Raw genomic sequence first — 112,300 nt, 5'->3', positions numbered from 1 at the left:
GCGGCTCGCGCGCCATGACCGTCATGCCGAACGCGGCGGAGTAGAACGCGATGCTCCGCTCCAGGTCGGCCACGTACAGCACAGCGTGGTTGAGGCGGACGGCGTTGACGGTCATCGTTGCGCTTCCTTCTTCTAGTGATGTGGTGTTGCGAGGGGAGGCCGGGTCAGGCGATGACGCCGAAGCCGCCGGTCCAGGAGACCTTCTCGTTGGCGGCGAGGGTGAGCTGCAGGAAGCCGACGGCCTCGAGCTCACGGGCCCTCTTCAGGGCGCCGGCGTCGATGGCGTCGATCCCACCGGAGGTCAGGACTCCGGCCAGGGTGGACTTGGCGTCGGTGTCGTCACCGGCGATCAGGACCGTGGTCGTCAGGGGGCCGACGGTCCCGGCGGCAAGGGTGCCGGCGAACGTGGTGTTGAACGCCTTCAGCACGCGCGAGCTCGGTAGGGCCTCGGCGATCACGGCAGCCGCGGAGCTGTCCGCGGGAACGACGAGGGAGTCGAAGGTCTCGAAGTTCAGCGGGTTGGTGATGTCGACGACGATCTTGCCGGCCAGCTGGTCGCCGCGCTGCGCGATGACGTTGCTGACGGCCGGGTAGGGGACGGCGAGGACGACGATGTCGCCGGTCACCGGGGTGTCGAGGTCGTTCTCGCCGAGCTGCTGGACGCTGTGTCCGCCCTGCGCGGCGATGGCGGCGATGGCCTGGCCCATGTTGCCGGTGCCGAGGATCGAGATGGTCGTCATGGAGTGTGCTCCTTGAGGGGTGTTGATCGAGAACCAATTTGGTTGTTGCTTCAACTAACACTGTACACGGTTTGGTTGTTCCGTCAAGTAATCGGCTAGGCTCCTGCTCATGGAGACGCGGTGGCTCGACGAGGCGGAGCGTGAGGCGTGGTTGCGACTGGTGGCCGTCGTCGAGCTGCTGCCGGGGGTGCTGGACGGGCAGCTGCGAAGCTCGGCCGGGCTCACGCACTTCGAGTACTTCGTGCTCGCGATGTTGTCGGAAGCGCCTGGGCGCACGATGCGGATGACGACGCTCGCCCAGCGCACGAACGCCACACTCCCGCGGCTTTCCCACGTCGTACGACGCCTCGAGGATCGCGGCCTGGTGAAGCGGGTGCCCTGCCCGGAGGACGGCCGCGCCACCAACGCGCTCCTCACCGAAGCCGGGTGGAACGCGGTGGTTGACGCCGCACCCGGACACGTGGACACCGTGCGCACCCACGTGCTCGACCCCCTCACGCGCAAGCAGCTCGAACAGCTCCGCGGCATCGGGGATGCGCTGCTCACCAAGCTCGACCCTGAGGGGCGGATGACCGCTCTGTACGACCCGGGCCGCGACGACTAGCTCCGTCCCGGTGCCGCAGATGCCAGCGTGGCTTGCTGTGGAGGCGTGTCAGACGTCGGGAGGCCGCGCTGCCGACTGGCTTTCCCTGCGGACGTTGCTATGGTCGTTGTCATGGAGGGAAGCACGGTGTTCGTGTCGGCGATGACGTCCGACCGTTCCTACCTGCCCTCCCATGTGGCGTCGGGTGCTGCGCTGCTCGCATTGGAGCTGAGCGAGGAAGCCCGCGGCATCAGTGGTCTTGACGTGCTGCGACGCAGCGTCGACCGCGCACCGCCGACGCAGTCCTGAACTGAGCACTCTGGGTGCCCGCGCGGCGGCGTACCCGTTCCTTCGCGCACCCTGACGACCCGGGCTGCGTGACGTTCCTCAAGGACTGATCGTGACCGCCAACCCCATGTCCGCAGCGACCCCGGGCGCCGCCCCCAGCCTGATGGCGCTTCCCCAGCCAGACCCTGGACAGCTCGCGACGCCCCAGGGCGTCGACGACCACCTGTCCCTGCTCGAAGCGGCCCGGCAGGCACAGCTCGACGCCCTGCCGCCAGTCCCGCCCGACGTCGTCGGGGCCGCACACCGCGGCACCGTGACCTGGATCCTCCAACAGATCCGCACGGCTCGACAGCGCTTGGGCGCGGGGCTTTTACGGCATCTGCGCCCGCTGCGAGACCCGCATCCACGCCAAACGGATCGAGCTGCAGCCCTGGGTGATCACCTGCACTGCTTGCGCCCCGCCCGACCGCCCTGTGAGCCGTCCCGTTCCCGCCATTGAAAGTGAGTGACATGACTCAGCGCGTCGCCGTCGTCGGAGCCGGGATGGTCGGTCTGTCCACGGCCTGGTTCCTCCAGGAGCACGGCTTCCACGTCACCGTCTACGACCGCGATCACGTCGCGGCCGGCTCCTCGTGGGGCAACGCGGGATGGCTCACCCCTGCCCTGACGGCGCCCCTGCCCGAACCTGCAGTCCTCAGCTATGGCGTACGGGCGGTGCTCAGCCCCTCCTCACCCGTCTACGTGCCGCTGCGACCGGACCCCCGGCTGCTGCGGTTCCTCACACGCTTCGCCCGCAACAGCACCGCGCGCCGGTGGGGTGTGGGGATGCGCGCGTACGTCTCCATGAACACGCGTGCGCTGGCGGCGTTCGACGAGCTCACCGACGGCGGCGTCGACGCCACCACTCACACCGCGGACCCGTTCCTCGCCTGCTTCCGCACACCTGAAGAGCGCGCGCCGCTGCTGGAGGAGCTCGAGCACACCCAGACCGCCGGTCAAGACGTGAAGTACGACGTCCTCACCGGCCACGAAGCCCGCACCGCGGAACCCGCCTTGTCCCCCGCGATCGGTTCCGCGGTGCGGCTGCACGATCAGCGCTACCTCAACCCACCGGCGTTCCTCGCCGCACTCGCAGACGCAATCGTCACCCGTGGCGGCCGCATCATCGAGGCCACCACCGTCATCGGTGTCGAGGAGATGGCTGGTGGCAGTTCCGTCACCGGCAGCGAACCCCAGGAAGGCGCCGACCGCTACGACGTCGTGGTGCTCGCCCACGGCGCGTGGCTGGGCAGCTTGGCCCGCCGCTTTGGCGTCCGGCAACCGGTCCAAGCCGGCCGCGGCTACTCCTTCAGCGTCACCGGAGACCTGCTCCCGGCCGGCCCGGTGTACTTCCCCACCCAGCGGGTCGCGTGCACCCCACTGTCCACGCCGACCGGCCCAAGGCTCAGGGTCGCGGGAATGATGGAGTTCCGCGCCCCCGACGCCGCCCTCGACCGGCGCCGCATCGACGCGATCGTCGCAGCCACCCGGCCGCTCCTGAACGGGATCGACCTCGACGAGCGCCGGGACGAGTGGGTCGGCTCCCGTCCGTGCACCGCCGACGGACTCCCACTGATCGGGGCAACCGCCGAGCCGCGAGTGTTCGTCGCCGGCGGCCACGGCATGTGGGGCATCTTCCTCGGCCCGCTCACCGGAAAGCTGCTCGCGCACCAGATCGCGACCGGCACCACCCCGCCCGAGCTCATTCCCTTCGACCCATTGCGCTAGCCGGACCTCACGCTTGGAAGGACGCACGACATGGACTCACACACCCCCTCGACCGCTACCACGCCTGCTACCTCCTCGACGCCTCCCGAGGGGTCGCCTCGCCCGGCTCGCCGCGTACGCCCGGAGCTGCGGTTCTGGGCCTACTTCGGCTCCTCAGCGGTGTGCGCGATTCTGATCCCCATCGTCGTCGTGGCCGTCGCACAGCTCACCGACGACGGGCCCGCCAGGATGCTTCTCACCTGGCTCATCGCCATGCTCATGGGGCTTGCCGTGTACTCCTCCACCGCTGCCACCCACGCTGCGCGGCGCATGCGGTAGGCACGCAGCGCTGCCCTGCCGTCAGCGATCAATCATCACTCGAAGGGGTGGTAACGGGAACGGAACGAGGAGACGATGAACTCGTCTCGAGGCGCTGGGAGGTGACATGTTGCCGGGTTGGGTGTCGGCTGTGCTGTGGGGGATCGTCGTGGTCACGCTCGGGGCCTGCGTGATGCACGTGCTTGCCGGGCGAGCCGAGCAGGTGCCGATACCGGCACTTACTGCTGTAGTCCTCTCGGCATATGCGCTCGCGCTCGGCCGGACCTCACACCACGAGTGACCACGACCCAGACGAACGAGTCCGGCAGCAGGAGGCGCGGACGCATGACCACCTTGCTGACTCTCGGGCACGGCGAGGCCTCCCAATCACGGCTCGTCGAGCTGTTGGTGTCTGCCGGGGTAGGCCTGGTCGTAGACGTGCGACGCTTTCCCGGCAGCAGGCGCCACGCCCACATGGCCCAGGACGAGCTCGAGCAGTGGATGCCTGCGTCCGGCATCGCATACCGATGGGAGCCTCGGCTGGGCGGCCGTCGCCGGGTCCCCCGCGATGCCGCAGGCTCCGACCCGTGGTGGCAGGTGGAGGCGTTCCGGGGCTATGCCGCGCACACCCGCACCGAGGAGTTCGGGGCCGCGGTCGTCGACCTCCTCGCCCACGTCTCGACGCGTCGCGACGACCGGGTCGCGATCATGTGCAGCGAGTCGCTGTGGTAGCGCTGCCACCGCAGACTCATCGCAGACGTCGTGGTGTTGCTCCACCAGCTGCCGGTGCACCACCTGAGTCACGACGGCAAGCTGACCGAGCATCCCCCGGCAAGCGGAGCCCGTGTTACTGCCGACGGGCTGCACTACGACCTACCTGCCCGACCAAGCTGACACCGCGCCGACGCTGGCTGCGAGCGATGTCGATCCCACCACTTCCCGCGGGGGCACACGACTGACTGGAGAGACGGAACCGGCAGCGTTCGCGGACTGGCTGGAACGGGTCCCGGTTGACCATCTTGCCGTCGACCGGCAAGAACGCACGACGCACGTTGTCCGTTGGACCGCCTACTCGCCAATGGCCGCAGGCGACAGAGTCGGTAGCAATCGGACAAACCCCGGCCCGCGTCGAAGTCAGGAGATTCGAGATGCTGCGTCCAAGCACTGGGACCATACTCGTGGGTTACGACGGCTCACCCGATGCCGAGGCCGCGCTCCAGTGGGCCGCTGAGACAGCCTCGCTGGAGGGCGACACCGTTCGCGCAGTGATCGTGGACCGCGAAGATGGTTCACAAGAGGTCGACCAAGATCTGGCTGCAGATGAGGCGATGCTTGCACAGGTGGACGCGGTCCTAGCCGCAGCAGCGGTCACGGGCGCGGCCGAGCTGCATCCAGGAGCCGTGACGGCCGTGCTGATGCGCGAAGCCGTCGATGCGATCATGCTGGTCGTCGGAAGCCAGGGGCACGGATGGGCGGCCGAGACAGTGCGGGGGTCTGTCAGCCAGCACCTGGCCAGACACGCGCCCTGCCCGGTGGTCGTCGTACGAGCCGCTGAGCGCCCGGAGGCAACACGCATCGTCGTCGGAGTCGACGGTTCCGAGGAGAGCCACGCGGCGCTCGAGTTCGCCTGCCGTCGAGCCAGCCTCACCAATGAGTCTGTGGTCGCGTTGTACGCCTGGAAGCCCGGACGCATCAACTTGGATGGGCGCGGGCAGTTGCCGCGCCAGCTCGCCAAACGCTCACTGGCCGCGGAGGCGGCGCTGGCCGAGTACGTGGAGGACCTGCGCGCAGAACACCCCACCGTGGCGCTCGAGATGGACACGATCGCCGTACGCCCTGCACTGGCGCTGACCGATATGTCCGCAAACGCCTCGCTCGTCGTGACCGGATCGCGCGGACGCAGCGGGTTCAGCAGCCTTCTGCTCGGATCGGTCAGTCATCACGTGCTGCACTCCGCCCGCTGTCCAGTCGCGGTGGTCCGCTGACGTCAAGGACGCGATCTTCGTTCATGGACTCGGTCGCCTCCTAGATACCGCGTCGACGAACTGACTGGCGAGCGTTCCTGCGGCCTTACGTGCGGTGAGCTGCCCGCTCGAGCTCAGGGCCCGATCATCGAAGCGACCGTGGGCACCAGGGTCACCTGCGCCCGGATCCCAGAGGTTGTCGCGTCGGCCCGGGTCGACTGGTTCGGCCAATTGCTGGCCGTCATAGCCGGTGTGAGCCAAGTAGTGGTCAATCAGTCCGGCGCTGATGCGGTTGGCGGTCAGCGCGAACACTGTGGATCTTCCGACTTTGAGCTCCTTGGGCGCATGCTTTGCCGCCCACAGCACTGCTTCGGCTGCGACCTCGGGTTGGTAGATCGGTGGCACGGGTTGGGGATGGCCTGGGAGCCGGCTGCGGACCCATGAGAACTGTGGCGTGTTGATCGCCGGGAGCTGCACCATGGTCACCCGCACCCGGGTGTGGTCATGCAGCAGTTCGCACCGCAGGGACTCGGTGAACCCTTCGATGGCGTGCTTGGCGCCGCAGTAGGGCGCTTGCAGGGGGATTGCCCGGTGAGCAAGGGCCGAGCCGACTTGCACGATGGTGCCGCGATCGCGGGGTCGCATCCGGCGCAGCGCGGACAGCGTGCCGTGCACGTAGCCGAGGTAGGAGACTTCGGTGACTCGGCGGACTTCTGCGGCTGTCAGATCCTGAACGGGTGAGAAGACCGACACCATGGCGTTGTTGATCCAGACGTCGATCGGTCCCAGTTGGGCTTCGGTCGTTGCAGCAGCAGCCTCGACGGCGTCGGCGTCGGCGACGTCCGCGCGGATGACCAGCGCCCGCCGGCCAAGGGCTTCGACCTCCCTGGCCGCAGACTCCAAGCCGTCGCGGCCGCGGGCAAGGAGCGCCACGTCGGCGCCCCGTTCGGCGAAGGCCCGGACCACCGCCCGGCCCACGCCTGCGCTGGCCCCCGTGACGACAACAGTGGGCATCTCAGCACTGCCCTTTCGCTCAGGCCTGGCTCCAGCATGCGAGCCAGGGCGATCACGCTGGTCTCTCCGGCGGGTGGCCGCCTGCCTGGCCGACGTCTATTCGGAAGGTACGAAGAATCAGGCCCCGGCCGCGGACCGACGGAATCTGCATCCGCGGTCGCCGTCTGTCAGGCGGCCGTGACCGACGCCCGGGCCTGCTGGCGGCTCGTGTTGCGACGCGGCACCGTGCTCAGACCCGGATGTCGGCGAGGGCGATGCGTGCGTTCCTGAATCTTCCTGTTGCTTCTTGGCCGACCCAGGTTCGGATGGTGTCGATGGATTCCCAGTCGTTGACGTGCATGCCGGCGACGATCTGGTTGTGCCGGATCCAGAACGCGGTGATGACGCGGCTGGCGAGGTCGCCGCGGATCACGACTTCGTCATAGCCGTCGGGTCCGACGTGGCCGACGTACTCCATGCCGAGGTCGTACTGGTCGGTGAAGAAGTAGGGCTGTCGCATGTAGGGCGCGTCGCTGCCGAGCATCGCGCGGGCTGCGTGGCGGCCCTGGTGGATGGCGGAGTCCCAGTGTTCGACGCGGATCCGACCGATGAGCGGATGGTCGTGGTTGGCGACGTCGCCCGCGGCGTAGACGTGCGGGTCAGAGCTGCGGAGGCGGGCGTCAACCAGGACGCCGTTGTCCGTGGCCAGGCCGCCCGCCGCCGCCAGCTGGTCGTCGGGTTGGGCGCCGATGCCGACGAGGATCAGGTCCGCGACCAACGTGTGACCGTCTGAGAGGCGGACCTTGGTCGCTTGTTGGGTGGGCACCATCGCCGCGACAGCTGTTGCGAGGCGCAGGTCGACGCCGTGGTCGCGGTGGAGATCGGCGAAGAGGGGCGCGACCTCCGGTCCGAGCACGCGAACGAGCGGAAGGGTTGCGTTCTCGACCACGGTGACTGTCGCTCCGGCGTGCCGGGCTGCGGCCGCGACCTCGAGACCGATCCACCCCGCGCCGACGATCAAGACGTGGCCCGCGAGCCGAGCCCTGAGGGCCAGCGCGTCGTCGAGGGTGCGGAGATGGACGACATCGGCTCCCGCATGGCCGGGCAGGGGAAGACGCCGTGGGGTGGCGCCGGTGGCCAGCAGCAGCCGGTCATAGGAGATCTGTCCGCCCGTGACCGTGACATGGCACGTGTCCAGGTCGATGCCGGTGACCGTGGTGCCGGTGAGTACGTCGACCTGCTGATCGGCATACCACTGGGCATCGTGGACGAACACCGAGGAGGGTTCAGCAGATCCGAGTAGGATTCCCTTGGACAGCGGAGGGCGCTCGTAGGGCAGGTGGGACTCGGCGCCGATGAGGGTGATGTCCTCGCTGTATCCCAGATTGCGGACTTCCTCGACCGCGCTTGCGCCGGCGAGTCCGGCTCCGATCACGACGACGTTCATGCTGTTCTCCTGGTGAGGGCGAGGAACTGAAGGGGAATGTCCTGGACCAGAACCAGCTCGTCATGGTCCTCCTCGTTGGGGAAGGTGGTGAGCTCGAAGTCGGGCCCGTTGGTCATCTCGATCAGGGCCTGCGCCATTCGCCTGGGAGTCTCCACCAGGTTCTCGTCACTGAGGTCCAGGCCGAGGGCGGTGAGAAGGTTGGCAGCCGTCATCTCGGCCGCACCCTGGTCGACATCCGGGTGCGGTTGTGCAATGCGCGGGCGCCAACCTCGGGCAATAGATCCGTCCGGGGACAAGGCGGCGCTGGTCACGCCGGGGCCTTGTCGCGGCGGTCGGCGGCGAGCGCGGCCAGGGCCACAGCGGCTACAAGGAGGCCGAAGTCGCGCAGGGCGACGTCGTAGTAGTCGCCCAGCGACACGAGGTTGACGATGATTCCCGCCAGCCACCCGGCCACCAAGAGGGCGCCGTAGCGAGGCGCGACGGCGACGGCGACCCCGGCCACAACTTCGATGACGCCGACGGCCAACATCGCTTGGTGGGCGGTGCCGGGGACGAGGTCGTTGATCCAGGGTGCGAGGTAGTGCTCCCAGTCGGTGAGCAGGCTGGCGAACTTGTCCAGGCCGAAGGCGATCGGCGCGATCGTGAACACGGTGCGCAGCAGCAGGAAGGCGCGATCGGCTCCGACCTGGGTCGGCGCAGTATGGGCAGGGGTGGTCGTCGCGGCCATCGGAGACTCCTCAAGGGTGTCAAAGCGAGCTCTGATCTAGATCTCGTCATCGCCACTGTGCGCGCCTCGAAGCCCGCGATCACCGCCACAGATCGGTCGACAACCTCGTGACTTCGTTGCCGAGGGCGGGCAGATTCGTGTGCCCACACTCGACTCTCTCGCGCGCAGCGGCTCGGCTTCCCACTGTCAACCCGGCATCCCGTGGTCATAGCTGATCCCGTCGCTTTCCCAGGGCAAGTCTGCCGAGGCCAAGCAACGAAGGGCCTCGGACTTGACCGGTCCACACCCATGCAGGACGACGTCCTGGACAGCCACGATGGAGGAACTCATTCAGTGGCCGTGCCCGGGCCACCTCTTCCAAGGAACTCCCATGACGCTGGTTTCCGACCGACCGCCGATCCCGTCGCCTGTCGTGCCTGCCGTTGGCGCGGACTGGGACATTGTCGACGAATGGGGCCTGCAGTCGTTCCCGGCCAGCGACCCTCCCGCCAATTGGTGATCACCGTGAACGCGACGGTCAGGAACGGCGTGATGGCTCCTTGTTCTCCTCCGTACTCACGCAGCCGCGGAGGTATCGACGCGGTTTCCTTCGACCAACCGGGTCGAAGGAAACCGCGTGGGCAACGACCCAAGGGACGGGGCGGAGCCAACGGTCCCGCATGCGCATTGCCTTCTGAGTTCGTCGAGGCGGCGCGCGGCGAGTTGAGGCAGCAGCGGACATTCCGGATCAACCAGTTGATCCAGCTGGATGCCACTCGTCCTGTGGCGGTGGCCGGCACCGTGCGGAAGGAAGTCCACGCAAAGCTGAATGCCGGCGCCATGACGGTGTTGTCCGACATCGACTCCGCGCTACGTCGGATCGAGCACGGCACCTACGGGTGCTGCCAAGGTTGTGGAAAGCCGGTGTCCCTCCAGCGGCTGACCGCGCTGCCCATGGCACCACTGTGCGGTTCGTGCCAGCGCGCCGCGGGTAAGAGGTCAGCGTTCGATGACACCAACCAGACATGACTCTATTGACCACACCACCATGAGCCAACTTCAGCAGCTTCACGCCGAGCAGGGCCAGAGCCCGTGGCTGGACAACCTCACCCGCGAGGACCTCAGCAACGGCCGCCTCGCTCACTTGGTCGCGGACGGGATCCGCGGGGTGACGGCAAACCCGACCATCGTGGCCAAGGCGATCGAGTCCTCGGACGAGTACGACGAGCAGTTCGCCTCCCTCGTCACAGCGGGCCGTTCGACCGTGGAGGCCTACTGGGAGCTGGTCGCCTCCGACGTCTCGGCTGCCTGTGCCGTCCTGCGGCCGGTCCACGACGACGCCGGCGGCATGGACGGCTTCGTGTCCGTCGAGGTCGCCCCAGACCTGGCCGGCGACACCGAAAGGACGATCCGAGCGGCGCGACGCCTGCACCAGCGCATCGACGAGCCCAACCTGATGGTGAAGATCCCGGCCACTGCCCAGGGTGTGCCCGCGATCGAGGCGATGACTGCGGAGGGGCGCAACATCACCGTCACGTTGATCTTCTCCCTGAGCCGCTACGCCGAGGTCATCGACGCCTACCTCGCCGGGCTGGAGTCGTTCGTCACGACCGGTGGCGACCCGGCGCAGGTCCACTCTGTCGCCTCGTTCTTCGTGAGCCGCGTCGACACCGAGGTCGACCGACGGCTCGAGGCACACCGAGGAGCGAGTGCCGCGGCACTACGTGGTCGTGCCGCCGTTGCGCAGGCCAAGCTCGCCTACCAGATGTTCCAGGATTGTCACTGCGGCAGCAGGTGGGAGCGCCTGGCCACGCTCGGCGCACATCCGCAGCTGCCGCTGTGGGCCTCCACGTCACCCAAGGACCCCGGACTCCGCGACACCGACTACGTCGACGAGCTGATCGGCCCACGGACCATCACCACCCTTGCCGAGGCCACCGTCGATCAGTTCGAGGACCACGGGGTCGTGGCTCGCACCGTCGACACCGGCGCGGAGGAGGCCCGCGACGTCGTCCGTCGGTTGGCCGACCTCCACATCGACCTCGACGATGTGGGCCTGGGGGTGGAGCAGCAGGGAGTGGAGAAGTTCCGACGCTCCTACCAAGGCGTGCTCGAGATGCTGGACGCCAAGGTTCACCAGCTCGACCGGATCTGAGATGGACTGGTCCGGTTGGGCGCTGTTCGGGCTGCTCGCCACCACTGCGCTGACCGCGGTGATGATCACCGCGCAGCTCGCGGGACTGACCCGCCTCGACCTGCCGCTGGTGCTGGGAACGCTGCTCACCGAAGATCCCGACCGAGCACGGGTCGCCGGATTCTTCATCCACCTGTTCGTGGGACAAGCCTTCGCACTGGGATATGCGGCGGCATTCGCACAGCTCGGTCGCGCCACGTGGTGGCTCGGGGCGCTGCTCGGGATGCTCCACGTCGCGATCGCGCTGCTCGCCATCCTGCCCCTCCTGCCCGGGGTCCATCCCCGGATGGCCTCCGAGCGGGCAGGGCCGGCCAGTACGGCTGTGCTGGAGCCGCCGGGACTGCTGGCCCTCAACTACGGCATCCAGACGCCCGCCGTCGCGATCATCGCCCACCTCGTCTACGGCACCGTCCTGGGCGTTCTTCTCGAGGTCTCCTGATGCGCGTCGAGCCGCGTCCGATCGAGGACTACGGGCTTCTCGGGGACACGCGCACCGCGGCCCTGGTCTCGTCCGACGGCGCGATCGACTGGCTGTGCGCGCCCCGGTTCGACAGCCCACCGGTGTTCGGTCGGCTGGTCGGCGGGCATGCCGCCGGAACCTTCCAGGCAGGACCGGCCGAACCGGCAGCGGTCCTCACTCGGCACTACCTGCCACACACAGCGACGCTCCAGACCACCTGGCAGGTGGGCGGCGGGCGACTCACCCTGACCGAGGGGATGGTGGCCGAGGTCGCTGGTCGCCTCCTGCCGGCCACGGTCCTGGTGCGGCGCCTGTCAGCCGAGGGCCGTGCCGTCGAGGCAAGGATCGACTTCGACCCGCGCCGAGGCGAGCAGCACGCGGCGCCGCGCGTGCGGCGCCGCAGCGGCGACCTGCTGTGTGAGTGGGGGTCGCTCGCGCTCTCCCTCTCCTGCGAGCCCGACCTGGACGTCGAACCAGGGCGGCCAACCCTCATTCGCATCACCCCGGGGCGGCCCGTCACGCTCGTTCTCAGCGTCGCCCAACGCGAGCCGGTCATCCACGTCCCACCGGCGACCGCGTGGCACCTCCTGGACGAGGACGGCAGGCGTTGGCAGGCATGGGTCGAGGAGATCGACGAGCGGCTGCCCTTCCGCGACGTCGCGATCCGCAGCCTGTTGACCTTGAAGCTGCTGACGTACTCGCCCTCCGGAGCGCCGGTGGCCGCGCCCACCACCTCGCTGCCGGAGCACCTCGGAGGTGGCAGGAACTGGGACTACCGCTTCGCCTGGCCCCGCGACGCCAGCATCGGTATCGCCGCGTTCCTCGGCGTGGGCAAGGTGGACGAGGCACGGCGGTTCCTCGGCTGGCTGCTGCACGCCGGTCGTCTGCAGCGCCCCCGACTCGGCGTGCTGCTCACCCTCGACGGCCGGCAAGCACCGCGCGAGCGCGAGCTCGAAGGGTGGCCCGGCTATGCGCAGAGCGCTCCGGTACGCGTCGGGAACGGCGCGGCTGAGCAGCATCAGCTGGACGGCTACGGCTGGGTCGTGGACGCAGCGTGGGTGCTGGTCCAGAACGGCCACCATCTCTACGGCGAGACTTGGCGGATGGTGTGCGGGTACGCCGACCTCGTGGCCCGCCGCTGGCAGGAACCGGACGCCGGCATCTGGGAGCTCCGCGCGGCCGCCGCGCACCACGTGCACTCCAAGGTGATGGGCTGGCTCGCCCTCGACCGTGCGCTGCGGATCGCCGAGACGCATCGAGCCTCCGTGCGCCGTCTCCGACGCTGGCGGAGCGCCAGGGATGCGATCGCCGACGACGTACGGACCCGCGGGTACGACCCGGCCACGGGCACCTACACGAGCGCCTACGGGTCCCGGGACCTCGACGCCGCGCTCCTGATCCTCCCGGTCATCGGCATCGAGGACACCGACTCGCCCCGGACAGCAGGCACCATCGCCGCCATCCGGGCAGACCTCACCGCGGGCGGCCCGCTGCTGTACCGCTATCCACCGGGCCGCGACGGCCTTGTCGGCGCCGAGGGTGCGTTCCTGCCGTGCTCGTTCTGGCTGGTCCAGGCGCTGGCTCACACGGGACGACGCCTCGAGGCCCTGGGTCTGTTCGAAGCGCTGCTCGACCGCGCGAGCCCGCTCGGACTCCTCGCTGAGGAGATGGACCCCGCGACCGGCGCCCACCTCGGCAACTACCCCCAGGCGCTCACCCACGCGACCCTCGTCTCCGCCGCACTGGCACTGAAGGACACCGCGCCGGAGACGTAACCGGGGTCGGTCCACCTTTGCTCAGGTGGACCGACCCCGGCGCCGAGCGCTCAGTTGAAGCGGTGCGGGAAGGTGCGAATGATGCCGGCGCTCAGCACGTCCGCCATGCCCAGGATGTGGTGGTGGATCTCGTCGTAGTCGGCCACGCTCTTGGCGTACTGACCGGTGAGCTCGTGGCTGGCCTCCGCGAGCGTCTGGTCGAGGTGGCCCCTCATCGCCGCGCGCATGGCGGCCTGCGGCCAGTAGCGGGGGTTGGCCGCGGCGAGGAAGCCCGCGATGTCGTCGGAGTTGGCGTACCACGCGGCGTGGGCCTGCGCGAAGGCTGCGTCGTCACCAGCCTTGGCGGCCTGGAGCAGCTCGACGGCGATCCCGATGTGGTCCTTCAGCAGGGCGGTCAGCTCGTCACCGGCGGCCTTGCCGTAGAACGGCTTGATGGCGTCCCCGATGTCGTCCTGGTTCTTCAGCAGCCGCGTGGCGGTGGCGTCGAAACCCGCGGAGCCGTCGGCGAAGGTCACGATGGCGAGGCGGGTCCAGGTGACGTGGTCCTCCCAGAGCTTGCGCATCTCGTCCTGGAACGCGGCCGCCTGGGGCTTGGCCGCGAGCGCAGGGGCGGCGTGGCTGTGGCCGGTCTCGGCGTGGGCGGCGGGCGAGGAGTGCCCGGTGCCGAACAGGGTCGTGGCCAGCGCGGTGGCCAGGGCCAGCCCGACCAGGAGGGCGGGGAACACGCCACGGCGGCCGGTCAGGATCGATGTGCTCATCAGTATCTCCTTGGATGGATGTGCCGCACCGCCACGGTCGCCGCGGCCACCTCTAGCAAGGAGACGGTCGTGCCGAGCGTGTCGAACGGCTCTGGGTGTGCGACGAGACCCGGGATGCCGCTGGTCCGAGACAGGAAGTAGGCGCCGGCGACCGCGAACAGCAACCCCGCAACCGCGGCCGAGACGGAGGGGCCGGGGTTGAGGGCGAGGGCGGACGCAGCGGCCCCCAGCGCGAGCGTGGCCAGCGAGAACGCGAGCGCCATCGGGAGCGACTCGCGCGCGTGGGGGACGACGAGCGCGCCGTGCACGCCGCCCGAGGCTGCGCACACCGCCGCGCAGAAGGCTGCGTCGTCGACCTCACTGCGCCACCAGGCGGGTGTCGATGATGATCCGGTGGAGAGGGCCATGACTGTGTTGGTGTGATCAGCCCGCGAACTTCTTACGCGGGTCGCTGGGCGGAGCCGAGAACGTGCGTCCAGCGGCACTACAGATATGACCGCTCACACGTGCAGTTGCATCTTCCGATCGACGTCCTCCCTGCTCGCCGGTGAACGTCCTCTCCAAGACGTGGCGCGATGCGCGGCGCTGTTCTCGCACAAGCCGATCCTTCCGAGAACTACGGTCCCGGAAACCCAGCCTCACGATGCCCGGTCTCTCGCAGAGAGTCCCTGTGGGGGATCGGTCGACTACGGTCCGCTTCATTGCCCGTGGTTGATCGGCAGATCGCCGGAGTCCACAAGCACGTGTTGCCGACGGCGGTTCGGGGCCACCAGGCGAAGGTGACCTGGAGCCGCTGCGGCATCTCGCGGGATTGGCCACCCAGGGCAGAGTGACGCTGCTGACCGCCGCGAAGCGGATCGAGATCAGTCAGGCAGCCGTGCTGATGCAGTTGCTGACCGCATAACCGCCAACCGACGGCTCCGCCGAGGAGACGAGTGCGGCTCCCGCGCGAGCTCGGGGTACTGCACTCAGGCAGCGGAGCATGCTCGAAGCATCCTCGGCGTTGCGTTGCGCTGCCGGTACCCGGCAACCCGGCACAGGAACAGTCGCCGATCTCGGGCATCACGGAGGAGTGCTCGCGCGCGACACAGTTCGTCGTGAGGCCGGACGAGCAAGGTCTGGGAGGACGTCGACGAAGGCGCTGGGCACTCCACACGGTGGGGCCACCGGGCCGAAGGAAAGAGGGATGAAGATGAGCTTGCTACTTCTGATCGGACTGGTAGGCGCCTTGGCGCTGGTCATCGCCGCGTCGAGCGTGCGCGTGGTCAAGCAGTACGAGAGAGGCGTCGTCTATCGGTTTGGGCGGGTGCGCCCAACGCTGAGGGGGCCAGGTCTCGCGCTGTTGATCCCGGTCGTTGACCGGCTGGAGAAGGTCAACATGCAGATCATCACGATGCCGGTCCCGGCGCAGGACGGGATCACCCGTGACAACGTCACCGTGCGGGTCGATGCCGTCGTCTACTTCAATGTGATGAACCCCGTCCGGGCGGCCGTGGATGTGCAGAACTATCTGGCCGCCATGCAGCAGGTCGCGCAGGCCTCTCTGCGCTCGATCATCGGCAAGAGCGACCTCGACGACCTGCTCTCCGATCGAGAGCAGCTCAACCGGGGCATGGAGATCATGATCAACAGTCCAGCGATCGACTGGGGCGTCCACATCGACCGGGTCGAGATCAAGGACGTCGCGTTGCCGGACACCATGAAGCGCTCGATGTCGCGGCAGGCCGAGGCCGAACGGGAGCGACGCGCCCGGATCATTACCGCGGACGGCGAACGCCAGGCATCCGAGAAGCTGGCGGAGGCCGCGGAGGTCATGGCCGAGCACCCCGCGGCACTCCAGCTGCGGCTCCTCCAGACGGTGGTGGAGGTCGCGGCGGAGAGGAACTCGACCCTGGTTCTGCCGTTCCCGGTCGAGCTGTTGCGATTCCTCGAGCGGGGGACGCCAGCCGAGCCGGCCAAGCCGAGCACGCCCGAGGGCATTACCGTGAGCGACCCGCGGACACGCCAGATCGCTCCGGAAAACGCCGCGTCACCACACTCTGACGCCCAGGCTCCAGCCGGAAAGGGCACGTACTCACAGCCGCCCGCCTGGGGATTCATGCCGGACCAGTGCGGTTGAGCGGTGAAGCCCCACCTGCCGACCAACGCGGAAGCAACCGACATGGCAGGGGCATGAGGACGTTGGTAGCGCGCTCAGAGCCGCGCGAGGGCACGCGACGACACGAACTGACCACACCAGGCAAGGTCGGAGATTGAGACCGATGAACGACCGGGCGCAACAGCCGACTCCTGAGCACGGCCAACCGCGTGCGCGGGCAGATCATTCTCGGCTCCGCGGGCGAAGTCGTTCCGGACGTTCCCGCCCGGATGAGGAGGTCGAGAAGAAGGGTGTCGAGTGCTCGGCTCGGGTTACGTCATCGGTGGTGTTCGTGTCTGAGCTCGGTCGTTCAGTTGGGTTCTACCGGGACATGTTCTCGTGCGAGGTCACGATCTTGAGTTCCGGTGCGGCCCTGCTTCTTGCCCCGGGCGGCTTCCAGATCTACTTGATCGCCAAAGGAAGCAGGGCGTCACACCCGTTGGGCGGAATTGGTGTGCAATACCTGATGTGGGCCGTGGAGACCGCTGGCGCGTTGGCTGACCTGGAACAGGCCATCAAGGACCGTGGGGGCAGGACCTCCAGGACCTACACCTACGCGGGCGGCGGGGTGAGCTTCCTGGAGAGCCGTGACCCTGACGGCATCCGGATCCTGGTCGCGTATCCCAGCCCCGAGAGGCTCCCACGCTCGCTCGTGGAAAGCCGCCTGCACTCGTGAGGTCGTCGCAGCAGGACCCAAACCAGTTGCCCCATCGGCGCATGGACCGCCGGAGTCGATCTCGACCTCCTAGGACCCCACGGTTGGAGGTGGAAGGTCGTGCTCGGGCCAGCCGAGCAGCTTCGCACCCAGGACCGCCGCATGCAGGGTGAACCGGTGCTGTGGGTCGGTGGCGTCGAAGCCGGTCAACGCCCGAACTCGAGCCAGCCGGTAGGTGACCGCCCGCACCGACAGATGCAGCTGGACGGCGGCGGCCGTGGCGACCCCGCCACAGTCGAAGTAGGCCTCGAGCGTGTCGAGCAACGGACGGGCACCGCCACGCGCGTGGCGGAGCGGGTTGAGGGTCGAGTGGACCAGGTCGACGATGGCCGGCTGGTCGCGGAACAGGACCCGGTAGATCAGCAAGTCCTTCGCCTCCACGATCGGAGTCTCCAGGCTCAACCGTGCCGCCGTGGTGAGCCCCTCGCGAGCCTCCTCATACGAGCGCGCGATTCCATAGGCCCCCGGGTGCGCGCGACCAACAGCGACGCGCCACGGCGAGCCACGCCGAAGGCGGCTGAGCTCCGCGTGGATGAGAGTGCCGAGGCCGGCTCGCGTCGCGCGCCGATCCGTCCCGGACTGCGGGTCGTCATCGGCCAACGCGATGACCACGACGAGGCCGTCCTTCGTGGCCACGAGCACGTCCCGATCCCCGAAGCGGTCCAGCACCACGCGTTCCAACGAGCTGATCGCGGCGTCGATGACGGGCAAGCGCCGCTCTGGTCGTGCCAGGGCCACCTGGTGGGCGCGAGTCAGATCCAGTCCGAACGGTTCGGCGCGCTCGACGAGCTCGCCGAGGTGGGCGTCGCCACGAAGCAGGTCGTCGATCAGCTCTCGTCGAAGCGATTCCTCGCGTCGCACCAGTTCGCGGCCTGCTTCGCCGTGTCCCTCGGCGAAGGCAGCCACCGCATCCTCGACGACCTGGAGCACCGCCTCGGCGGCTGCTCGTACAGCCGCGCTGTTGCGTATGCGGACTACCGCCGGGAGCTCGTCCCACACCCGTCGGGCAGCGGAGAGGTACAGGTTCACCCCGTGGCCGGCGGAGACGCCGGTCTCGGCGGCGCGCCGACCGAGCAGGCGCACCGCAGCGAGCTCGCTGCGGGCGGGTCGGCGCCCCGAGATGGCGGCCTCGGCGAGCATCCGCAGGTAGTCGCCGAGGAGCTCCTCAGAAACACCGCCAGCGTCGTGGCAGGCCGCCTGCGCCACTTGGCGCAGCCAATCGTCGTCTCCGACAGCGGCCTCCGTGTCCTTCGCGGCCCTCCGGTTCCCCCGCGTCGAGTCGTCCGCGATTCCCATCCTGCATCCGTTCACCCTGCCGAGACGAACCCATTTGGCCCCTTCTAGTAGACGCCTCGATGCCGGGACTCGGCAACCCGACGCGAAGTCACGACACGGCTCACGCCACTCGTACTGGCGCTGGGGGCCTTGGGTTCGTGCTGCCCAGCGCCGATGACGCCACGTTGCTTGCCGGGCTGCGGCACCCACGGGAGAAGCTTCTTGACCGGCCAGTGACCTGCACCCCGGCACCATTGCAACGCCAAGATCTCTCATGCGCGATCAACCGTCCGATACGACCTCAAGCACCGCCCCCGCCGGGACGCTGAGCAGCCAACTGCTCGACTCCGACGCATCCGAGACCATGGAATGGCTCGAGTCATTCGACGCGGTGGTCGACCGCGCGGGCCGCAACCGGGCGCACTACCTGATGCTCAGCATGTTGCAACGAGCCCGCGAACAGCACGTTGCCGTTCCTGTGCCCGGTACCACGGACTACATCAACACCATCCCGCCGGAGCTGGAGCCACCATTTCCGGGAGACGAGCTCATCGAGCGGCGCATCCGCGCCTACATCCGGTGGAACGCCGCGATCATGGTTCACCGAGCCCAACGCGCCGGAGTCGAGGTCGGCGGCCACATCTCGACCTACGCCTCGGCCGCCGCGTTGTACGAGGTGGGCTTCAACCACTTCTTCCGTGGGCGAGGCCACCCCGGCGGCGGTGACCAGGTCTACTTCCAAGGTCACGCCTCGCCCGGCATCTACGCCCGCGCGTTCCTCGAAGGCCGGTTGGACGTGCACCAGCTCGACCGGTTCAGGCAAGAGTCCTCCCCAGCCGGAGCCTGGGGCGGTCTGCCGTCCTATCCGCACCCACGGCGGATGCCGCACTTCTGGGAGTTCCCCACCGTCTCGATGGGTCTCACGCCCCTCAACGCCATCTACCAGGCGCGGTTCAACCGGTACCTGCTCAACCGGCAGATCAAGGACACCAGCGAGCAGCGTGTCTGGGCATTTCTCGGGGACGGCGAGATGGACGAACCCGAGTCGCTCGGCGCGATCGGGGTTGCAGCCCGCGAAGGGCTGGACAACCTCACCTTCGTCATCAACTGCAACCTGCAGCGACTCGACGGGCCGGTCCGAGGCAACGGAAAGATCATCCAGGAGCTCGAGGCCTTCTTCCGTGGCGCCGGCTGGAACGTCATCAAGGTCATCTGGGGTCGCGAGTGGGACCAGCTCCTCGCGATCGATGTCGACGGGGCACTGGTCGACCTGATGAACGCGACTCCCGATGGCGACTTCCAGACCTACAAGGCCGAGTCCGGGGCGTTCGTACGCGAGCACTTCTTCGACCGCGACCCGCGCACTCGAGCCATGGTCCGCGACTTGACCGACGAGCAGATCTGGGGACTCAAACGTGGCGGGCACGACGACCGCAAGCTCTACGCCGCCTACCGGTCGGCCACCGAGCATCACGGTCAGCCGACGGTCATCCTTGCCAAGACCATCAAGGGTTGGACCTTGGGCTCGCACTTCGAGGGCCGCAACTCAACCCACCAGATGAAGAAGCTGACGCTGAGCGACCTCAAGGGATTCCGCGACCGTTTGCACCTCGACATCCCCGACTCCAGTCTGGACGAGACCCTGCCGCCCTACTACCGGCCCGCGGACCGATCGGCCGAGATGGACTACCTCCACGAGCGCCGGCTCGCCCTCGGCGGCTACCTCCCGGCACGCCGCGGCGCGAGCGCGCCACTCGACCTTCCCGCCGACACGGCCTACGCCGTCTCCCGGCGCGGCACAGGATCACAGAAGGTCGCCACCACGATGGCGTTCGTGCGGCTGCTCAAGGACCTCATGAAGGACCCGGGAATGGGCCACCGCTTCGTGCCGATCATCCCGGACGAAGCGCGTACCTTCGGGCTCGACTCCCTGTTCCCCTCCAAGAAGATCTACTCCCCACAAGGACAGACCTATCTGTCTGTGGACCGGGACCTGCTCCTGAGCTACCAGGAGGACACCGAGGGCGTGCTGCTGCACGAGGGCATCACCGAAGCGGGCGCGGCGGCATCGTGGACCGCCGCCGGAACCTCGTACGCCACCCACGGCGAGCCGATGATCCCGCTCTACATCTTCTACTCGATGTTCGGGTTGCAGCGCACCGGCGACGAGTTCTGGGCTGCCGCCGACCAGATGACGCGTGGCTTCCTGCTGGGAGCCACCGCGGGACGCACCACCCTCAACGGTGAGGGCCTCCAGCACCAGGACGGACACTCGCTGCTACTCGCCTCCACGAACCCGGCGTGCCTGTCCTACGACGCCGCGTACGCCTTCGAGCTCGGCCACATCGTCGCCGAGGCGTTGCGGCGCATGTACGGCGAGCCTCGCGCCGGTGAGGACCCGAACGTCTTCTACTACCTCACCCTCTACAACGAGCCGATCGTTCAACCGGCGCAGCCAGCAGAGGTCGACATCAGCGGAATTCTGGCTGGGATGCACCGGTACTCCCCAGCCGATGCGGGGGAGGGACCGGGCGCACAGATCCTGGCATCCGGCATCGCAATGCCATGGGCGCTGGAGGCACAGGAGCTCCTGCGACGCGAGTGGTCCGTCAACGCCGACGTGTGGTCCGTGACCTCGTGGACGCAGCTACGCCGCGACGCGCTGGCCGCCGACGAGTGGAATCTCCTGCACCCGGACGGTCTTCGAAGGGAGGCGTACGTCACCAGCCGCCTCCGCGATGCGCCGGGCCCGGTGGTGGCGGTCTCGGACTGGATGCGAGCTGTCCCGGATCAGATCGCGCCGTTCGTACCTGGCACCTGGGCCTCCCTTGGCACTGATGGATTCGGCCTCTCCGACACCCGCGGAGCGTTGCGGCAGCACTTCGGGGTCGACGCGCCATCGATCGTCCTCCGCGTCCTCGAGCAGCTCGTCCACTCTGGCGCGCTCGACAGATCCGTTCTCAACAAAGCGCTCCAGGCAAGCGGGCGGCGCGCCCACCCCGAAACAGGCGCCAAGCGGCACGACTCGAACCGACCAGAGAACACCGATGACTGAGACAGCCCAGCACCCCAGCACGCCCGCGGCCTGCGTGCCGGACAGCAGACCCGGTTCCCGCGCACGCGGGGCGCCCGATTGGCCCTCGCGCGCCCTTCCTATGCGGGTCGCTGTCGACCCGCAGCACCAGAGGGAGTGCCCGGACTCTTGCCGACACCCAGCAATCCGAGCCGCACCGAGTTCGCCGATCACCCTCCTACCCCGAGGGACCTAAGGACGAGAGACTGAGATACGCATCGGAAAGGAGGGGACGTGCTCAGTGACCATGAACGCCGGACCTTGGAGCAGATCCAGTCCGAACTCGCGGAGAGCGACCCCGAGTTCGCTCGGTTTCTCGCGGTGGGTGAGACACCCGCGACGCTGCGGGCCCTCCGCCGCAACTACGTGATCTGGTTCATCGCCGCGACCGCCGCACTGCTCACCATCATGTCGGCCGCCACCGGTCTGACCAGCGGTGCGATCCTCTGCGCGACCGTCGTGCTGGGGGCGCTGGTGTGCCAACTCTGGTGGCCGCACCCCGGCATGAGACATCTGAGACGGAGGAACCGATGATCACGGCGGGCGAGTGGATCATGTTCGGCGTCGTGGTCGGGGGTGCTCGCACTCCCGGGCCTTGTTGAGCTTGAAGATCGCGGTCTTGAGCGGGGAGTGGTCATTCGAGCTGGTTGCGTGAGGTCTCCTCCGCGACTTCCCGGACTGTCCCTGGTCGTCCCGGCGTCGAGCTGGTGGAGACGTTCAGCATGTCGATCGATACCACGCCGGTGCCGGCGAAGGACGGGGGCACTTCAGGACCAGCTCGACGGTCTCGGCCGGGTGGCGCGAGGCGAGTCCTCGGCTGCCGCGAAGTGGCTCGGAGACTGCCTCGCCTTCCGTCTCGGTCTCGTGGCTAGGCCTGCGACGAGCCCACGCCGTACCGGGCGGCTTCCTCTGGGGTCGTCCCCGGTCCGGTGCCCGCGCCGCTAAAACCCACCCGCTGTCAACTGGGTTGTCCGATGACGGGGGAGTTGCGGTATCCCAACTCGTCGTGCGGTTGATAGCGGAGCGAGGGACCGGCGAAGAGGTCGCGACTGGCGAATCGGGCCAACGCAAGCAATCCGGCGAAGACAAGAATGGTGATGATGATGCTCATAGCAGTGCTCCTTCTGAGTGTGGATCGTCTGTCACTATCGAAACGCACTGCGTTGCGTTTATATTCCGGACGAGGTGTGCGGAGGCGTCGTGGCCTGCTGGGCTTCGAGGCCGGGCCGGGTGATGTGGTGACGGTAGGGACGAGGTCCGAAAGTGCGGTGGCTGCTCACACCGCGCGCCTGGGTCTGAGCTGCCCGCGTCAGCACCGGGGACTGCATCGGAGGTTCGTCCGTTCTGTGACTTGCGGGGGCTGCGAGTGAGATTCGAGCCATGGCGCGTTCATGTCGCGAAGACGTGGGCGCAAAGGGTCTCGCCAGGTCAAATGGGATCAAGGCGAACGGGCGCTGTTGGGCATCACTGCTAGAGCGTTTGCGCAGGTCAGCGCCCAACCTGTCAAGAACCAGCAAGCGGCGACAAGAGCGTTCGTAGCACTGTGTGAGCCAGGGGGTCGCAGGTTCAAATCCTGTCAGCCCGACCGAAAAGTAGCCCCTGACCTGCGGAAACGCAGGTCAGGGGCCACTTGTTTCCTGAACCACTCCGGCTTGTGTCGCGTTCTGTGACCCAGAGAACGTTCGCGCTGGAGACCCACTGTGGCGCTGGCCGGGTCGTCGGGCCGGAAGGTGTGGGGCGTCACCCCGTCGAAACCGGTCTCCGCTCGGATCGTGCGCCACCGCCGCTCGATGGTGCCGAACTCATCCTTCCCAGGCAGCGGTCAGCGCGCGGGCGGTGATGTCGTGAAGCGCTGGTTGGCGTTCTGCACGAGCTCGGCGGCGACATCGCGGAGCTTGATGTTGCTCGTCGACGAGGCGCGGATGAGGTACTGGAAGCCTCGTTCCTCGTTCATCTCGAACCGCTGCATCACGAGCCCGATGGCTTGGCCGATGATGGTGCGTGTCTCCAGTGCTTCGCTCATCTGGACCGCTTCACGCGAGCGCCCGAGCGCGATGGCCGCTTGGGCCGCGAAGAGCTCGGCTAGAAAGATGGTTTCGTCGGCGATCGTGCTGCTGCTCGTGGAGTACAGGTTCATGCCACCGAGGGGTTCGCGATCCGAGTACAGACCGACGGCGAGCTGGGCGCGCAGCCCGCGCGCTACCGCCCGCGGCATGAAGGTGGGCCAGCGCTGGTCGTGCCCGGCGTGCTCCACGACCGTGACGCCCCTGCCGCGGATCGAGTCGTAGCAAGGGCCTTCACGCAGGGAGTACTGCAGGTCGTCAAGGTCCCACACCAGCGCGTCGGTAGCGGACTTGGTCTCGATGGTGCCGTCGCGGTGAGTGATGGAGATGCCCACGTGGTCGATACCGGGAACCACGTGAAGTGCAGCGCGCGTGATGGCCTGCAAGGTTTCCTCGAGGCTGTGCGGCACGTTCGTCAGCTTCGACGCCTCCGTCACCGCCTGCTCGATGCGGAACGTCTGATCTGTCACGGTTCGTCTCCTCCAGCGAGGGGAAATGAGACCCCACCAACGCGAACGGACGGAGCCTGGTCGCTGGCCTCTCGGGGAAGCGCTCGGCGGCCACTCCGCGGCGAACACCCTGCGGGCTGGACGTCAGGCTGCTGTCGACGTCACTCGGTCCGTCAGCGCGGAGCCCTCACGACGAAGTGCACCCGACCGGTTCGTTCGGTCACGGCGTCGAGAACGCGGCCCCGGATGCGCGGAAGGGCACGTCTGTCGAGGAAGATGCGGGCACCGTCTCGCTCGATGACTTCGTCCCCAGGCTCCGGCCCTGGGGCAGTGCCGACGCCGAGAGCCTCCTTGCCGGGCCCTTGGCCAGCGATGCGCAGACCTGAGCTCTGGCCGACACGCGGATGTGCCGTCACCCGGCGGGCAACGGCCTGGGCTCTGGGAGTGATGCGGAACATGTGTCTTCTCTCCTGCCGCTCGTGGCGGTGCAAGCCTTACCGTTGGACCGCCGCCTCCATCAAGGCATCTGGACAGTGGCTCGGGCAAGGAAGTCGACGTGAGTGGACGTGGATGGACGTGCACGGGTCATGCGGTCGACATCTCACCGTCATATTGGCCTTTGGCGAGTCAGGGCGCGGGAGAGGTGCACCCGATGTCCGCCGACATGGTGGGAACAGCATGTGGCGAGACCAGGAGGCGGTCCGGTAGAAGAGTGGCGTAGTCGTCAGCGGTCACAGGTCGGCCGGCGAGGGCGCCTCCGGGCAGGGGGACGTCCACGATGTGTCCCGAGGTGAGCAGCCTGACGCCATCCACTCCGGGCGCTGAGGTCACCGACAGCACGAGCTGGCCGACCGCCAGCGGAAGTCGCTCAGGGTCCCCCAGGGTGACAGGGTCGAGCTCGATCTCCGCCACTCCATCGTCGGTGCTCATCAGCTCGAGCTGGGCGGTGGATGGGATCGCAGAGGACAGGCCGGCAGTCCACTGCTCCGGGGTCGGGGAAAGGGTGAGGGCGTCCAGCACTTGCCGCACGACGGCCTCTGCGCCGTCGACGCACGAAACCGTCTCGACTGCGGATGGGACGAGCCGCTCGTCGCCGCGGATCCAGAAGACGACGGGAACCCGCTCGGGAAGCGGGGGTGCGAGGGCGGTCCCGGACTCACCCCTATGTCCGTCCGGCTCGAGGAGCTCGTAGGGCACATCGTTTCTCGGGACAACCTGCGGGTCTCCCCCTCCGGGGAGCCCGCACGCCGCGAGGGCGAGAATCATCAGCGACGGGAGCAGCACACGCCACGGACGTTGTCGGCCGAGCTCGGGGCCCCGCCCTCGGGTCAGCACGTCACGCCTCTTCTCGTGCAGCGTGACGGGGCAGTCGGATGACGAACTCAGACGCTCCGTCCTCGGCGTGGGTGCACCACACCGTTCCTCCGTGCTGGTTGACCGTCTGCGCCACGATGCTCAGACCGAGCCCGCTCCCGGTCCCGGCCTTTGCTCCGCCCGCGCGAGCGAAGCGCTCGAAGATGCGCTGACGGTCACCGGGTGGCACACCGGGACCGCGGTCGCGGACGTGCACCTCCACATGCTGGGGATGTTCGCTGACCACCACACGCGCGAACCCTCGTCCGTGCAGGTCAGCGTTGTCATACACGTTGATCAGCGCACGCACCATCTGTGGCCGATCCACCAGGACAGCGGGATCGGGGGTGGAATCTTGCGCCTGGAGCAGCGTCCTCGGACGACCGCTTGTCACGAGCGCCTGCCGGGCGAGCTCCCTAGCGCCAGTTGGCCGGAGCTCCGCCTCGTTGATGCCGGCGTCCAACCGGCCGAGCGCCAGCAGGTCTTCGAGCGCCCGATGAAAACGGGCCAGCTCCTCGGACATGAGCTGGACCGCGTGTCTTGCCTGAGCACTGAGGCCGTCGGCACGTTGCAAGAGCGTCAGGCTGGTCCTCAGTGTCGTTACAGGCGTCCTGAGCTCGTGACTGACGTCTGCTGCGAACCGTGCGTCTCGTTCGATCCGATCGTGCAGTGCATCGACCATGTGGTTGAAGGCGCCCACCAGGACAGACAGATCGGGATCCCTGGTGTCTCGCAAGCGCGTGCGGAGGTTCCCCTCGGAGACGCTGAGGGCGGCGCTGGCAACGTCGCCGAGCGGCGCCAGTACTCGTGCGCTGGCCGCACGCCCCAGCCCTGCTCCGGCGAGCGTCGTCAGAGCCGCACCCACCATCAACGCGATGGACAAGGTACGCAACGTGGCGTCGAGCTCATCCGCGACAGCGACCTCGTAGTACTCCGCGTCCACGGCCGGGAGCGGGATGCCCACCACGAGTGCGTTCGGCTCCGTCAGTGCGGTCCAAGCCACCCCCACGGATCCGCTGCCCACTATGGGTCGCACCTCGGCGGCGAGCTCCTCGCCAGACTGGTCGAGGGACGACGAGTACCACTCGCCGTCGCGGCGCACGTACATGGACGCCCCCGCCGGCGGGGCGACGGAGTTGAGGGCCTCGCTGACCCCGGTGCCAGGGGTGCGGAGACTGTCGCGCACAAGCGCCGCGTCTGCGAACGCCTGGCGCAGCGCTGTTCGTTCGCGCTGCTCGACCAGGACGTGGCGGGCCGAGAGGTACGTGCCCAGGGACAGCGCGACCGACAACAGCATCGCGCCGACGGCGAAGGCCGCGGTCACCGAGGAGCGCAGGCCGGGACGCGTCGGGCGAGGGGTCATCGCACGTCGAGTCGGTAGCCCAGTCCGCGGACGGTCACGAGCGTCCGGGGCTCGCTGGGGTCGAGCTCCAGCTTCTTGCGAAGTCGTCTGATGTGCACGTCGACGATGCGCTCGTCGCCGAAGAACCCGCGCTCCCACACGTGCTCCAGCAACGCCGTGCGACTCAGCACGCGTCCGGCGTTCTCCACCAGCGCGGACAACAACCGGTACTCGGTGATGGTCAGGTGGATCTCTCGGTCGCCGCGGGTGAGCTGAGCGGCAGCGCGGTGGAAGACGAGGGGTCCTGACGTCGCGTCGAGGACGAACACTTCATGCTGGACGCCATCGCCCGCTCGGGACACGTTCGCGTCGTCCGAGTCGGTGGTCGCCATCGCTGGACGCCGCAGCAGCGCGCGGAGGCGGGCCTGCACCTCGACGACGTCGAAAGGCTTGGTCACGTAGTCGTCAGCGCCGGCCTCCAGCGCCGAGACGATGTCGTCGACGCCGTCACGCGCGCTGATCACCACGATGGGGTGCCTCGGTCCGTGGGCGGGCACGGCGGATGAACGTGAACCCGTCCACCCCTCCCAGCATCAGGTCGACGAGCATGATGTCCACGCCGGGGTCCGACACCGCCTCGAGTCCGGTCTCCGCGTCTGCCGCCTCGACGACCTCGTAGCCGTCGTCCTCGAGCACCAGACGCAGCGACGTACGAAGACCGTCGTCGTCCTCGAGCACCAGCACACGAGTGGCCATGCCCACCATGGTCACATCCTCGAACGGGTCTGGTGGACGTGCTACGCGATCGGGTGCCGGTTTGTCACGAAACTGCAACGCTCTTCGCTGCTCGCTCGTCACAGCCGGTCCCCATGCTCGAAGGCAATGACCGGCACTGGAGGAGACGAGATGACGAAGACGCTTGAGCTCGTTGCACTGGGTGACACCGAGCTCGACCTCGCAGATGAGCGGGACGACGTGAGAGGGATGACCGTCCTGGACCCCAGGGGACATCGCATCGGCGAGGTGGACGAGATCCTGATGGACGAGCGAGAACGGCGCGCGCGACTGCTCGTGGTGGCGTCCGGCGGGATCCTGGATCTCTGCGCGCACCGACGACTGGTGCCGGTGGAAGCCGTCGACCAGGTGGGTGCCACCGTGCGGCTGGAACGCAGCGACCTGCACGTGGAGACCGGCTTCGACTACGACCCCGACCTGGCGCGCCCGGTGGACTACCGCGCGGTGTACGCCTACTTCGGCTACTCGCCGTTCTGGGAGGGAAAGCACGCGACCCCCTACTTCCACGACCGGCGCTGGTGAATCCGAAGGTTTGGGCGTGCGACGCCCGCATGCAGTTCCGGACCCGCTCGCGAGACGACGACGGCTGAGAGCATGTGGTTCGACTCCTGGAGCGACGCGCAGAGGATCCTGCTGGTAGGCGTCTGCGCCGTGTGACGGGCCGGGTGCCACGCCTGCGACGTGCCGTGTCGGCGGGTTCCATGCCAGATTGACATGCCAGGATTGACGCCTTCCGGCCCGTGCGATCAGGCCGTATGGGTTCGCGCGGGACGCACACCCGTTACTGGAGGCCGAGGTCGATGCGGTCGCCGATCGTGGCGGTGCCGTCGGTGGCAAAGGTGATCGGGACCACGCCGGTCTGAAGACCGCTCTCGGCGTCCACGTAGTGGAGTTGAGTGCTCAGCGTCTTCAGCGGGGCAGAGAAGGGCGTGGAGAACCGGTTGATCGTGGGGTTCTCCTCCACGCCGCCGGCAGTGCCGAGCTGGGTGACCACTGTCCAGGTCAGCTCGTCGGTGTCGGTGTTCCAGATGACCCAGGGTCCCTCCGCGTCGTGCAGGTGCCCGTAGGTCACGGTGCCGGGGGGCAGGTCGGGGATGCCGTCGTCGACCGGCGTCGTGAGGGAGCCGCCCGCGCCGGCGATCTCGTCGAGACCCACTCCGAGGTAGCCCTCGACCGCATGTGGTTGGTGAAGGAGGACCTGAATCCCCGATGGATCGTCCTCGTTCTCGGACTCCGTCTCCTCGCGCAGTCCCGCACCGATCTCCGCCTGTGTGACTCCGGAGCTGTTGATGACCATGCCGCCGAACAGTGCCTTGAAGGTGGGGTCCCCTACGCCGGCGACTCGCAGGCCCTGATCCTCGATGACCTCCTTCTCAACGACGGTGACACCCGCGTCGAGGAGCTGGTCGACGGTGACGTCGGTGTCATGGTCACCCTTGACCGCGACCACCGGCACCGCGGGAGTGGCAACGCCCTCGCCCTCCACGAACGCGGCCTCGGCGACCGTGCCGTTGGAGGTGACGTCGCCGGCGATCGTGCGGAGGGCGATGGCGTCGTCTGGAAGCACCTCGGCAAGTGTGGCGTAGAGGCCGCGACGGACGCGGGTGCCGACCAGGCTGCCTTGGGGGTCGGCCTCGGCCAGGACGATCACCTCCCCGTCGCGTGGCTCCAGTGCGTCCGAGCGTTCTTGCACCGCGTCTCGCGACGAGCTCAAGGCGGCGGCCTCGTACAGCTCGGCGCGGTCCAGGATCCGAGTCGTGTTCTTCTCGATGAAGGGTTGCACCTGCTGGGCGATCTCACGGGTCTGAGGGCTGCTGAAGGACAGGTCCGCCCGTCCTGGGAGCGGGTAGGTGTCCCCGATGGGCTCGTTGCCGTCCCACGAGCGGAACTGCAGGCCTCCCACGACGATCGACACGGTGGCGCCCGCGACGACGACAAGGGTCGCCACGCTCCTCCGTCTGCGCCGTGGCCACTGGCCGGTCAGGGACCATCCGATGGCCAGGAGGGTGCCCCCGACGACCCCGCCCACGAGGGCGACCTTGACCGTGCTGGTGATGACCTGGCGTCGAAGCTCGGCGCCGTACACAGCGGCGACCCCTTCGGGATCGTCCAGGAACTCCGTGTTCGCTCGCACAAAGGTGGGGGAGACGTACGACGCCAGCGTGCCGCCGGCCAGAGGCGGTCCGGTCGATCGCATGAGAGCACCGAACCCACCCGGCGCCGTACGCTTCCAATAGACCTTGCCCAAGAGGCCGGTGTCGAGGGTCGTGTATCCGTTGTGCGCGAGACCGATCCTGATCGGAAGCGTTCCGAGCCGATCGTCGAAACGTGCACGCTCGATCGCCCTCTCGGCGGCCCATGGCAGGCACAGCAGCGCTGCAACCAGGAGACACCCCAGCCAGGGCAGCACGACTCGCCCGCGACGGCGCATGGGGTGCAACGGCCGGACCTCCTCACCACAGCGGGTGAGGACATGCTCGCACGCCGCCCCCTTCGACGACACGACTCGATACGTGAAGGGGGGCGGCATGAAAGTGATGCTCTGGGGCTACATCGTGCTCATCGGCGTGCTCCTCGCATTCTTCCTGCTCGTGGGCCTGTAACACGTGTGAGGCGCAGGTCGACCGCAACCGGGCGAGCGACCCGCCGCCCCGCTCCCAGCGGTGCGGCTCGGGATGTGTGGCGACACTTCCGTGGCGGAGGGAGATGGAGGGGTGCTGTCGCCATGGCTCTCAGAGCGGACGGGTTCGAGGTGACGGAGGCCGGCACCGGTGAGGAAGGGTTGTTCGCGCTCGCCGAACGAGAAATCGGCGTCGTCCGCCTCGACATCACGCTCCCGGATGTCGACGGATTCGAGGTGTGCCGCCAGATTCGACGCCGAAACCGACGTCGGCGAGCGCGTTCGCGTGGACACCACCCGAGAACACGTCGTGGGCAGCCCCGCCTATGACCCCGCGATCGTCAAGACGCGCTCGTTCGACGACTACTACGGCTACTACGGCGTCGCCCCGTTCTGGACGGCCGGCTACGCATATCCGCCCTACCCCTATCCGCGCTGAACACTCGAGAGTGGCCCGATCGCGGAGATCGTCTTCCCTGTGTGCGAATGAAGGGCGCGACGAAGGGCTCGCCGGTCACCCGGACGGGGGACGCGGTGGGAATCACAACGTGCGCCGGTCGCCGTTATCGGCGGGGTACAAGACCATCCGGCAGGCCGAGATCGGGACGCCCGTCCGGGACCGCGCGTAGAGGTGCTCCGGTGTCCCCCCAGCCGCACGTCGAGAGTCACAACGGCGGCGGGCAGGGCAAGAGGTTGCTGATGGCCCGCTTGGGCGACCAAGCCCAGGTTGCGCAGCGCCGCGAACGCGGCCCTCAGACCGAGCAACCCACTAGGTCCGCTTCCGCTCGCGGTGCTCGGTGTCGGGCCACGAGTCGGCCTTGACCGCGTTGCGGTGGCCCATGGCTTGTGGTTCCCCGACGGTCGAGTCGAGCGTCGTCTGATGCTCCGCTTCGGCGTTGATCTCGGCGCCCACCAGAATGATGAGGGCAGTGATCCACATCCAGAGCATGAGGACCGCGACACCGGCAAGCGCCCCGTACGTTCGGCTGTAGCGCCCGAAGTTGTCGACATACAGCGAGAACACCACCGACGCAAGGAGCCATACCGCGGTCGCCACGAGGGAGCCGACAGACACCCACGCCAGACGCGGGGGGTTGCGGTCCGGAGCCAGCTTGTAGAGCACCGCCGTACCTCCCATCACCGCGAGCACCAGTCCTACCCAGCGGCCGACCTGGAGCAGTGACCGCGTGGTCCGGTCAGAGACGAACGTGTCCAACACGACGGGGGTCACCGCGATGAGGCCGACCGCGACGATCACGAAGGTGATCGCGCCGAGGCTCAGTAGCACGGCGATGCCCTTGCGACGGAGGTAGCTTCGTGTCTCCTCCTCGTCGTAGGCGGTGTTGATGGCCGACATCATGTTGCTGACCGCCGCCGATGACGTCCATAGGGCAAGCAGGACCGACAGCAGCAGGCTGAAGCTGAGTGCGTCCTGGGGCTGGGAGCTGATCGTGTGCATCTGGTCCGCGATGAGTGAGGCGGCGTCGTGGGGTAGCGCGTCGGCGATCGCCTCGGTCTGGCGGCTGACTGTGGCCGGATCTGCCGCGAGCCCGTAGAGCGACACTGACGCGATCATCGCCGGGAACAAGGAGATGAAGCCCCAGAAGGCCACTCCTGCAGCGAGCAATGGCACCTGGTCGAGCTGGGTCTCGTCCCAGACGCGCTTCGCCACCTGCTTCCATCCCTTCCGGGGGATACCGGTGGGGTATCGGGCCTCGGCTCCTGGGAACCGTTCGACCGAACTTCTGTGTGGTTCCATGTCGAATCAGTACCCGGAGTCGTCGTTGGCCACGCGAAGCGACCGGATGAAGTGTCGGCCCGCGGTGTTCGGGCGCGGGAGGTGCGCACGTCTCCGGCTCGAGTCCGAGCACTGGATCGACGCATGGGGCGCGTGCGTAGAGGATGGTCGGGTGATGCGGCCTTCGAACGCGCGGGGACTGGTGGCGCTGAGGTGGCCAGCTGCGATGGCAACGGCGTACGCGGCGACGTTTGTCCTGGTCTACTACATCTCTGTCCACACCGTGCGCGGGCGTGTCGTGAGTGACGCCTCCCTGCGCGGTGCGCTCCTGAGTGGCGCATCGATTCGCGACAGGGTGGATGCGATCCTGGACGTCGTCTCGGTGGGATCCCTGTTGGGTGCGGTCGCCACGGTGGCGGTCATCGCCCTGATCCGGCTGGACCGAGTCCGGGGCCTGGCCGCCGTAGGGGTGCTGGTCACCGCAAACGTGGCGACCCGCGTGCTCAAGGACCATCTCCTCGTCCGTCCGGACCTGGGGTTGGACGAAGTGGGTCCCTCCACATTGAACAGCCTGCCCAGCGGCCACACGACGGCAGCGTTCTCGGCGGTGGCGGCCCTACTCATCGTCCTGCCTAGCGCCGGGCGGGTGGCGGTGGCCCTGCTCGGCGGCGGCTTCGCCGCCTGCATATCGCTGGCGACCATGTTCGCGGGATGGCATCGCACGGCCGACGCCATGGCCGGTTTCCTGGTGGTGGGAGTGTGCACGATGGTCGCGATTTCTGTCGTGGTGGCCTGTGGGAGCCCCAGACGGCATGCGCAAGCCGGACTGGGCTTGAGGTGGTGGGTCGTGGTGTCTGCCGGGGCGCTCAGCCTCGGCGTCGCCGTCGGCATCGGGCTCTCCACGGTCGCCCCCGTTCGGGACAGCCTGGTGGGCTCGCTCTTGGCGTTCCTGTCCGCGGGGTCGTTGATCGCCGGGACCGTCCTCGGCGTGCTGGCCGGCATGCTGTGGGTCCTGCAGGTCACAGAGAGCGACACCGAGCGGTACGGCGAGCCGGCGTAGCCACCAGCGGGCATCGAGATCCGGACTTCGGCCCTTCCCAGGAGCAGGTCGCCCACAACCGCCACGTGACGGGGGGTCAGTGTCCCGCTCGTCGGTGAGCCGGACCACGCTCAGGCCCGCCGTGGACTGGAGCGCATTCGTACGAACTTGGTGCCAGCCGCCTTCGAGGGATCCGGTGCCACTGTGCTCGTGGGCGGTGCGACTGCGAGCAGCGTCGATCATCACAGGGGCAGCCCTGATCCTCGGGGTCGTGTTCGCCGGGTTCGCCGCTGGCCAGCTGGTGATGTTCCAGCAGATGGGGTTCGGGTCAGCGTTGCCTGCTCGTCGATGCCACCTTGATCCGCATGGTGGTCGTCCCCGCCGCCATGACACTCCTGGCGACGCCGGCCGCGGACACCGCCGAGCCGCTTGCTCCGGTTCTGGCGTGAGCTCGGATCCAGCCACGGTGCAGGGAGCACGGTCCCCCACGACGAGCTCCAGAGCGAGCCGCGGGAGCGAGGATCACACAACGATGGCGACTTTGCCGCGGACCGTACCTTCTTCCAACTGCCGCATAGCCTCGGCTGCTTGCTCCAGCGGGTAGCAGCGGTCCAGGGAGGGAGTCAGGTGGCCGCCCTCGACGAGCCGGGCGAGTCGCTCGTAGTCGGTGGCGCGCTCGCGCGCGAGAAGCGGAACGAGCCTCTGTCGGATGAAGGGTGACAGGATCGCGCCACGGATCTGGCGGGCCATGCCGGTGATGGCGCCACCGTGCTCGCCACCGACGATGACGGCGGTTCCGTGCGGGTTCAGAGCTTTGCGCAAGCGCCGTACGGACGGGTTGCCGGCGACGTCCAGGATGAGGTCGTAGCGGCGTGTTCCGTCGGCCCAGTCGTCGCGGGTGTAGTCCAGGACGTGATGGGCGCCGAGAGCGGTCACGTGGTCGAGCTTGGCGCCGCTGCACACCCCGGTCACCTCAGCTCCCAGGCTGACCGCGAGCTGAACCGCGTAGCTGCCGACGCCTCCGGAGGCGCCGGTCACGAGGACGGACTGGCCGGCCTCCACCTTGCCCGCGTCGGTGAGGCCTTGGAGTGCGGTTCCTGCCGAGATTGGCACGACCGCAGCCTCCGCGAACGAGATGCTGGCCGGCTTGAGGGCCACCTTGTCCTCGCCGGTGACGGCGTAGTCCGCGAACGAGCCGGGCGCGACGCCGTAGACCTCATCGCCCGGTGCGAAGCGGGTCACGCCGGCACCGGTCTCCACAACGGTGCCGGCGACGTCGCGACCCGGGACGGGGTTCCTCGGTCGGCGCATGCCGAGGGCGAGCCGCACGGCATACGGCTTGCCGGTCATCAGGTGCTCGGTACCGCGGTCGAGCCCAGCGGCGTGGACACGGATCAACACCTGGCCGTCGCCGACGACGGGACGAGGCACCTGTGAGAGTCGCAGGACGTCGGAGCTGCCGTAGCGGGATTGGGTGATGGCACGCATCGTGGATGTGTCTGGGTGGGGGGTGTCAGGGTTCATGATGATCGTCCTTCTCGCTGGTGTGTGGTGACAGGGTGGGTCAGGTTCAGACCGGTGGCATCGGGTCGTACTGGATGTAGCGGCGGACCTCGCGGGCGCGCTCGACGTCGCTGAGCCGCGCCACGAGGTGCAGGGCCATGTCGATCCCGGCGCTGACTCCGGCGCTGGTGATGAGGTCGCCGTCGTCGACGAAGCGCGCCGCGACGTCGGTGATCACGGTGGGGTCGAGCTCGGACAGCAGGTTGAGCGACGCCCAGTGGGTGGTGGCGCGACGACCGGTCAGCAAGCCGGCCGCTGCGTAGACGAGGCTCCCGGTGCAGACCGAGGCCATCAGCGGGACCGAGCCCCTGAGGTCTCGGACCCACGCCAGGTGGTGGGGATCCTGGAGCATGGGCCTGGTGCCAGGACCCCCAGGATGGATCAGCACGTCGAGCGGGGGAGCGTCGTCGAACGAGTGGTGCGCGCCCAGCATGAGTGACTTCGCGCCGACGACGGGCGCACCGTCGACAGAGAGGCAGAAGGCGTCCCAGCCGTCCTCGGGATACTGCTGGGTCCAGTGGGAGAGGACCTCCCACGGGCCTACGGCGTCCAGTTCCTCGACTCCTTCGAAGACGAGGAGACCGATCCGGCGCCGCCTCTCGGGCAGAGGCTTGCGGTCCTGGCCGACGTCGGCGGGGGACGGGAGATGCATCAGGTGACTCCTGGGGTTTTGGCTCGTCTGACGGGGTGCGGGCAGTGCCCGACGTGGTCCAAGCCTGCGGCCGGACCGGTCGCGTCGCCCCGGCCAAAGCGCCGGGTCTGCCGCTGACCGGCGGGCCCGCGAGCGTGTACGTTCGGCAGGTGCTGGTCGGTCGGGACCCCGAGCGGGCGCTCCTCGCGGCGCTCGTCGCTCAGGCCCGCCACGGAACGGCCGGCAGCATCGTCGTGCGCGGCGAGCCCGGTGTGGGCAAGTCGGCACTGCTGGACGTCCTGGTCGCCGAAGCGGGGGAGTCCACGGTGCTGCGAACCCGTGGGCTCGAGGTCGAGGCGCCCTTGGCGTTCGCGGCGCTGCACCGGCTGCTGCGCCCCTTGGCGCGACTGCGCGACCAGCTCCCGACACCACAGGCCCGAGCCCTGCGCGTGGCGTTCGGGGAGGACGAGGGTCCGTCGGTGGAGCCGTTCCTCGTCGGCGTCGCCACCTTGTCACTGCTGACCACTGCCGCGGAGGAGGCCCTGGTCGTGTGCGTCGTTGACGACGCGCACTGGCTGGACTCGGCCTCGGCCGATGCCTTGCTCTTCTGTGCCCGTCGGCTGGGGGCCGACCGGGTGGCGATGGTGTTCGCCGCCAGGGACGGTGCGGGGGAGCGGTTCGAGGCCCCGGGCGTCGACGAGCACGCCCTGACCGGACTCGGCGGCGAGGCCGCTCGTACGCTCCTCGCCGATCGCTTGGGCGGCGAGCCCGCCGAGGACGTCGTCCAGAGACTGATCGAGGACACACGCGGCAACCCGCTGGCCCTGCTCGAGCTGCCTGGCGAGCTCACCCAGGCCCAGCTGGAGGGTGCGGCTGCGCTCCCTGATCAGCTGCATCTCACCGCTCACGTCGAACAGGCCTTCCTCGACCGCAGCCGGCGACTCCCGCAGCAGGTGCAGAGCATGCTGCTGCTGGCGGCGGCTGACGACACCGGCCGCCTCGATGTGCTGCGCCGGGCGTCCGAGCGACTGGATCTCGGCGAGGATGTCCTGCAGGCCGGGTTGGACTCGGGACTGCTCGTGGGCACCCCGAACGCCGTGTCGCTGCGGCACCCGCTGGTGCGTTCGGCGATCTACCAGGCCGCGTCCGATCCTGACCGGCGGCGGGCACATCGTGCCCTGGCCGAGGCGCTTACCGCGACGGGCGATGAAGACCGTGCGACCTGGCACCGTGCGTATGCGGCCGCAGGTCCGGACGAGGGGCTTGTCGACGCGTTGGAGGGAGTGGGCGCACGGTCGCAGCGCCGCGGTGGATACGTGGCCGCCCTCACGGCGTACGAACGGGCGGCGGAGCTGTCCACGGAAGGGTCGCGGCGTGCCCGCCTCGCCTTCGCCGCTGCCCACAGCGCGTGGGCCTGCGGGCAGGCGGCACGGGCGCAGAGGCTCCTCACCTCGGCCCGGGAGGGGACCCAGGACCCGATCGTGTTGAGCGGTGTTGCACGGCTGCGTGGGCACATCGAGGTCAACATCGGGTCCGCACCCGAGGCGCACCGGATCTTCGTCGAGGCGGCGCATGCCGTGCATGCCCTCGACCCGACCCGGGCCCTGGAGACCGGTGTCGCGGCGGCGGTCATGCGCACCTTCGGCGCCGACAGTGGGACGCCCCTGCGCTCGGACGACCTCCTCGCCGCAACCGCGGGTGACGACTCCGCCCGCACCCGTTGCCTGCGACAGATGCTCCTCGCCATGACCCGGGTGGCGGAGGGCCGGTGGTCGGAGGCGGTCGCCGCACTGGACCTCGCCCTCGACATCGGCGAGGACGTCGACGATCGCGACGTGCTCTGGAACCTGGGCAACGCCGCGCTCCAGCTCGGTGACGACCGGCGGCAGCAGCGGTTCTACTCCTATGCGTTGTCGCGCGCGCGGGAGGGGGGAGCCGTCACAGCTGTCATCTACTGCCTGCAGCGCCTGTGCTTCGGCCACTACACCGCGGGAGATCACCTTGCCCTGCGCGTCAGTGCCGAGGAGGCGCTGGCGCTGGCGGACAGCATCGGCCAGCCGGCGATGACCGCCCTGCCGGTCGCGTGGCTCACCCTGCTGGCGGCGCACCAGGGCAGGGAGGACTACGACGACCTCTTGCTCCGGCTGGAGGACCTGGTCGCGACCCATCCGCTCGGAATCACGACCGACCCGGTGCACGACCTCACGCGGTGGGCGATGGCGGTGCGGGCCACGGGCGAGGGGGACGCCTCTGACGCCCTCCACCATCTCGCCGCGCTGCGGATGCCGGTGATCGCACGCATGGCGGCCGCCGAGCGGATCGAGGTGGCGTCCCGGGCCGGCGACGCAGTCGCAGCACGCAGGTGGACCGAGGAGCTCGCCGTGTTCGCGGAGCCCACTGGACGCCCGTGGGCACGCTCGGTCGTGGCGTTCGGCCGGGCTGTGACCGCGGACGGCGATGCGGAGTCGTTCTTCCACGAAGCGGTCTCCAGCCCCGATGGCGTCGCACGCCCGCTCGACGTGGCGCGAGCCGAGCTGGCGTACGGCGAATGGCTGCGCCGCAACCAGCGCCGCGTCGACGCCCGGCAGCACCTGCGGCACGCCCTCGAGGCGTTCCGCGACGTCAAGGCGGTGGCCTTGGCAGCCCGCGCCGAGCAGGAGCTGCGCGCGTCCGGTGAGACCGCGCGCAAGCGCGACCCGTCCACCCTGCTGCAGCTCACACCGACGGAGCTCAAGATCGCCCAGCTCGTCAGCTCGGGCATGTCCAACAAGGACGTGGCCGCGCAGTGCTGGATCTCCCCGAGGACCGTCGCCTTCCACCTCCGCAACGTCTTCTCCAAGGCAGGCGTCACCTCCCGCGGTGAGCTGGCCCGGCTCGACCTCACCTGAGGCGACCGCCCGGCTCGTCCCGGTGATCCCGGCCATCTGGCCGGGGTGATCCCGGGCTGTTGCGCCCACTCTCGACGGCAGTGCTTCACCCATCACTGTGAGAGCGAGAGGTCCATGACCACCCACGTCCATCGCACCACCCGGCCGGCCGGCGCGCGCACGGCCACGAGCCCGGAAGGCCGACCCGTCGCAAGGGTCGTCCTCAGCTCGCTGGCGATCGGCGTCGCAGCCGCCATCGTCCTGACGATGGTGGCCCTCCCCGGCGCCGCCGAGGGCGTGACCACAGGATCGACCTTGCTGGCGTTCGGTCTCGGGTGGGGGCTGCTGCGTGTCCGGTCCGCTCGGACGACCAAGCCCCAGCGCTGGGCGACCGTCCCCGCTGCCGCGATGACGTCCATCGGCCTCGCCCTCATGGTCGTGGCGCCGTCGGACCGTGACCTGACTGCGCTCACCTGGGTGTGGCCGCCGCTGATGCTCGTCCTGGCGGGGTGGACGTACCTCCGCATGCGCCGATCCCTGACGGGCGGAGGGCGCTGGCTGGCGACGGTCGTGCTCGCCCTGCTCGCGGCCACGTCTGTGAGTGCCGGCCTGGGCAACCTCTCGTCCAGCCGGGTCGCGAGCACCTATCCCGCTCCCGGAGTGACCCGTTCCACGGGCGACCACGACCTCCACATCGACTGCCACGGCCAGGGACAGCCGACGGTGGTCCTCTTCAACGGTCTCGGTGAGTTCTCCGCATCGTGGGCGCAGGTCGTGGACGGGGTCGCCCCCGCCACGCGTGTCTGCGCCTATGACCGCGCTGGTCAGGGGTGGAGCGACGACGTCGACGACCCGCAGGACGGGGTCGCTGCCGCGGACGACCTCCACGCACTGCTCGCGGCAGCTGGGGAGCGGGGTCCCTTCGTGCTGGTGGGCCACTCGATCGGCGGCCCGTACGCGATGACGTACGCCGACCGTCACCCCGACGACGTGACCGGGCTGGTCCTGCTGGACAGCACCAGCCCTCGCCAGTTCGACGCGATCCCCAGCTACCCGCTCCAGTACGCCCTGATGCGGCGCGCCTACGGCGTCCTGCCCTCCCTCGCGCGACTCGGTCTGGGTCCACTGCTCGCCGGCTCGCACCTGCCCGCCGACGACGCCGCACCGGTCGACGCCATGGCTGCGACGCCGCGAGCCGCACGCATCGCCCGTGACGAGCTGTCGATGCTTCCCACGGTCTTCAGGCAGGCCCAGGCGCTCACCACGCTCGAGGGGCGTCCCCTCGTCGTGCTGACCAGCGCGGAGAACGCCCGCGATACAGCGGGCTGGGCGAAGGCCCAGGAGCGCATGGCAGAGCTGTCCGCCGACACGCTTCACCGAGAGGTGGCCGCCAGTCACGCGGGGATGGTCGAGGACCCCGACGGCGCCACCGCCTCGGTGCAGGCCATCGCCTCGGTCGTCCGGGCCGTCCGCACCGGGAGGCCGCTCACCACTCGCTGAGCTCGAGAACACCTTCACCCCATCACCCCACCCGAGGAGATTCCCGTGTCCGACACGTCAGCACACCCGCACTCCGCACACCACCACGGCCACCCCGCCGCCGCAGATGGCGACGAGGACGGCCCCCGCCGCCCTTGGACGTTGCTCGCCGTGGCCCTCGCAGCCCAGATCCTCGTCGTGCTCGACATCTCCGTGGTCAACACCGCGCTCCCCACCATCGGGCGCGCACTCGACATCGAGGGCGGCAGCCTCCAGTGGCTCGTCACCGCCTACGTGATGATGTCCGGCGGCGGGCTGCTCCTCGGAGGCCGGATCTCCGACCTGCTGTCTCGGCGCGGCGTCTTCCTGACCGGTCTGGCCCTGTTCACCGTCGCCTCCATCGTCAGCGGGTTCGCGGAGACCGCCAACCAGCTCATCGCCGCCCGTGCGGTGCAGGGCCTCAGCGCCGCACTGCTCACCCCGTCGGCGCTCTCGCTGATCACCACGACGTACTCCGGTGCGCAGCGCCGGGCAGCACTGGCCTTGTGGGGAGCGGTCGGCAGCCTCGGAGTGGCCGCCGGCGTCCTGCTCGGCGGGGCCGTGACCACCTGGTCGAGCTGGCAGTTCATCTTCTGGATCAACGGGCCTGTCGGCCTGGTCGCCCTCCTCGTCGGGCACCGCACCATCGCCCGGCAAAGGGTCGCGCGTCCGAGCCTCGCTGCCTTCGACCTCCCCGGCGCCGCCACGGTCCTCGCAGGGCTGGCTGCCTTGGTCTACACGTTGGGGGCTACAGAGACCCATGGCTGGTGGTCGCTCCGCACGATGACGGGACTGGTCGTCTCGCTGGTCTTCCTGGTGACGTTCCTCAGGGTCGAGCGACGCGCCCCCCAGCCGCTGTTTCCGCCCCACGTCTGGAAGCTGGACGCGCTCGTCTCGGGCACGGCCGTCATGCTCGGCATCACCGGCATCCTGGTGGGCGCGGTCTTCCTGACCTCCATCTTCCTGCAGACCGTGCTCGGCTACTCCGCCCTCCGCACCGGCGTCGCCTTCCTCCCCTTCGCGCTGGCCATCACTCTTGGCACCGTGCTCGCGAGGCACCTGCTGGCCCACCTGGCACCTCGCACTGTCGCGGCGGCCGGGCTCGTGGTCACGGGAGCCGCTGCTGCGCTCCTCTCCTTCGCGAGCGGGGACGCTGGCTACGCAGCCGACCTGCTGCCCGGTCTGATCACGATGGGGGTCGGCGTCGGGATGGTCTTCGTCCCGGTGTCGGTCACCTCGATGGCTGGCATCCCGTCCTCCCACGCGGGGGTCGCCTCCGGCTTCCTCATGACCGGGCACGAGGTCGGGGCAGCCCTCGGGGTCGCGGTGCTCTCCGCCGTGGCCAGCACCGCCGGCTCGCTCGCCACGCTCGACGGAGCCGCCGACGCCTTCTCGCGCGGATTCGTCGGCGCCGCGGTCATTGCGGGTGCGATCGCCCTGTTCGCACTGCGGCGCATGCCGGCTGGGCGCATCGCGGGCGAGATCGGTCACATGCACCACTGACTGGGCGGAACCCGGCCATTCGACCGGTTCGACCAGACCCCCTCAGCGGCACTGTGAAGACATCGACCAACCACCACGACAACGAACCAGGCGGTGAGAACCATGGACAGGATCTCGATCATCACGGACAGGGCCTCGGCGCGGACATCAGCACCTCACGCACCCGGCGTCTGCTGGTGCGGTCAGGACATGGAGCACGTCCGAGGCAGCCACTGCCCACGATGTGGCACGGCGCGCGCGACTCGGGTCGAAGCTCCACTGTCCCGACTCGCCGCCTGAGGGATGGGCCTCATGTCCACCATGACGACCGACCTCCTCGGCCGCACCGCGGTCGCCGGCACGTCCTCCCGGCTGACCGGGCGGAGGCGAGACCAGGCCACCCTTGGGCTGCTGGTGTCGGCCCAGTTCCTTGTCATGCTGGACGCCTCGATCGTGAACGTCGCGCTGCCCTCGATACAGGCCGAGCTCGGCTTCGGACCGGCCGGCGTCACCTGGGTCATCAACGCCTACGTCCTCGCGTTCGCCGGCCTGCTGCTCCTGTCCGGACGCGCGGCCGACGTCTTCGGCCGGCGCCGTCTCTTCGTCGGCGGTGCGTGCCTGTTCACCGTCGGCACCCTCCTCGCGGCGCTGGCGGTGGCCCAGGAGATGCTCATCGCTGGCCGGGCTGTGCAGGGAGTCGGTGCCGCCGCGCTGAGCCCGGCTGCCATGTCCCTGCTGCTGGCCGCCTTCCCCGCTGCCCACCGCGGCAGGGCGATGGGTGCGTGGGGAGCCGCCTCGACCCTGGGCGGGGCGACCGGCGTCGTCGCCGGGGGAGTGCTCGCCGGGACGGTGGGTTGGCGGGCGGTCTTCCTCGTCACCGTTCCGGTCTCGGCCGTCGCCGTCCTCCTGGCTCGGCGCCTGCTGGTCGAGGATGTGTCCGGTGCTCGGCGCACCTTCGACTGGGCCGGAGCAGCGGTTCTCACAGCCGCAGTGATCGCCCTGGTGCACGGAGCCGTCGACGCCGTGGACCACGTCTGGACCAATCCACGGGTGGTCGGCCTCCTGGCCTGCTCCGCCGGCCTGATGGTGGCGTTCCTCGCGATCGAGCGCCGAGCGCAGGACCCGCTGATTCCCCTCGAGCTGTTCAGGTCGCGCGCGCTGCGCACGGGCACGGCTCTCGCTCTGCTCGGGGGAGCGACCCGGGCCTCCACCTTCGTCCTGGTCGCCCTCTACTTCCAGCAGGTTCTTGCCATGTCGCCGGAGCAGGCGGGCTTCGCGATGGTCCCCACCTCCCTGACTGGCTTCGCCGTCTCGTTGTACGTCCTTCCGCGGGTGCTGGGAGCCATGGGTCCGGCCCGCAGCCTCGTCCTCGGACTCGTGATCCTGGCGGTCGGTCACCTCTGGCTGGCCTACGCGCCACCGAGCTCGGGCTACGTCGTGGCGGTCCTACCCGGGCTGCTCCTCGTCGCCACCGGAGTGGCGCTCAGCTTCACTCCCACCACGATGGTCGTGGCCTCTGCGGTGCCTTCGTCGCACACGGGACTGGCGTCAGGACTCGCAGCTGCGTCGATGCAGATCGGCGCTGCGGTCGGGACGGCCGCGTTCGTCGTGGTCGGCGCGTCGGCCAGCCGACAGGCCGACGGCGCTCTCAACGCCTCCGGATTCTCCGCGGCATTCACCGCCGCCGCGATCGTGGCGCTCGCGACCGCCGTCCTCGGATGGGGCCTCGCCCGATCTCGGGCGTGATGAGTGCGGTGACCGTCAACAACGCCACCGCGTTGCGGCGGAGTCAACGGCGAACAACGCCCTCGACCCTCCCGACATCCCGAACCACACCGCCGACAGAATCGAGCTCTCATGTCTCCCAGCAGCCACCCCAGCGCACCTGCCGACCGCTCACGCACGTCGATGACCGGGACTGCGGCCTGGGTCCAGGACACACGCGGATGGCTCACTCCCGCCGAGCGCCGCCGGATGCTCCGCCCGCTGGTTTCCGCACATCTTCACAACCTCGTCGGCAGGACTCGACTCGCGCTGCACCTGCACCCGGGGCGGCACGCCGACGTGGCGCCGGAGCGCCTCGAGCCGCCGCGCACGGTGCTCGCTCGCCGCGCCGAGGAGGCGGCGGCGCGCCGGTTGCCACCCGCGCTGCTCCACCACAGCCGGCGAACATTCCGCTTCGGCCTGGCGCTGGGCATCGTCACCGGCACCCACGTCGACGAAGAGCTCCTCTACGCCGCAGCCATGCTCCACGACACCGGCCTCCTGACGTCGTCCGGCGATGCCGATTTCACGCTGGAGAGCGCTCGAGTGGCCCGCTGTGTCGCCGAGCAGGTGGGCCTGTCCCACGAGGCCACCACGCTCGTCCTCGACGCCATCACCCTGCACCACAGCCCAGGAGTGGGTCCCGAGCACGGAGCCGTGGCTCAGCTCCTGTCTGCGGGAGCCGCAGTCGACGTCATCGGGTTGCACGCGTGGAAGCTGCCCGACACGGTGCTGGTCGATGCAGTGAAGCTGCACCCTCGGGAGGGGTTCAAGGCCGTCTTCACGGAGGCGTTCGGCGAAGAGGCCGCGCGCGTGCCCGACGGCCGCGCCCGGTTTCTGAATCGCTACGGCGCGTTCGCGATCGCGATTCGCCTGGCCCCGTTCGCTGAGTAGTCGGTCCCTCGCGAACGCTCCGGTGCAGAGCAAGCATGAGCCACACAAGCAGGCGGCAGGCGCTGTCCCTCGTGGCCGTCAGCTAGCGGCTCAGCAGTCGTACGCGCAGACGGTGCAGCTGGGGCATCAGGCCGTAGATGACGATCGGTACGGCGACGGTGGCGAGCACGAAGGTCCGGAGCACGGTGCCGAGCTCGCCGAGCCACTCCCCGAACAGCAGGTTGAGCGCGGTGAGGGTGGGGAAGACGGCGATCCAGATCATGACGGCGAGCTGGTGCTTGGTCGGCGGCCCGACCTTGGGGGCGGGGCTGATGCTGTCGGGGCGGGTGGCAGTGGTCATGTCGAGTCCTTGGGTGTGGGTGTGGGCGTGGGTGTGGGCGTGGGTGATGTGGGGCGAACGGGGAGGGCTCAGGCGGTGTAGCCGTGGTGGTAGCCGGTGAGGGCACGACGTACGTCGTCGTCGACGAGGTCGGCGTTGATGGCGATGGCGGCGGCGGATCCAGCACCTGCGGCAGTGATCACCTGGGCACGTGGGTCGATGACGTTGCCCGCCGCCCACACTCCGGCCACGCTGGTGCGGCCGGTGCTGTCCGCTGTCACCCATCCGTCGTCGTCGGTGGCGCAACCGAGGTGGGCCAGGAGCTGGCTGCGCGGGACGAAACGGGGAGGGACGAAGAGGGCGTCTCGAGGGACGACGGAGCCGTCGGCCACGGCGACGCCGCTGAGGCGGTCGTCCTCGCCCACCATGAGCCGTTCGATGGTGCCTTCGACGATGCCGATGGCGCGGGCCACGAGTCCGCTGCGCTCCGCCGCGGTGAGCAGGCCGGGAGGGGTGAAGTAGACGAGGTCGTCGGTCCACTGTCGGACGATCTGGGCGTAGCGGACGGCCCCGGGGGAGCCGCCGATGACGCCGAGCTGCTGGTCGCGGACCTCGTGTCCGTGGCAGTAGGGGCAGTGGAGGACGTCGCGCGCCCAGCGGTTCGCGAGTCCCGGGATGTCGGGGAGCTCGTCCTTGAGTCCGGTCGTGACGAGGAGTCGGCGCGCGCGGATGCGATCGCCGCCGTCCAGGAGCACCCAGAAGCCGTCCGTCCCGTCGGGCACGACGTCGGTGACGACACTGTTGACCACCTGGCCGTCGTAGTGGGAGACCTCGTCGCGTCCCAGAGCGAGGAGCTCGGAGGGCGGCATGCCGTCCCTCGAGAGGTAACCGTGCATGTGGCTCGCCGGAGCGTTGCGCGGCGTGCCGTCGTCGAGGACGACGACTCGCCGACGGGCTCGGGACAGGACCAGGGCTGCGGACAGGCCGGCGGCACCACCACCGACGATCGCTACATCGATTTCGTTCATGGGACGAGCGTGACGCCGCGGACACGCCGGTCCAATCAATGTTGCCGAACCTGGGAAACCCCCGTGCAATGGGCCACATGGTGACAACAGACGGCCAGGGGACCGGCGATGCACCGGAGGGCACCGGGGGGCTATCGGCATCAGCTGCAATGGCGGTCGACCGTGCCGTGGCGGACGTACCGACCCGCCTGAGGGCGGTGCGCAACCGGCGCGGGATGACTCTGGTCGAGGTGTCCGATTGGACAGGTGTCTCCAGGTCCACGTTGTCGCGGTTGGAGACGGGACAGCGGCGCCCCACGCTCGAGCTGCTGCTCGCGCTCTCTCTCGCCTACCGCGTGCCGCTCGACGACCTCGTCGGGGCGCCCGAGGTAGGGGACCCGCGCATCCGCCTGCGTCCGGGGCAGGTGAAGGGGAGGACGGTCATCCCGTTGAGTCGCGAGCCGGGCAGCATGCAGGCGTGGAAGATCGTGGTGCCCACCACCAAGGTCGAGCCCGAGCCGCGGGCGCACGACGGGCACGAGTGGATCTACGTCCTCTCCGGCCGGGTGCGCCTGCTGCTGGGCGAGGAGGACGTCGTGCTGGAGCCTGGTGAGGTGGCGGAGTTCGACACCCGGGTGCCGCACTGGTTCGGGAGCACGGGTGAGACGCCGGCGGAGATGCTGAGCATCTTCGGTCGCCCCGGCGAGCGCATGAGGCACCGGTCGCTTGGTGGATAGCGGGGGTGCTCGCCGCCCGGCTGGCGGACAGCTCGCCGGCCCCGGGTGGGGGAGCCCGGGGCCGGCGAGGTCGTACGAGGAACGGGTCAGCGGGACACCAGCTCCTCCGTGTGAGCGGCGACGGCACCCACGTCCGTCTGCCCGCTAACGGGCTCCTCCGCCCGCTCGATGTCCATGACGGGCAGGATCCTGTCCAGCCACCGCGGGAGCCACCAGTTGGCGTCGCCGAGCAGGGACATGGTCGCGGGCACCAGGACCATGCGGACCAGGGTGGCGTCGATGGCGATCGCCGTGGCCAGTCCTAGTCCGAGCATCTTCAGCGAGGGCACCGGGCTGGCGACGAAGCTGAGGAACACGACGATCATGATGAGCGCGGCAGAGGTGATGATCCGACCTGTCCCGGCGAGACCGCGAGCGACCGACTCGGCGCTGTCACCCGTGCTGGCGTACTCCTCCCGGATCCGCGAGAGCAGGAAGACCTCGTAGTCCATCGAGAGCCCGAACAGGATCGGGAACATGATGACGACGATGATCGAGGTGATGGGCGTGGGTCCCTCGAGGCCGAGCAGCTCGGCCCCCCAGCCCCACTGGAAGACGGCGACCAGGACTCCGTAGGCCGCGCCGATCGAGAGCAGGTTCATCACGGCCGCCTTGAGCGGGACGGCGACGGACCGGAAGACGAGCATCAGTAGTAGGAACGAGATCCCGATGACGGCGCCGACGAAGAGAGGAAGCGTCTTCCGCAGCTGACTGTTGAGGTCGTCGGTGATCGCCGTGATGCCCGAGACGTAGGTGTTGTCCGGGATGACCGAGCGAACCCGTTGGATCGTGGCCGAGGTCTCGGCGTCCGCCGGACCGGCGTCTGGGAGGGCGCTGAGCACCACCGTGCCGCCGTCAGCGGAGGTCTGGGGCTCGCCCACGGAGACGATGCCCGGGACATCTGCGATGGCCGCAGACACGGCCGCCACGTCGCTGGCCCCGGCATCCGAGGACTCGAGGTCGATGACCACCATGAGCGGGGCGTTGAACCCGATGCCGAATCCTTCGGTGAGGAGGTCGTACGCCTGGCGGTGGGTGGTGTGGGCAGGGGCGTCGCCGGCTGCCGGGAAGGCCGTCTGGATGGACAGGGCAGGCGCCGCGAGTGCGGCCAGCATCGCGACCGAACCCAGCAGGTAGGGCCAGGGACGGCGGGAGACGTGGTGGCCGAAGCGCCACCAGGCACTGTCCTCGGTGCGGACGGCGGGTCGGTGGCGCCGCACCACGCGGCCGGCGTCGATCCGATCGCCGAGCAGGGTGAGGAGCGCGGGGAGCAGGGTGACCGCTGCGGCGACGGCGACCAGCACCATGAGGGCGGTGGACAGACCGATCGAGGTCAGAATGCCGAGTCCCGTGATGCCAAGCGCCGCCGTGGCGATGATCACGGTCCCGCCCGCGAAGACGACCGCGGTGCCGGAGGTGCCCATGGCGTTGGACAGGGCGCGGCTGTTGTCCTGACCTGCGGACCGGTTCTCCCGATAGCGGGCGACCACGAACAGGGCGTAGTCGACGCCCACACCCAGGCCGACCAGTCCGGCCACGGCGATCGCGGAGACCGACACGTTCATGGTGCTCGCCATCAGCATGATGCCGCCGATGGAGGCGCCGACGGCCACGAGGGACAGCCCGATCGGCACGATCGCTGCGACGACGGTCCCGAAGACGACGAGCAGGACGACCAGGGCGATCAGTAGCCCGATGCCCACGTGGGCGGAGGTCTCTTCCGTGGCGTTGAGGAAGACGGCATCCCCGCCGAGCTCCACCTGCAGGCTGTCCGGCGCGCTCACCCCTGAGACCGCCTCGGACAGGACAGCGAAGGCGGGCTTGCCGATCTCGCGCTCGGGCGCGTCGAGGGTCAACGTGGCGAACCCGATCCGCCCGTCGTCGGAGATCGTGCCGGCCGCGAACGGGTCGGCGATCGACTCGACGTGGGCGACGGTGGACACCTCCTCGAGCACGTCGCCGACGGCGTCGCGGTGCTCGTCGAGCGTGGTGCCGTCTCGGGCGGCGAGGACCACCATGGCCGAGCCCTTGGCCGCCTCGGGGAAATTCTCGTCGAGCAGCTCCAGTGCCGTCGCGCTCTCGCTGCCCGGTGAGGAGAAGTCGTCGACGAACGTGCCACCGGCCGCGACCGCCAGGAAGAAGACCGCTCCCATGATCGCGAGCCAGCCGGTGATGGTGCGCCACGGGTGTCTCGCGCTGGCTGACGCAAGGCCGCGGGTGAGCTTCTGCATGGTCGTGCCCTTCTGGAGTCGGGTCGGGTTGGTGCGATTGCCCGGAACCTAGGGAGCAACGTGGTGAGCCCGGATCACCACACGTGGTGAACGGGGTGGTGAACCGTCAGCGCACCCCGCGGATCGGGATCACCGCCGCCGCCGCCAGGAGGGCACAGGTTCCCGCGACGGCGTAGAGCACCGGATAGCTGTCACCGCTGGCCGCCAGAATGACGGGCGCCACCGCGGGCGCGAGGGCGTATGGCAGGGCGTTGGCGATGTTGAAGAGTCCCATGTCGCGGGCCGAGTCGGCCGCGTCCGGCAGCACGTCGGCAACGAGCGCGAGGTCCACGGCCATGAAGGCGCCGAAGCCGGCGCCGCTGATGGCCATGCCGACCAGGAAGCCGCTGAAGGTGTCTGCCGCGGCGATGACGAACAAGGCTGCGCCGTACATGATCGCCGCGACTGCCACGAACACCTTCCGCCTCCCGCTCCGGTCGGAGAGCCTGCCTCCCAGGAGGGATGCGACGACCAGGACGGCGGACTGGAGGAGGGTGGCCACGAAGACCTGCCGGGGCACCTCGGCCTCCGCGCTCCCGACCCGGTCGAGCAGGAAGTACGCCTGGTAGGTCGTGAGGAACGCGTAGGCCGAGATGAACAGGAACCGCCCCACGAAGGCCCAGGCGAAGTCGGGGACGCGCCAGGGCGACAGGGGGAAGGCAGCCGCGACATCCCGCAGCGACCACGAGCGGACGACATCCTCCAGGAGGCGCCGGTCGTCAAGGGTGGCCACGAACAGCAGGACCAGCACGGCGCCGATCGCACACGGGGCGAGGAACATCGCGACCTGGCTGCCTTGGAAGAGCTGGACGAGGAACGTGCCGAGCACCGCAGCGACCGGCACGGTGATCCCCAGCACCCCAGAGACCGTGCCTCGCTGCGTCACCGGCACCTGATCGGGCAGGACCGCGACAAGCGCGGCCTGCAGGGCACTGAAGGCAACCTGGGCGAGGCACCACCCGATCAGCACGACGAGGACGACCGGGGCCGTGGCGACGACGGTGATGCCGAGCACGCCGCCGGTCAGTCCGAGGACCATCCACGGCCGACGCATGCCGAACCGCGAGCCGGTGCGGTCGCTGAGCCGGCCGAACAGCGGAGCGGCGACCAGCGTCAGCAGGCCACCGACCCCCGTCACGAGAGCCAGGCTCTCCGGTGCTTGCTCCGTCCCGACGAGCGACCGGATCTTCAGCGCCAGCGTCACCAGGAGCGGGGCGATGAGCATGAGGGCGACGCTCATGTAGGCGAGCGAGTACGACGCCACGAACCGCGCGTCGACCGGCCGGGTCGGGACGTGGATCGCCCCGTCGGCCGGTCGGGTCGCATCACGCATGTCGCTCTCCTCAGCAGCCGGCTGCAGCGCCGGACGACGGCGGTGGAGTCTCTCGACAGTAGGCGCGTCGACGCCCGCCGGGGTACGGGGAGCCCGGCCGGTCTGTACCAGAGACTTCGCATTCGTCCGGGTGCGAGCGAGGATGGGTCCGGTCGTGCCGCCACGGAGTCGCATGGCACCTCATGGCGCGTGAAGCGCTCGCACCAGGAGCCGCGGGGATGTCCCACCCACTGATCGAGACGAAGCTCTTCCTGCCGTCCCCACGGCCGGGACTCGTCCCGCGACCCCGGCTCCGGGAGCGCCTTGACCGAGGTCTCGCTGCGAAGCTGATGCTCGTCTCCGCCCCGGCAGGCTTCGGGAAGTCGACCCTGCTGGTCGACTGGCTCGCGTCGGCCGCTCTGCGACCCGGTGCCGGCGTGCTCAAGGCCGCGTGGCTCGCCCTCGACCCCGCCGACAACGACCCCTCGCGGTTCTGGCGGTACGTCGTGGCCGCGCTGCGCAACGCCGTGCCGGACATCGGTGAGGACGCGCTCGCGCTCCTGCAGGACTCGCAACCACCGCCCGTCGAGTTGGCCCTGACGACGCTCCTGAACGAGCTGGCGGCAGCCGAGGCCGACACGGTCCTGGTGCTCGACGACTACCACGTCATCGACTCACCGGCGGTCCATGAGGGGATGGCGTTCCTCCTCGCCCACCTGCCGGCTCGGCTGCACCTCGTGCTGGCGACAAGGAGCGACCCGCCATTGCCGCTGTCGCGACTCCGCGCTCGCGGCGACCTGGTGGAGGTGCGCGCCGTCGACCTCCGCTTCACCGGCGAGGAGGCGTCGTCGTACCTCAACGGCGTGATGGGACTGGGGCTGGAGCCCGACGACGTGCACGCCCTGGAGGGACGGACCGAAGGGTGGATCGCCGCCCTCCAGCTCGCGGCCCTGTCCATGACGGGCCGCGAGGACGTGTCCGGCTTCATCGCCGGGTTCACCGGTGACGACAGGTACGTCGTCGACTACTTGGTGGAGGAGGTGCTGCAGCGGCTCCCGGGCAACGTCCAGGACTTCTTGCTCCGGACCTCCGTGCTCGACCGGATGAGCGGTTCGCTGTGCAACGCCGTCACGGGTCAGGAGGGCGGCCGCGCCGTGCTCGAGGCACTGGAGCGGGACAACCTCTTCGTGATCCCGATGGACGACCGACGGGTCTGGTACCGCTACCACCACCTCTTCGCCGACGTCCTGCGCGGCAGGCTCCTCGACGAACAGCCTGGCCTCGTCCCCCAGCTCCACCAGCTGGCCGCGGGGTGGCACGAGGAGGAGGGCGACGTCGAGGAAGCCATCGGGCACTACCTCATCGGGACCGACTTCGCCCGTGCCGGCGAGCTCATGGAGAGGGTGATCCCGGCGCTGCGCCGCGACCGCCGCGAGGCGACCCTGCGCGGCTGGCTCGAGAGCCTGCCGACCGAGGCCCTGCGGGTCCGGCCCGTCCTGAGCAACGCCTTGGCCGGGGCGCGGATGTCGACCGGCGTGTTCGACGGAGTCGAAGAGCTGCTGGACGCGACGGAGAGCTCGATCGCCTCCGTCGGTGGGCGACCGTCCTCCTTGCTGTTCGTGGACGAGGAGGAGTACGGCCGGCTTCCGGCCGACATCGCGGTCCACCGGGCGGGCCTGGCGCTGGTCCGTGGTGACGTCGAGCAGACAGTCACCCACGCACGCAGGGCCCTCGATCTGGTGGGCGACGATGACCCGCTGACCCGGGGCGCCGCCCTCGCGCTCACCGGTCTCGCGGCGTTCTCGACAGGGGACCTGGACACCGCCCACGCGTCGTACACCGCGTGCATCGTCGAGTTCGAGACGATCGACCACGTGTCCGACGTGCTGGGCTGCTCCGTCACCGTCGGCGACATCGAGGTCGTCCAGGGCCGGCCGCGCGCGGCCGCTCGCACCTACCGATCAGCCCTCGACCTGGCGGACCGGCACGCCACTCCGGTGCTGAGGGGACGGGCCGACATGCACGTCGGCCTGGCTGCGCGGCACCTCGAGGCCGACGACCTCGCCGCAGCCCGTCAGCAGCTCTCCCGGAGCCGGGACCTCGGCGAGCCCGCCGGGCTTCCGCAGGACGCCTACCGGTGGCGCGTCGTGATGGCGGGAGTCCGTGAGGCCGAGGGTGACGTCGATGCCGCCGTCGACCTCCTCGACGAGGCCGAGCGGCTCTATGTCGCGGACTTCCAGCCACTCGTCCGGCCGGTGCCCGCGGTCCGCGCCAGGACGTGGGCCCGACAGGGGCACGTCGACCTCGCCCTCGACTGGGCGGACCGGGCGCGCGTGACGCTCGAGGACCCGCTGAGCTTCCTGCGGGAGTTCGAGCACGTGACCCTCGCCCGGGTGCTGCTCGCCCAGCAAGGGCGCCGGCCGGGCAGCGTGGACGTCGCCGCCGTGGTGACCTTCCTGGACCGGCTGCTCCGGGCGGCGACGCACGGACATCGCGGGGGATCGGTCATCGAGATCGAGGTGAGCCGCGCGCTCGCCTTCCAGCAGCTCGGCGACCAGGGGAAGGCTCTCGCAGCGCTCGATGCAGCGCTGGCGCTGGCAGAGCCGGAGGGTCACGCGCGCGCCTTCGTCGACGAGGGGACGCCCATGGCCGTGCTGTTGACGGCCGCCGAGCGGCGGGCGCCCTCGGCGTACGTCGCGCGCCTGCGGTCCGCGCTCGCCGGCACCGGTCGGACCGCCCCCGGCCCCGCGACGACCGGGCCACACCCCGGAGCGCTGGTCGACCCCCTGAGCAGCCGCGAGCGGGACGTGCTCCGCCTCCTGGACACCGAGCTCAACGGTCCGGAGATCGCGCGCGAGCTCGTGGTCTCGCTGAACACGGTGCGCACGCACACCAAGAACCTCTACATGAAGCTCGGCGTGACGAGCCGCCGCGCAGCCGTCCTTCGCGGCAAGGAGCTCGACCTGCTCTGACCGGTGGTGCCAGCCGGACTGCGGTTCACCACGACAATCACCACGTGTGGTGAGCCCCGCTCACCACAACCGCCCCTAGCGTCCGCGGCATGGACGAACCGCACACCGACATCGAACCCGTGTCAGATCCGGGGTGGTACCGCATCCGCATCCAGGGACGCCTCGACCAGAGGTGGAGCACCTGGTTCGACGGCATGTCCCTCAGCCAGGGCGAGGACGGCACCACGGTCATGCGCGGTCGAGTCGGCGACCAGGCAGCCCTTCACGGCTTGATCGAGAGGGTCCGCGACCTCGGTCTCACGCTCCTCGAGGTCACCCACGAGGCTCCGGACACTCCAGCGGAGCCACGGACATGAGCGCCACGCGCACCGCGAGCGCACCGGCCGGATCGGGTGTGCAGCGACGTACGCCCACCTGGCGCGTGCCACTCGCCCTCGTCGCACTGTCGCTGGTGCCGGTCATCGCTGGCTCGCTCAGGCTCGCTGACGTGTCCACCGGCTCCTCCATCATGCCGGAGGACGCGCACCACCCGTCCATGCCCGTCGCGCTGGTCGTCCACATCGCCAGCGCGATCGCGTACTCGCTCGTGGGCGCCTTCCAGTTCTCCGCAGGACTGCGCCGCCGCAGGCTGCGATGGCATCGAGCCGCAGGTCGGGTCCTCGTCCCACTGGGCCTCGCCGCGGCGGGATCCGCTCTGTGGATGACCGTCGTCTACCCCACCGAGGTCGGCACTGGCCCGTTGCTGTTCTGGTCGCGCCTGCTGTTCGGCGTCGGCATGATCCTGTGCCTCGTCCTGGGTCTGCGCGCCATCCTTGCCAGGGACGTCGCCACCCACCGTGCGTGGATGATCCGCGCCTACGCGCTCGGCCTCGGTGCCGGCACCCAGGTCCTCACCATCGGTCTCGGTCAGGCCGCCTTCGGCACCAGCACGCTCGTCACCGACGCCGTCACCGCCGTCGGCTGGGCGATCAACCTCGCCGCCGCGGAAGCCATCGTCCGGTTGCCCCGTGCTCGCTCGCGTGCCATCGCATCCCTGCCCATCCAGCCCGTTCGACCCGCCACCCAGGAGGACCCTCGATGATCACCGTTGAATCAGTCACCAAGACGTACGGCGGCTTCACTGCCGTGGACGACGTCAGCTTCACCGCCAGCGCCGGCCGCGTCACCGGATTCCTCGGTCCCAACGGAGCCGGGAAGTCCACCACGCTGCGGATCGTCACGGGACTGACCCCGCCCACCAGCGGCAGTGCACACGTGGTGGGTCGACGCTTCGCCGACCTGCCGAACCCCGGGCTCGAGGTCGGTGTGCTCCTCGATGCCTCCGCACAGCACGCCGGCCGAACAGGTCGGGAGATCCTCCGCCTGAGCCAGCAGATGATGGGACTCCCGCGGAGCCGGGTCGACGAGATGCTCGAGCTCGTCAGCCTCACTCCCGACGAGGCAGGCCGGCGGGTGCGGGACTACTCCCTCGGAATGCGGCAACGCCTCGGGATCGCCCACGCCCTGCTCGGCGACCCCGACGTCCTCATCCTGGACGAGCCCGCAAACGGTCTCGACCCCGCGGGCATCCGGTGGATGCGCGACCTCCTCCGCGGGTACGCGGACCGAGGTGCCACGGTGCTCCTGTCCTCCCACCTGCTCCACGAGATCGAGGTGGTCGCCGACGACATCATCGTGATCGGCAACGGCCGCATCGTGGCCCACGGCACCAAGGCCGAGCTGCTCGCCAGCGCCGGGACCCACCTCCGGACCCGGCATCCCGCGGACCTCCAGGCGGCCCTCGACGTCGCCGGGATGGCGTCGAACGTCACCTCGCCCGGCGTGCTGCGGGTCGACGCCGACCCGGAGCTGGTGGGACGGGTGGCCACGGATGCGCGCATCCCACTCATCGAGCTACGACCTGCCGAGACAGCCGGGCTCGAGGAGATGTTCCTCGAGCTGACCGCCGACACCCAACGAGAAGGAGCAGCAGCATGACCACCCAGACGCTCGACAGGGTCGCCGAAGGGCGGCCGGTCACACCCACCCAGGAGCCGGTTCGTACGGCTCGCATCCCCATGCGACGGATCGTCGGGGTCGAGCTGCGCAAGTCCTTCGACACCCGTGCGGGGCTCTGGTTGCTCGCCAGCGTCGGCCTCGCCTCCGTGCTCACCTCCGGAGCCGTCATCGCCTGGGCGCCCGACGACGACTTCACCTACAGCACCTTCACCACGACCATCGCGTTCCCGATGTCGGTGATCCTGCCGATCATCGCCGCCCTCTCCGTCACGGCTGAGTGGACCCAGCGCAGCGGGCTCACCACGTTCACCATCGTTCCTCACCGCGGACGCATCATGCTCGGCAAGGCCCTGGCTCTCGTGTCCGTGGCCCTGCCAGCCACCGCTGCCGCGTTCGTGGTCGGGGCTGGCGGGAACGTCGTGGGATCGTGGATCTCGGGCAACGAGACCGTGTGGGACCAGGACCTCGCTGCGGTGCCCTACCTCCTGCTCTCGCTCGCGCTCGCGCTGATGATGGGCTTGGTCTGCGGGACACTGATCCGCAACTCAGCCGGCGCGATCGTGGCGTTCTTCGTCTTCTCGTTCGTGATCTCGCCGCTCCTGGGGTTCCTCGCCATGACGCAGGACTGGTTCCGGGACGTGCAGCCCTGGGTCGACCTCGACTACCAGCTGACCGCCCTCCTGCGGGGCTCGTTCGACTCCGAGCAGTGGTCACAGCTCGCAGCCACCAGCGGACTGTGGTTGCTCCTGCCGCTCGTCGTCGGCCTGTGGACCCTGGTCCGTTCGGAGGTGAAGTGAGATGGCGCCTCGCGAGGCACTCCATGACGGAAGTCCCGCCCTCGTGGTGGCTGCCCAGACCATGCAGGCCCTCGTCCAGGACCGCTACGGCGGGCCCGACGTGCTCCGCCTGGCTGACGTACCCCGTCCCGTGCCCAGGCAAGGCGAGGTGCTGGTCCGTGTCGAGGCAGCCTCGATCAACGCCCGCGACTGGCACGTGATGCGCGGCGAGCCGAGGATTGCCCGCCTGATGGACCGTTCCCTGTTCGGCTGGCGCGGGCCTCGGCTCCGCGTACGCGGGACGGACTACGCCGGCGTCGTCGAGGCCGTCGGGCCGGGCGCGAGCGACTGGGCCGTGGGCGATCGAGTCTTCGGTGAGGCGACCCAGACGCTCGCCGAGTACGTCGTCGCGCCGACAGCTGCCATGGCCCGGGTCCCGGACGGGGTCAGCATGCAGCAAGCCGCAGCATTGCCGCTGGCCGCCACGACCGCACTCGAGTGCCTGCGGGCAGCCGACCCTCGCCCGGGCGCCACGGTGCTGGTGAACGGGGCGTCGGGTGGCGTGGGCACGTTCGTCATCCAGCTCGCCGCGTCCATGAGGCTCCACGTGACGGCCGTCTGCAGTGCCCGCAACAGTGACCAGGCGCGGTTCCTCGGCGCTCAGCGCGTGATCGACTACGCCCGCGAAGACTTCGTTGCCAGTGGATCCACGTACGACCTCGTCATCGACCTGGTCGGCAACCGGTCCTTGCGCGACCTGCGAGGGCTGGTGCAGCCGTCGGGCAGCCTCGTCCTGTCGGGTGGAGGAGTGCCGGGAGAGGGGCGGCTCGTCGGTCCGATCGGTCTCCTGGTGAGGGCGCAGCTGGGCAAGAGTCGTCGCGGGCCGACGGTGTTCACGCCCTTGGCGAGTCCTGCTGGGGAGGTCCTGGAGGATCTCGCCGTCCTCGTGGCGACGGGAACGATCTCGCCAGTCGTCGACCGGACCTTCGGTCTCGACCACGCTGCGTCCGCGCTGCACTACATGGAGTCCGACCACACGAGGGGCAAGGTCGTGGTCTCGCTCCCGAGCGCGCCTGCCCACCAGGTGAGCGAGGGGTAGAGCCCGTGTTCTGTGCGGGTCACCCCATCGCGTGCCTGGTCCATGAGCCGGAAGATCCAATGAGGAGGTGTTGTCATGACTGACGTGCGAGTGCTGCTCGTCGACGCCGAGGCGCCGTACCTGCGGGCCATGCGTGCGGTGGTCGAGGAAGCCGCTGGATTCGAGGTCATCGGGGAGGCCCCATCAGGGGAGCAATGCATGGTGGCCACGGCAGAACTGCTCCCCGACCTGGTGCTGATGGACATGAACCTCCCCGGGATGGACGGAGTAGAGGCGACCAGCCGGCTGCGGGCGCGTCCCTCCCCGCCGGTGGTGCTGTTGGTCTCGACCTTCGACGAGGATGAGGGCGCCCACTTCGTTCCTTGGTGCGGGGCCGTGGCGTACGTCACCCGGGCGGCGTTCGGACCGGACCGGCTCCGTGAGGTGTGGGAATCGGCGTCAGGATCTCTCCCGGCCACCGCGTGAGACCGCCGAGTCGCTGGGGTTGATCACCTCGGTCGTGCGGCTCACCCCCTCCTCGCCAGAGCCATGCCTCAGCAGACTGTTCCGAGGAGGTGTGCCGGAGATGACTGTCGTGAGTGTGCTGATCGTCGACGACCAAGCACCCTTCCTGCGCGCCATGAGCGCTGTGATCGAGGAAACCTTCGGGTTCGAAGCCGTGGGCAAGGCCTCCTCCGGTGAGGAGGCGATCGTGAAGGCCGGTGCCCTCCTCCCCGACCTCGTGCTCATGGACGTCAACCTCCCCGGGATCGACGGGTTGGAAGCCACGAGGCGCCTGCGCGCGCACCGATCGCCGCCCGTAGTGCTGTTGCTCTCGACGTACGACGAGGATGCAGGCGCGCGCTTCATCGCTGAGTGCGGGGCGGCGGCCTACGTCACCAAGTCGGCCTTCGGACCCGACCGCCTGCGCGAGGCGTGGGCAGCAGCGACAGACTGACGCGGGCCTGGGAGCCACACCTCCAGGGTCGTGAGACCGTCCGTGCTGTCCACCGACACGGACCCGCCCGCGGCCTCGACGCGATCACGGATGTGGCTCAGCGGCAGCTGGCCCCCGTCGCCGCCGGTGACCGCCACCCGCAGGTCGTCGTCAACAGCCGAGAGCGCAACGTGGACAGGGTCTGCGAAGACCCGCGTCGCCTCAGCGACGCAGAAGTATGCGGCGGCCTCGACCCGGTAGTCGAAGCGCCGACCATCGACGTGCTCGTCGACCACGAGACGCCGGTTGCCCTCGGACCGTGCGAAGAGGGATTGGAGCGCTGCGGGAAGACCGGAACGAGCGAGCTGGGCGGGAAAGACGCCGCGGGTGATCTCTCGCAGCGCCTCCAGCGCCGCGTTCAACGCCTCGACGAGGGAGTCGAGGAGGAGCGACTCGTTCGATTCGGTGCTTCGATCATCGATCACGGACAGCCGTCGCAAACGCTCTGGGAGGGGCCGCAGGTGTGGAAGCACCTGACCGGCTATGGCCAGCTCGAGACGGCTGCGCTCGGCGTCGCTGGCGCTGATCAGCCGACGTCGGGAGTCACTCAGGTCGCGAGTGCGCTGGCCCAGCCGTTCCACCTGCCCCGAAAGCTCGACCGTGAGCCGCGCGTTGCGAAACGCCAGTCCTGCCTGGTCGGTCAGATCGGCGAGCAGCTGGTGCTCGCGGCGACGAAGCGGATGACCGGTCCGCATCGTCAACGTGATGCTGCCGAGCCGTTCGCCGAGGTGCAGGACCGGCATCTCAAGCCTGGGAGCCTCAGGCTCGCCCAGCCGGCCGGGGGGCCAGCTCGACGCCTGGTCGCGGCCTGTGTCCACATGAAGCACGACCACAGCCTGGGTCGCGTTGACCGCACGGGCCGCGGCCTCGGCGACCGCGGGCAGCAGCGCCGAGGGGTCCGGGCTGGTGCCGAGGCGCCGACTGAAGTCGGTGAGTGCTTCGTACGGCGCGGCCGCCGTGCCGAACGCGAGCCGGTCCGCCACCCGCACGACCCAGCTCCGTAGAGGCTGGAAGGCGAGCGCCACCACGGCGGTCGCGAGCAGCGAGGGCCAGAAGCCGCTGGTCCCACCATCTACCGCGAGGCCCACCGTCACCACGACGAGCACGTAACCGGCAGCCACCAGCACGGTGGCGAGGGCAAGAACGACGGCGCGGTTGACGATCACGTCGATCTCGAGCAACCGGTGGCGAAGCACCGCAACCGCCACGCACAGCGGCACCGCGACCTGGGCCACCCGAAGCGGCAATGCCGCCAGCCACGTGCCCTCGACGCCTGTCAGCCGCGGCACCGCCAGGATCGCCGCCACCCCAACCGCCAGGAGCGCAGCCGCGCAGGCGATCCACAGCAGCTGGCGGCGTACGTCGTCTCGTGAGCGCCGCAGCCGCACCACCAACGAGACCGCCGAGGCGAGCAGGCCGACCGCGACCAGCATCCACCCCACTGTGAGGAGTGGCTCGGTGATGGCTCGGGTGCTGCTCCGCTGTCCGTAGACGAAGTCCCCGGGCGGGGTCGTCAGCGTCCCCAGCGTGTGCAGGAGGAGGCCGGTCCCGGTGACCCAGACGGCCCAGCGCCACCGCGGCGAGGGCAGGTGGCCATCCGGTGCAATGAGGAACACCAGCACCAGTGCGGCGAAGGCCGGCCAGCCGAGCAGCGGTCCTGCCCAGAGCGCCACGTGGCCCCAGGTCTCCTGCCGGGGGTGGCCCTCGTCGAGCGCCCAGATGCCGTACGCGTCTGCGGCCAGGGTGACCGACAGCAGGCTCGCCACGCACAGCAACCAGCCGATGGGGTGCCTGGGATGGCGCCGAACGATGAGCGCCCCCATCAGGGCGCAGCCCAAGTTGCCCAGCGGAGTCAGGGGCCATCCGTGCTCGGCCCAGGTCGCCTCGTTCCACAGCGAGCGGTGTGCGGCCGTGAACACGGTGTCGAGGACGGTCGCGACCATCACGATGCCGACCACCGCCCAGGCGATCCGCGCGCGCACGTCAGGCCGTCCGATGGTCGACCAGAGCCGTGACCGTGGTGCCGATGCCCGCCAGTGATGTCACGCTCACGGTTCCGCCGACGGCGTCCAGCCGGTCCCGCATGTTGGCCAGGCCCGCCCCGGTCGAATGGGCGTCGGCATGGGCGAAGCCTTCACCGTCATCGGTCACCACGAGCTGTGACGTCCCCACGTGGTCGTCGAGGCGCACCGTGACACTGCCGGCACCCGAGTGCTTCGCAGCGTTCTGCACCGCCTCCATGCAGCAGAAGTACAACGCCGCCTCGACGGCCGCGGGGAGTCGCACCATCCCGTCGGCGACGATCGTCACCGGGATCGCGCTGGTGCCTACAGCGGATCGCAGCGCCGCCACCAGGCCCTGCTCGGAGAGCAGCCTCGGGTAGATCCCACGCGAGAGGGAGGAGAGCGTCTCTATCGCGACCGTGGCCGCGTCGGCCTGCAGGCCGAGCAGTGCGACAGCACGAACCGGTGAGCTCTTCGAGAGGGTCTGCGCCAGGCGGAGGTTGACGGTCAGCGCCACCAGGTGCTGCTGGGCTCCGTCGTGGAGGTCTCGCTCCAGTCGGCGTCGCTCGGCGTCCTGGGTCTCGATGAGCCGCCGTCGCGAGGCCTTCAGCTCGTCGGCTCGTGCCAGCAGCTCGCCGCGCCTGAGCTCGAGGTCGCCCCTGACACCCACGAGCCGCAGCATCAGCCCAGCCCGGTCCGCAAGGTCGGTGAACAGCCTCTCCTCGACCGAGGACAACGGCAGGCCAGCGCGTTCCTGCAGTCGCAGGACGCCCAGCGGCTCCCCGCCGTGCGTCACGGCCCTGGCGCGCAGACCCGGGCCGGCAGCATCGTGCGCTTCCGGCAGGAGAGCCGGGGGTGTCTCGACGGCGTCGGTGTCCAGGGGCCAGGTCGCTGCCAGGTTCAGTCGCCCGGCCACGGACACCCACACCTGGGCCCACCGGGCTCCGGTCCCCTCGGCGAGCAGCCGGGCCATCCGTGCGGGCAGGTCTTCGGTCGACTCCTCCTCGGGCACGCTCTCGGAGAACTGGCGGAGGACCTCGTACGGGGCCGCAGACGTGCCGCCGAGCAGTCGCCCTGCCCATCCCTCTACAGCGGCTTGTACGCGCGCGAAGGACAACGCCACCGTCGCTGTCGCCAGCACGGACAAGGTGACGCTGGGGGAGTCCGTACGGCCGATGATCGCTCCTGCGCCGCGGACGACCACTGCGTAGACGCTGACGACGAAGACAGCCAACCCGAGCCACACCACCATCCGGTGCACGACGTGGTTGTGGAGCCGGCCGGTGTCGTGGCGGATCCTCATGCTGTGAGTGTGCGCCTGATCTCCGCACCGCGACAGGACACCGCCCGTACCCCCGGGGTGGGGCTGGCCGCACCCAACGGGCGCCGGGGGTTTCAGCCGCCCTTGGCCTCGACGTAGGCGAGGACGGCCATGACGCGCCGGTTGGTCTCGTGCTCGTCGACCAGCCCGAGCTTCTGGAACACCGAGCCGATGTGCTTCTCGACCGCGCGGTCGCTCATGAACAGCGTCTTGGCGATGGTGGCGTTGTTGCGACCGGTGGCCATCACCGCCAGGACCTCACGCTCTCGGTCCGTCAGTCCGAGCAGGGGACCTTCGCCGGCTCGCCGCGCCAGGAGCACCTCGACGACCATCGGGTCGAGTGCCGACCCGCCGCGGGCCACCGCGGTGAGCGCACGGACGAGCTCGTCAAGGTCGCTGACGCGCTCCTTGAGCAGGTAGCCCATTCCGGCAACCCCGTCGGACAGCAGGGCGAAGGCGTAGTCCTCCTCGACGTACTGGGACAGGACGACGACCCCCGTGCCGGGATGGTCCGAGCGGATCCGCTTGGCAGCCACGATGCCCTCGTCGGTGTGGGTGGGGGGCATTCGGATGTCGGTCAGCACCGCGTCGGGGGAGTGAGCGGCCACCGACGCCAGCAACAGCTCGGGGTCGGCCACCACATCGACCAGGTCGATGCCGCCGGCCTCGGTCAGCAGTGCGGCGACCCCCTCCCGGACCAGGTAGTTGTCGTCGGCGAAGACGACCCGCAGTGCCATGGCCACGACTCTAGTGGTGGTGCCGCGCGCTTGACGTGGTGCTGGCCTCCGCAGTCCTGCTGCCAGCCCCATCGTCCGACGGACGTCGCGTCCCTAGCGTCGAGGGATCTCGATCTTTCGACCTGAGGAGCCCGACATGTTGGTCAATCTCGCTGACTGGTGCTTCCGGCGCCGGCGCCTCGTTGTCGTCAGCTGGCTCGGTGCGCTGGTGGTGTCCTTCCTCCTCGCCGGTGCTCTCGGCGGGGAGTTCCGACAGGACTACCTCCAACCCGGGTCGGAGTCGCGCGCCGCGTCGCAGACACTGGAGGACACGTTCCCGCAACGCTCGGGCGACACCGTCCAGGTCGTCCTGCACGCGGAGGGCGGGGTGACGTCCTCCGAGGTGCAGGCCAGGGCGGAGGCGCTCTTCGCCGAGGTGGCGCGCAACGAGGACGTCGTGGGGATCGCCAGCCCGTTCGTGGCGGGCGGGGCTACCCAGATCTCCGCCGACGGCACGACGGCGTACGCCGACGTGGCCCTCAGCTCGACTGTCAACGAGTTCACTCCCGCTCAGGCCGCTGCTCTCGTCGATCCCATCCTCGAGGCGGGCGACGACACCCTGCAGGTCGAGGTCGGGGGCGCAGTGGCTGCTCTGTCGCAGGCACCACCCGTCGGCTCGGAGGTGATCGGACTGGTCGCGGCCGCCATCATCTTGCTGGTCACCTTCGGATCCGTCGTGGCCATGGGGCTGCCCCTGGTGACGGCCCTGTTCGGGCTCGGTGTCGCGATGGCGCTGGGGGAGGTGCTGCGGCGGGTCGTCGACGTACCCGACTGGGCTCCCGCTACAGCGGCGATGGTCGGCATCGGCGTCGGTATCGACTACGCGCTCCTCATCGTCACGCGTTACCGCACCAGCCTCGCCGCCGGTCAGGACCCCCGGCGCGCGACCGCCACCGCCATCGCCACGGCCGGTCGCTCGGTCCTGTTCGCCGGGATCACGGTCGTCATCTCGATGCTCGGCATCCTGTTGATGGGCCAGCCGGCCATGAACGGATTCGCCTTCACGGTCGTCCTCGCCGTCGTCGTCACCGTCGCCGCGTCCCTGACGCTGCTGCCCGCCATCCTCGGCTTCGCCGGGCACGGCATCGAACGCCTGCACGTGCCCTTCGTGAGCAGGCAGGTCCGTCCCTACGACGCCTCCCGATGGTTCCGGTGGAGCCGCTTCATCCAGCGCCGCCCGTGGATCGCAGCGATCGGTGGACTGGCAGTCCTCCTCGCGTTGGCGGCACCGTTCCTCGGCATCCGGTTCGGCTTCCCCGATGCCGAGAACGACGCACCGACCTCCACCACCCGACAGGCGTACGACCTCCTGGCCGACGGGTTCGGGCCAGGCTTCTCAGCCCCGATGGTGCTGACCGTCCAAGGCGCGGCGGGCGACCTGAAGGATGCTGCCGACCAGCTCGGGGCCTCGTTGGGCGACGTCGAGGGAGTGGCCTACGTCGCCCCCGCGGTCGTGAACGAGTCCGGGGACACCGCGGTGCTGAGCTTGACGCCTGCCACGTCGCCCCAGGACGCCGCCAGCGAGGACCTCGTCGACCTCCTGCGCGACGAGGAGATCCCCACAGCCACCGCAAGCACCGACCTGACGGTCCACGTCGGCGGCATGATCGCCGCCAACGTCGACTCCACCCGGGGGACCGCGGACCGGCTGCCGTTCTTCTTCGGCGGCGTGCTCCTGGTGTCCTTCCTGCTCCTGATGATGGTGTTCGGCTCGGTCCTGGTGCCTCTCAAGGCCGTCGTCATGAACGTCCTGGCGACCGGCGCGGCATTCGGAGTCCTAGCCCTGGCCACCGGCGGGGGGCCGCTGGGAGACCTGGTCGGCATCCCCGAGGCGACCCCGGTGCCCATCCAGCTGCCGATCGGGATCTTCGCGATCCTGTTCGGCCTCTCCATGGACTACGAGGTGTTCCTGCTCTCACGGATCAAGGAGGAGTACGACCGAACCGGCGACAACGCCCGCGCCGTCGCCGACGGCTTGGCCAAGTCGGCCCGCGTCATCACCGCCAGCGCCGCCATCATGGTGACCGTGTTCTTCTCCTTCGTGCTGGGGGAGTCCGTGCTGACGAAGATGTTCGGCCTGGGCCTCGGGGCTGCCGTCCTCATCGACGCAACTCTCGTCCGGATGGTGCTGGTCCCGGCAACGATGGAGCTGCTCGGCGATCGCAACTGGTGGCTGCCGAGCTGGCTCGATCGCCTGCTGCCCCACATCGACGCCGAGGGCCGCGGCATGATCGACGTCCCGGAAGGGGAACCCGAGCAGGGACTCACGCCCGTTCCGGTGCCGGCGGGAAGCGGTGCCCCCTCATGATCACCGTCGAGGGAGTCACCAAGAGCTACAAGGGGTTCACCGCGGTGGACGACGTCAGCTTCGTCGCCCGGTCAGGCCGGGTCACGGGATTCCTGGGGCCCAACGGGGCCGGCAAGTCGACCACCATGCGGATCATGGTCGGGCTCACCCGGGCAACGGCCGGCACCGTCACCATGGGTGGACGCAACTACGTCGACCTGCCCAACCCTGGCCTCGAGGTTGGCGTGCTCCTGGACGCTTCTGCTCAGCACGCCGGTCGCACAGGCCGCGAGATCCTCACCGTCGCCCAGTTGTACATGGGCCTGCCGCGCAGCCGCGTCGACGAGATGCTGGAGGTCGTCAGCCTCACCCCCACCGAGGCGTCCCGACGAGTTGGCAACTACTCCTTGGGCATGCGCCAACGCCTGGGCATCGCTGCTGCCCTGATCGGTGACCCGGAGGTGCTGATCCTGGACGAGCCGGCCAACGGGCTGGACCCCGCCGGCATCCGCTGGATGCGTGACCTGCTCCGGGGCTACGCAGACCGCGGAGGGACCGTCCTGCTGTCCTCGCACCTGCTCCACGAGATCGAGGTCATCGCGGACGACATCGTCATGATCGGGAACGGCCGGATCGTCTCCCAGGGCTCCAAGAGCGAGCTCCTGCACGGCGCGGGGACAGTGGTCCGGTCGGCAGACCTCGGCCTGCTCCAGAGCGCGCTCAGCGAGATCGGCATCGCCACGACCCGAGCCGGGGACGGCAGCCTGCACACCGACGCAGACACCAGCCTGGTCGGGAAGGTCGCGCTGGAGGCAGGCGTCGCCCTGACGGAGCTGCGTACCGAGGACGCCGGGCTCGAGGACATGTTCCTCGAGCTCACCGCCACCTCCCAGCGAGAAGGAGCAACACCATGAGTGCCAGCGTCGCGGACCACATGGGCCGAGCGGTCCCCGCGAGCCCCCACGTGCCCCTGGTGCGGGTGACGAAGGTCGAGCTCCGCAAGATGTTCAACACCCGCTCCGGCTTCTGGCTGATCGCCAGCATCGCCATCTCCGCGGTCCTGGCGGCCGGGGGCGTCATCCTGTGGGCACCTGACGGTCAGCTCACCTACTCCACCTTCGCGACCGCCATCCGCTTTCCTGTGGTGGTCATCCTGCCGCTGATCGCGATCCTGGCGGTCACCAGCGAATGGAGCCAACGCACGGGGCTCACCACGTTCACCCTCATCCCGCACCGCAGCAGGATCATCACTGCCAAGGCCATCTCCGCGGTCCTCATCGCCACCGCCGCCATGGCCCTCACCTTCGCAGTCGGGGCGCTCGGCAACCTCGCGGGCGCCGCCGTGACCGGGACACCCCTGGTGTGGGACGTGACGTTGACCCAATGCTTCTACTACGTCCTCGGCATGGTCCTCAGCCTGCTCATCGGCTTCATGCTGGGCGTCCTCATCCGGTCGTCGACGGGTGCCATCGTGGCCTACTTCGTCCTCACCTTCGTGCTTCCCACGATCTTCAGCCTGCTCGCCGAGAGCCAGCAGTGGTTCCGCGACCTGCAGCCATGGCTCGACATCCAGTTCGCGCAGAGCGGACTCTTCGTCTTCGACCGGGCACTGACCGGGGAGCAGTGGGCCAACATCGCCGTCACCGGCGTCACCTGGCTGCTCATCCCTCTGGCGATCGGACTCGGGTTCGTGATGAGGGCAGAGGTCAAGTAGTCGGCGGCACGACACCAGGAGCGACAGGATGGAACACGCACAGCGCGGGGCGATGAGCGGACGGATCGTCCTGGTCACCGGCGCCGCGGGCGGGATCGGCAGGGCCACTGCCGAAGGCCTGGCCGCGATGGGCGCACGAGTCGCGATCACTGGCCGGGACGCAGGCCGCACCGGGGCCGTCGCTCGGGAGATCCGCACGGCCTCCGGCGCACAGGTCGACGTACTCGTCGCTGACCTGTCATCGCAGTCCGAGGTACGACGCCTGGCCGCCGACGCCCTCGAGTGCCTGCCGCGGATCGACGTACTGGTGAACAACGTCGGGGGCTACTGGAACACGCGGCGAGTGACGCGTGACGGGTTGGAGCACACCTTCGCGCTCAACCACCTCGCGCCCTTCCTGCTCACCGAGCTGCTGCTGGATCGGCTGAAGCTGGGCGCTAGCTCGAGGGTGGTGACGGTCGCGTCCCACGCACACGCCCAGGGCACGATCGACTTCGACGATCTCCAGGGCGAACGGTCCTACTCCGGCGCTCGGGCCTACAACCAGTCAAAGCTCGCCAATGTCCTGTTCACCTACGAGCTGGCCCGACGGCTGCAGGGCAGTGGCGTCGTCGCCCACGCGCTGCACCCGGGCGTCGTGAGCACACGCTTCGGGAGGGAGGACCCCGGCCGCACGCAGCGGTTCGTGGTCCCCTTCATCCGACCATTGATGAAGAGTCCCGCGAAGGGAGCCGCCACGTCGATCCACGCGGCTTGCGATCCTGGGTTGGCGCACGTCACCGGCTGCTACCTCTCGGACAGCCGGGCCAAGCGGTCGTCGGACCTCAGCTACGACCGGAGCACCGCTGCGCGCCTGTGGCAGGTGAGCGCGGACCTGGTGTCGCGGTAGCAAGGTTCGCCGCCTGCGGGCCGGTCCGGCGTACGCCATGACGGCGACGAGCACTGCCGAGGAAGCGTGGGTTCAGCACGCGTGGTCCTGGCGCGGGTCGCGGCGTCCCGTGACTCGGTCGACGAAGGTGTTCGTGTCGAGGCCTGGTTCCACGGTCAGTGCGGCTTGGGTCAGGCGGTAGAGGTCCGCCAGGGCAGCACGCCCGCTCTCGCTGAGCTGTCCGACGTACCCGACTGCGACGTGGTGCGCCAAGCGGGCGCCCGGCTTGTTGGCCATCGCTGCCGCGTAGGCGCTGCTGTGCCTGGCCAGGTCGCGGATGCCCTGCTGGACGAGCCGGGCGAGGACAGCGTCCTCGAGGATCGACTCGCTCGGCTGGGGCCGGGAGCCGCTCGACGGCTGGGTCTTGCTACGCGGAGCACTCATGACCTGAGCGGTGGGCCAGGCGATGGTCTCGGGTGCGGTGGTGGTCATGTCCGTCTCCAAAGTTCGTGAGGTCCAGGCGGTTGCTGATCGTGGCCGGAACCTGTCTTGATGACTGCAAGCTAGGAGCGGATGTGGTGAGTGGTCGTCACATCGTGTGGTGAGCGACGGGGTGACCTTCGGCCGTCTTCGTGGCTGGCGGGCCGAAACGGGGCTTGCAGTGCTCCCGGAGCGATCGCTCGAGGGGCCGAGCGGGGCGGGCTGCGGCGCCGGGCCAGCAGGCCCAGTCGGTGGGCCCGGCGCAAGGTGGCATTACGGTGCCTGGTGGCCGTGATGCGTGGTGCCGCAAGAGGAAGTTCATTCGGCCTCAGGACCGAGGGGCTGGCAGCGAGTTGGTCAGTGCGCCAGCTCCCGTGGGTGGACGGTTGGGCCTAGACGGGCATGGGCACAGGTGCGGGTAAGTCGGCCGGGGATACCGAGGTTTCCGTGTCGCCCTCGACGTGGAGCTCGGGCAGCCAACCGAGCCAGCTGGGCAGGTACCAGTTCCACCTGCCGAGCAGGGCCATGGCCGCCGGGACGACGACCATCCGGATGAGCGTGGCGTCGACGAGCAGCGCGACGCCGACGCCGAAGCCCATCTGCTGGAACATCACGAGCTGGCCGGCGGCGAAGCCAGTGAAGACGACCACGATGATCAGCGCGGCACCGGTGATGAGGCGGCCGGTGGCGGCGATACCGTGCACGACTGCTTCGTTGGTGTCACCGGTCTGTGCGTAGCGTTCCCGGATCCTGCTGAGCAGGAAGACGTGGTAGTCCATCGAGAGCGCGAACAGCACGGAGAACAGGAAGACCGGGACCCAGGCCTCGACTCGTTCTACCTGCTGGAAGCCCATCAGGTCGGCCCCGACGCCGTGCTGGAACACCAGCACAAGGAGTCCGTAGGCCGCGCCAACCGAGAGCAGGTTGAGCACCACGGCTGTGGCGGCGAGGACCAGCGAGCGGAACACCAGCGTGAGCAGGATGAAGCTCAGCCCGAGCACGAAGGCGAGCACGATCGGCAGCCACTTGTTGATGACGTCGGAGTAGTCGACGTTCTCTGCGGTGGTGCCGCCGACCAGGACGCCGGTGTCGGTCCCGTCGAACGCAGCGGGGATCAGGTTGTTGCGGAGCCGCTCGAGGCCGCGGCGGGCCTGGGCGTGGTCCGGGTCGCCGATGAGGGGGACGCTGACTACTGCGACCTGGCCGTTCTCAGCGACCCGTTGCTGCGAGGGCCCGAAGTCCGGGTCGTCGGCAACCGACGCCTCAAACTCCTCGATGGCTGCGGTGACGTCGCTGGAGGTGACGTTTCCGGAGATGACGACCTGGGCGGGGTCGGTGGTTGTGGTGCCTGGGAAGCTGCGCTCGAGCGCGAGCGCGCCGGCCTTGGCATAGCTGTCGTCGGGAAGCGAGCTGACCCCAGCGGTGCCGGTGTGCAGACCGAGCACGGGGAGGGCGGCGGCGAGCAGGACCAGCAGGCCGGCGGCCAGGAAGGTGCCCGGGCGGCGGACCACGGCACTGACGGCCTTGGTCCAGAACGGGCTCTCGGCGGGGTGGTCGCGGCCGACGATCGGGAGCCGGAGTGCGTTGACCCGGTCGCCGAGCAGGGACAGCAGGGCGGGGAGCAGGGTGAGGGCGGCGGTCATGGTGACTACGCCGACGATGATCGCGCCGAGGGCCAGGCTGCGCAGGATGGTGTCCGGGACCAGGAGCAGGCCGAGCAGGGCCACGACGAACGAGCTGCCGGAGAACAAGACGGCCTTGCTGCTGGTGCCGCCGGTGGCGATGATCGCGCCGATCTTGTCGCGACCGGCTTGCCGCTCCTCGCGGTACCGGGAGAGCACGAAGAGGCTGTAGTCGATCCCGAGCGCGAGCCCCATCGCGGTGATCATGTTGACGATGAAGAAGGACAGGGAGGTGAACTGGCCGAGGACCGAGGAGATCGCGACGGTCACGATGATGGACAAGATGGCGATGCTCACGGGGAGGAATGCGGCTACCAGTGCACCGAAGACCAGGACCAGCACGATCATCGCGGCCGGGAGCCCGATCTTCAGCTCACCGTTGGTCAGGTCGGACTCCGAGAGCTCGGTGAAGTCGTGGTCGAGGGTGTTGGTGCCCGTGACGTCGACGACGAACGCCGCGTCGGCGTCCGCTGCGACCACCTCGTCGATCACTTCCACGATCCCGGTCTCGGGGTCGGGCCCGAGGACCAGGGTTACGACGGCCGCGTGCCTGTCGTCGGAGATGCCGGACCCGTGGGTGGCGTAGGGGTCTCGGACGGTGTGGGCGGCGCCGGTGGCCTCGATTGAGGACCGGACGTCGCCGACGAAGCCCCGGAACTCCGGGTCGTCGGCGGTGAGGTCGGCCGAGTAGATGATGACGGCGTCGTCGATCCGGTCGGCTTGAGAGAAGTTCTCGGCGAGGACCTGCTCGGCCTGCATCGAATCGGGGTTGCTGGTAATGCTGCCGTCGGAGGTGAATGCCGACCCGATCAGGGTCGCGATGGCGACCATGGAAGCCACCAGGACCAGCCCCCACGCGACCAGGATCCGCCACGGATGTACCGCTGCGGCCCGGGCCAGCCGCTGGGTGAGCGACGAACCGGTTGTGTGCTCGAGCTGGCTATGACGGTTCTTCGAACGTGCAGCGAACATGGTGGCGTTCCTCTCGTTGGTCTCAGATCAGGGCTGGTTGGGCTGGGGTGGGCCGGTGCGGGTGTGTTGGGCTGCTATCCAGGCGGCGAGGACGCTGTCGGGATGGTCCGAGAGGTGGTCGCGGGCCAGGGCGTCGAGCAGGTCCGCGTCGTTGTTGAGGTGGGCGGTGGCGAGCGCGACGAGCTGCCGGTCCCTGGTCGCCGTTGCGCTGTGCGCGGCCCGGGTCAGGTACGGCTGCGGCTCGGCGGCCACGAGCGCTGCCGCCACCAACAGCCGGGGGGAGTCGCTGGTCTCGGCCAGATCGAGGATCGCGGCCGGCGCAGTGTCGTCGCCGCCGATCAGCTGACGGAGCAGGACCTCGATATCGATGCGCATGCCCTCACCGTCCACGGCGGCACTGATGATCCGCTGACGGCGACATGGCACCGGCCCGGTTCGGGCAGGCATACCCTCGGAGGGTGCTTACCGTGGCGGTCCTGGGTGCCCTCGCGGTCACCCGCGCCGGGCGGCATGTGGCCGTCCCCACCGGCAAGACCTCCGAGCTGGTGGTGCGCCTCGCGCTCGAGGCGGGCGAGCTCATCCGGGCCGACCGGCTCGTCGATGACCTGTGGGCTGTCAACGGCGTCAGCGCCCGCCGCAACACGTTGCAGTCGAAGATCACGATGCTGCGCAGGGCGCTCGGCGACCCGCCCGTGGTCTCCAGCCGCGAGGGCGGGTACGCGCTCGACGTCGAACCGTCCGACGTGGACGCGCTCGTCGCCCTGAGCGCAGCGACCAGCGCGTCCAGGTTGTACGAGTCCGGGGACGACGAGGGTGCCGCCGACCTGTGCGCCTCTACGTTGCGGCTCTTCCGCGGCGATGTGCTCCAAGCCGCCGGCGACGGCGACTGGGCCACCCCGTACCGGGCACGCCTCGAGGAGGCGCGGGTGACGCTGCTGGAGATTCAGTTCGGGGCGCGCTTGCGGCTCGGGGAGGTCGGCGACGTGATCGGTGAGCTTGAAGCGGCGGTCGCCGCCCACCCGTTCCAGGAGAGCCTGTGGGAGCTACTGATCACCGCTCAGTACAGAGCCGGACGCCAGGCGGACGCGTTGGCGTCCTACCAGCAGGTCCGGGCCCAGCTCGCGACCGAACTGGGGCTGGACCCCCGACCGAAGCTCCAAGAGCTCGAGCACCGGATCCTGGTGCAGGACGCCGCGCTCGAGGTCCCCGCCCGCCCAGCCGCCCGGGTCCGCACGCCACGGCGCTCCGGAAACCTTCCGTCGATGGCATCGGAGCTGGTCGGTCGCAACGACGAGGTGGCGGCCATCTCCGACCTCCTCGGCCACGAGCGGCTGGTGGAGATCGTGGGGCCGGGCGGTGTCGGGAAGACGGCGGTGGCACTGGCGGTCGGCCGCGGTCTGACCACGTCGTTGTCGTTGGCGATCGATGGGATCTGGCTGGCCCGGCTCGAGAGCGTCAGCACGCCCGAGGAGGTCGTCGACGCGCTGGTCGGCGCCGTCGACGGCCCCGGCGGAGAGGCGGCGCTGTTCGAGTCGTTCAAGGACGCCTCCGCGGTGGTGATTCTCGACAACTGCGAACACGTCCGCGACGGCGCAGCTGCCCTAGCGATGCGACTCCTCGATGCCGCCCCCGGGCTGCGGATCCTGTGCACCAGCCAGGTCGCGCTCGACATCGACGGGGAGGTCGTCATCGACCTCGCCCCGCTGGCGCTCTCCGACGGCGTCGAGCTCTTCACCCGCCGAGCCCAGGCCCAACACCGAACCCGCGCCAACGCGCCTGACGACGCCCTGGTGCGCGCCCTGTGCCGGTCCCTGGACGGTCTGCCTCTTGCGATCGAGCTCGCTGCGGCACGCACCAAGACACTGTCCGTCGAGGAGATCACCCGGCGCCTCGAGGACCCGTTCCTGGTCCTGGCCGACCCGACCAGCCGCAAGCCGGAACGACGTCGCTCGCTGCGGTCGACCATCTCGTGGAGCTACGACCTGCTATTTCCCGACGATCAGCGCGGCCTGTGGGCGCTGGCCACGTTCGCAGGTGGGGCACCCCTGCCGGCGGTGGAGTTCGTCCTCGAAGCCCTCGACGTGCCGGCAGCCGCCGCGATCGACGTGGTCGGCCGGCTCGCGAGCCGATCGCTGGTGATCGTCGATGACACGGGTGCGGCTGCTGATGCGGGCGGTGGCCATCCGGTGCGGTACCGGCTGCTGGACAGCATCCGGGCATTCGCGCTCGACGCAATGGCCGACGCCGCGCTGAACGATCGTGCCCGGGCGGCCCACGCCGCCTGGTTCGCCGAGGCAGCCGCCTCCTCCACCCAAGGAGTGCGGAGTGCCCGCCAAGCCGAGCACCTGTCGTTCGCCCGGACCGAGCGCGCCAACATCGACGCCGCACTGGCCTGGGGTGCCGTCCACGACCCGATGCTGGCGCTGCGCATCGTGACCGGGTTCGGCTGGTCCTGGGTCGTCCTCGGCGACAGCAGAGGCGCCCAACGCATCCTGACCGCACTTGACGCGGTCGGCGACCAGACCCTGGTCCACGACCGAGCTGGCGTCCTCCTGATCGCGGCTTGGATCGAAGCGTCCACGGGTCATCTCGAGCTCGCGCGCCACCACATCGCGGTGGCTACGGACTTGGCCGAGCAGACAGGCGACGTGGACCTGCAGGCCCGCTGTTCGTACTACCTCGCCTATGTCGTCTCCCATCACGGCGAGTTCCGTCGAGCGATGGAGCTGACTGAGCGCAGCCGTGCCATCTACGACACGCTCGACCGGCCGTGGGACCAGACAGCGAACTGGCTGTTCGCCGCCAGAGCGGCGATCTCCGCAGGCGACCAGCGGCACAGCGTCGAGGCTGCCGATCAGGTACAGCACTGGCTACAAACGGTCGAGGATCCGTGGCTCCATGTTCGCGGCGACGCGATCCTCGGCGAGCTGGCCCGGCTCCAACTCCGGTTCGACGACGCCGTCCTCTACCTCGGCCGCGCCGCGGAACAGTCGCGACAGCTCGGCTTCAAACAGACCGAGGCGTACCAGGTGACGAATCTTGGCCGGGCGCAATGCCAGACCGGAGACTACGACTCAGGTGCAGCAACCCTCCAGCTGGCGATCGACAAGGCGCAGGCCACCGGTGACGTGCGGCTGGCCGCCCTCGCCCGGGTACATCTGGGTCGAGTTCTGCGTGCGGCCGGACAGATCGCGGCAGCGCGGTCGGCACTCGAAGCCGCGACTGCCTGGCACCGTAACGCTGGCGGTGGCGAGCAGGCCGCGCTCGGCGAGTGCCTGCTGGCCGCCATGGACGCCGCGGATCAACGACCGGGCGCCGAAGAACGTCTCCGAACCATTCTCGACGAAGCCCAACGGGAGGACGACGCCCCGGTCGAGGTGTTCGCCCTCGATGCGCTCGCCCGCATCACAGCCGCAGCCGGCGACACCGGCACGGCGCGTGACCTGTGTGAGAAGGCAGATGGGCGTCTGGCAGCTGCCCCCCACTACATCACCGACCGCGACCGAACCGACGCTCACTGGGTGAGGCGGACCGTTTGAGGAACCCAAGCGATCGCGGGCGTCGTACCGGGGGCTCGGGGGAGTCGGCGGGCAGCACCACCGGTCCGGATGTCTCACTCGTCGCGATGACCGCTTCGCTCGGGTCCGCAGCCCGTCGGGCCCGGCTGCCATGTTCGTTCAGCGCCAAGAAGGCCACCAAGCCGCTCATGACGATCGCGATACCCGCGATCTGCCAGGGACGCACTGTCTCGCCCAGCAACAGGAACGACCACACGACGGCAAGGGCGGGCTGGGCCACCTGAGCGATCCCGATCGTGCCGATCTGGATCGTCCGCTGTGCGAAAACCAGAAGGCCGTGGGCAGCGACGCCGATGACGAACGTGAGTAACAGCGTGTACGTCCAGCCCGTGCCGCTCATTCCAAATACGTCCCCGTTCGCGATCGCCAGCGGAACCACAGCCACAGCGGCTATGGGGCTGATAGTGGACATGAAAGTGGCGACATCCATGTCCCGGCGGAAGTGTCGCGTGGACACGACGTAGCCGACCCACAGAAACATCGCCAGAACCCCGAAGACATTCCCCCGTACCGACGCGTCCCCGCTGGATGGTGCGTTCATCAGCACGACGGCCGCACCGCCGAAAGCCAGGAGCGCAAACACCAACGCACGCGGATCGTGGTACTCCGTGAAGAGCTTGGCACCGAGCGGCACGATCAGGAACGGTGAGAGCGAACCGATCAACGCGGCGTTGGCCACGCTGTTGTTCGTCGCCCCGACGAAGAACGTCGCGAGGTTCACCCCGAAGAACACCCCAGGTATGAACGCTTGCCGTACGTGACGCAGAGTCACCCGTCTGCCCGTGAAGCGGAGATAGACGTTCCACAGGACACTGACCATCGCCAGCCTCCAGAACGCGACCAGGACGCCCGGGGACTCTGCGCTCTTCACCAGCGTGGAGCTGAGCGAAAAGGCGCAAACCAAGCCCACCACCGCCAGCGCCCCCCATGCCCTCGGGCTGAGGGCACGGAGACGATTCGACAAGGGGGGAGGGGTCATCGGGGTAACGACCTCAGACGCCCCGCGGTGGGGGCACGATGGTCTGCCCCGAGTACTCGCGCCATCTGTCGATCGCAGTTCACGTTGGCATCTCCGGCAAGCCCCAGGGATGGGCGCCGACACGCGCGCCTCTTGACACCGAGGATAACGAAGGCGGCCGGCCCGAAGCAGGACAGCGCGGGAAAGGCTGACGCGCCAGTGACGCCTAGACGGCGTCGCCGTCAGCGAATCGTCAGGGGCGGCGCCCACGGTGGGTTCAACCCGCCGACACACCCCAGACCCTAGGAGCTGACCGCCATGACCCGATCCGGAGCATCTCGACCCACCTTCACCCGCACCTGGTTGCTGTGGACCGCTGGCTTCCTGGCCTTCCCCCTCGCAGGCTTGGCTGGCGGCGGCGCCGCCGGCCGCGTCGACAACCCCACCGCGGCATTGCTCGGCGGCGCGGTCACCGGGCTTGCTCTTGGTGCCGGGCAGGCACTGGCCAGCCGTCGACGCCTCGACCCTCGCCGCTGGATCCCGGCGACCGGGGTGGGCATGGGAGTCGGGCTGCTCATCGGCGCCGTGGTCGTCGACTACGGCACCTCTCTGGCCGACCTGGCCCTGATGGGCGCCCTCACCGGTCTCGTCCTCGGCCCCGCCCAGACCCTGGCCCTCCCGCGACAGTCCCGCCAGCGATGGCTGTGGGCCGCCGCTGTGCCCGCCCTTTGGGCGCTTGGCTGGACCGTCACGACCCTCGGCCAGATCCATGTCGAGCAGCAGTTCACCATCTTCGGTGCCTACGGAGCCGTGACCTTCTCGGCACTGTCCGGGCTGCTGCTCCACTCCATGCTTCCCTACCGCGCGAGTGCCAACCAGGCACCCGAGCAGGCCCGGATCGAGGCGACGACATGACCACTTCGGAGCACGTCATCTTCGGCACCGGGGCGATCGGGCTCGCAACGTACGAGGCGCTCCGACGCCGCGGCGAGAGCGTCCGGCTCGTAAACCGTTCCGGCCACGCACCCGTGCCCGACGACGTTGAGATCGTCGCAGGTGACGCCCGCGATCCCGGCTTCACCTCCGCAGCCGCCAGGGGCGCCCGCGTCGTGTACCAGACCCTCAACCCGCCCTACGCCGAGTGGACCGCACAATTCCCCGCCCTGCAGGCCGGGGTGCTCGCCGCCGCCCACGCAACCGGCGCCCGCCTGGTCAGCATGGAGAACGTCTACATGTACGGACGACCTGCTGGACGCCCGCTCACCGAGGACCGCTCGTATGACGCCCACACCAAGAAGGGCCAGCTCCGGGGAAGGATGGCCCGCGAGCTCCTCGCCGCCCACCAAGCCGGCCGGGTCGAAGTCGCCATCGGCCGCGCCTCGGACTACTTCGGCCACCACGGCGGCGCCCAGTCGAACGTCGGTGACCGGGTGTTCCCCGCCGCCTTGGCCGGCAAGACCGCCAGCGTCCTCGGCGACCTCGACCAGCCCCACACCTACAGCTACATCCCCGACATCGGTGAAGGCCTCGCCGTCCTCGGTGAACATCCCGACGCCCCCGGCGAGGTGTGGCACCTTCCCAACGACCCCGACACGCGCACCACCCGCCAGCTCGTCGACCTCGTCTACCGGCACGCCGGCCAACCCACCACGAGAGTTCGCGCCCTGCCACCGCTGATGCTGCGTGGCCTCGGCCTCTTCAACCCGACTGTGCGGGAACTCCTCGAGATGCAGTACCAGTTCGAGGAACCGTTCATCGTCGACAGCAGCAAGATGACCACCAAGCTCGACGTTCGAGCAACTCCGATCGACCGCGCTCTCGCCGCGACGCTGGCGACCTACCGCGGCGGCCAATCGGCGCCTTGGCCTAGCGGGAACTCGTCATGACGTCTCAAGTACGTCTCGCCCGGGGTGCTGGCCTCTACTACCTGGCTGTCGCGATCCTCGGTGGCTTCGCCCACGGTTACGTACGCGCGAGGGTGTACGTCGCTGACGATGCCGCGACCACCGCGGACAACCTCGCGGCGAACACGCAACTGGTCCGGATCGGCTTCGCGGCCGATCTGGCGCAGGCGACACTCATGCTGTTCGTCGTCCTGGCGCTGTATCGGCTACTTGGTCACGTGAGCAAGCCGTTGGCCCGTGCGATGGTTGCCTTCGTCGTGGTCTCCGTGGCGATCACGTGCCTCAACATGCTTAACCAACTGGGAGCCTTGCTGGTCGCGACCGACGCTTCCTACGCGAGCGCCTTCGGTGAAGAGGGTTCGGACACGTTGGTCCTGCTCCTGCTCGACCTGCAGCACAACGGGTACCTGATCGCGCAGATCTTCTTTGGCCTTTGGCTGTTCCCGCTGGGTCTCTTGGCGTACCGGTCCGTCCTGTTTCCCCGCCTTATCGGGGCTCTCCTGATGCTCGGATCCGTTTCCTACCTCATCGACGTCGTGCTGCATTTCTTGGTCCCCGACCTCGCGGACGCGGTGTCGGCACCCATCCTCATTCCAGTGGTGATCCTTGCCGAGGTCTCAATGCTCGGGTACCTCCTGATCAAGGGCGTCAGCGCACCCTGCCCTGACGACGCGGCAGCTCATGGAGAGCCCACACTCGTGGCGACCTGAGGTGGAAACCCTCGCGAGATCTGGAGCGTGCTGACGTCCACCAGCCCCGCCCCTGAGATGCACCACAGCTGGAACCCGCGGGCCAGTCCCGCGCCCGACAGATACGGGCCCCGAGATACTGCAGGAGCAACGCCATGGAGCAGAACCGCAGAAGGCCGAGGACCGGCAAGACCGTGCTCATCACCGGTGGCAGCGCTGGCATCGGTAAGGCAACCGCACTGGGCCTGGCCGCGATGGGCGCACGCGTCGCGATCACCGGTCGCAATCCGCAGCGCGTCCACGCGGCCGCTCGGGACATCCGTGACGCCCACCGCGGCGAGGTGCTTACCTTCGTCGCGGATCTGTCCTCACAGTCCGAGGTACGGCGCCTGGCTGACGAGGTCCAACACGCACTTCCCCGAATCGACGTGCTGGTCAACAACGTCGGAGGCTACTGGAACACCCGGCGGGTCACCGTCGACGGCCTTGAGCACACGTTCGCTCTCAACCACTTGGCTCCCTTCCTGCTCACGAACCTGCTTCTCGATCGGCTGAAGGTGAGCGCCTGTGCACGAGTCGTCACGGTCGCCTCCAACGCGCAGGCAATCGGGCGCATCGACTTCGACGACCTCCAAGGCGAGCAGTCGTTCTCCGGCGCTCGGGCCTACAACCAGTCCAAGCTCGCCAACGTCTTGTTCACCTACGAGCTGGCCAGGCGCCTGAGAAACACTGACATCACGGCCAACGCCCTACACCCGGGAGTAGTGAACACATCGTTTGGCGCCGCGGATCCCGCCCTCGTCCAGCGGTGGCTTGTCCCGTTCCTGCGACCGCTCATGAAGTCGCCCGCGCGGGGGGCTGCCACGTCCATCCACCTGGCATCAGCACACGAGCTCGAGAGGGTCACGGGTCGCTTCTTCGCGAACTCCCAGCCCAAACCGTCCTCGGCTCGCAGCTACGACGAGGCCACCGCGGCACGGCTGTGGCACGTGAGCAGCCGCCTGGTCGGTCAGGGCGAAACCGTCGAGGACACGAATGGTCGCGCTGGGGTTGAGGGGCTGCTGCACGAGAAGGTGACAGATGACTTGGTCGGTGCGCCATCTCCGGAGCGGTCGAGCCGCAGCCTGGGCGGCGTTCGGACCGGACCGGCTCCGTGAGGTGTGGGAATCGGCGTCAGGATCTCTCCCGGCCACCGCGTGAGACCGCCGAGTCGCGCCCACCCCAAGCGAGCCCCGAGCGCACGTCAGGCCGTGCGACGCACGACGGCGACGAGCGCGGGGTCCTGACGGTGTGGCGCCCGCGAGCTGCTCGCTGAGCGCCGGTGAAGCGGCTGTTCAGCACCGTGGTCCTGGCGAGGGTCGCGGCGTCCCGTGACTCGGTCGACGAAGGTGTTCGTGTCGAGGCCTGGTTCCACGGTCAGCGCGGCTTGGGTCAGGCGGTAGAGGTCCGCCAGGGCAGCACGCCCGCTCTCGCTGAGCTGTCCGACGTACCCGACTGCGACGTGGTGCGCCAAGCGGGCGCCCGGCTTGTTGGCCATCGCTGCCGCGTAGGCGCTGCTGTGCCTGGCCAGGTCGCGGATGCCCTGCTGGACGAGCCGGGCGAGGACAGCGTCCTCGAGGATCGACTCGCTCGGCTGGGGCCGGGAGCCGCTCGACGGCTGGGTCTTGCTACGCGGAGCGCTCATGACCTGAGCGGTGGGCCAGGCGATGGTCTCGGGTGCGGTGGTGGTCATGTCCGTCTCCAAAGTTCGTGAGGTCCAGGCGGTTGCTGATCGTGGCCGGAACCTGTCTTGATGACTGCAAGCTAGGAGCGGATGTGGTGAGTGGTCGTCACATCGTGTGGTGAGCGACGGGGTGATCTTGTGCCGTCGGGCAACCGTCTCGGCCGGGGCGCTTGCCATTCAGTCATGCGACTGAGAGATTCAGTCGTATGACTGAACATGCGGAGCGGCCGATGATCGACGTCGCGGTGACCGAGGTCATCCGCCGTCCGGTCGGTGTCGTGGCGGACTACGCGAGCGATCCGTGGCACGCTCCGGAGTGGTACGCGAACATCTCCGAGGTGGAGTGGAAGACGCCAGGGCCACTGCAGGTCGGGACTGAGCTGGCGTTCGTCGCGCACTTCCTCGGCCGGGAGCTTCGCTACACGTATGCAGTCGTCGAGCAGACGGTCGAGCGGCTGGTGATGCGGACGGCTGAAGGGCCGTTCCCGATGGAGACCAGCTACGGCTACGTGTCGATGCCGGACGGCACCACCCGAGTGACGCTTCGCAATCGGGGCACGCCGAACGGGTTCTCGCGACTCGTCGCGCCGTTCATGCGGATCGCGATGCAGCGCGCCATGAGGAAGGACCTCGCCGCCTTGAAGCGAGTCCTCGAGCATGGCTAGCGCACGCGTCAGCGCGATCCTGGATGCGGCCGAAGCCGAGTTCGCAGGCGCCGGGTTCGACGGCGGCTCGCTCCGCAGGATCATGCGTCAAGCGGGGGTCGACACCGGCGCGGTGCACTACCACTTCGGCGGTCGTCAGGCTCTCGCGGAGGCGGTGCTCGATCGCATCCTGGTTCCCCTGAACGCGCGACGTCGCGCCCTCCTTGCTGAGGCCGTGTCGGCCGGTCGGCCGAACGTGTCCCAGCTGGTGGAGGCACTGATCCGCCCCGACATCGAGACTGCGCATGAGCTGGAAGGGCAGTCACCGGGCCGGGCCCGGCTGATCGGCGCCATCTACACGCGTCCCAGTGACTTCGTCACGGCGACGGTCGCGGCTCACTTCGCTCCGGTGGCTGACGCGTTCCGTCCGCACCTGGAGGCGGAGCTGCCCCATCTGCCGTTCGGGGACGTCGCGTGGCGGGTCCGATGGTGCATGTTCGGGACCATCGGGTCGCTTCTCTCCGACGAGTCGGCTCCCTTCGCGCGCCCCGCCGAAGACCTCGTGCACGAGCTCGTACAGACCCTGACCGCTGCGATCTCGGCATGATGAGTCGTCCGGGAGGACGTGGGCCGCGCCTGTCGGGCTGCGGTCAGGACCGCGGGCTGTCGAGCACTCGCTGGATCAGCTCCGTGGTCGAGATGCCGCCGGTGCGTGGCACGGCGACGTAGCCGCCGGCTTCCACGGCGGGGCCGTAGATCGACTCTGCCCCTTCGGGTGACAGGTCGTCACCGTGCACCACGGTGGTGATCGCGTGCTCGGCCAGGAAGTCCTGGGTCACGCGGAAGGGGGCGTCGGCGATCACCTCGTCGACGTACCTGCAGGACTCGATCACGGCGACCCGCTCGGACAGGGTCATGATCGGCCGGCGCTTGTACGACGCCGCGGTGTCGTCTGACAGCACCCCGACGACCAGCCAGTCGCCGTGGCGCCGCGCCTCCCGCAGGAGCGAGACGTGGCCGGCGTGGAACAGGTCTCCCACCATGTCGACGTAGACCCGGCGCACGGGGGCCGCAGTCACGGCTGGGGTGTCCCCGTCCCCGGGGGCGCGAGACGGTTGCCGTCGACGGCCTCGATGCGGCGCCCACGGCCGTCACGCGCTGCGTCCTCCACCTCACCCACGACCTCGCTGGCGATCACCCGGACCTTGCGGTTCTCGGTGCTGGCCTGTCGCACGAGGAAGCTGAACGCGGCCGCCTGGGTCATGCCGTAGCGCTCCATCATGATGCCCACCGCGGTTCCGATGACGGTGCGGGTGCCGATCGCTGTGCTGAGCTGCTCCTCCTTCAGCACATGGCCGAGGGCCAGGCCGGCGTGGACGGCGAAGTGCTCCGCGACACCGACCGAGCCGGCGTCGATGTCCGCGTGGGTGGTGGAGTGCAGGTTGAGGCAGATGACGCCGTGAGCGTCACTGCGCAGTCGTACGCCGATCTGCGACAGCAGCCCGAGCTTCGTGGCCTGACCGATGTAGTCCGGCCAGCGCTGCTCGTGCCGCGCGTCACGCACGACGACGAGGTCTTCATCGGTGGCCTCGATGCACGGCCCCTGCCGGGCACTGGACTGGACCGCGTCGAACGACCGCGCCAGATCGGTGCCCGCGACCAGTGTCTCGAGAGAGCCGTCGCGGCGGATCCGGGAGACGCTCACGTGCTCGAACTCCGGCAGGCAACGCTGCGCCTGGCACACGATCTCCGCGAGCGTGGCCGAACGGTCCGGCTGCGCGTGCACGGCTGCTGCGGCCCGGACGACAGACTCCGGTTCGGGCTCGGCGACCACCATGAAGCTCCCTCTCGTGACAGATCTCAGGTAGCCGTCGTCACGGGACCCCGACGTCCCCACGTGACCCGTGCATCACCCTCCGGTAGGAGGGTACCCGCAGACAGGTCCTCACGTGCTCCGGAGCACATGAGCGACCAAGGCTCGGGCGTTCAAGAAGCGGGCGCCCGAGCCGCTCATGGTTGGAAGCACCATGAACTGCCGGTCGGGCAGCGCCACTCGCGCTCGTGATGGTCCGCTGCTTGCCGGATGCTCAGGCACGCAGGAGCACGCAGCGAGCTGGAGCAGTCCAGCGGCCAGTCGTGCGACGCGGCGGTCCTCGAGGAGGACCTGGGAGCGGGGGTGCGCCGCCAACGGTCGAGGTGTTCGACACGATGGCTCAGGCCCGGTTCGAGAGCGACACCGTCTTCCTTTCGCGGTTCGACGGGGAGTGGCTGGTCGTCGCGGCAGCGTGAACGCCCGTCCCGGGGCATCCCTACGACTGCAGCATCCAGGTGTCCTGACATGCGCACCGTGTTCGTCGCCTACGTGATGACGATGCTCGTCGGCCTGGTGCTGATGTTCGTCCTCGCCGTGAGGCACGTGTGATGCGGACCTTCGTCCGCGAGAACTCCCTCAGCCTCTTCTCCGGCCTCATCTTCGTGATCAGCCTCGTCGGCCAGTCCTTGGTGGGGTGGCACCAGTTCAATGCCACCCAGACCGCCGAGCACTTCGACGCCATCCGCTGGAGCACCTGAGTCGCGTCCAGTGACTTCGTGGTCGACGTCGCCGAGAACTGGCAGAGCGAGTTCCTGGCGGTCGGCGCGATGGCCGTCCACTCCATCTACCTCCGCCAGCGCGGTTCACCGGAGAGCAAGCCCGTCGGCGCGCCGCACCAGGCGACCGGCGTCGAGGGCTAGTCGGAGCGGACCTTGGCGAGAGTGGAGGCGGGCTCGGGCAGCGGCCCGAACACCTGGTTGCAGGTCCAGCCGGCGCAGTCCACCAGCTCGGAGCGCCGCAGCTCGAGGGCGGCCTGCACCGACGCGTAGGCCGGGTCGTCGATCCGGTTGTCCATAGCGTCGGGGTCGACCAGCAGGTCGTAGAGGAAGGCGTCGGTGCCGTCGGTGCCGTAGAGGTAGCGCTCGGTGCGTACGCCGCGGTGCGACCACCCGTCGCCGAGCGTGCGACCGGTCTGGATGAGGGTGGTGTCGCGGAAGGACTGCTCGTCGCCGAACAGGGTCGGTGCCAGAGACGTGCCGTCGACCTGCCAGCGGGGCGAGACCCCGGTCAGCGCGGCGAACGTGACAGGCAGGTCGACGAGGGTGACCGGCAGGTCAGAGGTCGACGCCGCGGCGATGCCCGGACCGCGCACCAGCAGGGGCACCTGCAGAGCTTCCTCGGTCAGCACGTCCTTGCCGACGAAGCGGTGCTCGCCGAGGGAGTAGCCGTTGTCGGAGGAGAAGACGATGTAGGTGTTGTCGAGGACGCCCTCGGCCTCCAGCGTCTCGACCAGGGAACCGATCGCCCGGTCCACGGCCTGGAGGGACTGCAGGCGTGCGGTGTTCTCCTCGCGGATCCCGGCGCGGGAGACGGGCGAGACGGGGGAGAGGCGACGTAGGTAGGCCGGCTGGTCGGCGACGTCGCTCTCGTCGAACGCCGGGTCGTCGAAGGACGCCGGCCGCGCGTCCCGGAAGAGGTCACGGTCCTGCGGGGCGGCGGGCGGCAGGCCGCGACCGCCCTCGGGGGTGATCCGGTAGTGCGGAGCGAGGTGCCAGGCGTAGACCACGAACGGGTCACCGGCGGCGGCGAAGTCGCGCACGGCCCGGTTGGTGTGGTCCTCGATGACCGAGGTGACGTAGCTGTCGGTGTAGCGGCGCGGCCGGCCGTCACCGGTCATCGAGAAGTTGACGTAGTCGTAGACGCCCTGGGTCAGCGCGTCCCACCGCGACCAGCCGGACGGACGTACGTCGCGGGGGCCGTAGCCGTTGAGGAACTTGCCGACGAAGCCGGTGCGGTAGCCGCTGTCGCGGAACCAGGAGCTCGCCTCGCGCGTGGGGTCGAGCGCCGGGAAGCCGCCGTGGACCCCGCGGTTGTGCTGGACCCCGTTGTTCTGCGCGTACTGGCCGGTGGCGAGCTGGGCCCTGGCAGGGCAGCACAGCGGGTGGGGGGATATCGCGTCCGTGAACTCCATGCCCCGGTCGGCGAGGAGCCGCTGCGTGATCGGCATGTGCGCGAGGTCGTCGTCGCGCATGTCGTCGGTGAGGACGAACACCAGGTTGGGGCGAGGCGCCGCCGCGGACTGCGTGGCCCCGTTGGGGTTCTGCGTCGTCTGCACCATCCGCACCGACTCGGTGCGGCTCGAGTCACCGTTGGCGGTGACGGTGGCGAGGGTGGCGACGAGCACGACCAGCAACGCAGCCGTGATCGACTGAGCCCACGCACGCATCTAGGTCATTCCCCCGCCCGGGACCGGAGGGTCCTCGTGACTCGCCCCGCTGTGGGCACACAGTAGGTGGCCCGGGTGCCCCTCCCCAAAGCGACACGACGAGTGTGGTCGAGATGGCTGGGACCGGTAGTCTGTGGCTTCGCCGACGCCGAGACAAGGAACCCCCGCGCCGACTATGGACGACAGTCAAAGTCCCCGCACGACCGCACTGAACACCCGGCGCGTGTCGTGACCCCGTTGCTGCTCCTGCTTGTCTCGTTGGCCCTCGTGGCTGCCTGCGGACTGTTCGTCGCGGCCGAGTTCTCCTTCGTCACCGTCGACCGGCCGAGCGTCGAGAGAGCGGCGGCCGAGGGCGACGACGGTGCACGCGGCGTGCAGATCGCGCTGCGCTCGTTGTCGACGCAGCTCTCGGGCGCCCAGGTGGGGATCACCGTCACCAACCTGGCCATCGGATTCCTCGCCGAGCCTGCGATCGCGGATCTCATCGACGACCCGCTGGCAGCCGCTGGGTTGCCTGACGGCGTGGTCACCCCGCTGTCCCTCGGCCTCGGCCTGGCGATCGGCACGGTGGTCACGATGATCTTCGGCGAGATGGTGCCGAAGAACATCGCCATCGCCCGGCCGCTGCAGACGGCTCGCAACACCCAGGGATTCATGCGCGGCTTCACGGCGCTCACGCGTGGGCCGATTCGGGCCCTCAACGGGTCGGCCAACCTGATCGTGCGCCGACTGGGGATCGAGCCCCAGGAGGAGCTCCGCTCGGCCCGCAGCTCCCAGGAGCTGGCGTCGCTGGTGCAGAGGTCCGCCGACCAAGGCACGCTCGACCCCGAGACCGCGGAGCTGGTTGAGCGCTCAGTCGAGTTCGGCACCCGGACCACCAGCGAGATCATGACTCCGCGCGTGCGCACCACCACCGTCGAGGACGGCGACCGCGTGTCGTCGGTCATCGACCTGGCCCGCCAGACCGGGCACTCACGCTTCCCGGTGCTCGACGCCGAGGACAACGTCGTCGGCACGGTGCACGTCAAGCACGCCGTAGCGGTCCCGGTGCACGAGCGGGCGACCACCAGGATCAAGCACGTCATGGTCAAGCCCGTCGTCGTGCCCGACAGCCTGCGCCTCGACCCCCTGCTCGCGCTGCTGCGCCAGGACGGCTTCCAGATGGCCATCGTGCTCGACGAGTACGGCGGCCACGCCGGCATCGTCACGCTCGAGGACGTGGTGGAGGAGATCGTCGGCGACATCTCCGACGAGCACGATCGCCTCGGCGCGCGCATCAGGCAGCGTCGCGACGGCAGCTGGACCCTCTCCGGCCTGCTCCGCCCGGACGAGGTGGAGGACGCCACTGATATCGAGCTCCCGGACCACGAGGACTACGACACCGTCGCGGGGCTGGTCGTGCGCCAGCTCGGCAAGATCCCCGAGCCCGGGGACCGCATCGAGGTCGCGGTGCCCGACCGGAGCGATCCCCACGACCCGCGCGAGCGGCTGGTCACGCTCACCGTGGAGCGGATGGACGGCCTGCGCATCGATCGTCTGGACCTGCGCGTCGTGGCTCCGGAGCACGAGGAAGAGCAAGAGGATGCCGACGATGAGCGGTGACCTCTTCGGCGTGGGCCTGGCGGTGGTGCTGCTGGCCCTCAACGCCTTCTTCGTGGGAGCCGAGTTCGCCCTGCTCTCGGCCCGGCGCAGCCAGATCGAGCCACGAGCGCAGGCGGGTTCGCGTGCCGCCCGCACCACCTTGCGTGCGATGGAGAACATCTCGCTCGTCATGGCGGGTGCCCAGCTGGGCATCACCATCTGCTCGCTGGGCCTCGGTGCCGTCGGGGAGCCGGCGGTCGCCCACCTGCTCGAGCCCCTGTTCCACCAGGCGAGGATCCCCGACGACCTGTTGCACCCCGTCTCGTTCGTGGTCGCGATGTCGATCGTGGTCTACCTCCACGTGGTGCTCGGCGAGATGGTGCCCAAGAACATCGCCCTCGCCGGGCCCGACCGCGCGGCGCTGGTGCTGAGCCCGCCGATGATGGCGATCGTCACCGTGCTCCGGCCGGTGATCGCCGCCATGAACATGGCGGCCAACGGCGTACTGAGACTGCTGAGGATCGAGCCCAGGGACGAGGTCCACTCGAGCTTCACGCGCGAGGAGGTGGCCGCCCTCGTCGAGGAGTCGCGCGGCGAGGGCCTCATCGAGGCCGAGGAGTACGACCGCCTCGCCGGCGCCCTCGGGTTCACCGAGAAGTCCGTCGGGTCGATCCTGATGACCCCCGACACCCTGGCGACCGTCGCTCCCGGCTCGACCGTGGCCGATGTCGAGGCGCTGTGCGCGTCGACCGGGTTCAGCCGGTTCCCGGTTGCGGCCGAGGACGGCACCCTCCTGGGCTACCTCCACATCAAGGACGCCCTCGAGTCCGACGACGACCGCCGGTCGCGGGTGATCGAGGACAAGTGGATCCGTCCTTTCGCCTCGGTCCACCCCGACGACCTGCTCCACGACGCGCTGGAGAGCCTGCAGGTCAAGGGCGCCCACATGGCCCGCGTCGTGGATCGCGACGGCACGGTCGTCGGGCTCGTCACGCTCGAGGACGTGCTCGAGGAGCTCGTGGGGGAGATCCGCGACGCGGCGCACCACGATGTGTCCGCCGCGGACCTCTGAGCGCTGGGTAGGGTCTGATCGTGTCCGAGGAAGCGACCCGCGTCTGGACCGTGCCCAACATCATCAGTGTGGTGCGGCTCGCCGGTGTGCCCGTCTTCCTGTGGCTCGTCCTCGGCCCGGAGGCGGACGCCATCGCGCTCGTCGTGCTCATGGTCGCGGGGTTCACCGACTTCCTCGACGGCTGGCTGGCCCGGCGCCTCGACCAGTTCTCCCGCCTCGGCGAGATCCTCGACCCGGTGGCCGACCGGCTCTACATCCTCGCGGTCGTCATCGGCCTCTACCTGCGCGACATCATCCCGTGGTGGGTGGCCATCGCCCTGCCGCTGCGTGACCTGTTCCTGTGGGGGCTGGTCCCGTTCCTGCGCACCCGGGGCTTCTCCGCCCTTCCGGTCCACTTCCTCGGCAAGGCGGCCACGTTCAACCTGCTCTACGCGTTCCCGCTGCTGCTGCTCGGCGAGGGCACCGGCGTCGTGGCGACACTGGCCCGCAACTTCGGCTGGGCCTTCGCCTGGTGGGGGATCGGCCTCTACTGGTGGGCCGGCGTGCTCTACGCGTGGCAGGTGCGGGCGCTCCTGCGCGACACACCACGGCGTACGTCGCCGGCGACCGACCATGGCTGACACACGAGAGCGCGAGCTCCCCGAGCACGTGACGACGCCCCTGCTGACCCTGATCACGGCCCGGTCGATGGACGAGGACTACGCCCACGTGGCGCAGCAGCGTGTCGTGGCGGGCAAGGCGCCCACGCAGCCCTCGCAACCACACTGGGCCAGCGTGATCGCCGTCGCGGCACTCGGGGTCATGGCCGCGATCGTGGCGGTGCAGACCGACCGCGAGGCAGAGGTCAACGAGCTGAGCCGGGCGGCGCTGGTGGAGCAGATCGAGTCCCGGTCCGACCAGCTCGGCGACATCCAGCGCAGGGTGGCCGAGCTCACCCAGTCCAACCAGGCGGCAGCCAGCACCAGCACCAGGCTGCAGGCCCAGCTCGACGACATCCGGTCCAGGGTGCGTCGGGCCGAGCTCAACACCGGCTACGCCGCCGTGGAGGGCCCGGGGGTGCGCATCACCGTCGACAACCGGCCAGGCGCCGAGGTGGACAACGAGATCCGCGACGAGGACCTCGCCATCCTGGTGGACGGCCTCTGGGAGGCCGGCGCGGAGGCCATCGCCATCAACGACCAGCGGATCAACGTCCTGGGCGGCATCCGCAACACCAACCGCGCGATCCACGTCAACGGACGACCGGTCATCGCCCCCTACGTCGTGCAGGCCATCGGTGATCCCAGGACCCTGCAGGCGCGCCTGCTCCAGACCAGCCAGGGACAGGAGTGGTTCGCCCTCGTCAACGGCTTGGGATTCCTCTACACCCCTGAGAATGTGGACGACATCCGCCTGCCGGCCGCGCCGGAACGGGCGCTGCGTGATGTGATCGAGCTGAACGCCGATCCCGAAGGCGTCACCGAAGGAGAGGGAAGCGCGCCGTGATTGCCGCCTTGGGCCTGCTGCTCGGCATCATCGCCGGGCTGGTCTTCGCCCCTGACGTCCCGTTGAGCCTCCAGAACTACCTGCCCATCGCCGTGGTGGCGGCGCTCGACGCGGTCTTCGGTGGCCTGCGCGCCTACCTCGACGGCATCTTCGACGACAAGGTCTTCGTCGTCTCCTTCGTCAGCAACGTCGTGATCGCCGCGGCGATCGTCTACCTCGGCGACCAGCTCGGTGTCGGCGCCCAGCTGACCACCGGCGTGGTCGTCGTGCTCGGGATCCGCATCTTCTCCAACGTTGCGGCCATCCGCAGGCACGTGTTCCATGCCTGACCGCACACCCGTTCCGCGGGACAGATCGAAGCACGGCTCGACCGCCGGCCCTCCGGGCGAGGAAGATCCAGGGCGCGACAGGCTGCTGGCGGCCCTCCTGCGTCCCTCGCGCCGACAGGCCGTGGTCGCGGTGCTGCTGGCCGTCCTCGGCTTCGCCTCCGTCGTCCAGGTCCGCGACACCGCGGCCAACGACACCTATGCCGGCCTGCGCGAGAGCGAGCTCATCCAGGTGCTCGACGGGCTCACCGGCACCGCCGAGCGGGCCCGTCGAGAGGTCGACCGGCTGGAGGCCCGCCGCGACGAGCTGCTGGACGAGAGCCAGGCGCGGTCGGCGGCGCTGGACGAGGCCCAGCAACGCGTGCGCACCCTCAACATCATCGCCGGGCTCGTGCCGGTCTCGGGTCAGGGGCTGCGGGTGACGATCACGGAGTCGACGAGCCAGGTGAGCGTGGGCTCCCTGCTCGACACCATCCAGGAGCTGCGCACCGCGGGTGCCGAGGCCATGGAGTTCAACGACTCCATCCGGCTCGGGGCCGACAGCTCGTTCGAGGACGCCGTCGGCGGGATCGAGCTCGACGGCCAGCTGCTCGAGTCGCCGTACGTCCTGGACGTCATCGGCGACCCCCACATCCTCCGGACCGCGCTCACCTTCTCGACCGGTCCGGTCGAGACGCTGCAGTCCCTCGACGGGGCGACCGTCACGATCGAGGACCTGGAGTCAGTGGAGATCACCAGCGTCCGCGAGGCGCCACGGCCTGAGTATGCGGAGCTCGGCGCGGGCCAGTAGCCTGCCGAGCAGTCCCAGCCCCGCAGCACGAGCAGCACGAGGAGTCCCACGTGTATCCGGAGAACCTGAAGTACACCAGCGAGCACGAGTGGGTCCGCAGCCCCGGCGACGCCGAGGGCTCGGTCCGGGTGGGCATCACCGACTTCGCGCAGGGCGCGCTCGGCGACATCGTCTACGTCTCCTTGCCGCAGGTGGGCGACACCGTGACCGCGGGCGACACCTGCGGCGAGCTCGAGTCGACCAAGTCCGTCAGCGACATCTACGCCCCGGTCTCCGGCGAGGTCGTGGCGACCAACACCGCGCTCGACTCGACCCCGGAGCTGGTCAACAGCGACCCCTACGAGGCCGGGTGGCTGTTCGAGGTCAGCGTGTCCGACCCCGACCAGGTCGACGGGCTCATGGATGCCGCCGCGTACCAGGCCGGCCTCGACGGCTGAGAACCCCGTCCTGACCCAGTCCCTGACCCGAGTCCCTGACCCGAGTCCGACGCGAGCCCAATGGCCGCCGCGCCTCATCGCGAGGCTGGTAGGTTCGGAGGAACCGTCAACCTCAACCCTCGGCTGAGGGTTGGGTGTCGATCTGTCGAGGAGTTTCCATGCCGTTCTGCACCGCCTGTGGCAAGCAGAACCCTGACGATGCCCGCTTCTGTGCCCAGTGCGGCACCAAGCTGCTCGGTGGGGAAGACACCGGTGCCACGCCGGCCGAGAGCACTGCGACGATCACCTTCGGCGTGCCCGACCAGCGCGAGTCCTCCGACCGCCAGCTGAGCGCGGTCGACGCCGCCGCGGTGGACGCACTCCCCGAGGGCCACGCCCTGCTGGTGGTGCAGCGCGGACCCAGCGCCGGCAGCCGGTTCCTTCTCGACACGGACGTGGTCGGCGCGGGCCGCCACCCCGACAGCGAGATCTTCCTCGACGACGTCACGGTCTCGCGTCGGCATGCGGAGTTCCGCCGCTCCGGCTCAGGCTTCACCGTCAGCGACGTGGGCAGCCTCAACGGCACCTACGTCAACCGCGATCGCATCGACTCCGTCGAGCTCAACGACGGCGACGAGGTGCAGATCGGCAAGTACCGCCTGGTGTTCTTCTCCTCCCACCCGGTCAGCTGATCCGTGAGTGCCTCGACGTCATCGGCTGCGAGTCGTGGCGCCCGCTACAACATCGGGCAGGTCCTCGACCAGCTGCGCCCCGACTTCCCCGGTGTGACCATCCCGAAGATCCGCTTCCTCGAGGACCAGGGCCTGGTCAAGCCCGAGCGCACCGCCGCCGGCTACCGCAAGTTCTCCGGTGACGACATCGCACGGCTCCGCTACATCCTGCTGATGCAGCGCGACCACTACCTTCCCCTCAAGGTCATCGGCGACCACCTCGACGCGATCGATCGCGGCCTCGAGCCGCCGGCCATCGAGTCGGTGGTCCCGACCGTGCCGAAGGTCGCCCTCAGCTCCGACGGCCTCCCCAGCCCGGAGTCGTTCCGCCGCACCAGCGACCTGCGGCTCTCGAGGCGGGAGCTGCTCAAGGTCGCGGACATCTCCGAGGAGCTGCTCTCGCAGCTGGAGCAGTACGGCCTGATCAGTGCCCGCACCGGCACGGGACACTTCGACAGCGACGCGCTCGTCGTCGCCCAGACCGCCCGGGAGCTGGCCGACTTCGGCTTCGAGCCGCGTCACCTGCGCGCGTTCAAGACCGCGGCCGATCGGGAGGTCGGGCTGGTCCAGCAGGTCGTCGCCCCCCTGGCCCGCGGTCGTGACGCCGCCGCACGGGGCCGTGCCGAGGACGCCACGTCGGAGATCGCCGCGCTGTCCGTACGACTGCACGCGACGTTGGTGAAGGTCGGCCTCGACCGCGGCTGATCCACATCAGGGTTGCTGAGTAGGCTGGGGGCATGCGCGAAATGGACGTCGTGGGTGTCCGCGTCGAGATGCCTTCCAACCAGCCGATCGTGTTGCTGCGCGAGGTGACGGGGGAGCGCTACCTCCCGATCTGGATCGGTGCGGTCGAGGCCACCGCCATCGCGTTCGCCCAGCAGGGCGTCACGCCGCCGCGACCGCTGACCCACGACCTGCTGCGCGACGTGCTCGCCGCGACGGGCCAGCGCCTCGACGAGGTGCGGATCGTCGACATCCAGAACGGCATCTTCTTCGCCCAGCTGGTCTTCGAGAGTGGGGCCGAGGTCGGCGCCCGCCCGTCCGACTCCATTGCCCTGGCCTTGCGCACCGGCACCCGCATCGTCTGCGCGGAAGCGGTGCTCGACGAGGCCGGCCTCGCGGTCCCCGCCGAGCAGGAGGACGAGGTCGAGCGGTTCCGCGAGTTCCTCGACCACGTCTCGCCCGACGACTTCGAGTCACACTAGTCCCACGTGTAACCCTGACCCTCAACCTGAGGTTGAGGGTTGCGACACGCCGATACGACGATGGACAACCCGAACCCACGGGCTTACCTTGAACTGTCTCTGTTGTAACTCCACCGCTGTGGTTGTCAGATCCACCGACACCCGGGCGGGCCCTTCCCCAGGAGTTACTGCCAGCGGAGGAACCGACCTGGAGGGTCTGCTGTGGGTAGCAACGAGAACGAACATGGCGCCGACGTCGCGCGAGCCAAGGCTGCGGCCGAGGCGGCGGACCTCGCCGAGGAGCAGGGCCTGCTCTTCGCCGACGACGTCTCCCCGCTGCCCAGTGACACCGGCTACCGCGGCCCGACCGCCTGCAACGCCGCCGGCATCACCTACCGCCAGCTCGACTACTGGGCTCGCACCGGCCTGGTCGAGCCGAGCGTGCGCGGTGCGGCCGGGTCCGGCTCGCAGCGGCTCTACTCCTTCCGCGACATCCTGATCCTCAAGGTCGTCAAGCGGCTCCTCGACGCCGGCATCTCGCTGCAGCAGATCCGCACCGCCACGGCGCACCTGCGCGAGCGGGGCACCGACGACCTGACCCGCGTGACCCTCATGAGCGACGGCGCCTCGGTCTACGAGTGCACGAGCAACGACGAGGTCATCGACCTGCTCCAGGGCGGCCAGGGCGTCTTCGGCATCGCGATCGGCGGTGTCTGGCGCGAGATCGAGGGCACGCTCGCCGAGCTGCCCAGCGAGCGCACGGCGGACGAGTCGGCCTCGCCGATCCCCGGCGACGAGCTCGCCGCGCGACGCGCCTCCCGCCAGACCGGCTGACCACGCCACACCACTGACCCCGACGAGGCCGCCCGGAAGACCGGGCGGCCTCGTTCATCTCCGCGTACGCCGCTAGACTTCGAGAGCTGACATCCCATGCGGGAGAGTCACGGCGGCAGCTCCACGGCGGCCGCAGTGCGCCGAAGGGGCAATTCCTCCCCGGAACCTCTCAGGCACCCGGACCGCATGAGGCTGGCACTCTGGAGGCACCGGGCCGACAGAGGGGGAGGTCGATCGAAGTGACCTCAGGAGCCCCCGTGCCGGACGCCACGCCCACCAGCGGACAGATCACCACCGACTCGTCGACCAGCCCTGCAAGCGCAGCGCTGGGTGAGTTCGTCGCCCGCCACATCGGCCCCGACGACGCAGATGTGGCGCAGATGTTGCGGGCGGTGGGTCACGAGTCCCTGGAGGCACTGATGGCCGCCGCTGTCCCGGGGGGGATCCGCACCACCGCCGCACTCGACCTGCCGGACCCGCTCGACGAGGAGGCCACCGCACGGGCGTTGCGCACCCTGGCCTCGCAGAACCGGCCGGCCGAGGCGATGATCGGCCTCGGCTACCATGCGACCCTCACCCCGCCGGTGATCCGGCGCAACGTCCTCGAGGACCCCTCCTGGTACACCGCCTACACGCCCTACCAGCCGGAGATCTCGCAGGGACGCCTCGAGGCGCTGCTCAACTTCCAGACCGTCGTCGCCGACCTCACTGGGTTGCCGACGGCCAACGCATCGCTGCTCGACGAGGGCACCGCCGCGGCCGAGGCGATGACGCTCGTGCGCCGGGCACAGCGCAACGTGTCCGGCCCGTTCGTGGTCGACGCCGACGCGCTGCCGCAGACGATCGAGGTGATCCGCACCCGGGCGGAGGGCCTGGGCATCGAGGTCGTCGTCGCCGACCTGGACGACGGACTCCCGGAGGGTGAGCTGTGCGGGGTGCTGATCCAGTACCCCGGTGCGTCGGGGTCGGTGCCGGACCCACGCCCCGTGATCGAGGCGGCCCACGATCGCGGCGCGCTGGCCGTGGTGGCGGCCGACATCCTGTCCCTGGCGCTGCTCGAGGCGCCCGGCACCTTCGGCGCCGACGTGGTCGTCGGCTCCTCCCAGCGCTTCGGCGTACCCCTCTTCTACGGGGGTCCCCACGCCGGGTTCATGTCGGTCTCGTCCGGCCTGGAGCGCCACCTGCCCGGGCGCTTGGTCGGGGTCTCGGTCGACGCCGAGGGCCGCCCCGCCTACCGACTCGCGCTCCAGACCCGCGAGCAGCACATCCGCCGCGACAAGGCGACCTCCAACATCTGCACCGCCCAGGTCCTGCTCGCCGTGGTCGCGTCGATGTACGCCGTCTACCACGGGCCTGAGGGCCTGCGGCGCATCGCGCAGCGGACGCACGACCACGCCAACCGGATCGCCGCGGCGCTGACGGCCGGGGGAGCGGAGGTGGTCAACACGAGCTGGTTCGACACGCTCACGGTGTCGGTCCCGGGTCGTGCCGCCGAGGTCGTCACGGCCGCGCGCACGGTCGGGCTGCACCTGCGCCTCATCGACGACGACCACGTCGGACTCTCCACGTCCGAGCGCACCAGCCCGTCGACGGTCACGGCTGTCCTCCGCGCCTTCGGCGTCCCAGCCGCCACCGAGACAGGCCGGTCCGGGCTCCCCGAGGAGCTGCGCCGGACCACCGAGTTCCTGACCCACGAGGTCTTCAACTCCCACCACAGCGAGACCCAGATGCTGCGCTACCTGGCGCGGCTCTCGGGACGGGACTACGCGCTCGACCGCGGCATGATCCCGCTGGGGTCGTGCACCATGAAGCTCAACGCGACGACCGAGATGGAGCCGGTGAGCCTGCCCGGCTTCGCCGACCTGCACCCGTTCGCCCCCGCCCAGGACGCCACCGGCTATCGCGAGCTCGTCGACGACCTCGAGGGCTGGCTGGCCGAGGTCACCGGCTACGACAAGGTCTCCGTCCAGCCCAACGCGGGCTCGCAGGGCGAGCTCGCGGGGCTGCTCGCGATCCGCGGCTACCACCGGGCCAACGGTGACACCGGCCGCAACATCTGCCTCATCCCGTCCTCGGCGCACGGCACCAACGCCGCCTCGGCCGTCATGGCCGGCATGAAGGTGGTCGTGGTCAAGGCCTCCGACGACGGCTCCGTCGACCTCGACGACCTGCTCGCGAAGTGCGACCAGCACGCCGAGACGCTGGCGGCGATCATGGTGACCTACCCCTCGACCCACGGGGCCTACGAGGACACCATCACCGACCTCTGCAAGATCGTCCACGACCACGGTGGCCAGGTCTACGTCGACGGCGCCAACCTCAACGCGCTCCTCGGCTATGCACGGCCCGGGGAGTTCGGCGGCGACGTCTCGCACCTCAACCTGCACAAGACCTTCTGCATCCCCCACGGAGGTGGCGGTCCGGGTGTCGGGCCGGTCGCCGTACGCGCCCACCTGGCGCCGTACCTCCCCTCGCACGCCTGGCACCCCGAGGCGGAGAAGCGCCACGGGATCGGCCCGATCAGCGCGGCGCCCTACGGCTCCGCCGGCATCCTGCCGATCACGTGGGCCTACATCCGGATGATGGGCGCGGCCGGACTGACCCGGGCCACGGCGGTCGCGGTGCTGTCCGCCAACTACATCGCCCACCGGCTCGAGGAGCACTTCCCGGTCCTCTACCGCGGGCACGGCGACCTCGTGGCCCACGAGTGCATCCTCGACCTGCGCGGACTGACGAAGGCCAGCGGGGTCAGCGTCGACGACGTCGCCAAGCGGCTCGTCGACTACGGGTTCCACGCCCCGACCATGTCCTTCCCCGTGGCCGGCACGTTGATGGTCGAGCCGACCGAGTCCGAGGACCTGGCCGAGATCGACCGGTTCTGCGACGCGATGATCGCCATCCGCGGCGAGATCGCGCGCGTCGAGGCCGGCGAGTGGACGCCCGAGGACTCGCCGCTGCGCCACGCCCCCCACACCGCGCGGGCGCTGGTCGGCGACTGGGACCGGTCCTACTCGCGTGAGGTGGGCGTCTTCCCGAAGGGGATCGACCCCGACAAGTACTGGCCGCCGGTCGCCCGGATCGACCAGGCCTACGGCGACCGCAACCTCGTGTGCGCCTGTCCGCCGCCGGAGGCGTTCGCCGAGTGAGCGAGCGGAGCGAGCGAGCCATTCAGCACAGCGCGACACGTGCCTCATGCGCGCACGGAGCGAAGCGAGTACGCGCATGAGCATCCAGCGGCAACGGCTGCTCGACGTCGCCCAGGCCGAGGGCCGCCTGACGTCGGTCGTCGGTGCCGTCTTCGACCGCTACGGCGCGGTGTGGGCGGGGGGTGCGGGAACGGCCCCCGGACTCGACGGGCAGTACCGGATCGGGTCGATCACCAAGACCATGACCGCGGTCCTGGTCATGCAGGCACGCGACGCGGGGCTGCTGGACCTGTCCGACACCTTCGGCGAGCACCTGGGAGAGGTCGGCTACGCCGAGGCGACCCTCCGCGACGCGCTCGCGCACACGTCGGGGATGCAGAGCGAGCCGCGCGGTGAGTGGTGGGAGCGGACCCGCGGCGGCGACTTCGCCGCGCTCACGGAGGCCAACGACGGTGCGGGCCGCGTCGCCGGCGCGGGGGAGTGGTTCCACTACTCCAACCTGGGCTTCGCGCTGCTCGGCGAGGTGCTCGCCCGTCGGTTCGGCACGCCGTGGCGCCGCCTCGTGGCGGAGCGGCTGCTCGCCCCGCTCGACATGCGCTCCACGTCGTACCTGCCGCGCCCGGGGGCACAACCAGGCTGGAGCGTCGACCACTTCACCGGCATCCGTGTGCACGAGCCCCTCACCGACACCGGGGCGATGGCGCCTGCCGGCCAGCTCTGGTCGACCCTGGCGGACATGGTGACCTGGGGACAGGTGCTCGGCGGCGCCCGTCCCGACGCACTGGCACCGGCCACGCTGGCCGAGATGCGACAGCCGGTCACGGACGACTACGGCCTCGGCCTGATGCTCGGGGTCCACCCGGGCGGGCGGCTTGTCGGTCACAACGGCTCGATGCCGGGGTTCCTGGCGTCCCTCCACGTCGACCCGGACAGCGGGATCGGTGCGGTGGTGCTGGCCAACGCCACGACCGGCATCGACCCGCGAGACCTGGCTGTCTCATTGATCGAGGGAGACCCCGACGCAGACGAGGAGCGACCCGCCCCGTGGCGACCGACCACCGTGCTGCCCGGCGAGCTGCACGGCGTACCGGGGGTGTGGTTCTGGGGGAACACGGCGTACGACGTCCGCTGGCACAACGAGGGCCTCGAGCTGCGGGCGATGGCGCGACGCGGTGTCGTCACCGACCGCTTCGAGCTGGTCGACGGCGCCCTGGTCGGGGTCCTGGGCTACCACCGGGGCGAGCGGCTCGAGGTGGTCCGGCGTCCAGACGGCTCGATCCGCAACCTCGAGTGCGCGACGTTCGTCTACACGCGCGTGCCCTACGACCCGGATGTCCCGATCCCCGGCGGACACCCGCGTCGCTGACGTCAGACTCCCTGCGACACGCTCGACATGTTGAAGTCGGGGATCCGGAGCGCGGGCGTTGCGGTGCGGGAGAAGTAGTCGTCGCCCCACTCCCTGCTGAAGCTCGGCACCGACTCGGTGGCCCCGCTGAACCGGTTGAGCAGGTCGATGGGGCTCTCGTTCCAGCGGAAGTTGTTGGCCGCGCCGACGATCTCGCCGTCCTCGACGACGTAGACGCCGTCGCGGGTCAAGCCGGTCAGCAGCATGGTCTGCGGGTCGACCTCGCGGATGTACCACAGGCACGTCAGCAGCAGGCCGCGCTGGGTGCCGGCGATCATGTCGTCCATGCTGCCGGCGCCGTCGCCGACCTCGAGGACCAGGTTGTCGATCATCGGGGTGACGGGCTGGCCGGTCATCCCCGCCGAGTGGCGGGTCTGGAGCAGGCCGGTGAGGAGACCGTCACGGATCCAGTCGGTGCGCTCGAGCGGGAGCCCGTTGTCGAAGACGGACTCGGTGTTGTCGGACGCACCGGCGATGACGAACGGCGCGCACTCGAGGCCCGGGTGGGCAGGGTCGGAGAACAGGTTCACACCGGGTGCCGCGACCTTGTCACCGATCCGAGTGCCGCCGCCTCGCCGGCTGTAGACCGACTCGCCCTCGTGGGCGACGCGGGCGCCGGCGTTCCAGTAGGCGTCGATCATGAGGTCGGCGACCGACGAGGGCGGCAGGATCGTGTCGTAGCGTCCCGCGGGCAGGTCGATGCGTCGCTCGGCCCACCGCAGCCGCTGGGCGACGGTCGCGGCCATCGCGGCGGCGTCGACCTCGCGGAAGTCGCGGGTGGCGCCCCCGGTCCACGCGCTCCGGGTGAGCGAGGTGTCCTTGCCGGTGCAGGCGTAGTGGCCGGTGGGCTGTACGTGGCGCAGCCGGAGACCGCGGCTGGAGCCGAGGTAGGTGGTCGCGACCTCGTGGTTGACGAAGCCGTAGAGCAGCCGGTCCTCGGCGGTGGCCTGCCGGAACGCCTCACCGAGGGCGGGCGCGAAGGCGTCGTACACGCCGATGTCGGTGTGCTCCGGACCGGTGTCCCAGTCGGAGGAGGTGACGTCGCCGATGAGCTCGCCCACGTCCTCGGCGGGGGATCCGGCGCGTGCGGCAGAGTCCGCGGCCGTCACGAGCGCGGCGACCTGGTCGGTGGTCGCGGCGCTGCCCGACACGGACCCGGTGGCGATGCCTCCGTCGACGGCGGCGAAGCTGACGACGGTCACCGAGACCTCGGTCATCACGCCGTTGGTGGTGAGGGTGTTGTTGGCCCAGCGCAGGTTGGCGCTGGTGACGTCGCGGACGATCGCGATGCAGTCGTCCGCCGTCGAGGTCGCGAGAGCGTGCTCGACCAGCTGCTGGGCTGTGCTGCGCACGGTGGTCGTCATCAGTGGCCTGCCTCGTCGATGGTGTTGAGGATGTTGACGCCGCGGAACAGCGACGTCGGGCAGCCGTGGCTGACGGCGGCCACCTGGCCCGGCTGGGCCTTGCCGCAGTTGAACGCGCCGCCGAGCACCCACGTGTCGGGCCCGCCGACGGCCTCGAGCGAGTTCCAGAAGTCGGTGGTGGTCGCCTGGTAGGCGACGTCGCGCAGCATCCCGTCGAGCCTGCCGTCGGTGATCTTGTAGAACCTCTGGCCCGTGAACTGGAAGTTGAAGCGCTGCATGTCGATGCTCCACGACTTGTCGCCCACGACGTAGATGCCCCGCTCGACACGCGAGAGCAGGTCGTCGGTGGACAGGTCGTCCGTGCCGGGCATGAGCGAGACGTTGGCCATGCGCTGGATCGGGATGTGCCCGGGGGAGTCGGCGTAGGCGCAGCCGTTGGAGCGGCCGTCGTTGAGCTCGGGCTTGAGGTGCCCCATCGAGCGGTCGAGCTGGTAGCCGACGAGCACCCCGTCGCGCACGATGTCCCAGCTCTGGGTCTCGACGCCCTCGTCGTCGTAGCCGACGGTGGCGAGGCCGTGCTCCTGCGTCCGGTCGCCCCGGACGTTCATCACGTTCGAGCCGTACTGCAGGGTGCCGAGCTTGTCGTAGGTGGCGAACGACGTGCCGGCGTAGTTGGCCTCGTAGCCCAGCGCCCGGTCCAGCTCCGTCGCGTGGCCGATCGACTCGTGGATCGTGAGCCAGAGGTTGGACGGGTGGACGACCAGGTCGTACGTCCCCGCCTCCACGCTGGGGGCCTTGAGCTTCTCGGCGAGGAGCTCGGGGACCTCGGCCAGCTCGGCGTCCCAGTCCCAGTGCGAGTCGGTCAGGTACTCCCAGCCGCGTCCCACCGGCGGGGCGATGGAGGCCATCGAGTCGAAGATGCCGGTCTGCTCGTCCTCGCCGGTCGCCTCGAAGCCGGGCTGGAGGCGGACGCGCTGCTGGGTCGTGCGGGTGCCGGACAGGTCGGCGTAGTACTTGTTCTCCTGCACCTGCTGCAGGAACGCGGTGGCGTGGGCCACGGCCGTGCCGGTGCGCAGCCGCTCGGTCCAGTCGACGAGGAGCGCCGCCTTCTCCGGGGTCGGGACGTCCAGCGGGTTCACCTCGTAGCCGGAGATCCACGTGACGTCGTCGTGCACCGGCTCCGGTGCCAGCTCGACGGGGGTCGTGGTCATCGCGGCCGCGACCTTGGCGACCGCGACCGCGGTCTCCGCCACGCGGCGGGCCTCGTCGTCGGTCAGGACCACTCCGGAGGCGAAGCCCCACGCACCGCCGTGCACGACGCGGACCGCGAACCCGAGGTCCTCGGCGTCGCTCGCGGTCTGGAGGATCCCGTCGCGGGCACCGAGGTGCTGGTAGCGGTTGCGCTCGAGGCGGAAGTCCGCGTGGCTGGCGCCCAGCTCCTGGGCGCGAGCCAGGGCCACGTCGCCGAGGTGGCGGTGCGGCAGGTCGCTGAAGGTCGGGTCGAGCCCGGGCGCACTCATGGGCAGGAACCTATCGGAGGCACAGAAGCGGGCACGACCGGCCGGGCAGGCCTAGGCGAGGTGGAGGCTCGTGCGGCTGCCGTGACGCCCGCGGTGCACCCGGAGCTGGGTGGGGATCCTCGTCTGGAGCTCGGGCACGTGGCTCACCACGCCGACCACGCGGCCGCCGTCGCGCAACGTGTCGAGGGTGTCCATCACGTCCTCCAGCGTCTCGGCGTCGAGGGAACCGAACCCTTCGTCGACGAAGAGCGTGTCGAGATCGGTGCCGCCGGCCTCGTCGGTGATGACGTCGGCCAGGCCCAGCGCCAGCGCCAGTGACACGACGAACGTCTCGCCGCCGGACAGGGTCGCCGGGTCGCGGCTGTCGCCGGTCCAGTCGTCGCGCACCAGCAGGCTCAGTCCGCCCCGGGTCTCGCCGGCTCCGCGCCGGCCGGTGTGGACGAGGGAGTAGCGCTGGTCGCTCATCGTGGACAGGCGCAGGTTGGCCGCGTCGACGACCTGGCCGAGCCGGTGTGCGAGGACGTAGGCGGAGAGCCGCATCTGGAGCCGGTTGTCGGGGTGCTTGCCCTCCACGAGCGCCGCCAGGTCGACCGACAGGGCGAGGTCGGCGCGGACCGGCGCCCAAACGGAGAGCGCCGCCGCCACCTCGACGGCCAGGCCGCGCAGGCGTCGGCCGCGGTCGCGCAGGCTCATGTCGGTCTGCCGGGCGAGCGCGGCGGCTTCCTTGGCACGGTGGTGGTCCTGCGCCAGCGCCTCGAGGTCCGGCGCCTCGGCCTTCGCCGAGCGGATGAGGTCCTCGTCGGCCAGCAGGTCGCGGACCCGGGCGGCCTCGCGCTCGTGGCGGTCGATCTGCTGCTGGAGAGCGGCGAGCTCGGTGTCGGGGAGCCAGGACGCGGCGGCCTCTGCCGAGCACTTGAAGCCGGCCCGGGCGGCGAGTGCGTCCGCCGCTTCCTGGGTGCTCGTCGCGGTGGCGCGCGCACGCGCGAGCTCGGCCGTGACGTCGAGACACTGGCGGCCGAGCTCCTCGACCTTCTGGTGGAAGGCCGTCAGGGCGTCCAGGTCGGTGTCGTCTGGTACGACCTCCCGGACCTGGCTGCGCAGGCTCTCGATCCGCGTCGCCACGACAGCGGTGTCGGTGTCGAGCTGGGTGGCGGTGGCGGTGAGCCGTTGGAGCGACTCCGTCAGCGCTCGCTGCTCGGCCTGGAGGGTCTCGACGCGGGCCGCCAGGGAGTCGACGTGTGCCGCCGTGCGCCGGGCCCGCTCCAGGCGGGCCAGGGCGTCGTCCTCCTCGACGAGGAGGTGCTCGACCGAGCCGCCGGCCTCGGCGAGGGCGGTCGCCAGTCGGCTCCCGAGGCCGCGCACCTGCTGGGCATGGGCCTCCACCACGACCTCCAGGTCGTCCACCTCCCGGCGGGCCTCGCGCTCGGCCACCTCGTCGGGGGCGCCGGGCGCCGGCGAGGCGGGGGAGGGGTGCTCCGCCGATCCGCACACCGGGCAGCATCCCCCAACGGCCAGCTTGCCGGCGATCTCCGCGGCCATGCCGTCCAGGCGTCGCTCGCGGATCTCGACGAGGGTCTCCCTCGCCAGCAGTCGAGCCTGCGTGGCCGCGCTCATCGCCTGCTCCGCCGCCGCCAGCTCGGTGGTCAGGGCCTCGGCGGACCTCGCGGCCCGGGTGCGCGCGCGGACCAGATCCACCTCGGCGCTCAGGGTCTCGACAAGGGCGACGGCCTCGCGCGCTGCGACCAGTCCGGACTCGATCCCGGACAGGACCTCGGGGATCTCGTGCGCCCGGGCCTCGACCCGGCACAGCTCCGTGTCGGTCTCCGCCTTGGATCGGGTGAGCCGGCCCAGCTGCCGCTCCAGGTCGACGATCTGCCGTTGCAGGGGGCGCACGCGGCCGATGTCGGTGAGCGTGCGGGTGGCGGCGCGCTGGTGCTCGGCGATCTCCTGGTCGTCGAGGGAGGGGAGCTCCAGCATCGCGACGAGGGCCGCGCGCGTGGTGCGGCTCTGCTCGTCGAGGAGGCGCACCTCCTTGCCCGCGTCGAGGGCCAGCTCGTGGAGCGGTCGTACGGGGCCGGCCTTCTGTGCCTGCGCGACCCGACGTTGGCGGTCCTCGTGGGCCGGGGTGTCGGCCTCGACACTCGCCCATGCGCAGCGCGCGCTCGCGTAGGTGGCGCGCTGGCCCGCGAGCTCGATGCCCGCGGCGGACGCCTCGGCGGCGGCCACCTCCTCCGCGGACGCGGCCTCGACCCGGATCGCCTGCTCCACCGAGGCGGTGACCGCCGCCGTGGTCAGCTCGTCGATCCAGGTGTGGAGGACCGTCGGGTCCTCCTGCCAGTCGCCGGGGGCGTCGCGATCGCCCACCTCGCTGACCCGGCTGACCAGGTCGGCGACGGCGCGCTGGTGCGCCTCGGCGGTGCGGCGCAGCTCCAGGCGCCGCTCGCGCAGCCACCGCTCGACGCTGTCGAAGCGTCCGGTCTGGAAGACCTGCTGCAGGAGCGCGTGGCGTTCGTCGGAGCGGGCGCGAAGGAAGGCCTGGAACCGGCCTTGTGGAAGCAGCGCGACCTGGCAGAACTGGGGCAGGTTCATGCCCACCAGGCGGGTGACGAGCTGACCCGTCTCGTCGAGGCGGGTGCTGAGCGGGTGCCACGCGTCGGAGCCGTCGGCGGAGGGGCGACGCTCGGAGATCACCACCCGGGCCTGCTCGGTGGTCGTGCCGGTGCCGCGCTTCTTCGGTCGCGACCAGGCAGGCGAACGGTCGATCCGGAACCGACGGCCCGACAGCGTGGCCTCCAGCACCACGCGGGGGACCACGTCGTCGGCCGAGTGGTCGGAGCGCAGGCGCTTGGCGGTGGACCGGTCACCTGGGACGTCGCCGTAGAGCGCGAAGCAGACGGCATCGAGGACGCTGGACTTGCCGGCACCGGTCGGTCCGCTGAGGAGGAACAGGCCGCTCTCGGACAGGACGTCGAAGTCGATGCGGGTGGGGTCGGCGAAGGGCCCGAAACCGGTGATCTCGAGGTGGTGGAGCCTCACCCGCCCTCCCCAACCGACACGCCGACCAGCACGTCCTGGTCGGGATCGTGGCAGCAGCCGTCGACCGCCTCCTGCAGCAGGTCGGACTCCGGTGTCGTCGCTGGGACGCCCCGCACGTGGCGGACGAAGTCGAGGGCGATGGCGTGGTCGCTCTGCCCTGCCGGGGGCTTGGGTGGCGCCTGCGGGTCGGCCGCTGCCATGGCGAACTGCAGGACGAGGGTGTGCGGGAACCGGCGCCGCAGCTGCTCCATGGCCCGGGCCGGGCGGGGGACGTCGGTAAGGGTGGCCTGCACCCAGTCGCGCTCCCGGTCGGTCAGCGACCGGTCGCTCAGCAGGTCGTCGAGCGACCCGGAGATCCGGGACAGCCGCCGGGGCACAGGAGCGTCGATCCACCGGGCCGAGGCGAAGCCCTTCGCGTTGAGCTCCACCAGCCAGGTGCCCTTGACCTGGTCGCTCTCCGAGAAGGAGTAGGCCAGCGGGGAGCCGGAGTAGCGCAGGGCCGGGGCGAGCTCGTGGGGCCCGTGGAGGTGTCCGAGCGCGGTGTAGTCGATCGCGTCGAAGGTGCTCGTCGCCACTCGCGAGACCCCACCGACGCTGATGTCGCGCTCGGACTCCGACGGCGTCGCCCCGGCCACGAAGGCGTGGGCGAGCACGACGGATCGCGTCTTTGCCGGACGGGCGGCCAGGTCGCGGCGTACGCGGGTCATCGCCTCGGACAGCGCGGCCTGGTGGCTGCGGTGGCCCAGGGCCCACGGCTCGAGGAGCGCGGACGGGTCGAGGTAGGGGATGGCGTGGAAGGCGACCTCGCCGTGCCTGTCCTTCAGGACGACCGGCGTGCCGACGGTGGCGGCGTCGGTGCGGACGAAGACGCCGGCGGCGTCCATCAGCCGCGAGCCGAACCCGAGCCGCTGGGCACTGTCGTGGTTGCCGCTGCTGACGACGACCTTGGCGCGGGAGGCCGCCAGCCGGGCGAAGGTCTCGTCCGCCAGGGCGACCGCGTCAACGTGTGGGAGGGCACGGTCGTAGACGTCACCGGAGACCACCACGACGTCGACCTTCTCAGCCTCGACCACCTCGAGGAGGTGGTCGATGAACGCACCCTGGTGGCCCAGCAGGTCTTCGCGGTGGAAGGACCTCCCCAGGTGCCAGTCAGAGGTGTGGAGGATGCGCACAAGGCGAACCTAGAGCGCCGCACCGACACCCACGGGCCACCACGCCGGACGGCGGTGCCGCTCAGCCGTAGCGGACCGTCCGGCCTGCGGAGGTGAAACCCCAGAGGTCGATGTCCGCCTCGTCGGCCAGCCGGGCCGCCAGGCTGGTCGGCGCACCCACCGCGACGATCGATCCGATGCCGCTGGCAGCCGCCTTCTGCACCAGCTCGAAGCCGACCCGACCGCTCAGGACGAGGCAGGCCTCCGCAGGGGACACACCGGTCAGCACGCGCGCACCGGTCACCTTGTCGACGGCGTTGTGGCGACCCACGTCCTCGCGCACGACCAGCAGGGTGCCGTCGGCGTCGGCCAGCCCGGCCGCGTGGACGCCACCGGTTCGCGCGAAGAGGGACTGACGCTCCCTCAGCGCCTCCGGCAGGCGGCGTACGACGTCGGCGTCGGGGCGCGCTCCCGGCCACGGCACCGCGGGGCGGGTCTGCAAGGCCTCGTCGACGCTGTCCTTGCCGCAGACGCCGCACGCGGACGAGCCGGCGGTCACGGAGGCGTGGCGGTGGGGGAGGTCGGTGGCGGTCAAGAGGGTCACGGTGACGACGTTGAGCTCCTGCTCGGGGGTCAGGTCGTTGTCGGTGCAGTAGGCGACCTGGGCGACGTCGCCTGCCGGGGCGAGACCCTCGTTGACCAACCAGCCCGCGGCGAGCTCGAAGTCGTGCCCGGGGGTGCGCATGGTGACCCAGGCGCGGCGCGGCTCGAGCGATCCCGCACGTACGCGGATCTCCAGGGGCTCCTCGGTGATCAGCCGGTCCTCCCGCGCCGACCCGCCGGCCGCGGTGTGCTCCACGACGCGGGTCCGGACCGACGGACCGGGCCGTCGTGGGAGCTCGCTCGTCACACCCCGACCCTACTGCCGGGCCACGCGAGCGGCGCCCGAGATCAGGTGCTCGCCGATGCGTGGAGAGGCACCAGGTCGACCTCTGGCAGGGTGTTCGTCATGACGGACGAGACCCTTCGCAGCATCGAGCTCACCCGGATCGGGCCGGCCCGGTTCAAGGCCACGAACGCCCGCGGGGGTGAGACCTTCTTCGGCACCGGGGGCGACGATCCGGACTTCACGCCGGTCGAGCTGCTGCTCGCCGCGATCGCCGGGTGCAGCGCCCTCGACGTCGAGGCGATCACGCACAAGCGGACCACCAGCACGAACTTCACCGTGCACACGGAGGGTCGCAAGGTGCGCGACGAGAACGGCAACCACCTGACCGACCTGCGGGTGAGCTTCGACGTCGTCTTCCCGGAGGGACCCGAGGGTCAGGCCGCCCGGGATCGCGTGCAGGGCGCCATCGAGATGTCCCGCGACCGGCTGTGCACCGTGTCGCGCACCGTGCAGCTCGGTGCCGAGATCAGCTACGAGCAGTCCACCGCTGGTTGAGGAGGGACGAAGTCCCGTCACGAGACCTGGTCTCGTGACAGGCGCCAAGGCGCCTTCCTCGACCAACGCCGGCCATCAGCCGATAGTGACCTTCTCGATCGTGACGTCCTTGTTGGGGGTGCCGCCGCCGGCCGGGTGCGCGCCGTCGTTGCCCTCGGCCGCGATCGCGGCGATGACCTCGAGGCCCGCCGCGTCGATGGTGCCGAAGACGGAGTAGCTGGGCGGGAACTGCGAGTCGCGGAAGACCAGGAAGAACTGCGAGCCGTTGGTGTCCGGGCCGCCGTTGGCCATGGCCAGCGTGCCCGCGGGATAGGTCTCGTCGCCCGTCAGCTCGTCGGCGAAGGAGTAGCCCGCGCCGCCCGAGCCCGTGCCGGTCGGGTCGCCGCACTGGAGGATGCCGAAGCCCTCCTGGTCGCCGATGCGCGGGCACGGGGTGTCGTCGTAGAAGCCCTGCTCCGCCAGCGAGACGAAGGAGTTGACCGTGCAGGGCGCGGCCGTCGCGTCGAGTGTCAGGCCGATGTCGCCGAAGTTGGTGGTCATGGTCGCCGCGACGGTGCCCTCTGCCTGGGCCTCGGTGTCGGGCGCCTCGACCTCGCGCGCCGGCTCCTGGCCGTCGGAGGGGTACTCGCACGTGGTGGTCTCGCCGGCCGGCTCCGACGACTCGCTCGTCGTGTCCGACGCGGTGTCTGCAGGTGCGTCGTCGTTCTCCTGGCCGCAACCGGTGAGGGTGAGGACGGAGAGACAGACGGTGACGGCGGCGAGTCGCTTCAGCATGGCGCCGATGCTAGACGGCCGCGGGGGCCGGATCGTAGGTGGGCGCACGGAGCACCCCGTACGACAGCCCTCGCGGCGCCCCTGGGACGCCGTCCCGCCGAGGTGGGACGGGCGACGGCCCGGACCCACCCGTTGGGGTGCGTCCCCCATGCGCTCCTCGGTGGTTCGGTGTACGAAAGAGGTGGACGCCTCACGTCCGACAGTCATGACCTACGTCCGGCTCTGGCTCGCCGGGCGCTCGGAAGGAGCATCATGAGCACCGAAGAGAACGCACCGTTGACCCCGGAGGAGCTCGCCGGCGAGGGAGCCACCGCACTTCCGGACAAGGAGGTCGTCTCCATCCTCGACCTGGCTGCCGACATCGACCTGGCGATCGACGGAGCAGCGCCGATCGACCTCGCCGTCGCGCTCAACGCCAACGTGGTGGCCCCGATCGACGCAGCCGTGAGCGCCAACATCCTCAGCGACGGATCGACCGCTCAAGCCCTGTCCGACCAGGGCGTCCAGGTGACCCAGTCGATCGATGCCGACGCCACCGCGACCGGCGTGCAAGACAGCACCATCGACCAGGGCGACACGGTCGTGGGCGGTGCATCGACTGCCGACGACGGCCAGGCGGGCGGTCAAGCCATGCTCGCGGCCACCACGGAGGGCGGCGACGCCACGCAGGAAGGCGACACGGCAGCGATGGCTGCCGAGGCGGTCGACGGCAGCCTGGTCGTGGACGCGGCGGGCAACGTCATCGGCATCCTCGACACCACCACCGGCAACGTCGTGGCTTCCGACGGCACCGTCGTCGGCACGCTCAACGAGGCCACCGGGGTCGTCGTCGACTCCGCAGGCAACCTGGTCGGCACTGTCACCAGCCTGGTCGACGGCAGCTCCGTGCTGGACTCGGCGGGCAACGCCATCGGGACGATCGACGGAGCCACAGGCAACGTCGTGGACTCAGCCGGCAACGTGATCGGCGCGCTCAATCCTCTCACCGGCCAGGTCCTGGACACGGCCGGCAACGTGGTGGGAACCGTCGAGCAGGTCCTGGACGACGTGACCGGCGGGCTGGACACCGGCGACCTGCTCTCGGGCGACCTGCTCAACGTGGACGTCAACGTCGACCTCGACGCAGACCTGGCGGCCCCGATCAACGGAGCGATCGCGGCCAACGCCAACGTGGCGGCGCCGATCGACGCCTCGGTGGCCGCCAACATCCTCTCCGAGGACTCCCAGGCCACTGCGATCGCCCAGCAGGACGCGATCATCACCCAGACCATCAGTGGATCGGCTGATGCCACGTCGCACCAGACGTCAGACATCAACCAGTCGTCGGTCGAGCCGGTCGACACCGACACTGCGTCCGCGGATGACGACGAGGCGGCCGCAACGCCGTCGGAGACCACCGACGCCGTCGGCACCACTGACGCCTCCGGCACCACCACTGAGGCGGCGGGCACGACCACTGACGCTGCCACTGATCCCGCCACTGATCCCGCCACTGAGGCCGCCACGGGCGACGGCACGAGCGGCGACACCACTCAGTGACCACGCTGGTCGACGCGCCGACCCGGGTCGACGGAGTCCAGCTGATCGGGGAGATGGAGGGGTCCGGCTACCGGACCCCGCCGGCCCTGGTGAGGCGCAGCGACGGTCAGGTGCTCCAGCTGACGAGCCTGCTGTACCTCGTCCTGCAGGCCGCCGACGGCACCCGGACCCACGCGGAGGTCGCGGAGGTGGTCGGGCGCGCGTCCGGGCGCGCCGTGACGGAGGCCGATGTCAGGACGCTGGTCGACTCGCACCTGCGTCCCCTCGGACTGCTCAGGAACGCCGACGGCTCCGACCCCGAGCTCAAGCGCAGCGACCCGTTGCTGGGTCTCAACCCCCGGTTCGCCGTCACCGACCCCAGCACCACGCGCCGTCTCACGGACCCGTTCCGGGTGCTGTTCCGTCCTCTGCTGGCGCTCGTCGTGATCGTCGGCTTCGTCGCGGTGATCGGCTGGGTGTTCTTCGAGCGAGGTCTCGGCGCGTCGGCGTACGACGCTTTCGAGCGCCCGCACCTCCTCCTGCTGGTCTTCGTGGTGTCGGTGATCGCCGGCGGCTTCCACGAGTTCGGGCACGCTGCGGCCGCCCGCTACAGCGGAGCCGAACCGGGTGCCATGGGGGCGGGCCTGTACGTCGTGTGGCCCGCGTTCTACACCGATGTCACCGACAGCTACCGGCTCGGGAGGGCGGGTCGGATCCGCACCGACCTGGGTGGGTTGTACTTCAACGCCATCGTCGTGGTGCTCACCTACGTGTGGTGGTGGTCGACGGGCTGGGAGGCGCTCCTGCTGCTGGTCGCGACGCAGGTGCTGCAGATGGCCCAGCAGCTGCTCCCGTTGCTGCGTTTCGACGGCTATCACCTGCTGGCTGACCTCGCGGGGGTCCCCGACCTCTACCAGCGCATCCGACCGACCCTGCTGGGTCTGTTGCCGCACCGGTGGAAGGCACCGGAGAACGCGGTGTTGACGCCTTGGGCGCGTGTCGTGATCACCCTGTGGGTCCTGGTGACCGTGCCCTTGATGGCATTGATGCTGGTCGCCCTCGTGGCCGCCGTGCCGCGATTGCTGGGCACCGCAGGCGCGGCGATGCGCGACGACGCCGCGGGAGTCTCGGAGGCTTGGCGTTCCGGAGGACTCGTGGACGTGGCGGGCCACGCGCTGCAGCTGTTGGGTGTGGTCCTGCCGGTCCTGGCGTGCGCCGTGATCCTGGGGCGGCTCGGGCTCCGGTGGTTCCGCGGGCTGTCCGACTGGAGCCGCGGCTCGCAGGTGAAGCGCGTGACGGCGGCCGCGCTGAGCGCCACGCTCGTCACCGGTCTGTCGTGGGCCTGGTGGCCGCACCCAGGCGCCTACGAGCCGATCGCGCCGGGCGAGACGGGCACCGTCGCGAGCCTCTTCAGGGCAGCGGCAGGCACCCCTGTGAGCGCGGCGGCGGACGACACCGCTGCGGCTCCAGCGCAACCGGCGCTCCCGATCGGCGCAGCCGCTCGCGAACGGCTCTCCAGCGGTGATCCCCTCGTGGCCGCCTTCGAGGAGGGCAGCGTCCTGCCGACGAAGGAGGACCCGGTCCTCTCGATGGTGCTGGTCCCGACCGAGGAGGACGACACCACGCAGGACGAGCCCGAGCCGTCTCCCTCCCCGTCACTCGATCCGACGGAGTCGGCCCCCGGGTCCCAGACACCGAGCCCGACTCCTGGGCCGAGCCCGGACGACGACGCGTGGGTGTTCCCGTTCGACCAGCCGCTCCCGCCGGAGCAGGGGGACAACCAGGCGTTGGCGGTCAACACCACGGACGACTCGGTCACCTATGACGTCGCCTTCGCCCTGGTGTGGGCGCAGGACGACCAGGTGCTCAACGTCAACGAGGCGCATGCCTATGCGTCATGCTCCGACTGTGTCGCCGTGGCCGTGGCGTTCCAGGTGGTGCTCATCATGGACGACGCCCAGGTGATCGTGCCGCAGAACCTCGCTGTCGCGGCCAACTACGACTGCCACTCCTGCATCACCGCGGCCGTCGCCAGCCAGCTGGTGCTGTCGATCCCGGGGGAGCCGGGGGAGGAGCAGCTCCTCGCCCTCGCGGGGGTGTGGGACCGCCTCATCCAGTTCGCGCACAACATCGGTTCCTACTCGCTCACGGAGATCACCGAGCAGCTCGACGGCTTCAAGGACGAGATCGTCGAGATCCTGGTGGGAGCGCCGCCCGTGACGACGTCCAGTCCCACACCCTCGCCGTCCTCGACCACCTCGACGTCGACTTCTACTCCCACGCCGTCCCCCACGACCAGCTCACCCACACCCACGGACCCGGGCACGACCCTCACGCCCACGCCCACGGAGTCGAGCACGTCGTCGACGACGCCGACACCAACTCCCACGCCGACTCCAACTCCCACGCCGACTCCCATTCCCACGGAGTCCCCGACGAGCACGACGCTGACACCCACGCCGTCACCGAGCTCCACCGCGTCGACGTCACCTGTCTCGCCGGAGCCATCCACGTCGCCGACGTCCGAACCGTCCCCGAGCCCCTGACTCCGAGCGGCCGGACGCCCTCACATCTCCTCGTGGGTCTCCGGGTCGCCGCCGAAGAGCCGTCCGTCGTCCTCGGCGAGCGAGGTGATAGCGGCCATCTCGTCGTCGGTGAGCTCGAAGCCGAAGACGTCGAGGTTCTCGGCCTGGCGGCGCGGGTCGGCGGACTTGGGGATCGGCAGCGAGCCGAGCTGCACGTGCCAGCGCAGGATGACCTGGCCCGGGGTGACGTCGTACACCTGGGCAGCGGCCGTCACCGCCGACTCCTCCAGCGGCGCGCGGCGCTTGCCCATGGGGCTCCACGCCTCCGTGAGTACGCCCAGGCGCTCGTGCACGTCGCGCATCCGCTGCTGCGGGAAGCGGGGGTGGAGCTCGATCTGGTTGACCGCCGGAGTCACGCCGGTGTCGTCGATGATGCGCCGGAGATGCTCCTCGGTGAAGTTGGAGACTCCGATGGAGTGGACGAGCCCGTCCTCGCGGAGCTGCACGAGGGCGCGCCACGCCTCGACGTAGAGGCCTCGCCCCGGGTTGGGCCAGTGGATGAGGTGGAGGTCGATGTGGTCGAGGCCGAGCCGCTCCAGGGACCCGTGCACCGACGCGATGGCGTCGTCGTACGCGTGGTGGCGGCCGGGGATCTTGCTGGCCACGAGGACCTCGTCGCGCGGCACGCCGGAGCGGCGGATCGCCTCGCCCACCTCCTTCTCGTTCTCGTAGTTCACGGCCGTGTCGATCAGCCGGTAGCCGCACTCGAGCGCGCTGGCGATGGCAGCGGTGCCGTCCTCGCCGCGCAGCGGGTAGGTGCCGAAGCCGATCGCCGGCAGGGCGCTGCCGTCGTTGAGGGCGTACGTCGGGATCTCAGCCATGGCTCCCAACCTAGGCGGAGAGACAAGTGCTGGCCGACCTCACGACCGCCTCGGGAACTTGCGGCTCAGGCGCTGTCGCGGGGGACGAGCGTCCCGGTCCTGTCCGACGCGGACGCCTTGCGCCAGGGCAGCGTCCCCTCCAGCTCGACCTCGAGGGAGAAGCTGAGGAAGGTCCGCACCAGCACGATGAGGCCCAGAGCCAGCGCGCTCTCCAGGGTCGGGTCGACCGTGATCGTCAGGACGATGTCGGCGATGATCAGCAGCTCGAGTCCCAGGAGGATGGCTCGCCCCACGCTCCGCCGCGCGGACTCGTACGCCGACCGCGGGCCGGCACGTCGCGCCGTCCAGGCGGCATGGACGAAGGCGCCGATGGCGCCCAGCACGAGGACGGCCACACCTGCCACCTCGAAGCCGTGCACCACAAGCTCCATGAGGTCGTCGAATCCTGCATCGTCGATCATCTGTCCACCTTCGCACCCGGCGGCGCTGATCGAGCGGCGATCAGGGCTTGACGATGAGCGCGAGCGGAGAGGCACGCCGCAGCCCGCTACTTGCCATGTTGGAAAGTAGTGCCTAGACTTTCCAACATGGAAAGTGAGACCCGCTTCGACGGCCCCGACGACGCCCGCGCCCGCCTCGCAGCAGCAGACCTCGCCCGAGGCCGGCTCACCACCGGTCTGAAGCTGCCGCGGGGCCTGCATCCGGCTCTTGCCGGCGCCGTCGCGGTCCAGATCGGCACGGCGGCAGTCGGGATCGCGGAGCAGTCGGCCCTCGGGCTGGGACTCCTGCTGGCCGGGCTGGGAGTGTTCCTCGCCGTGGCGACATGGCTCCTCCACCGGTTCCGCCGGATCAACGGAGTGCGGGTGGACGGCCTCACCGGCCGTGTCGTGCTCGGGACCGGCACGACATCTTCCGTCGCCTACGTGTGGGGCTTCGGCGGGGCGACCTGGGCCGCGTTCGACTCGCAGTGGTGGCTCGTCGGTCTTGCCGCCGTCATGGGGGGAGTGGGGTACGCGCTCGGCGCCCGCCAGTGGTGGGACGCCTACCGTGCCGACCCCGCGACGCACGCACGAGGCGTGTCGCCGCAGGTGCTGGCCATGCTGGCACTGGTCGCTGCCCTCGGGTTCGTGGTCCTGATGGTCGTGGGCTGATGCCGGACCTCGACCCGCTCATCCATGCACCGGCCCGACTGCAGCTCGTGACCACGCTGACGGCGGTGGCGGAGGCCGAGTTCTCCACCTTGCGCGAAGCGCTCCAGGTCAGTGACTCGGTGCTGTCCAAGCACGTCTCCGCCCTGGTGAGCGCCGGCTACGTGCGCAGCCGCAAGGGGACCCACGAGGGCCGGCGCACGACGTGGGTCGGGCTGACCGATGTGGGCAGGCGCGCACTCCACGAGCACGTCGCCGCGCTGCGGGAGCTCATCGACGTCGTCGACTAGCTGTGTCCGGGGAGCCCGGACCACCCTTTCGGGTTGACCCGAGTGGGGCTTTCCCAGGCCTCGCGTGGCCCCTTCGGGCTATATGCAACAGATCTCCCACAGGGTTGTTACCGCTCTGTTGCAGTTGCCCTGTGCCGGCCCATCGGGGCTCGGCCGCATCGACAGGGGACCTCATGCACAAGAACACCAAGGCGGCGTGTGCGGCCACCGCGGCCGCCGTCCTGCTCCTCGGCGGCGCCAGCACCATGGCGTCGTGGAACGACAGCAAGACCATCGCCGGCGGCGCCATCAAGTCGGGCTCGCTCAGCCTCACCCAGGAGACCGGCCAGACCTGCACTGCGTGGACGCTGGACGGGGCCGGCGGCGGGGGCGCCTTCGTCCCAGGCACCACCCTCGTGGTGCCCGGGGACGTCATCACCCGCACCTGCACCTACACGGTGAACGCCACCGGCGAGCACCTCGCCGCGACCGTCGGCCTCGCGAGTCCGTCGTTCGACGAGACCAATGACCTCGTCTCGGCCCTGACCGCGGATGCCGACTACACGATCGACGCCGACCCCTTGGAGGATCCGGCGGCGGCCACCATCGCCGACGGCGCTGCGATCACGAGCGCCAACGATGGGGACGTGCTGAGTGCCGCGGTGAGCGTGACGTTCAGCTCGGCGACGGCGGGCACCACGGCGCAGGAGATGACTGCCACGCTGGACGCCCTGACCGTGTCGCTCACCCAGACCCACGCCTGACAGCTGATTGCTGATAGCTGATGTCGGTGCTCGGCTGGGCGTGGCGCGTGACCACCTGGACAGTGCTGCTCGCCGCTCTCTCGGCGCTGGCGCTGGTGGTGGTCGTGCCACGCCTGGCCGGGGCGACGCCCTACACCGTCCTCACCGGATCGATGGAGCCTGGCCTGCCGCCGGGCACCTTGATCGTGGTGAAACCCGCTCCCGCCGATGACATCGGGGTGGGCACGGTCATCACCTACCAGCTGAAGTCCGAGCAACCGACGGTCGTCACGCACCGGGTGAC

General features: G+C 69.7%; 106 protein-coding genes, 2 pseudogenes and 1 riboswitch (2 of these 109 running past the window's edge). Of the genes and pseudogenes, 66 read left to right on the top strand and 42 right to left on the bottom strand.

Features of this window, described 5'->3' with window-relative positions; genetic code table 11:
* Together J3P44_RS08930 and J3P44_RS08925 are read right to left on the bottom strand one after the other, a co-directional pair.
* Window positions 1–115, bottom strand: partial view of a VOC family protein gene (locus tag J3P44_RS08930; RefSeq protein ID WP_255889957.1) — the 5' end (the start) only. The gene continues 404 nt to the left of window position 1, outside the view; 115 of the gene's 519 nt are visible here — the first part of the coding sequence; it begins with the start codon at window positions 113–115; its stop codon lies off the left edge, out of view.
* Between the two features lie 49 nt (window positions 116–164).
* The gene (locus J3P44_RS08925) at window positions 165–740 is read right to left on the bottom strand and encodes an NADPH-dependent F420 reductase (protein WP_255889956.1); all 576 of its coding nucleotides are present in this window, start codon (window positions 738–740) and stop codon (window positions 165–167) included.
* A 109-nt stretch (window positions 741–849) separates the two neighbouring features.
* Here J3P44_RS08925 and J3P44_RS08920 point away from each other — a divergent pair, with 109 nt between their 5' ends.
* The 7 genes from J3P44_RS08920 to J3P44_RS08895 all read left to right on the top strand — a co-directional run bounded on the left by J3P44_RS08920 (window position 850) and on the right by J3P44_RS08895 (window position 5,660).
* Window positions 850–1,344, top strand: a complete 495-nt coding sequence (locus tag J3P44_RS08920) for a MarR family winged helix-turn-helix transcriptional regulator (RefSeq protein WP_255889955.1) — start codon at window positions 850–852, stop codon at window positions 1,342–1,344.
* Window positions 1,345–1,455: 111 nt separating this feature from the next.
* On the top strand, window positions 1,456–1,632 hold the full coding sequence (locus tag J3P44_RS08915; RefSeq protein WP_255889954.1) for a hypothetical protein: 177 nt from the start codon (window positions 1,456–1,458) through the stop codon (window positions 1,630–1,632).
* Between the two features lie 356 nt (window positions 1,633–1,988).
* The gene (locus tag J3P44_RS25795; RefSeq protein ID WP_372496533.1) at window positions 1,989–2,120 is read left to right on the top strand and encodes a hypothetical protein; all 132 of its coding nucleotides are present in this window, start codon (window positions 1,989–1,991) and stop codon (window positions 2,118–2,120) included.
* A 1-nt stretch (window position 2,121) separates the two neighbouring features.
* Entirely contained in the window at window positions 2,122–3,378 is a 1,257-nt protein-coding gene (locus tag J3P44_RS08910; protein WP_255889953.1) for an NAD(P)/FAD-dependent oxidoreductase, read from the top strand.
* A 30-nt stretch (window positions 3,379–3,408) separates the two neighbouring features.
* Complete coding sequence (locus J3P44_RS08905; protein ID WP_255889952.1) at window positions 3,409–3,696, top strand: hypothetical protein; 288 nt, start codon at window positions 3,409–3,411, stop codon at window positions 3,694–3,696.
* Window positions 3,697–4,020: 324 nt separating this feature from the next.
* A complete protein-coding gene (locus J3P44_RS08900; protein ID WP_255889951.1) occupies window positions 4,021–4,407 on the top strand; it encodes a DUF488 domain-containing protein in 387 nt (128 codons plus the stop codon).
* 446 nt (window positions 4,408–4,853) lie between these two features.
* Window positions 4,854–5,660, top strand: a complete 807-nt coding sequence (locus J3P44_RS08895) for a universal stress protein (RefSeq protein WP_255889950.1) — start codon at window positions 4,854–4,856, stop codon at window positions 5,658–5,660.
* A gap of 21 nt (window positions 5,661–5,681) precedes the next feature.
* Here J3P44_RS08895 and J3P44_RS08890 read toward each other — a convergent pair whose 3' ends face one another.
* The 4 genes from J3P44_RS08890 to J3P44_RS08875 form a co-directional block, all read right to left on the bottom strand.
* Window positions 5,682–6,653 (bottom strand): SDR family oxidoreductase, encoded by a 972-nt coding sequence (locus J3P44_RS08890; RefSeq protein ID WP_255889949.1) that lies wholly within the window; start codon window positions 6,651–6,653, stop codon window positions 5,682–5,684.
* Window positions 6,654–6,882: 229 nt separating this feature from the next.
* On the bottom strand, window positions 6,883–8,079 hold the full coding sequence (locus J3P44_RS08885) for an NAD(P)/FAD-dependent oxidoreductase (RefSeq protein WP_255889948.1): 1,197 nt from the start codon (window positions 8,077–8,079) through the stop codon (window positions 6,883–6,885).
* The gene (locus J3P44_RS08880) at window positions 8,076–8,390 is read right to left on the bottom strand and encodes a GTP cyclohydrolase I (protein ID WP_255889947.1); all 315 of its coding nucleotides are present in this window, start codon (window positions 8,388–8,390) and stop codon (window positions 8,076–8,078) included. The genes J3P44_RS08885 and J3P44_RS08880 overlap by 4 nt, the downstream gene beginning before the upstream one ends.
* Window positions 8,387–8,806 carry a hypothetical protein gene (locus J3P44_RS08875; protein ID WP_255889946.1) on the bottom strand — a complete coding sequence of 140 codons (420 nt, stop codon included), beginning with the start codon at window positions 8,804–8,806 and terminating at the stop codon, window positions 8,387–8,389. The genes J3P44_RS08880 and J3P44_RS08875 overlap by 4 nt, the downstream gene beginning before the upstream one ends.
* Window positions 8,807–9,472: 666 nt before the next feature.
* Between J3P44_RS08875 and J3P44_RS08870 the strand changes: the two genes are divergently transcribed.
* The 4 genes from J3P44_RS08870 to J3P44_RS08855 are packed head-to-tail and all read left to right on the top strand — an operon-like array spanning window position 9,473 to window position 13,214.
* Window positions 9,473–9,814 (top strand): TraR/DksA family transcriptional regulator, encoded by a 342-nt coding sequence (locus tag J3P44_RS08870; RefSeq protein WP_255889945.1) that lies wholly within the window; start codon window positions 9,473–9,475, stop codon window positions 9,812–9,814.
* A gap of 19 nt (window positions 9,815–9,833) precedes the next feature.
* Window positions 9,834–10,940 (top strand): transaldolase, encoded by a 1,107-nt coding sequence (gene tal / locus J3P44_RS08865; RefSeq protein WP_255889944.1) that lies wholly within the window; start codon window positions 9,834–9,836, stop codon window positions 10,938–10,940.
* Window position 10,941: 1 nt separating this feature from the next.
* Complete coding sequence (locus J3P44_RS08860) at window positions 10,942–11,418, top strand: hypothetical protein (RefSeq protein ID WP_255889942.1); 477 nt, start codon at window positions 10,942–10,944, stop codon at window positions 11,416–11,418.
* Window positions 11,418–13,214 (top strand): glycoside hydrolase family 15 protein, encoded by a 1,797-nt coding sequence (locus tag J3P44_RS08855; protein WP_255889941.1) that lies wholly within the window; start codon window positions 11,418–11,420, stop codon window positions 13,212–13,214. Before J3P44_RS08860 ends, J3P44_RS08855 begins: the two co-directional genes overlap by 1 nt.
* A gap of 50 nt (window positions 13,215–13,264) precedes the next feature.
* On the opposite strand, the gene J3P44_RS08850 is transcribed toward J3P44_RS08855, so the two are convergent.
* Together J3P44_RS08850 and J3P44_RS08845 are read right to left on the bottom strand one after the other, a co-directional pair.
* Window positions 13,265–13,972, bottom strand: a complete 708-nt coding sequence (locus J3P44_RS08850) for a hypothetical protein (RefSeq protein ID WP_255889940.1) — start codon at window positions 13,970–13,972, stop codon at window positions 13,265–13,267.
* Window positions 13,972–14,379, bottom strand: coding sequence for a hypothetical protein (locus tag J3P44_RS08845; RefSeq protein WP_255889939.1), 408 nt, complete (start codon window positions 14,377–14,379; stop codon window positions 13,972–13,974). The genes J3P44_RS08850 and J3P44_RS08845 overlap by 1 nt, the downstream gene beginning before the upstream one ends.
* 779 nt (window positions 14,380–15,158) lie before the next feature.
* On the opposite strand from J3P44_RS08845, the gene J3P44_RS08840 reads away from it, so the two are divergent.
* Both J3P44_RS08840 and J3P44_RS08835 read left to right on the top strand, forming a co-directional pair.
* The gene (locus J3P44_RS08840; RefSeq protein WP_255889938.1) at window positions 15,159–16,091 is read left to right on the top strand and encodes a slipin family protein; all 933 of its coding nucleotides are present in this window, start codon (window positions 15,159–15,161) and stop codon (window positions 16,089–16,091) included.
* Window positions 16,092–16,401: 310 nt separating this feature from the next.
* Window positions 16,402–16,785 (top strand): VOC family protein, encoded by a 384-nt coding sequence (locus tag J3P44_RS08835; RefSeq protein ID WP_255889937.1) that lies wholly within the window; start codon window positions 16,402–16,404, stop codon window positions 16,783–16,785.
* A gap of 69 nt (window positions 16,786–16,854) precedes the next feature.
* On the opposite strand, the gene J3P44_RS08830 is transcribed toward J3P44_RS08835, so the two are convergent.
* Window positions 16,855–18,120, bottom strand: coding sequence for a PucR family transcriptional regulator (locus J3P44_RS08830; RefSeq protein ID WP_255889936.1), 1,266 nt, complete (start codon window positions 18,118–18,120; stop codon window positions 16,855–16,857).
* A gap of 253 nt (window positions 18,121–18,373) precedes the next feature.
* On the opposite strand from J3P44_RS08830, the gene aceE reads away from it, so the two are divergent.
* Together aceE and J3P44_RS08820 are read left to right on the top strand one after the other, a co-directional pair.
* Complete coding sequence (aceE, locus tag J3P44_RS08825; RefSeq protein ID WP_255889935.1) at window positions 18,374–21,154, top strand: pyruvate dehydrogenase (acetyl-transferring), homodimeric type; 2,781 nt, start codon at window positions 18,374–18,376, stop codon at window positions 21,152–21,154.
* Window positions 21,155–21,406: 252 nt separating this feature from the next.
* Window positions 21,407–21,706, top strand: coding sequence for a DUF3040 domain-containing protein (locus tag J3P44_RS08820; RefSeq protein ID WP_255889934.1), 300 nt, complete (start codon window positions 21,407–21,409; stop codon window positions 21,704–21,706).
* Window positions 21,707–22,130: 424 nt separating this feature from the next.
* On the opposite strand, the gene J3P44_RS08815 is transcribed toward J3P44_RS08820, so the two are convergent.
* From J3P44_RS08815 to J3P44_RS08790, 6 genes and pseudogenes are all read right to left on the bottom strand, one after another.
* Window positions 22,131–22,283, bottom strand: a complete 153-nt coding sequence (locus J3P44_RS08815; protein ID WP_255889933.1) for a hypothetical protein — start codon at window positions 22,281–22,283, stop codon at window positions 22,131–22,133.
* Between the two features lie 711 nt (window positions 22,284–22,994).
* Window positions 22,995–23,672: a GAF and ANTAR domain-containing protein gene (locus J3P44_RS08810; RefSeq protein ID WP_255889932.1), complete on the bottom strand. Its 678-nt coding sequence runs from the start codon at window positions 23,670–23,672 to the stop codon at window positions 22,995–22,997.
* Window positions 23,673–24,311: 639 nt separating this feature from the next.
* Window positions 24,312–24,881, bottom strand: coding sequence for a GerMN domain-containing protein (locus J3P44_RS08805; protein ID WP_255889931.1), 570 nt, complete (start codon window positions 24,879–24,881; stop codon window positions 24,312–24,314).
* A gap of 139 nt (window positions 24,882–25,020) precedes the next feature.
* The gene (locus J3P44_RS08800; protein ID WP_255889930.1) at window positions 25,021–26,400 is read right to left on the bottom strand and encodes a sensor histidine kinase; all 1,380 of its coding nucleotides are present in this window, start codon (window positions 26,398–26,400) and stop codon (window positions 25,021–25,023) included.
* On the bottom strand, window positions 26,397–26,771 hold the full coding sequence (locus J3P44_RS08795) for a winged helix-turn-helix domain-containing protein (RefSeq protein WP_255890027.1): 375 nt from the start codon (window positions 26,769–26,771) through the stop codon (window positions 26,397–26,399). Before J3P44_RS08795 ends, J3P44_RS08800 begins: the two co-directional genes overlap by 4 nt.
* Window positions 26,772–26,855: 84 nt before the next feature.
* A pseudogene (locus tag J3P44_RS08790) lies at window positions 26,856–27,135 on the bottom strand (response regulator transcription factor); the annotation flags it as partial.
* 150 nt (window positions 27,136–27,285) lie between these two features.
* Between J3P44_RS08790 and J3P44_RS08785 the strand changes: the two are divergent.
* Window positions 27,286–27,696, top strand: coding sequence for a PRC-barrel domain-containing protein (locus J3P44_RS08785; protein WP_255889929.1), 411 nt, complete (start codon window positions 27,286–27,288; stop codon window positions 27,694–27,696).
* A gap of 259 nt (window positions 27,697–27,955) precedes the next feature.
* Here J3P44_RS08785 and J3P44_RS08780 read toward each other — a convergent pair whose 3' ends face one another.
* Entirely contained in the window at window positions 27,956–29,371 is a 1,416-nt protein-coding gene (locus J3P44_RS08780; protein ID WP_255889928.1) for a metallophosphoesterase family protein, read from the bottom strand.
* A 276-nt stretch (window positions 29,372–29,647) separates the two neighbouring features.
* On the opposite strand from J3P44_RS08780, the gene J3P44_RS25790 reads away from it, so the two are divergent.
* Both J3P44_RS25790 and J3P44_RS08775 read left to right on the top strand, forming a co-directional pair.
* Window positions 29,648–30,124: a response regulator gene (locus tag J3P44_RS25790; protein WP_372496511.1), complete on the top strand. Its 477-nt coding sequence runs from the start codon at window positions 29,648–29,650 to the stop codon at window positions 30,122–30,124.
* Window positions 30,081–30,233, top strand: a complete 153-nt coding sequence (locus J3P44_RS08775; protein ID WP_255889927.1) for a hypothetical protein — start codon at window positions 30,081–30,083, stop codon at window positions 30,231–30,233. The genes J3P44_RS25790 and J3P44_RS08775 overlap by 44 nt, the downstream gene beginning before the upstream one ends.
* 330 nt (window positions 30,234–30,563) lie before the next feature.
* Here the strand turns inward: J3P44_RS08775 and J3P44_RS08770 are convergent, their stop codons facing one another.
* Window positions 30,564–31,466 (bottom strand): YihY/virulence factor BrkB family protein, encoded by a 903-nt coding sequence (locus J3P44_RS08770; protein WP_255889926.1) that lies wholly within the window; start codon window positions 31,464–31,466, stop codon window positions 30,564–30,566.
* Window positions 31,467–31,707: 241 nt separating this feature from the next.
* On the opposite strand from J3P44_RS08770, the gene J3P44_RS08765 reads away from it, so the two are divergent.
* On the top strand, window positions 31,708–32,592 hold the full coding sequence (locus tag J3P44_RS08765; RefSeq protein WP_255889925.1) for a phosphatase PAP2 family protein: 885 nt from the start codon (window positions 31,708–31,710) through the stop codon (window positions 32,590–32,592).
* Window positions 32,593–33,093: 501 nt separating this feature from the next.
* Here the strand turns inward: J3P44_RS08765 and J3P44_RS08760 are convergent.
* Both J3P44_RS08760 and J3P44_RS08755 read right to left on the bottom strand, forming a co-directional pair.
* Window positions 33,094–34,095 (bottom strand): NAD(P)-dependent alcohol dehydrogenase, encoded by a 1,002-nt coding sequence (locus J3P44_RS08760; RefSeq protein ID WP_255889924.1) that lies wholly within the window; start codon window positions 34,093–34,095, stop codon window positions 33,094–33,096.
* Between the two features lie 46 nt (window positions 34,096–34,141).
* Window positions 34,142–34,786, bottom strand: a complete 645-nt coding sequence (locus J3P44_RS08755; RefSeq protein WP_255889923.1) for a DJ-1/PfpI family protein — start codon at window positions 34,784–34,786, stop codon at window positions 34,142–34,144.
* A gap of 149 nt (window positions 34,787–34,935) precedes the next feature.
* Here J3P44_RS08755 and J3P44_RS08750 point away from each other — a divergent pair, with 149 nt between their 5' ends.
* The 5 genes from J3P44_RS08750 to J3P44_RS08730 all read left to right on the top strand — a co-directional run bounded on the left by J3P44_RS08750 (window position 34,936) and on the right by J3P44_RS08730 (window position 43,290).
* Window positions 34,936–37,653 carry a helix-turn-helix transcriptional regulator gene (locus tag J3P44_RS08750; protein ID WP_255889922.1) on the top strand — a complete coding sequence of 906 codons (2,718 nt, stop codon included), beginning with the start codon at window positions 34,936–34,938 and terminating at the stop codon, window positions 37,651–37,653.
* Between the two features lie 114 nt (window positions 37,654–37,767).
* Complete coding sequence (locus J3P44_RS08745; RefSeq protein ID WP_255889921.1) at window positions 37,768–39,132, top strand: alpha/beta fold hydrolase; 1,365 nt, start codon at window positions 37,768–37,770, stop codon at window positions 39,130–39,132.
* A 45-nt stretch (window positions 39,133–39,177) separates the two neighbouring features.
* Window positions 39,178–40,653, top strand: coding sequence for an MFS transporter (locus J3P44_RS08740; protein WP_255889920.1), 1,476 nt, complete (start codon window positions 39,178–39,180; stop codon window positions 40,651–40,653).
* A gap of 291 nt (window positions 40,654–40,944) precedes the next feature.
* On the top strand, window positions 40,945–42,378 hold the full coding sequence (locus J3P44_RS08735; RefSeq protein WP_255889919.1) for an MFS transporter: 1,434 nt from the start codon (window positions 40,945–40,947) through the stop codon (window positions 42,376–42,378).
* Between the two features lie 111 nt (window positions 42,379–42,489).
* A complete protein-coding gene (locus J3P44_RS08730; RefSeq protein ID WP_255889918.1) occupies window positions 42,490–43,290 on the top strand; it encodes an HD domain-containing protein in 801 nt (266 codons plus the stop codon).
* A gap of 82 nt (window positions 43,291–43,372) precedes the next feature.
* Here J3P44_RS08730 and J3P44_RS08725 read toward each other — a convergent pair whose 3' ends face one another.
* Together J3P44_RS08725 and J3P44_RS08720 are read right to left on the bottom strand one after the other, a co-directional pair.
* On the bottom strand, window positions 43,373–43,630 hold the full coding sequence (locus tag J3P44_RS08725) for a putative antibiotic biosynthesis monooxygenase (protein ID WP_255889917.1): 258 nt from the start codon (window positions 43,628–43,630) through the stop codon (window positions 43,373–43,375).
* A gap of 68 nt (window positions 43,631–43,698) precedes the next feature.
* Window positions 43,699–44,637: an NAD(P)/FAD-dependent oxidoreductase gene (locus J3P44_RS08720; protein WP_255889916.1), complete on the bottom strand. Its 939-nt coding sequence runs from the start codon at window positions 44,635–44,637 to the stop codon at window positions 43,699–43,701.
* A 149-nt stretch (window positions 44,638–44,786) separates the two neighbouring features.
* Here J3P44_RS08720 and J3P44_RS08715 point away from each other — a divergent pair, with 149 nt between their 5' ends.
* The gene (locus J3P44_RS08715) at window positions 44,787–45,353 is read left to right on the top strand and encodes a helix-turn-helix domain-containing protein (protein ID WP_255889915.1); all 567 of its coding nucleotides are present in this window, start codon (window positions 44,787–44,789) and stop codon (window positions 45,351–45,353) included.
* 86 nt (window positions 45,354–45,439) lie between these two features.
* On the opposite strand, the gene J3P44_RS08710 is transcribed toward J3P44_RS08715, so the two are convergent.
* Together J3P44_RS08710 and J3P44_RS08705 are read right to left on the bottom strand one after the other, a co-directional pair.
* On the bottom strand, window positions 45,440–47,623 hold the full coding sequence (locus tag J3P44_RS08710; RefSeq protein ID WP_255889914.1) for an MMPL family transporter: 2,184 nt from the start codon (window positions 47,621–47,623) through the stop codon (window positions 45,440–45,442).
* A 106-nt stretch (window positions 47,624–47,729) separates the two neighbouring features.
* Window positions 47,730–48,995 (bottom strand): MFS transporter, encoded by a 1,266-nt coding sequence (locus J3P44_RS08705; RefSeq protein ID WP_255889913.1) that lies wholly within the window; start codon window positions 48,993–48,995, stop codon window positions 47,730–47,732.
* Between the two features lie 218 nt (window positions 48,996–49,213).
* On the opposite strand from J3P44_RS08705, the gene J3P44_RS08700 reads away from it, so the two are divergent.
* The 8 genes from J3P44_RS08700 to J3P44_RS08665 all read left to right on the top strand — a co-directional run bounded on the left by J3P44_RS08700 (window position 49,214) and on the right by J3P44_RS08665 (window position 56,756).
* On the top strand, window positions 49,214–51,946 hold the full coding sequence (locus tag J3P44_RS08700; protein WP_255889912.1) for a winged helix-turn-helix domain-containing protein: 2,733 nt from the start codon (window positions 49,214–49,216) through the stop codon (window positions 51,944–51,946).
* Between the two features lie 89 nt (window positions 51,947–52,035).
* Window positions 52,036–52,302: a DUF8691 family protein gene (locus tag J3P44_RS08695; RefSeq protein ID WP_255889911.1), complete on the top strand. Its 267-nt coding sequence runs from the start codon at window positions 52,036–52,038 to the stop codon at window positions 52,300–52,302.
* Complete coding sequence (locus J3P44_RS08690; RefSeq protein WP_255889910.1) at window positions 52,299–53,027, top strand: DUF2306 domain-containing protein; 729 nt, start codon at window positions 52,299–52,301, stop codon at window positions 53,025–53,027. Before J3P44_RS08695 ends, J3P44_RS08690 begins: the two co-directional genes overlap by 4 nt.
* Window positions 53,024–53,923, top strand: a complete 900-nt coding sequence (locus tag J3P44_RS08685) for an ABC transporter ATP-binding protein (RefSeq protein WP_255889908.1) — start codon at window positions 53,024–53,026, stop codon at window positions 53,921–53,923. Before J3P44_RS08690 ends, J3P44_RS08685 begins: the two co-directional genes overlap by 4 nt.
* Window positions 53,920–54,741, top strand: a complete 822-nt coding sequence (locus tag J3P44_RS08680) for an ABC transporter permease (RefSeq protein ID WP_255889907.1) — start codon at window positions 53,920–53,922, stop codon at window positions 54,739–54,741. Before J3P44_RS08685 ends, J3P44_RS08680 begins: the two co-directional genes overlap by 4 nt.
* Before the next feature lies 1 nt (window position 54,742).
* Window positions 54,743–55,819, top strand: a complete 1,077-nt coding sequence (locus J3P44_RS08675; protein WP_255889905.1) for an NAD(P)-dependent alcohol dehydrogenase — start codon at window positions 54,743–54,745, stop codon at window positions 55,817–55,819.
* Window positions 55,820–55,894: 75 nt separating this feature from the next.
* Window positions 55,895–56,284, top strand: coding sequence for a response regulator transcription factor (locus J3P44_RS08670; protein ID WP_255889904.1), 390 nt, complete (start codon window positions 55,895–55,897; stop codon window positions 56,282–56,284).
* Between the two features lie 100 nt (window positions 56,285–56,384).
* Window positions 56,385–56,756, top strand: coding sequence for a response regulator (locus J3P44_RS08665; RefSeq protein WP_255889903.1), 372 nt, complete (start codon window positions 56,385–56,387; stop codon window positions 56,754–56,756).
* Here J3P44_RS08665 and J3P44_RS08660 read toward each other — a convergent pair.
* The 3 genes from J3P44_RS08660 to J3P44_RS08650 all read right to left on the bottom strand — a co-directional run bounded on the left by J3P44_RS08660 (window position 56,690) and on the right by J3P44_RS08650 (window position 60,856).
* Window positions 56,690–58,777, bottom strand: coding sequence for a sensor histidine kinase (locus J3P44_RS08660; protein ID WP_255889902.1), 2,088 nt, complete (start codon window positions 58,775–58,777; stop codon window positions 56,690–56,692). The two genes, J3P44_RS08665 and J3P44_RS08660, sit on opposite strands and share 67 nt — an antisense overlap.
* Window position 58,778: 1 nt before the next feature.
* Window positions 58,779–60,101 carry a sensor histidine kinase gene (locus J3P44_RS08655; protein ID WP_255889901.1) on the bottom strand — a complete coding sequence of 441 codons (1,323 nt, stop codon included), beginning with the start codon at window positions 60,099–60,101 and terminating at the stop codon, window positions 58,779–58,781.
* A gap of 92 nt (window positions 60,102–60,193) precedes the next feature.
* Window positions 60,194–60,856: a response regulator transcription factor gene (locus tag J3P44_RS08650; protein ID WP_308212242.1), complete on the bottom strand. Its 663-nt coding sequence runs from the start codon at window positions 60,854–60,856 to the stop codon at window positions 60,194–60,196.
* Window positions 60,857–60,992: 136 nt separating this feature from the next.
* On the opposite strand from J3P44_RS08650, the gene J3P44_RS08645 reads away from it, so the two are divergent.
* From J3P44_RS08645 to J3P44_RS08630, 4 genes are read left to right on the top strand one after another with little or no spacing between them, the layout of a single operon-like run.
* Entirely contained in the window at window positions 60,993–63,203 is a 2,211-nt protein-coding gene (locus tag J3P44_RS08645) for an MMPL family transporter (RefSeq protein ID WP_255889900.1), read from the top strand.
* Window positions 63,200–64,096: an ABC transporter ATP-binding protein gene (locus J3P44_RS08640; protein WP_255889899.1), complete on the top strand. Its 897-nt coding sequence runs from the start codon at window positions 63,200–63,202 to the stop codon at window positions 64,094–64,096. Before J3P44_RS08645 ends, J3P44_RS08640 begins: the two co-directional genes overlap by 4 nt.
* Window positions 64,093–64,896 (top strand): ABC transporter permease, encoded by an 804-nt coding sequence (locus tag J3P44_RS08635; RefSeq protein WP_255889898.1) that lies wholly within the window; start codon window positions 64,093–64,095, stop codon window positions 64,894–64,896. The genes J3P44_RS08640 and J3P44_RS08635 overlap by 4 nt, the downstream gene beginning before the upstream one ends.
* A 28-nt stretch (window positions 64,897–64,924) precedes the next feature.
* Window positions 64,925–65,785 (top strand): SDR family oxidoreductase, encoded by an 861-nt coding sequence (locus J3P44_RS08630; protein WP_255889897.1) that lies wholly within the window; start codon window positions 64,925–64,927, stop codon window positions 65,783–65,785.
* Between the two features lie 72 nt (window positions 65,786–65,857).
* On the opposite strand, the gene J3P44_RS08625 is transcribed toward J3P44_RS08630, so the two are convergent.
* From J3P44_RS08625 to J3P44_RS08615, 3 genes are all read right to left on the bottom strand, one after another.
* A complete protein-coding gene (locus tag J3P44_RS08625) occupies window positions 65,858–66,256 on the bottom strand; it encodes a hypothetical protein (protein ID WP_255889896.1) in 399 nt (132 codons plus the stop codon).
* A gap of 380 nt (window positions 66,257–66,636) precedes the next feature.
* Complete coding sequence (locus J3P44_RS08620; protein WP_255889895.1) at window positions 66,637–68,898, bottom strand: MMPL family transporter; 2,262 nt, start codon at window positions 68,896–68,898, stop codon at window positions 66,637–66,639.
* Between the two features lie 27 nt (window positions 68,899–68,925).
* Window positions 68,926–69,273 (bottom strand): hypothetical protein, encoded by a 348-nt coding sequence (locus J3P44_RS08615; protein WP_255889894.1) that lies wholly within the window; start codon window positions 69,271–69,273, stop codon window positions 68,926–68,928.
* A gap of 83 nt (window positions 69,274–69,356) precedes the next feature.
* Here J3P44_RS08615 and J3P44_RS08610 point away from each other — a divergent pair, with 83 nt between their 5' ends.
* Complete coding sequence (locus J3P44_RS08610) at window positions 69,357–72,437, top strand: AfsR/SARP family transcriptional regulator (protein WP_255889893.1); 3,081 nt, start codon at window positions 69,357–69,359, stop codon at window positions 72,435–72,437.
* On the opposite strand, the gene J3P44_RS08605 is transcribed toward J3P44_RS08610, so the two are convergent.
* Window positions 72,388–73,347 (bottom strand): DMT family transporter, encoded by a 960-nt coding sequence (locus tag J3P44_RS08605; RefSeq protein WP_255889892.1) that lies wholly within the window; start codon window positions 73,345–73,347, stop codon window positions 72,388–72,390. The genes J3P44_RS08610 and J3P44_RS08605 overlap by 50 nt on opposite strands.
* 405 nt (window positions 73,348–73,752) lie before the next feature.
* Here J3P44_RS08605 and J3P44_RS08600 point away from each other — a divergent pair, with 405 nt between their 5' ends.
* From J3P44_RS08600 to J3P44_RS08585, 4 genes are all read left to right on the top strand, one after another.
* Entirely contained in the window at window positions 73,753–74,349 is a 597-nt protein-coding gene (locus J3P44_RS08600) for a hypothetical protein (protein WP_255889891.1), read from the top strand.
* Window positions 74,346–75,320: an NAD-dependent epimerase/dehydratase family protein gene (locus J3P44_RS08595; RefSeq protein WP_255889890.1), complete on the top strand. Its 975-nt coding sequence runs from the start codon at window positions 74,346–74,348 to the stop codon at window positions 75,318–75,320. The genes J3P44_RS08600 and J3P44_RS08595 overlap by 4 nt, the downstream gene beginning before the upstream one ends.
* Window positions 75,317–76,048, top strand: a complete 732-nt coding sequence (locus J3P44_RS08590; protein WP_255889889.1) for a DUF4386 domain-containing protein — start codon at window positions 75,317–75,319, stop codon at window positions 76,046–76,048. Before J3P44_RS08595 ends, J3P44_RS08590 begins: the two co-directional genes overlap by 4 nt.
* Before the next feature lie 134 nt (window positions 76,049–76,182).
* Window positions 76,183–77,184, top strand: a complete 1,002-nt coding sequence (locus J3P44_RS08585) for an SDR family oxidoreductase (RefSeq protein ID WP_255889888.1) — start codon at window positions 76,183–76,185, stop codon at window positions 77,182–77,184.
* 86 nt (window positions 77,185–77,270) lie between these two features.
* Here the strand turns inward: J3P44_RS08585 and J3P44_RS08580 are convergent, their stop codons facing one another.
* Window positions 77,271–77,759 (bottom strand): hypothetical protein, encoded by a 489-nt coding sequence (locus J3P44_RS08580; protein ID WP_255889887.1) that lies wholly within the window; start codon window positions 77,757–77,759, stop codon window positions 77,271–77,273.
* A gap of 197 nt (window positions 77,760–77,956) precedes the next feature.
* Between J3P44_RS08580 and J3P44_RS08575 the strand changes: the two genes are divergently transcribed.
* Entirely contained in the window at window positions 77,957–78,415 is a 459-nt protein-coding gene (locus J3P44_RS08575) for an SRPBCC family protein (protein WP_255889886.1), read from the top strand.
* Window positions 78,408–79,001, top strand: coding sequence for a TetR/AcrR family transcriptional regulator (locus J3P44_RS08570; RefSeq protein ID WP_255889885.1), 594 nt, complete (start codon window positions 78,408–78,410; stop codon window positions 78,999–79,001). The genes J3P44_RS08575 and J3P44_RS08570 overlap by 8 nt, the downstream gene beginning before the upstream one ends.
* A gap of 43 nt (window positions 79,002–79,044) precedes the next feature.
* Here J3P44_RS08570 and J3P44_RS08565 read toward each other — a convergent pair whose 3' ends face one another.
* Window positions 79,045–79,473 (bottom strand): adenylyltransferase/cytidyltransferase family protein, encoded by a 429-nt coding sequence (locus tag J3P44_RS08565; RefSeq protein WP_255889884.1) that lies wholly within the window; start codon window positions 79,471–79,473, stop codon window positions 79,045–79,047.
* Window positions 79,470–80,231, bottom strand: a complete 762-nt coding sequence (locus tag J3P44_RS08560; RefSeq protein ID WP_255889883.1) for a GAF and ANTAR domain-containing protein — start codon at window positions 80,229–80,231, stop codon at window positions 79,470–79,472. Before J3P44_RS08560 ends, J3P44_RS08565 begins: the two co-directional genes overlap by 4 nt.
* A 584-nt stretch (window positions 80,232–80,815) precedes the next feature.
* Here J3P44_RS08560 and J3P44_RS08555 point away from each other — a divergent pair.
* Both J3P44_RS08555 and J3P44_RS08550 read left to right on the top strand, forming a co-directional pair.
* A complete protein-coding gene (locus J3P44_RS08555; RefSeq protein ID WP_255889881.1) occupies window positions 80,816–80,965 on the top strand; it encodes a DUF6766 family protein in 150 nt (49 codons plus the stop codon).
* 12 nt (window positions 80,966–80,977) lie between these two features.
* A pseudogene (locus J3P44_RS08550) lies at window positions 80,978–81,127 on the top strand (DUF6766 family protein); the annotation flags it as partial.
* Here the strand turns inward: J3P44_RS08550 and J3P44_RS08545 are convergent.
* Complete coding sequence (locus tag J3P44_RS08545; protein WP_255889879.1) at window positions 81,124–82,653, bottom strand: sulfatase family protein; 1,530 nt, start codon at window positions 82,651–82,653, stop codon at window positions 81,124–81,126. The pseudogene J3P44_RS08550 and the gene J3P44_RS08545 sit on opposite strands and share 4 nt — an antisense overlap.
* 228 nt (window positions 82,654–82,881) lie before the next feature.
* On the opposite strand from J3P44_RS08545, the gene J3P44_RS08540 reads away from it, so the two are divergent.
* The 13 genes from J3P44_RS08540 (at window position 82,882) to J3P44_RS08480 (ending at window position 95,584) form a co-directional block, all read left to right on the top strand.
* On the top strand, window positions 82,882–84,255 hold the full coding sequence (locus tag J3P44_RS08540; protein WP_255889878.1) for a hemolysin family protein: 1,374 nt from the start codon (window positions 82,882–82,884) through the stop codon (window positions 84,253–84,255).
* The gene (locus J3P44_RS08535) at window positions 84,245–85,306 is read left to right on the top strand and encodes a hemolysin family protein (protein WP_255889877.1); all 1,062 of its coding nucleotides are present in this window, start codon (window positions 84,245–84,247) and stop codon (window positions 85,304–85,306) included. Before J3P44_RS08540 ends, J3P44_RS08535 begins: the two co-directional genes overlap by 11 nt.
* Window positions 85,307–85,326: 20 nt before the next feature.
* On the top strand, window positions 85,327–85,926 hold the full coding sequence (clsA, locus tag J3P44_RS08530) for a cardiolipin synthase ClsA (protein ID WP_372496509.1): 600 nt from the start codon (window positions 85,327–85,329) through the stop codon (window positions 85,924–85,926).
* Window positions 85,919–86,791: a DUF881 domain-containing protein gene (locus J3P44_RS08525; RefSeq protein WP_255889876.1), complete on the top strand. Its 873-nt coding sequence runs from the start codon at window positions 85,919–85,921 to the stop codon at window positions 86,789–86,791. Before clsA ends, J3P44_RS08525 begins: the two co-directional genes overlap by 8 nt.
* On the top strand, window positions 86,788–87,120 hold the full coding sequence (locus J3P44_RS08520) for a small basic family protein (protein WP_255889875.1): 333 nt from the start codon (window positions 86,788–86,790) through the stop codon (window positions 87,118–87,120). Before J3P44_RS08525 ends, J3P44_RS08520 begins: the two co-directional genes overlap by 4 nt.
* Window positions 87,113–87,907 (top strand): DUF881 domain-containing protein, encoded by a 795-nt coding sequence (locus J3P44_RS08515; RefSeq protein ID WP_255889874.1) that lies wholly within the window; start codon window positions 87,113–87,115, stop codon window positions 87,905–87,907. Before J3P44_RS08520 ends, J3P44_RS08515 begins: the two co-directional genes overlap by 8 nt.
* Before the next feature lie 50 nt (window positions 87,908–87,957).
* Entirely contained in the window at window positions 87,958–88,344 is a 387-nt protein-coding gene (gene gcvH, locus J3P44_RS08510; protein ID WP_255889873.1) for a glycine cleavage system protein GcvH, read from the top strand.
* Window positions 88,345–88,502: 158 nt separating this feature from the next.
* Complete coding sequence (locus J3P44_RS08505) at window positions 88,503–89,015, top strand: zinc-ribbon and FHA domain-containing protein (RefSeq protein WP_255889872.1); 513 nt, start codon at window positions 88,503–88,505, stop codon at window positions 89,013–89,015.
* 3 nt (window positions 89,016–89,018) lie between these two features.
* Complete coding sequence (gene ftsR / locus J3P44_RS08500) at window positions 89,019–89,759, top strand: transcriptional regulator FtsR (protein WP_255889871.1); 741 nt, start codon at window positions 89,019–89,021, stop codon at window positions 89,757–89,759.
* 32 nt (window positions 89,760–89,791) lie between these two features.
* Entirely contained in the window at window positions 89,792–90,259 is a 468-nt protein-coding gene (locus J3P44_RS08495; RefSeq protein ID WP_255889870.1) for a bifunctional nuclease family protein, read from the top strand.
* Between the two features lie 201 nt (window positions 90,260–90,460).
* Window positions 90,461–91,072: a MerR family transcriptional regulator gene (locus J3P44_RS08490; protein ID WP_372496508.1), complete on the top strand. Its 612-nt coding sequence runs from the start codon at window positions 90,461–90,463 to the stop codon at window positions 91,070–91,072.
* Between the two features lie 89 nt (window positions 91,073–91,161).
* A riboswitch (glycine riboswitch) is annotated at window positions 91,162–91,267 on the top strand.
* A 131-nt stretch (window positions 91,268–91,398) separates the two neighbouring features.
* Window positions 91,399–94,218, top strand: coding sequence for an aminomethyl-transferring glycine dehydrogenase (gene gcvP, locus J3P44_RS08485; RefSeq protein ID WP_255890023.1), 2,820 nt, complete (start codon window positions 91,399–91,401; stop codon window positions 94,216–94,218).
* A gap of 76 nt (window positions 94,219–94,294) precedes the next feature.
* Window positions 94,295–95,584 (top strand): serine hydrolase domain-containing protein, encoded by a 1,290-nt coding sequence (locus J3P44_RS08480; protein WP_255889869.1) that lies wholly within the window; start codon window positions 94,295–94,297, stop codon window positions 95,582–95,584.
* A gap of 2 nt (window positions 95,585–95,586) precedes the next feature.
* On the opposite strand, the gene J3P44_RS08475 is transcribed toward J3P44_RS08480, so the two are convergent.
* The 5 genes from J3P44_RS08475 to J3P44_RS08455 form a co-directional block, all read right to left on the bottom strand.
* Entirely contained in the window at window positions 95,587–96,987 is a 1,401-nt protein-coding gene (locus tag J3P44_RS08475; protein WP_255889868.1) for a metallopeptidase TldD-related protein, read from the bottom strand.
* The gene (locus J3P44_RS08470; protein ID WP_255889867.1) at window positions 96,987–98,507 is read right to left on the bottom strand and encodes a TldD/PmbA family protein; all 1,521 of its coding nucleotides are present in this window, start codon (window positions 98,505–98,507) and stop codon (window positions 96,987–96,989) included. The genes J3P44_RS08475 and J3P44_RS08470 overlap by 1 nt, the downstream gene beginning before the upstream one ends.
* 51 nt (window positions 98,508–98,558) lie before the next feature.
* On the bottom strand, window positions 98,559–101,543 hold the full coding sequence (locus tag J3P44_RS08465; RefSeq protein WP_255889866.1) for an AAA family ATPase: 2,985 nt from the start codon (window positions 101,541–101,543) through the stop codon (window positions 98,559–98,561).
* Window positions 101,540–102,715 (bottom strand): exonuclease SbcCD subunit D, encoded by a 1,176-nt coding sequence (locus J3P44_RS25455; protein ID WP_255889865.1) that lies wholly within the window; start codon window positions 102,713–102,715, stop codon window positions 101,540–101,542. Before J3P44_RS25455 ends, J3P44_RS08465 begins: the two co-directional genes overlap by 4 nt.
* A gap of 61 nt (window positions 102,716–102,776) precedes the next feature.
* The gene (locus J3P44_RS08455; protein ID WP_255889863.1) at window positions 102,777–103,604 is read right to left on the bottom strand and encodes a formate dehydrogenase accessory sulfurtransferase FdhD; all 828 of its coding nucleotides are present in this window, start codon (window positions 103,602–103,604) and stop codon (window positions 102,777–102,779) included.
* Window positions 103,605–103,703: 99 nt separating this feature from the next.
* Between J3P44_RS08455 and J3P44_RS08450 the strand changes: the two genes are divergently transcribed.
* The gene (locus J3P44_RS08450) at window positions 103,704–104,138 is read left to right on the top strand and encodes an OsmC family protein (RefSeq protein ID WP_255889862.1); all 435 of its coding nucleotides are present in this window, start codon (window positions 103,704–103,706) and stop codon (window positions 104,136–104,138) included.
* 75 nt (window positions 104,139–104,213) lie between these two features.
* Here the strand turns inward: J3P44_RS08450 and J3P44_RS08445 are convergent, their stop codons facing one another.
* Window positions 104,214–104,912, bottom strand: coding sequence for a peptidylprolyl isomerase (locus tag J3P44_RS08445; protein ID WP_255889861.1), 699 nt, complete (start codon window positions 104,910–104,912; stop codon window positions 104,214–104,216).
* A 252-nt stretch (window positions 104,913–105,164) separates the two neighbouring features.
* Between J3P44_RS08445 and J3P44_RS08440 the strand changes: the two genes are divergently transcribed.
* Both J3P44_RS08440 and J3P44_RS08435 read left to right on the top strand, forming a co-directional pair.
* On the top strand, window positions 105,165–106,451 hold the full coding sequence (locus J3P44_RS08440) for an autotransporter outer membrane beta-barrel domain-containing protein (RefSeq protein WP_255889860.1): 1,287 nt from the start codon (window positions 105,165–105,167) through the stop codon (window positions 106,449–106,451).
* A complete protein-coding gene (locus J3P44_RS08435; RefSeq protein ID WP_255889859.1) occupies window positions 106,448–108,976 on the top strand; it encodes a hypothetical protein in 2,529 nt (842 codons plus the stop codon). Before J3P44_RS08440 ends, J3P44_RS08435 begins: the two co-directional genes overlap by 4 nt.
* Window positions 108,977–108,996: 20 nt before the next feature.
* Here J3P44_RS08435 and J3P44_RS08430 read toward each other — a convergent pair whose 3' ends face one another.
* Window positions 108,997–109,836, bottom strand: a complete 840-nt coding sequence (locus tag J3P44_RS08430; RefSeq protein ID WP_255889858.1) for an aldo/keto reductase — start codon at window positions 109,834–109,836, stop codon at window positions 108,997–108,999.
* 65 nt (window positions 109,837–109,901) lie between these two features.
* Window positions 109,902–110,297, bottom strand: a complete 396-nt coding sequence (locus J3P44_RS08425) for a DUF1622 domain-containing protein (protein WP_255889857.1) — start codon at window positions 110,295–110,297, stop codon at window positions 109,902–109,904.
* Between the two features lie 126 nt (window positions 110,298–110,423).
* Between J3P44_RS08425 and J3P44_RS08420 the strand changes: the two genes are divergently transcribed.
* The 4 genes from J3P44_RS08420 to J3P44_RS08405 form a co-directional block, all read left to right on the top strand.
* Window positions 110,424–110,987, top strand: a complete 564-nt coding sequence (locus tag J3P44_RS08420) for a hypothetical protein (RefSeq protein ID WP_255889856.1) — start codon at window positions 110,424–110,426, stop codon at window positions 110,985–110,987.
* The gene (locus J3P44_RS08415; protein WP_255889855.1) at window positions 110,987–111,274 is read left to right on the top strand and encodes a transcriptional regulator; all 288 of its coding nucleotides are present in this window, start codon (window positions 110,987–110,989) and stop codon (window positions 111,272–111,274) included. Before J3P44_RS08420 ends, J3P44_RS08415 begins: the two co-directional genes overlap by 1 nt.
* A 173-nt stretch (window positions 111,275–111,447) precedes the next feature.
* Window positions 111,448–112,017 carry an alternate-type signal peptide domain-containing protein gene (locus tag J3P44_RS08410; RefSeq protein WP_255889854.1) on the top strand — a complete coding sequence of 190 codons (570 nt, stop codon included), beginning with the start codon at window positions 111,448–111,450 and terminating at the stop codon, window positions 112,015–112,017.
* Between the two features lie 47 nt (window positions 112,018–112,064).
* Window positions 112,065–112,300: the 5' end (the start) of a signal peptidase I gene (locus J3P44_RS08405; RefSeq protein ID WP_255889853.1), read on the top strand. It continues 283 nt past the right edge of the window; 236 of the gene's 519 nt are visible here — the first part of the coding sequence; it begins with the start codon at window positions 112,065–112,067; its stop codon lies beyond the right edge, outside the window.

The sequence above is a fragment of the Nocardioides astragali genome (assembly GCF_024436375.1).
Classification (GTDB): domain Bacteria; phylum Actinomycetota; class Actinomycetes; order Propionibacteriales; family Nocardioidaceae; genus Nocardioides; species Nocardioides astragali.
Note: the sequence above shows the minus strand (reverse complement) of the source record. Positions and strands in the feature narration are given on the sequence as shown.

What these genes read in the sequence shown, in the direction of transcription:
- J3P44_RS08925 (WP_255889956.1), bottom strand. Translation starts at nt 740, where the DNA reads ATGACGACCATCTCGATCCTCGGCACCGGCAACATGGGCCAGGCCATC.
- J3P44_RS08920 (WP_255889955.1), top strand. Translation starts at nt 850, where the DNA reads ATGGAGACGCGGTGGCTCGACGAGGCGGAGCGTGAGGCGTGGTTGCGA.
- J3P44_RS08915 (WP_255889954.1), top strand. Translation starts at nt 1,456, where the DNA reads ATGGAGGGAAGCACGGTGTTCGTGTCGGCGATGACGTCCGACCGTTCC.
- J3P44_RS08910 (WP_255889953.1), top strand. Translation starts at nt 2,122, where the DNA reads ATGACTCAGCGCGTCGCCGTCGTCGGAGCCGGGATGGTCGGTCTGTCC.
- J3P44_RS08905 (WP_255889952.1), top strand. Translation starts at nt 3,409, where the DNA reads ATGGACTCACACACCCCCTCGACCGCTACCACGCCTGCTACCTCCTCG.
- J3P44_RS08900 (WP_255889951.1), top strand. Translation starts at nt 4,021, where the DNA reads ATGACCACCTTGCTGACTCTCGGGCACGGCGAGGCCTCCCAATCACGG.
- J3P44_RS08890 (WP_255889949.1), bottom strand. Translation starts at nt 6,653, where the DNA reads ATGCCCACTGTTGTCGTCACGGGGGCCAGCGCAGGCGTGGGCCGGGCG.
- J3P44_RS08885 (WP_255889948.1), bottom strand. Translation starts at nt 8,079, where the DNA reads ATGAACGTCGTCGTGATCGGAGCCGGACTCGCCGGCGCAAGCGCGGTC.
- J3P44_RS08875 (WP_255889946.1), bottom strand. Translation starts at nt 8,806, where the DNA reads ATGGCCGCGACGACCACCCCTGCCCATACTGCGCCGACCCAGGTCGGA.
- tal (WP_255889944.1), top strand. Translation starts at nt 9,834, where the DNA reads ATGAGCCAACTTCAGCAGCTTCACGCCGAGCAGGGCCAGAGCCCGTGG.
- J3P44_RS08860 (WP_255889942.1), top strand. Translation starts at nt 10,942, where the DNA reads ATGGACTGGTCCGGTTGGGCGCTGTTCGGGCTGCTCGCCACCACTGCG.
- J3P44_RS08855 (WP_255889941.1), top strand. Translation starts at nt 11,418, where the DNA reads ATGCGCGTCGAGCCGCGTCCGATCGAGGACTACGGGCTTCTCGGGGAC.
- J3P44_RS08850 (WP_255889940.1), bottom strand. Translation starts at nt 13,972, where the DNA reads ATGAGCACATCGATCCTGACCGGCCGCCGTGGCGTGTTCCCCGCCCTC.
- J3P44_RS08845 (WP_255889939.1), bottom strand. Translation starts at nt 14,379, where the DNA reads ATGGCCCTCTCCACCGGATCATCATCGACACCCGCCTGGTGGCGCAGT.
- J3P44_RS08840 (WP_255889938.1), top strand. Translation starts at nt 15,159, where the DNA reads ATGAAGATGAGCTTGCTACTTCTGATCGGACTGGTAGGCGCCTTGGCG.
- J3P44_RS08830 (WP_255889936.1), bottom strand. Translation starts at nt 18,120, where the DNA reads ATGGGAATCGCGGACGACTCGACGCGGGGGAACCGGAGGGCCGCGAAG.
- aceE (WP_255889935.1), top strand. Translation starts at nt 18,374, where the DNA reads ATGCGCGATCAACCGTCCGATACGACCTCAAGCACCGCCCCCGCCGGG.
- J3P44_RS08815 (WP_255889933.1), bottom strand. Translation starts at nt 22,283, where the DNA reads ATGAGCATCATCATCACCATTCTTGTCTTCGCCGGATTGCTTGCGTTG.
- J3P44_RS08800 (WP_255889930.1), bottom strand. Translation starts at nt 26,400, where the DNA reads ATGACCCCTCGCCCGACGCGTCCCGGCCTGCGCTCCTCGGTGACCGCG.
- J3P44_RS08795 (WP_255890027.1), bottom strand. Translation starts at nt 26,771, where the DNA reads ATGGCGACCACCGACTCGGACGACGCGAACGTGTCCCGAGCGGGCGAT.
- J3P44_RS08785 (WP_255889929.1), top strand. Translation starts at nt 27,286, where the DNA reads ATGACGAAGACGCTTGAGCTCGTTGCACTGGGTGACACCGAGCTCGAC.
- J3P44_RS08780 (WP_255889928.1), bottom strand. Translation starts at nt 29,371, where the DNA reads ATGCGATCGACCGGACCGCCTCTGGCCGGCGGCACGCTGGCGTCGTAC.
- J3P44_RS25790 (WP_372496511.1), top strand. Translation starts at nt 29,648, where the DNA reads ATGCTCGCACGCCGCCCCCTTCGACGACACGACTCGATACGTGAAGGG.
- J3P44_RS08765 (WP_255889925.1), top strand. Translation starts at nt 31,708, where the DNA reads ATGCGGCCTTCGAACGCGCGGGGACTGGTGGCGCTGAGGTGGCCAGCT.
- J3P44_RS08760 (WP_255889924.1), bottom strand. Translation starts at nt 34,095, where the DNA reads ATGAACCCTGACACCCCCCACCCAGACACATCCACGATGCGTGCCATC.
- J3P44_RS08755 (WP_255889923.1), bottom strand. Translation starts at nt 34,786, where the DNA reads ATGCATCTCCCGTCCCCCGCCGACGTCGGCCAGGACCGCAAGCCTCTG.
- J3P44_RS08745 (WP_255889921.1), top strand. Translation starts at nt 37,768, where the DNA reads ATGACCACCCACGTCCATCGCACCACCCGGCCGGCCGGCGCGCGCACG.
- J3P44_RS08735 (WP_255889919.1), top strand. Translation starts at nt 40,945, where the DNA reads ATGTCCACCATGACGACCGACCTCCTCGGCCGCACCGCGGTCGCCGGC.
- J3P44_RS08730 (WP_255889918.1), top strand. Translation starts at nt 42,490, where the DNA reads ATGTCTCCCAGCAGCCACCCCAGCGCACCTGCCGACCGCTCACGCACG.
- J3P44_RS08725 (WP_255889917.1), bottom strand. Translation starts at nt 43,630, where the DNA reads ATGACCACTGCCACCCGCCCCGACAGCATCAGCCCCGCCCCCAAGGTC.
- J3P44_RS08720 (WP_255889916.1), bottom strand. Translation starts at nt 44,637, where the DNA reads ATGAACGAAATCGATGTAGCGATCGTCGGTGGTGGTGCCGCCGGCCTG.
- J3P44_RS08715 (WP_255889915.1), top strand. Translation starts at nt 44,787, where the DNA reads ATGGCGGTCGACCGTGCCGTGGCGGACGTACCGACCCGCCTGAGGGCG.
- J3P44_RS08710 (WP_255889914.1), bottom strand. Translation starts at nt 47,623, where the DNA reads ATGCAGAAGCTCACCCGCGGCCTTGCGTCAGCCAGCGCGAGACACCCG.
- J3P44_RS08705 (WP_255889913.1), bottom strand. Translation starts at nt 48,995, where the DNA reads ATGCGTGATGCGACCCGACCGGCCGACGGGGCGATCCACGTCCCGACC.
- J3P44_RS08700 (WP_255889912.1), top strand. Translation starts at nt 49,214, where the DNA reads ATGTCCCACCCACTGATCGAGACGAAGCTCTTCCTGCCGTCCCCACGG.
- J3P44_RS08695 (WP_255889911.1), top strand. Translation starts at nt 52,036, where the DNA reads ATGGACGAACCGCACACCGACATCGAACCCGTGTCAGATCCGGGGTGG.
- J3P44_RS08690 (WP_255889910.1), top strand. Translation starts at nt 52,299, where the DNA reads ATGAGCGCCACGCGCACCGCGAGCGCACCGGCCGGATCGGGTGTGCAG.
- J3P44_RS08685 (WP_255889908.1), top strand. Translation starts at nt 53,024, where the DNA reads ATGATCACCGTTGAATCAGTCACCAAGACGTACGGCGGCTTCACTGCC.
- J3P44_RS08680 (WP_255889907.1), top strand. Translation starts at nt 53,920, where the DNA reads ATGACCACCCAGACGCTCGACAGGGTCGCCGAAGGGCGGCCGGTCACA.
- J3P44_RS08675 (WP_255889905.1), top strand. Translation starts at nt 54,743, where the DNA reads ATGGCGCCTCGCGAGGCACTCCATGACGGAAGTCCCGCCCTCGTGGTG.
- J3P44_RS08670 (WP_255889904.1), top strand. Translation starts at nt 55,895, where the DNA reads ATGACTGACGTGCGAGTGCTGCTCGTCGACGCCGAGGCGCCGTACCTG.
- J3P44_RS08665 (WP_255889903.1), top strand. Translation starts at nt 56,385, where the DNA reads ATGACTGTCGTGAGTGTGCTGATCGTCGACGACCAAGCACCCTTCCTG.
- J3P44_RS08655 (WP_255889901.1), bottom strand. Translation starts at nt 60,101, where the DNA reads ATGAGGATCCGCCACGACACCGGCCGGCTCCACAACCACGTCGTGCAC.
- J3P44_RS08650 (WP_308212242.1), bottom strand. Translation starts at nt 60,856, where the DNA reads ATGGCACTGCGGGTCGTCTTCGCCGACGACAACTACCTGGTCCGGGAG.
- J3P44_RS08645 (WP_255889900.1), top strand. Translation starts at nt 60,993, where the DNA reads ATGTTGGTCAATCTCGCTGACTGGTGCTTCCGGCGCCGGCGCCTCGTT.
- J3P44_RS08640 (WP_255889899.1), top strand. Translation starts at nt 63,200, where the DNA reads ATGATCACCGTCGAGGGAGTCACCAAGAGCTACAAGGGGTTCACCGCG.
- J3P44_RS08635 (WP_255889898.1), top strand. Translation starts at nt 64,093, where the DNA reads ATGAGTGCCAGCGTCGCGGACCACATGGGCCGAGCGGTCCCCGCGAGC.
- J3P44_RS08630 (WP_255889897.1), top strand. Translation starts at nt 64,925, where the DNA reads ATGGAACACGCACAGCGCGGGGCGATGAGCGGACGGATCGTCCTGGTC.
- J3P44_RS08625 (WP_255889896.1), bottom strand. Translation starts at nt 66,256, where the DNA reads ATGACCACCACCGCACCCGAGACCATCGCCTGGCCCACCGCTCAGGTC.
- J3P44_RS08620 (WP_255889895.1), bottom strand. Translation starts at nt 68,898, where the DNA reads ATGTTCGCTGCACGTTCGAAGAACCGTCATAGCCAGCTCGAGCACACA.
- J3P44_RS08615 (WP_255889894.1), bottom strand. Translation starts at nt 69,273, where the DNA reads ATGCGCATCGATATCGAGGTCCTGCTCCGTCAGCTGATCGGCGGCGAC.
- J3P44_RS08600 (WP_255889891.1), top strand. Translation starts at nt 73,753, where the DNA reads ATGACCCGATCCGGAGCATCTCGACCCACCTTCACCCGCACCTGGTTG.
- J3P44_RS08595 (WP_255889890.1), top strand. Translation starts at nt 74,346, where the DNA reads ATGACCACTTCGGAGCACGTCATCTTCGGCACCGGGGCGATCGGGCTC.
- J3P44_RS08590 (WP_255889889.1), top strand. Translation starts at nt 75,317, where the DNA reads ATGACGTCTCAAGTACGTCTCGCCCGGGGTGCTGGCCTCTACTACCTG.
- J3P44_RS08585 (WP_255889888.1), top strand. Translation starts at nt 76,183, where the DNA reads ATGGAGCAGAACCGCAGAAGGCCGAGGACCGGCAAGACCGTGCTCATC.
- J3P44_RS08580 (WP_255889887.1), bottom strand. Translation starts at nt 77,759, where the DNA reads ATGACCACCACCGCACCCGAGACCATCGCCTGGCCCACCGCTCAGGTC.
- J3P44_RS08575 (WP_255889886.1), top strand. Translation starts at nt 77,957, where the DNA reads ATGACTGAACATGCGGAGCGGCCGATGATCGACGTCGCGGTGACCGAG.
- J3P44_RS08570 (WP_255889885.1), top strand. Translation starts at nt 78,408, where the DNA reads ATGGCTAGCGCACGCGTCAGCGCGATCCTGGATGCGGCCGAAGCCGAG.
- J3P44_RS08560 (WP_255889883.1), bottom strand. Translation starts at nt 80,231, where the DNA reads ATGGTGGTCGCCGAGCCCGAACCGGAGTCTGTCGTCCGGGCCGCAGCA.
- J3P44_RS08555 (WP_255889881.1), top strand. Translation starts at nt 80,816, where the DNA reads ATGCGGACCTTCGTCCGCGAGAACTCCCTCAGCCTCTTCTCCGGCCTC.
- J3P44_RS08545 (WP_255889879.1), bottom strand. Translation starts at nt 82,653, where the DNA reads ATGCGTGCGTGGGCTCAGTCGATCACGGCTGCGTTGCTGGTCGTGCTC.
- J3P44_RS08535 (WP_255889877.1), top strand. Translation starts at nt 84,245, where the DNA reads ATGAGCGGTGACCTCTTCGGCGTGGGCCTGGCGGTGGTGCTGCTGGCC.
- J3P44_RS08525 (WP_255889876.1), top strand. Translation starts at nt 85,919, where the DNA reads ATGGCTGACACACGAGAGCGCGAGCTCCCCGAGCACGTGACGACGCCC.
- J3P44_RS08515 (WP_255889874.1), top strand. Translation starts at nt 87,113, where the DNA reads ATGCCTGACCGCACACCCGTTCCGCGGGACAGATCGAAGCACGGCTCG.
- J3P44_RS08505 (WP_255889872.1), top strand. Translation starts at nt 88,503, where the DNA reads ATGCCGTTCTGCACCGCCTGTGGCAAGCAGAACCCTGACGATGCCCGC.
- J3P44_RS08495 (WP_255889870.1), top strand. Translation starts at nt 89,792, where the DNA reads ATGCGCGAAATGGACGTCGTGGGTGTCCGCGTCGAGATGCCTTCCAAC.
- J3P44_RS08480 (WP_255889869.1), top strand. Translation starts at nt 94,295, where the DNA reads ATGAGCATCCAGCGGCAACGGCTGCTCGACGTCGCCCAGGCCGAGGGC.
- J3P44_RS08475 (WP_255889868.1), bottom strand. Translation starts at nt 96,987, where the DNA reads ATGACGACCACCGTGCGCAGCACAGCCCAGCAGCTGGTCGAGCACGCT.
- J3P44_RS08470 (WP_255889867.1), bottom strand. Translation starts at nt 98,507, where the DNA reads ATGAGTGCGCCCGGGCTCGACCCGACCTTCAGCGACCTGCCGCACCGC.
- J3P44_RS08450 (WP_255889862.1), top strand. Translation starts at nt 103,704, where the DNA reads ATGACGGACGAGACCCTTCGCAGCATCGAGCTCACCCGGATCGGGCCG.
- J3P44_RS08445 (WP_255889861.1), bottom strand. Translation starts at nt 104,912, where the DNA reads ATGCTGAAGCGACTCGCCGCCGTCACCGTCTGTCTCTCCGTCCTCACC.
- J3P44_RS08440 (WP_255889860.1), top strand. Translation starts at nt 105,165, where the DNA reads ATGAGCACCGAAGAGAACGCACCGTTGACCCCGGAGGAGCTCGCCGGC.
- J3P44_RS08430 (WP_255889858.1), bottom strand. Translation starts at nt 109,836, where the DNA reads ATGGCTGAGATCCCGACGTACGCCCTCAACGACGGCAGCGCCCTGCCG.
- J3P44_RS08425 (WP_255889857.1), bottom strand. Translation starts at nt 110,297, where the DNA reads ATGATCGACGATGCAGGATTCGACGACCTCATGGAGCTTGTGGTGCAC.
- J3P44_RS08420 (WP_255889856.1), top strand. Translation starts at nt 110,424, where the DNA reads ATGGAAAGTGAGACCCGCTTCGACGGCCCCGACGACGCCCGCGCCCGC.
- J3P44_RS08415 (WP_255889855.1), top strand. Translation starts at nt 110,987, where the DNA reads ATGCCGGACCTCGACCCGCTCATCCATGCACCGGCCCGACTGCAGCTC.
- J3P44_RS08410 (WP_255889854.1), top strand. Translation starts at nt 111,448, where the DNA reads ATGCACAAGAACACCAAGGCGGCGTGTGCGGCCACCGCGGCCGCCGTC.